The organism is Xenorhabdus anantnagensis (assembly GCF_028598555.1).
Taxonomy (GTDB): domain Bacteria; phylum Pseudomonadota; class Gammaproteobacteria; order Enterobacterales; family Enterobacteriaceae; genus Xenorhabdus; species Xenorhabdus anantnagensis.
In genome coordinates this window covers 57,672-172,157 of sequence record NZ_JAQRFN010000009.1, presented here as the reverse complement: position 1 = coordinate 172,157, position 114,486 = coordinate 57,672, and the positions used below count along the sequence as shown (strand labels likewise).

Here is a 114,486-nt window from a genome sequence, read left to right as displayed (position 1 = left end):
GTTTAACAGGTGCCCCAAGTTATTGAACACCCGTTGTTTGTTACCTGCTGATTTCTCACCTATACGCTCAAGTTTTGTTAACCATGATAGTCCGTCGTTGCTGTGTACGGTCATTGTTGCCCTCTTACGTTCGATCTGTCTGCCAGCCCTTCGCTCCACGGTCATTACTCGCTTCATTACTACTATGGCTGACTCCGACTTCCGGAAAGCCATTTCTGTGGCCTTGTGTTTGGCACTTGTGCCACAGATACCCAGTTCCTCAGGGAACCCTCCGGATCTCCTGTGTTCCGTCATTCATCTCTGCAAACTCGCTGACGCCTGCGCCCCCGGTGGTTGGTTTCCTTTGGCAAATTTGCCAGTATGGCCTCCGGTAACCTGTTGCCTGCCAGATGCTCCAACCTGTCGGCTCCCACAATTAGTTCAATTTCGGGGGTATCGCGTTCACCCTTTGGTTTCGGCTCGAATGCTTCGCTGTCTACGCTTCACCCTCCAAGTTACCCAGGACGGCGCAAGACTCGCTATCCGGTGGCACTGGCTATGCCTTCCGGAGCAGGACTTTCACCTGCAAGACAAATGCAGCTTTTCACAGCGCACGGGACATTTGAACAGAAACTTACAGGTTTCACCCTCGCGGTTCCTTCTCAAACCCTAAATTCCTGTAAAAAATTCACTTCGAGTTAAAATAAGAAAAGCACTTCCAATACATATATATTTGAAATTAATTATTGGAATCTTAATTTTTTCTGTTTGTTATATTTATTAATGTGACAGGAAACTTAGATAAGTAATGATTAGGTGAAATAAATAAATTTTTTCTTGAGGAAAATAATATTATGACTAAGGCGTAACTTCCTCAATCATAATATTAATGGCTGTTTATTCTTTTAGTGAGCTATGACAACATCTTCATTCAATACCAGCGACAACAATGCCTGACGGGCAAAAATGCCATTCCCTGCTTGCTGGAAATAATAAGCATATGGTGTTTTATCAACATCTACCGTGATTTCATCAATACGTGGCAGCGGATGCAGCACTTTCAGGTTCTCTTTGACATTCACCAGATCCGCCGCACGCAGAACAAACTGAGCCTTGATATTGGCATATTCTGAAGGATCAAGACGCTCTTTCTGGACACGGGTCATATACAGAATATCCAGTTCAGGCAGGATATCTTCAAAATTATGGTGAAGGCTGTAACTTACCTGTTTTTCTTCCAGCATATGCAGGATATAGCTTGGCATCGCCAATGCATCTGGAGCGATAAAACAGAAATGGTTGCCATTAAATTTTGCCAGTGCTTGTGTCAGCGAATGGACGGTACGGCCATATTTCAAATCACCGACCATGGCGATTTTCAGGTTTTCCAGTCTGCCCTGAGTTTCCTGAATGGTGAACAGATCCAGCAAAGTCTGGGTCGGATGTTGGTTTGCACCATCGCCGGCGTTAATAATTGGGATATGACCGGAGAACTCAGAAGCCAGTCGTGCCGCCCCTTCCTGTGGATGACGCATGACGATAGCATCGGCATATTGGCTGATGATAGAAATAGTGTCAGCCAGAGTTTCTCCCTTTTTACCCAATGAGGTATTGCTACTGTCAGCAAAGCCAACAACGGAAGCGCCGAGTCGCTGAATAGCGGTTTCAAAAGAGAGACGGGTGCGCGTTGAAGCTTCAAAAAAGCAACTCGCAATCACCTTGTGTTTCAGTAACTCAGTCTGTGGATTGGCTTTCAATGCAGCGGCCGTCTGCAATACCAGTTCCAGATCTGCGCGGTTCAGATCATTAATTGAAATGATATGTTTGCGATATAACGGGTTAGCCATGTTTACGTTCCTCTTTTATGACTTCTAGCCTTGGACTCGGCAGGCAAAAAAAAGCCCCTCAATTGAGGGGCTTTTAAATGTTCGGTTAAGCAATGGGAAAAACAATGCGCTTACGCTGCCAGCAGACAGTGTTTTGTTAGCTTGATGTTTTTTAACAGCCTTTACGGCGCAATCTTTCATGTTTTCTCCCAGCAAATCGTCGCGCATTATACTCACGATAGCATTCACCGCAAGGCTTACGGGAAGAAATTTCTGTTTTAATTAAATGCCAGACTTAGCGGCCGGAATAATGATGTGATTATTCGTCTCGATCACCCAAACTAACAGCCATTCTATTGAAAGCATTCATGAGGGAAATAGCTGCGGTTAGATCAACAATCTCTTTTTCTGTAAAAACAGCATCAAGACGTTCTTTTATTTTATCCAGTGTGCTCTGCTTAAGATTGGTTGTTAAGGCTTCGCACCATTCTAATGCCAGTTTCTCTTTTGGGTTGTAGATATTGGAATTGAACCACGCAGGCAATTTATCCAGTTTTACTTGTTCTATGTCATGATCTTTGCGGATTGCTTCAGCATGAAGATGGCAACAATAAGCACAGCCATTTATTTGGGATACCCGTGTTTCCACCAATAAAATAAGTTCTTGATCCAGTTCAGAAGCATGGATTTCTTCGTAGCTTTTATATAACGGGTTAATAATGCTAGGTGAAACTTTTGCGTAATTCATTATTATCTCTCTGGAATTTTTATTTTTGTTGAAGGATGCCAACTATAAATAGGTAATGTAAAAATAGTTCTGCCAGAATGCTTTTGAGAGGTATTTCTCGGAAAATAACAGAAAATATTATATATCAGAATTTATACTGATATTTATACAGATATCACGTTTATCTCCTTCATTTTTCAAGTTACCGCTTTGTTAGCTATGCGGCAACTTGAAATCTGTTACTTGAAGCCTACTGGGCCATCCCCTTCTTCTTTATTTTCTTGTGAGAAGTTATTTAACTTTAAATACCGCAAAATCTTCGGCCAGATCGGTATTTGGGAATATTTCCCGGCATTCCGCCAATAATCGCGGGCAATCTTCGAGGCTATAGCGTCCGCTGATATGTGTGGCGATAAAGTGTTTTACCTTGGCATCACGTGCGAGTGTTGCGGCTTGCTTGGTGGTGGAGTGTCCGCGCTCATTGGCTTTTGCTGCAAATGCATCTTCCAGCGTAGTTTCATGTACCATCACATCAACATTGGCAGCCAGTTTCAGTGCTTCCTGAGTCGGTTCGGTATCCCCGAAAATGGCCAGTGACTTACCACGAATTGGTGTACCTAAATAATCTTGACCACAAATTGTACGACCGTCTTCCAGTGTCACCGTTCCGCCTTGTTTTAAAGTCTGCATCCAAGGCCCACGGGGAATACCATCCTGATTCAGTTTTTGCGCATCAAGTGGGCCGGGTTTATCGTGTTCTTCAATGCGATAACCATAGCATTCCACTCGATGATTCAGGGCATAAGCCGTGACTTTGAATTCACCGTCATCAAACAGTTGTCCGGGCTGGACTTCAATGATTTCCAGCGGATAGGTCAGGAAAGAGCAGCTTAGTTGCAATGTGGTTTCCACAAACTGACGTATGCCGGTTGGCCCGTATAAAGTGAGGGGATCGGTGGAACCGCCCATTGAACGGCTACACAATAATCCGGGCAAACCGAAGATATGATCACCATGCAGGTGAGTAATAAAGATTTTCTCCAGTTTGGGTATCTTGATGGGAGAATGGAGGATTTGGTGTTGGGTTCCCTCTCCGCAATCAAACATCCACAGTGCGTTGCGGATACTCTGTAAGTCGAGGATCAGACTGGTGACATTGCGCTCTTTTGTAGGAATGCCTGCACTGGTGCCTAAAAATTTCAGTTCCATCTTGTTGTTCTCTTAACTGTTGTTATTCTAATGAGGCTCTAATGAGGTTCTAATGAGGTTCTAATGAGGTTCTAATATAGCTCTAATAATGTTGAATACTCTCCCAATCCAGACCGAATCGGGCAAGGTACTTGCGTAATCTGTCGGCATCATTGGGCTGTTTTTTCTGTTGGCGGGAAACAGCAAATAACTTGCGGCCAGCTTCCGATAAGCTGCTGGAGCCACGGCATATTTTAACCACTGTTTCTAGTTGTTGGCGGTCAAACAGATCGATTTTGGATAGATGCTTTGGCAGTAGGGATACGTATTCTTCTCCGTGCCAATTTTGCTTGAGCCGCGAGATTTCTTCTTCAACTAACTGTTGGTTGATGCGCCCATTTTCGGCGAATGTCGCCATTCGTGCGACGGAAGCACTGAGTTCGCGAAAATTTCCTCGCCACTGAGCTTGTTCTGAACAGGCAAAATGCAGGTAAATTTGCCGCGCTTCTTTATCAAAGCGAACTTGCGTTTGCTGCATTTGTGCATAGCGAGCAAGTTCATAATCTATGTTCGGCTCGATATCTTCGTGACGTTGTGCCAGACCGGGCAATTGATAAGTCCACATATTGATGCGGGCATACAGATCTTCGCGGAATTTCCCCTGAGCGACCCAATCTCGCAGATCACGGTGTGTACCGGCAATTAATTGAAAATCACTGCGTATTTCCTTATCCGATCCATAAGGCAGGAAATTCTTTTCTTCAATGGCTTTCAGTAGCATCGCTTGCTCGTCCAATCCCAATTCTGCCACTTCGTCAAGAAACAGAATACCTCCATCGGCTTCACGAAGTAGTCCGCTTCGTGGCTGAATGGCTCCTGTAAATGCCCCTTTGACGTGTCCAAACAGGGTAGACATCGCGTTATCACCGCGCAGGGTGGCACAGTTCACCTCTACAAACCGTCCTTCAATTAAATGACGTGATTGCCGTAACTGATAGATCCGGCGGGCGAGAAAGGACTTACCCGCACCAGTCGGCCCTGTCAGCAAAATTGGTGCAGTGGAGCGCAAAGCGACACGTTCCACTTGATCGATCAAGCGGTTGAAATTGGTATTGCGTGTGGCGATACCCGATTTCAAGAATGCCACCTGTTCCTGTTGTTCCCGCTGGAAGCGGCTGGTCAGGGTAGTATAGCGGCTGAGATCTAAATCGATAATCGTATAAACGCCGGCGGGATGACTCTCAGTTTCCTCATTTTTTTTGGGCGATGTCTGGAGCAGTTGGGCAGGCAGGTAACGGGCTTCGGTCAGTAAGAACCAGCAGATTTGCGCAACGTGAGTACCAGTTGTGATATGTATCAGGTACTCTTCGTTTTCAATGTCGAAAGGATAACGAACAGCAAAATCCAACAGAGTGGTATAAACCTCTTCAAAATCCCACGGATCTTCAATCTGGATCTCGTTCAACACCACTTTGGTCTGCGGTGAAACTTGAGCAATATCCTCTTTAACTCTCTCCGCCAAAACGTAGTCATTGGTTTGATAGAGCAATTCCAGCTTATCAATCGGCAACTCAGGCTGTTGGCACATGCCAATGGTGGGGCGCCATTTTGTCCAGCGATTAGCCGTCTTACCCCGTCTATCTAATTTTGTACCCAAAATACCAATGACAACTCTGCGTTTCATTATCTTCTCTACATTTTTTTATCTGAACTTATAAACAGCGATATAAAAAGATAAGGAATTTGAACTGCAAAAACAATCACCAAAAACAGTCTAAAATAAAAACAGTTATTTTTCAGATACATAAAAAATATTTCTGTTTTTTCCAAAGTTGGCACGCAATTGGCAATAACTAGAGTGTCAACACACTGAAATAGCATGGGTGCTAAACGGGCTGGTAAAAATTAAAGGGGAGCAATTATGACAACAACAATGACAACAACTGAAATGACAACCAACGCTTATAACTTATTGACGCAAGAGAATAGTGCGCCGATAAAAATGTGGACGAACGGAGTACCGGTTGATCCCAAAGCCATTACCCAATTGCAGAACACGGCCAAGATGCCTTTTATTTTCAAACATCTGGCGGTAATGCCGGATGTCCATGTCGGTAAAGGTTCCACCATTGGTAGCGTGATCCCGACACACGGCGCCATTATCCCGGCTGCGGTTGGAGTGGATATAGGTTGTGGAATGATTGCAGTGCGTACTTCGCTGATGGCATCTGATTTACCGGATAGCCTGTTGAATATCCGTCATGCCATCGAAGCGGCTGTGCCGCATGGACGTACCGTAAACCGCGGAGGCCGCGATAAAGGTTCTTGGTATAAAGCGCCAGAGATTGTGGATCAACATTGGGCGACATTGGCGGATGGGTTTAAGCGTATTACCGATAAATACCCGAAACTATTGAACACCAATAACCATCAGCATTTAGGAACACTGGGAACGGGGAACCATTTTATCGAGTTGTGCCTTGATGAAGCAGATCGCGTTTGGGTGATGCTGCATAGTGGTTCCCGTGGTGTGGGTAATGCCATCGGTAATTTATTTATCACACTGGCGCAGAAAGATATGCAACAGCATATCACTAACCTGCCAGATCGCGATTTAGCGTATTTCGAGGAAGGAAGCTGTTATTTTGACGATTATATGGAGGCGGTAGGTTGGGCACAGGATTACGCTCGCCAGAATCGAGAAGTGATGATGCATCGAGTGCTTGAGGCGTTGTCACGTGAGATCCCCAAACCCTTTACGACACAGCAGGAAGCCGTGAACTGCCATCATAACTATGTACAGCGTGAGCAGCATTACGGTGAAGAAGTTTTGGTAACACGTAAAGGTGCGGTATCTGCCCGTAAAGGTCAGATGGGGATCATTCCCGGTTCAATGGGAGCGAAAAGCTACATTATTCGCGGTCTTGGCAACGAAGAGAGTTTTTGTTCGTGCAGTCACGGTGCCGGTCGAGTGATGAGCCGTACCGAGGCGAAAAAACGCTTCACCGTGAGCGATCAAAAACGTGCAACTGCCCATGTGGAATGCCGTAAAGACAGCGATGTGATCGATGAAATTCCGATGGCGTACAAAGATATTGATGCTGTGATGGAAGCGCAGTCATCGCTGGTGGAAATTGTGCATACCTTGCGTCAGGTGGTGTGCGTAAAAGGATAAGAATCAAAAAATAGGAAAATGGAAGAAGTGAAAAGGGAAATAGAAATTGATGATCTGCTGCGAATTAAACGGGCAGCAAATGAAGCAGAATATGGCCCGCGTAAACCGAGGATTCATGCTTTTATTGAGTCGGAATTAGATGAAGCTATGGCACAATGTGAACTTAAGGATAAATGCGAACGCAATCATGAATTATTGGATAATTATTTAAAGTGTTGGGTGATGAAACACTGAGTTAACAAATATAAGGAATTCAAATCAACAGGTAAAAACATGGATCAAATAGATACTAAAATCAGTAAGTTTTTAAGTTATGTATTGCGTCACCAGCCGGAATCCATTGGCTTGGTCTTGGATAATGAAGGCTGGGCAGATATCGGCGCATTGATAAAATGTGCTGCCAAGTATGGTAAGCGATTGAATTATGCGCTGATAGAGAAAATTGTCGATACCAATGACAAAAAACGGTTTGCTATTTCAGCGGATCAGAAACGCATCAGGGCAGTACAGGGGCATTCAGCTCAGCAGGTGGATATTCATTATCAAGAGAAAATTCCTCCTGCAATTTTGTACCACGGTACAGCCACCCGTTTTTTGGATTCTATTTTTAAACAGGGATTGGTGGCCGGAACACGGCACTACGTGCATTTATCGGCGGATGAATCCACAGCGACTAAAGTGGGGCAGCGTCACGGTAAGGCGATTATCCTGAAAATTGAAGCTCAGTTGATGTATGAACAGGGCTTTGAATTTCATCAGGCAGATAACGGTGTTTGGTTAATAAAATCTGTGCCATTTGAATATATGAGTGTCATTTAGATTTTTGTTAATCTTTTTTAACCTTGGTTTTATTTTCGGAGATAAACATGACAGTGATGGATTCCCTGCTCGCGTTCACTATGGCAGCGACGTTGCTCACTTTGACCCCTGGCCTTGATACAGCGTTGATTCTGAGAACGGCAACGGCAGAAGGCGGTAAAAAAGCCTTTCAAGCCGCCCTTGGTATTAATGCGGGATGTTTTATCTGGGGAGCAATGGTGGCATTTGGCCTTGGCACATTGATTGCGGTATCAGAGCTGGCATTCAACATCTTAAAATGGTGTGGCGCCGTGTATTTATGCTGGCTGGGAATTCAAATGATCTGGCACCCTAAAAAGGATCTTGGAGGAGAGACCTCCTCCTCTGTAAAAAGCCATAATTGGTTTATCAGAGGTATGTTGGGGAATGTTCTTAATCCGAAAATGGGCGTGTTTTATGTTTCATTCCTGCCTCAGTTTATTCCCCAAGGGCATTCTCCTATTTTATGGACATTCAGCTTAGTGGCAATCCATGTCTTGCTTGGCACATTGTGGTCATTGTTACTGATTTATGCCACCCGCCCCCTTTCTCATATATTACGCCGTGAAAATGTCATTAAGTGGATGAATCGCGCGACAGGCGGGTTGTTTTTGCTTTTTGCGTTTAAATTGGTGATGAGTAATCGACGATGATTTTGTTAATCTCAGGTTAAAAGCCAATCAATAAACTGGGAAACTATATCATTTCAAGCCTTTCTATAAGTATATTTCTTATAAAGAAAACCAATTACAGTTGTAATATCAGAATGGACAACCGAATCGCCATAAATGTCATCATTTTTGCGCTACGTATCGGTTGTCAACTAGCATGAATAGTTATTTATAAATTAATTGCTTACGGCGTCAATTCCAGAATAGGAAAATAATGCAGGAGCCCCACCTGTATGCACAAAGAGCAATGGTTTCCGACTTTCAATGGTATTATTCAATACACTATCAATTAATCCGGCCATCGCTTTTCCGGTATAGACAGGATCTAATAAAATCCCCTCTTTTTGTGCCAATAGCGTAATGGCGTCTGACCCTTTTTTATTCGGCATACCATACATAGGAGCGAAATAATTGTCCCATAAAAGGATATCCGGGCAGGTTGTTGTTTGGCCTAAGAGTGAACTGATTTCTTGCTGCAATTGGCTGACTTTTGGCTCTTGCTCGGCTGTAACACGCGAGACGGTAACGCCAATAACAGGTGTTTGTGGTAGGGTGGCGTGTAACCCGATAGCCAACCCTGCATGTGTGCCTGCGCTTCCAGAAGCAACAATAACGGCGGCAAACTCCACATCTTTTGGACGCTGCTCGGCAATTTCTAATGCACAACGCACATAACCCAATGAACCAAGGGCATTAGAGCCGCCGACGGGAACAATATAAGCATCTTCGAGATTGAGTTGATCAACCAATTCCTTCATTTGCATATTTGGATCGGTTAATCCATCACACATAACGCATTGAGTGTTAAATAATTCTGTCAGTAATTTATTGCCATTATTCAGAAAATTACTATCGTGGTTTTGAATTGGATTTTCTAATAAAGAGACGCATTTTAGACCATATTTCGCCGCAATAGCCGCTGTTTGCCGTACATGATTTGATTGAATTGCCCCAGCGGTGACAATAACTTTAGCTTTTTTTTGTAATGCATCAGCAATAAGATATTCCAATTTACGTAATTTATTCCCACCCATCGCCAGAGGAGTTAAATCATCTCTCTTGATATAAACATCGCGCCCTAAATAGTGGGATAAATTCTCCAATTTATCCATCATAGTTATAGTTTTTAGTAAATCAATGCGGGCAAATTTTGCTAAATTTTCTTTTAAAGACATATTATCCTCAGCGGATTGTAAATTAATAAGTAAAGCCTAAATAGAAATAGATAACGAGGGCGAAGCTTGCAGTAACCAATGCATATGGCATTTGAGTCCGGATATGTTCAATATGGTCACAATCTGTTGCCATTGATGCAACGATAGCATCGCTGGAAATTGGCGACGTCATATCACCAAAAATAGAACCAGCAATTGCAGCTCCAATCATATACTCAGGAGGCATACCAACTGAAATACCCAGCTGTACCCCAATGGGGATCATAATTGCGAATGTCCCCCATGAAGTGCCCGTTGCTAATGACATGATGGAACTAATCAGGAAAATAAAACCGATGGAAAAACCTGCTGGAATGATACCAGAAGTAATTTGTGCAATATAAGCACCGGTATTTAAATCAGCGGAAACGCTACCCATTAAGAATGCCAATACCATGACAGAGCTTATTTTTATCATGCTGGCATAACCAATATAAAGCTCTTTAAAAAAGGTTTCGATGGTTAAAACGCGGCGTAATAAGAACCAGAAAAAAGAGACAGTGGTTCCAAATATAACACTCCAATAGATAGAGGTTGAGCCGCTGCCCTTACTAAAATCACCATTACCTGTGATATAGAGGGCAATAGGGAGCATGAATACCGTCGATAAAATAGGAATAAAAAAGTTTAATGAAGTATGGCAGTTAGGGTGTTCAATAACATCATCACTCTCTTCACTGGGCTTTTCTTCAATATCACTATTTAAAAGTTCATGTAAGGCTCGCATTTCTGCGGTTTTCATTGGTCCCCAAGAAACATTAGAAAAAATATAAAACAAGACAGAAGCCAGCGATAACCAAGCCATAATATTATAAACCATAGAACCCGCCAAGATATCAAATGGCTCACCGCTGATTAACCCCCTGGAAATCTGTACACCGATGACGCCCATCATTGCGGCACCCCAACCATTAATCATGGCAGAAGAACAAACAGAAACACAGGATGTTTGAATAATGTAAGACATTTTTTCTGGTGGGATACCGTAATTTTTGGCTAATTTCTTTGTTGATGCCCCAGCAATTAATTGGTTAATTGAGCTTTCAATAAAAATTAAGGATGTAATGATCATTGCCAAAAATTGAACAGATTTTTTATTTTCAATAAGTTGCGTCTTATCTGTTAGTAAACGAACTAAGGATCGTACACCACCTGTAACAACCACAAGCCGCATTATTCCACCAATCATCAATATAAAGATGATGGTTTTTGTATTGCCTGAGGAGGAAAAGGTATCAATAATACCTTCAATAGTTCCTTGTATACCTAAAATAACATGATGGTCATTAATGACAGTAAAGCCGACTAATATACCGAGTAGTAGAGATAAAATAACCTGACGTGTAAATATAGCTAAAATAATTGTGACAACAGGGGTAATGATGGTCCAAATACCGTAATCATTCATTTTTTAATCACCTTGTTTTTGTTATTTTTTATATAATTATGCCAATATTTCCAGAAGTGCATGGTGTCGCGTCATAGATAAAGACATTTAACATTGACTGCATAGGTTTGAGTTCAGGTGGAGTCTACTCCTGATGAAGCGATTTCTTGGCTTCTGAAATTAACGTATTGGTAAGCTTGCTCAACAGGCCTGATTGTGCGGACCAATAATGCCAATATAGTGCAATATCGGTAAAGCGCCCTGGCAGTAAGTCAACCAGTTCATTACGTTCAATCAGGTCTTTGGTCTGAAAATCTGGAATCATTCCATAACCGACTCCCAATTGAACAGCTTTATAGAAAGCATCTGTACCTGGTATGTAGTGGCAAATGCAGGACTCCTGTTGTATGAGAAAATGTTCAGCAAGGAAATTCTGTTGCAGTAGATCTTTTTTATTGAAGACCAATAGAGGTGCTTTGGTCAAAGCGCTTCTATTGACACCATCTTTAAACCATTTCTTCACAAATGCTCTGGATGCGAGCAATCGATACCTTATTGAACCGAGCCTTACGGAAGAGCAACCTTTTATGGTGTTACTTCTGGATGACAAGGCACCTAAAGCATTGCCGGATTCCAACGGCATATGGGTGAAATCTTGATCGTCGACAATTATTTCGATTTTTACTCTTTCACTCGAAAGGTAACAGGAAATAGCAGGCAGCAACCAACCAGCAAGAGAATCGTTGTTGACTGATATAGTAAAACTAGCCCACTTGTTACCATAGAAATGGGTTTTGAAATCCTCATTCAAAGCATGAAGTTTTGTCAAATATTGGACAAGCTTAAAGCCTTCGGATGTATATGTGCAAGGATGCTCACGCCTTACAATAGGGACACCTACTTCTGCCTCCAAGGATTTGATCCGCTGTGATATTGCAGATGGAGTAATATTGAGTTTTTTGGCTGCCTGCTCGAAACTACCTGTCTCGATGATAGCCAGTAGTGCATCTGTTTTTTTTTATCGAACATTATGATTTAAAAAAAGATTTTAACACTAGTACTGTATACCCTATGCCTTACAGGTGAGTCAATCATGAGTTCTTTTGGATATGTAATATAATATATTGATCTCTTCCTTAAATTAACATCAAATTGCCCCGATCCCCCCCTATTGCTCAGACTTTTATTCTAAAGATTGCCGTTGAAGTGATTGATAAACGGGGTGAATCTTTGATCTATCCTAGTATGAGTTTGATCGAGACCAAAAGCAGTGAACTTCCGCTTTACATTGGTGCTGTTTGTGAAAAGAAGCAAGAATCGATCCTCAGAAACGCTAATGTAAAAATTTTCATCGGAGTTTAATTTTCCTTAATAAAGTGTACTTCTAGATTTTACAGACATATTTTTATCGTCACCGATTCAGAAAGAAAGGGTGATGAAATGGATATTAATCATATTCAGGGGAAAAAAATTGCATTTGCTGCTTCTGGAGGACTAGATAGTTGCACCATCACACATTGGTTATCGAGGAAGGGCGTTGAAGTTGTCTGTTTTACCGCGGATCTTGGTCAGCCTGACGAGGCAAACTTTGACGAAATAAAAGAACGAATGCTGAAGTCCGGTGCGTCGGAATTTGTCGCAGTAGATCTCAAAAATGAAATGGCTGAAATGGGGCTGGCAGTCGTTCAGGCCAATGCAAAATATGAGGGGAACTATTGGAATCTGACTGGTGCTGCTCGTCAGGTCATCATGAAAGGGTTATTGCCTAAAATCAAAGAACACGGTATCACCATCTTCAGTCATGGTGCTACAGGCCGCGGTAATGACCAAGTTAGATTCCAGATCATTGGTGCCATGCTTGACCCGACCCTTGAATTTTATGCCGCTTGGCGTGATCAGGAATTCCTGAATGAATTTAAGGGACGCAAGGAAATGTTGGCGTATTGCGATAGCCATAACATTCCGATCAAAGCTTCAGCAGATAAACCTTATTCCACTGATGCGAACTTGCTGGGCCTCACACATGAAGGTGGTTTGCTCGAACATCTTGAAACGCGGATGAAATTTGTTGAGCCAGGAATTGGTCAGTGGCCGGAACACGCAGAATCTATCCCCGAACAGTTTTCCATCACTTTCAATAATGGCAGGCCCACTCATGTCAATGGACAGAAAATGAGTCTGGTCGATATTTTTGAATACTTCAACCTCAACGGAGGAAGACACGGGATTGGTATTGCTGAAAACCTTGTCGAGAACCGATTCGTGGGTGTGAAATCACGAGGTGTCTATGAGTCACCTGCCATGGTGATCCTTTCCTATACCTATCAGCAGTTGCTCCAGCAGATTCTGGACAGAAGAGCTGTTCAGTTTTATCAAAACACTGGCACTTACTTGGGCGGTCAGTTGTACCAAGGGTATTGGCTCGACCTCGGCTCTCGAATGGCGCGGAAAGCGGTGGAAGAACTCACCAGCTTAGTCAGTGGGGATGTGATCTTTGAAGCATACCGAGGAAATCTCAGTTACATCTCCAGTAAGAATGTTAAGCATGGGCTTTATACCAATGAAGGCTCAATGGAGGCGGAAGGGCAATTTGATCACAAGGATTCTGAAGGACTTCTCAACATTCTGACGATATCTGCCCGCACTGCTTCTCTATCAGGGCAAATTGAGTAGCTGTATATATTAAATAGCTATGCATATTAAAAAACTATGCATATTAAATAACTATATATATTAAATAACTATATATATTAAATAACTACACATATTAAATAACTACACATATTAAATAACTACATATGGAGGATACATAAGTGAGCAGCGATGAAGTCTTGTTCATTGGTGATAATTCTGTGTGGTCGCGGCTTGCGGTTAGTTACTTGAAAGATTGTAATTTCAATGTCACTTCTGTTTTTTGGGATTATGGTACAGACGACTCGCAAGCCAGAGCCATTGTTCAGCAGTGGGAGGGGGACTGGATATTGTCATTCAAATCCGATTTCATATTGGATTCTGATGTAATCACTAAAGCTAAAAAGGGATCTATAAACTTCCATCCCGCTCCGGTTCGGTACAGAGGCATTGGTGGTTACCAATACGCGATAGACAATAAAGATACCCATTTCGGTGTTACCTGCCACTACATTGATAGCCAGATAGATCACGGAAAGATCATAAAGGTTATCGAGTTCGGAATCATATCAGGTGAGACTCCAGAATCGCTGATGAGCCGAACAGCAGTTTACGCACTTAGCTTGTTTCATGAAATTTCAGCACGGATAAGGAATGCTCAAGAGATACCTCATGTAAATACCCAATGGCTCAGTAAACTTTATACAAGAGCACAGCTTTCCACTTATCTGTCATGCCGTAAAAAACAATCAACAGTATAGGAAACTGTTATGCCAACTAAACTTTGGGCGGGTGTATTCAACAAAGATGTCGACGCCGAAGTGCTCGACTATACAGAAACCACAAAAATAGATGCCAGACTTGTCCATTATGATATATGGGGGAGTATGGCGCACCTGATCATGCTGCATGAACAAGGAATTGTCGCTCATGATGCGGCATCGGCTATTGCCAGTTCTCTTCTTGAACTGCATTATGAAAATGAACAAAATCCGCTCGAACTGAATCCGCAATACGAAGATGTTCATCTGAATATCGAAACATTGATCACTCAGAAAATTGGCCCCGAATTTGGTGGTCGGTTGCATACTGCACGCTCAAGGAACGATCAGGTTGTTACTGATACACGTATGTATTGCCGTGAAGAGATCCTCAATATTGCAGAAACACTCGTTTTATTTATTGACGACCTTCTGCAACTTGCCGATGAAACAAATGGTAAGTTAGCTGTGGGTTACACTCACCTCCAGCCAGCTCAACCGATCAACTTAGCCTTCTGGTACAGCGCTTATGCGAGCATGTTTTTGCGTGACGTTGAAAGGCTGAGAGACTCGTTCCGTTATACGAATGTCAATGTCTTGGGCGCTTGTGCTTTGGCGGGGACTTCTTTCAATATAAACAGGGCGTTAACAACGCAGTTGCTGGGTTTCGACAGCATTCTTTACCACAGTCTGGATGCAACCAGTTCACGAGATTTCGTGAGTCATACCATTTCATCTTTCGCGATTATCATGAGTAACCTCTCACGTCTTGCAGAGGAAGTCGTCGTTTGGAGTAGCCATGAGTTCGGGCTGCTGACTGTGGATGATGCATTCGCTACCGGTAGCTCAATCATGCCGCAGAAAAAGAATCCAGTGGTCGGTGAATTGGTTAAAGGAAAAGTCGGTCGCGTTTATGGTGCACTAATGCAGATCTTGACTATCAACAAAGGCATTACGCTTGGCTACAACTGTGACTTGCAGGAAGACAAGCCCATGCTATGGGACGCCATTGATACCGTCAAGTCGTCAGTCAGTATTAGTCATCGGCAGATGACTACATCGATCTATCAATCTGAGCGGGCAACCGAGCTGTGTTGGAAAAATTTCTCTACAGTTACGGAACTGGCGAACATGCTTGTTACTAATAAGAATATTCCCTTCAGAGACGCTCACAAGATAAGTGGTACGTTAGTTCGTAAGTTAACAGAAATCCAGTCTGATCTAAGGAACTTCGACTATATTCAAAAATACTTGGCTGAAAACTCGATAACTCTGAGTCTTTCTGAAATACGTGAATGTGTATCGCCAGACAAAGTAATTAGCCGTCAGTCAAGCAGTGGTGGCACCTCACCCAAGGCTGTCAGCGACATGATTACCGATATGCGTAACAGCTTATCACAGCACAAACTCTGGATTGATGAATCAAGGCAAAAACTCAAACTCGCTTTGAGTACAGTAAGGTCAAGGCTTCAAAAACTCTCGTAATTCGAATATCTGTCCCGATTCGGCTAATGTGCTTGATTGGACATAGGCTTGATGACAAGGAGTGTTTTATTGGTTCATACAAGGGAACTGAGTATCTGAACGATTATCACCTGAAGGTCATCACAGGCCTCTGTTTTAATTTACAGCAGGTTTGTGATGGCAGCTTTATCATCGGCTGTTCAGAAATCCCTTCCGGTGCGATCTATTATATTTAATAACATATTTCATAAGATATTTAATAAAATGACTCTCTTTCCTGATGTTCTAATCAGTTCCTTTTTAATAGGCCTCGGCCTGATCATTGCTATTGGCGCACAAAACATTTTTATAATAAAGATTGGGTTGCAAAAGAAGAATGTGTTTCTTGCTGCAACCACCGCAGCCACGTGTGATACGTTATTGATAGCACTTGGTACTGTTTTTATGAGTAGCTTGGTACAGCTAGTGCCGATGGCCTTATCGATCGCGAAATGGGCAGGCATTGCGTTCCTGTTGTTTTACAGCTTTAGCTCCTTATTCAATGCATTAAGAACGCATCCGAAAGGCTGGAGTGTTCATGAAGGTCATGCTGACTCTGTATCAAAACTGAGTAAGGGAGTACTGATCCCCACTTTGGCATTTTCTTTATTGAACCCACATGTTTACTTAGATACTTTTCTGATCTTGGGAAATTTAGGCTCCCGGCTTTCTCCGGCTGCACAACTCAGTTTTATTATTGGGGCAGGTTCAGCCTCTTATTTTTGGTTCTATCTGACAGGGTTCGCCTCAAAATTATCTTCGCGACTCTTCCAGAAGGAAATAACCGTACGAATCTTTGATTTTTTTGTTGCCCTTGCAATGCTTCTGATCGCATATGGAATATATAATGTTCAACCGCCACAATAATCCTTGTTAGGCTTTTGCCTGCTAATAGCCGATAACTACATCATTCATTCACGAAAGGATGGGGAGCGGTCAATAACTGACTTATTCCCCATTCGAGAAGTTATGGTTAGCCTTTAATGAAACGATGATGCGTAATCATTGTTGCTGTTATATGTGGCAGAATTACAAATCCAGATCTTCCACCAGCGTAGCCACCATCACCGCCTTAATGGTATGCATTCGGTTTTCGGCCTGATCAAACACAATACTGTGTTTTGATTCAAACACTTCGTTAGTGACTTCCAGCCCACCATATAAATCAAATTCTTCTGCCAGTTGCTTACCGAGCGTCGTTTCTTCATCGTGAAAAGCAGGCAGACAATGCAAGAATTTTACTTCTGGATTTCCCGTCAGTTTCACAACATCCATATTGACCTGATAGGGTTTCAGCAAGGCAATCCGCTCTTGCCAGACCGACTTCGGTTCTCCCATTGATACCCAAACATCGGTATATAAAAAATCAGCCTCTTTTACACCTTGTGCAATATCTTCTGTCAGAGTGATCTGGCCGCCAGTTTTCTCTGCCTGTTTTTGGCATTCTGCAACTAAGCTTTCATCAGGCCAGCACGCTTTTGGCGCGATCAAACGGAGATCCATACCCGTCAATGCAGCAGCTTCCAGCATTGTATTGCCCATGTTATTGCGTGCATCGCCCAAATAAGCAAATGTGATCTCAGACAGTGGTTTTGGACTGTGTTCCTGCATCGTCAGTAAATCAGCCAAAAGTTGGGTTGGGTGGAATTCATCAGTTAGGCCATTCCACACCGGAACACCAGCGTGTTGCGCCAGCGTTTCGACAATTTGCTGACCATATCCACGGTATTGGATGCCATCATACAAACGCCCAAGTACCCGTGCGGTGTCCTTGATGGATTCTTTATGCCCGATCTGACTGCCATTTGAGCCTAAATAGGTAACGTTGGCACCTTGATCATAGGCTGCGACTTCAAATGCACAGCGTGTTCGGGTGGAGTCTTTTTCAAAGATCAGGGCAATATTTTTCCCCGTGAGTAAGGGAGACTCGGAACCTGATTTTTTATTCGCTTTTAATTCATGAGCCAGAGCTAAAAGAGTATGAATTTCTATTGGAGTGATATCCAGTAATCTTAGGAACGATCGCTTAAAAAAAGGGTTCATTATGCATTGTCTCCATCAGTGCAATATTGAATTTATATTCACTATATATCGATAAAAAATTCAATTACAAGCCCCGCGCTCGGTGTTTGTAAGAGTAAAGGTATTAAGACTGGTTATGAATCAGTCGCTTACGGTTTGCATTCCTCTTAAACAAAATTGGATAGATATATCCTTTGCAAAGAAAAGATGGGAGAATGCAAAACAAGACAGCCAACTGACGGAGGGGATTGGCATGGCAGACCCACATGCTTTAGAAGAACAACGTGAAGAAACCCGCTTGATCATCGAAGAATTATTGGAAGATGGCAGCGATCCTGAAGCGCTTTATATTATTGAACACCACTTTTCGGCAGAAGACTTTGACCAACTGGAAAAAGCTGCTCTTGAAGCGTTTAAGTTAGGTTATGAAGTCACGGATGCCGAAGAGCTGGAAACAGAAGATCGTGTTGTTTTGATGTGTTGTGATGTGATCAGCGAAAGCCGTTTGGAGGCTGAATTGATCAATGTACAGGTTGAACAGCTGATGAATCTGGCTGAAAAGATCGGTATAAATTACGACGGCTGGGGAACATACTTTGAAGATCCGAATGCGTCAGATGAAGACGACGAAGGCGATCTCTTTCCCCCGGAAGAAGATGAACCCAAACTTCATTAACGTTTTTTGAAGATAATGAAAGTCTTTGAAGATAATGACAGCTATTTTGAAAATAGCGTCAAAACCAAATGCCCCACTTAACTCGTGGGGCTGGTTTATTGATGATCATTGGCGTTATAGCGCTTTGATCATCCTGACTTCACAGTCGCTGTGGCCTGTATTGCCAAGTGGTTCATCAAGATAGCTGAACCCCAGCTTTTCATACAGGGTAATGGCCGCTTTCAAGTTCTCCGTCGTTTCCAGATAACAGCGTTTAAAACCTTGCTCTGTACCGAATTCGAGAGATTGCTTCACGATTTGCTTGGCTACACCTTTTCCCCGCAGTACCGATGAAAGGTACATTTTTTGTAGTTCGCAGGTATTACCATCCCCACCAGCCAGCGGAGCAACACCGCCGCCACCAACAACTTCGCCATCCATCTCAACAACCCAATAAGCGCTGCGTGGCTGGTTGTAAACTTCGTACAGCGTATCCAGAATCGGATCAGCAACGGCAAAACCTTTGTCTGCGGTTAAACCATGCTCGGCGGATACCTCACGGATAATAGCAGCAATGCCAGAGTTGTCTTGTTGGGTGATGGGGCGAATAACGTAGTTGTGTGTTGTTTTTGCTGTCATTATTTCCTCTTTATATTTTTATTGATGGAGGTGTAAATAATACAATATGGAATATATTGGGTTAACTCATAATTAATCAGATAACTATGAGAGTGATCCCACAGCAGGTTACCGACAGAAGTGATTTTCATCACCAAAAGCACTGTAATATGAAAGCGTAGGCATTCACCAAGTAGGATAAGATAATGTTATTTACCATAACAACTAACCATTTAATATATTGGCAATTTTCTCATTACTGACATGTGACTTGCTTTTTAACAGGATATTCTTAGCTGATTTCATGGATTCTTCAAGAGATTCTGGTCGGATATTCCGTTGTTGGTGAAAGATCCCCAGATGATCAAGAGAAACGGTCAGTTGAGGTTGGTATTGTTGGTATAACCAAACACCTTTGTCATTGTGGTAATGATACTGCTTTGCTAACCAGTGCCCATCGCGAGCGATGAGTGAAACAGCCTCCAGAATGTAATTAATTGTGGATTGTTCCAGCAGATAATGCAGATTTAGCCGTACCCAGCCAGGACGGGCAAGGTTGTTTCCCTGTGCTAATTTTTCTTGGATATTCCGACTATCGTCTCGGTTGATATCCAGTAACTGGTGGGCATAAGGTCCCGCACAAGAACAACCGCCTCTGGCCTGAATTCCGAATAAGTCATTTAGCATGGCAACAACCACACCATAGTGTAGTCCTTTAATATTAAATGAGAAGATGGCTAGTCTGGGAAGGGAAGGGTTACCCATTAACTCGAAATTGGGAAGATTCCTCCAATATAAAAGTGCTTGTTCAACCAGATCTTTTTCCTGTTTTTCAATATAGTCTAGACCAATTTGTTGTTGGATTTTAAATACCAGCCCCGCACGAATTGATTCAATGATGGCAGGAGTGCCACCTTCTTCACGACGTTCGATATTGTCGACATACTGATGGGTTGATGCATTTACATAAGATACGGTGCCACCGCCGTTAAGACCGGGGGTAGTCTGGCTAAAACAATTATTCTTAATCACCAACAAGCCCGGTGTACCAGGACCACCTAGAAACTTATGAGGTGAAATAAATATGGCATCCATTGGAATTGCCTGTAAGTCAATGGACATATAGGGTGCAGCGGCTGCAAAATCCCAACATGATAGTGCACCAAAGCTTTTGAGTAGAGTAAAGATTCCAGCAATATCTGTTTTAATCCCTGTGACATTAGAAGCAGCAGAGAAAGATCCGACTTTGAGAGGAACATGTTGATATTTGACCAGTTGCGTTTTTAGTTCCTTTTGATCCAGTACACCTTCTTGAGTGAGTGGAATACGAACCAATTCTACATCCGCTTCTCGCCAAGGCAGGTCGTTGGAGTGGTGCTCATAACCACCTATGAAAACAACAGGTTTTTGTTCCTGATAGCTAGGAATATCCAGCATATGAATAAAGCGGTTAATGGCACTGGTTGCTCCTGAGCCAGTGAAAATAATGTGATATGCCTGAGTGGCGTTTAGAGCTTGGCGGATAATGTGACGGCTTTGCTCACGCAGATATGTTGTTTGGAGCCCGGTGATTGAGGTCTCGGTATGTGTGTTTCCGTAGAAGGGCATTACTTGTTGCTGAATAAACTGCTCGATAAAACTGAGGCTTCGTCCGGAAGCCGTATAATCTGCATAGATCAATGGCTTGATACCAAACGGGGTTTTAATGGGCCAGCACTCTCCGATGATCGACTGGCGGATAAGCTCCATACTTAATGGCATTGTTCGTGTTTCCTTGTCCTGATCGTCAAATGAGTTTATGGGCAATAATTAGCGTCATTTCTCCAAATGGAGTTGGGATTTGTCGGGTATCCAGACGAGCGGGGTGATTGGCTTTTAACGCCTCTTCAATCTGATTTGATTCGATAGAAAGTTGTCCATTTGCCAGTTCAGCCGGGAGGCGGCCCAAGACATGAAACTCAGGTTGAGTGCGTTCTTGATTCAGTGATTCGTGAAAACTAATCAATGTTCCGCCGGGGGACAATGATGTCCAAAGCCTATTTAAACAATATTGAAGATTGGTAGCAAAATAGAGAGACATAGAAGCTAATATTATTTGATAAGGACCACCAAAAAGGGTGGTGTTCATATCACCAGGAAGAAATTTTATGGACTGAGAGTGATTAGATTCATCAAATCCAGCCGCATCTATCAATTGCATTTGTATCGCTGTACAACAGTGAGGCAAATCAAACAATGTGATCTTGCTTTGTGGGTGAATAGCTAAAATATCTAGGGCTAGCTTCGCTGAGCCTGCACCAACATCAAGGAAATGCCGTCCATCTTGCCAATTAAGTTCATTGCAAGCATGAACGAGAATAAACCCCATTAATAGCATGTGTTGAAGCCAATCAAATTGATAACCGCCCCGTTTCAAAATTGTCTTGCCTATCCAATATCACTATAGGGATAGTGGTATTGCCCGATATAAAACACGGAACAATCCGATATCAAATGACGAACAAGCCAGATTTGCGTTCACAGAATGATAAAAATTAGCTCGTCGTTTGATATTTTTACTACCTGCCCTCCTTTTAAATATCTAACCGTATATTGAAGGCCTTATTATTTGCTCACGGGACAGATAAAGAGAAAGTGGAGGGACCACAATGAAATTACCACCGCTTGTCGAGCCTGCACCTCACTTAGATAAAGAGGAAAAAGTGGCTATCTCAATCTGATGGGAAGGAAGAAGGATGTCATTATCCGTGGAGGAGTCAATATTAGTCCTACTCAGATTGAGAAACTGATGACTAATCATCCGGGTATTGTCAATGCTGCATGTATTGCCATTCCTGATAGGGATTTAGATATGTTATCAGAATTGACTCAAGCCTCTAATATTGAAAATACATCGGTGCATCGGAGGGGGTAAACGTATATGGCGATTCAAAATGAAACCCATAATAAAAAGACAGAGTTATCGCTGGGATTTCTTTTAATACTGGCGATGGCACTGCCTATGCTGATTCTTTATGCCAGTGGGGCATTAGCGCCCTTTATGTTAAAGGAGGGTGAGATTGACCGCGAACTTCTGGGGGGATTTACACTAGCCGCATTTGGTGTATCTGCTATTTTATCCTTACCCGCTGGGAAGTGGGTGAAAAAGTTAGGTATCCGTTGGGCAAGTATTATGTTGTTTTTGCTCACTGGTGGAGCATTTGCAGCATTGGTTCTGGCAAATCATCCTTGGCTGATGATACTGGCAATAGCAGTCTGCGGTATTGCGCAGGCTTTGGCGAATCCAATGACCAACCAGGCCATTGCGACGCAGGTGACTCCTACACATAAATCGTTCATGGTGGGATTAAAGCAATCAGGGGTTCAACTCTCCGCATTGGTGGCAGGGACGATTTTGCCATGGATTGCAGCGCAATGGGGATGGCGGGTAGCGTTAGGTGCTATTGTGCCAGTGTGTCTACTTATGGCGATTTTAGCTGCGACCCGTAACTGGCAGCCAAAATTGATTGTTCCACAGATGAAATCCCGCAAGACAGCGCAATTGAACACAATAAGTATGCTGATGTTAATGCAAGGTTGTGTTGGTATTGTGTTGGCAGCCTTTATTACTCAAGTACCGATGTTTGCTTCTCAATTGGGAATGCCTCTTAGTCAGGCTGCATTTCTTATCACGTTATTCGGGCTGATGGGTTGGATCTCTCGTTTAGTGCTGACACCTCTAGCAAGTCGTTTTAAGCAGGAATCCGACTTATTGGCTTTATTGTTTGTATTCGCATTTCTTGCATTAATTGCGACATTTAATGCCACTGCACAGAACCTCTGGCTGATTTATGTAGGGGTGATTGGGATTGGCTGTACTCTTGTAGCAAGCAATGCTCTGGCGATGTCTATGATTCTTCAGCATGATTGTTTTGGAGATATACCCACTGCATCTGGACGAGTTTCCTTTGCATTTTTTGGTGGGCTGGCATTGGGAGCACTGCTTTTCCAGTGGATGGTAGCTTATTTCGGATCGATATGGGCAGGAATGGTGTTCATGTTGATACTGTTAAGCTTCAGTTTTCTTGCAGTACTCCGTTTACGCTGGTCTTTGTCACAGATCATGTAAGTAGAAAACACTCATGATGAGCTTCGATTACCAGAAATTGATTCATAAACTGGCGGTATCTGTGGCTAAGATTGAAAAACAGATTGCGCCCCGTTTTCCTTTATATCGACTTATCGATAGCCCGTCATGGGTAACATCATCTCGTGGTTCTTGGATTGCTGGATTCTGGGCGGGGAGTTGTTGGCTAGCGGGTTATTTCTCAAATCACTCTACCTTGATATCCCGTACCCAATTCCGTTGGGATCAAATACAGGCAGGGAAACATGTTCAGTCTGTATTTCGGGCGATGAATGCTTGGTACGGATTCGGTCCAGCTTTGCGTTTAGTGAATGATGCTCAGGCTGGCGAACTTATCTTCCAATTTCAAGAAAAATTGAGTCAGACTTTTGCCCCTTGGCAGGGATTTCCTGTTGGGGCTGAAATGGGAGGAGGAAAACATGGAAACAATCGCCTATCAACAGATCCTTGTGCCGCATTAGTTGCGTTAGGTGTACATCATAATTGGCAGGAAATGCCACAAGCACATGCCCGATTAACTGTCCGTCAATTAATTCACTCTTCAGGAAAATTTTATACCTACAGTGATTTTATAGGTGTTGCTTATCGCAAGGTATATCAGACTCAACAAACCGAAGAAAAATCCAATAATCATGAGTCGGCCTGCGTGCTTAGTGGTGAAATTAGTGAATATAACTTGTCCTGCTGCCATACTGATCATGGATGAAGTCAACAGTTCTCCACTCCCTTTTAAAGCCTCTTGAGTAGAAAACCCTAGTTGATCCTGTAATCTGAGTCCGGTGGTCTGCTGGAGAATGCCATAAACCAGTAAGACGCAGAATATTATCGAAGCAAAGGGCAAAATTGGGTTGAGTGGCTGGGGAAATGAAGAAAAAGGAAGAGTTGTATTCTGTGATACATTGGATAATGGATTTGTTTTCAGATAACGGTGTCCCAAGCTAATGATGAGCATAATTATCCCCAAAATAAACAGCGCTGATGGAAATTGTGTTATGCCGGAACTCATTGCAAGATAGCCACCGATAATGCTGCCAAAGCCGAATGTTGCGCCAATAAACCCCATTCCCGAAAGACGCTCGTGGTGTGAAGTTTGGTTTGCAACATACGCTTGTGCACTGGGCATAAGACCAGCGACACCAACAGACTGAGTGAGCCTTAACAGAAAAAACAAGCAAAAAAGCGTTGGAATAGTGATTTCAAGGGATGTTTGAAATTTAATCAATCCAGAAGCTAATATCAGAAATAATGCAGTACTAACAATTCCGATGATTACAGGTGCTTTTTGCCCATGTTTATTTGTATAACGACCCCAAAAGGGAGCAAAAATCATCATACTAAGAGCAGAGACAGAAAGTAATATTCCTGTCAACAACTCACTGATTCCCATAGTGCGCCCTATAATTGGGAAACCAATCATAAATAGGCTGTGTGCTATAGCGTTTCCAAGAAGCATTATCATCAGAGGAAATAATGAAAAATAATGAGTCGGTAATTTAATCGACATGATACATTTCCTTACTGAGATAATTGGCTCGATAGGTAACAGGGGTGCAACCTTCATGTTGACGAAATAAAAGCTATATTCCATCATTTTTATTTATATAAAATTTAAGAGAAATGTAACAAATAATGTTCTTTTGAAAAATCAAAGTGGTTGTTTTTATATTTCAGCGCAAAAGTATTTCTGTCAATGATGATAGCTAGGCATTACTTTATTATGAGGTGATAAAAATGAGAGATATTCATGAGATTGCTAATGTATATGCGAAACACTTAGCAGGACAGAAAGTATATTCAGTTGAGACCTGGAATTATAGCAACACACCTAAACTTGCACCTTATAAATCGGATCAAGTACGTGTAGAGGCTAATGAGGATATGCAGTGGGAAATACATGGCGATATCAAGAAGACAGAATGCTGGAGATTAGACCACACACATTCATGAGGTTATAAGCCTCTGTTGATGAAAAGAGGAACAGCGTATTGGACACAATCCTGCCAGTATATTGGTGCTGCCGGTATTTTATTGCTTGATGGTAATAAACTGAGATTACATATAGTTTATCTAGGAGAAATATTTAATAGGATTAAATACGATATAGATGACAGCTCACTTCTTGAGGATTATAAATCAACCTCTAGAAGTGATGTTATATTAGCTAATATATCAGGGAGCCTTGATTATAATTATTTCATTAAACTTAATGAATATGAAAAACCTCTGGATAACTGAGGTGCCCAATCGATTAATTCGGTTACGTACAGTTAAATTTTCACTCTCGATACGTTGTGTGAAACTTTTTCCTATAAGGTGCTTGATTTATACTTTCAATATACCCAATGAATTTCAAGGTGCGTCGCGGCGGCAAGGGAGCGAATCCCCGGAAGCATAGATAACTCTATGTTCATAACAACGGTGACCGGGGTGAGTGAGCGCAGCCAACAAAGAGGCAACTTGAAAGACGAAGGGTATAGGTAAGTTCCCTGATTTACTTAGAAATATCCACTCCAAAATACTTCTCGGAGATACGGGCATAAGTGCCGTCATCTTTTATCTCTTGCAGTGCTTTATTAATTGCTTCGACCAGTTCCGGATCGCCTTTGCGCAGTAAAACGGCTGATTTACTTGCATCGGTTTTCTCGGCGACAATTCTCACCGGAGCATTAGGGCGTTGTTTTTTGAAATCAAGGAATGACAGGCGATCATTCAATGTGGCATCCGCGCGTCCGGTGGCGACCAGATCAATGGCCTGGTTAAAACCATCCGTACTGACTAACGTGGCTCCATAAGATGTAGCCAGTTGGCCGTAATTACTGGTCAGAGATTGCGCTGAACGCTTTCCTTTAATATCCGCGAAGGTCTTAATATCATTGTTATTGTTGCGGGTGATTAACACAACTTGAGAGGTTGTGTAGGGAATGGAGAAACTGAATTTTGCTTCGCGCTCTGGGGTGATGCCCACTTGATTGATAACGGCATCAAAACGCTTGGCATCCAGCCCGGCAATCAAACCATCCCATTTAACTTCCATAAATTCAGATTTGACATTCAAACGACGGGCGATTTCCCGTGCGATATCCACATCAAAGCCGGTTAATTTATTGCTGGAATCATGATAGGTGAAAGGTGGATAAGTGCCTTCTGTACCAACCTTAAAAACACCAGAGGCTTTTATCGCATCGAAATCTTTGCCAGCATAACTGGGGGCAGAAATAGCAATGGCAGCCGCGCCCGCCAGTAACAAATTCAAAAATTTTTTCATTATGCTTCTCCGAATAAATGATGTTGCTGATATTAAACGTGACTGCTTGCTAAATTTCCCAATCAGGTAAGGTTTCTGTCAGGGTTGAGATAAACTCGACAGTACGCACCTTACTGGGGCGGGTGAAGATGGTTTTTGCCGGGCCTGATTCAATAATATTGCCGGATTCCAGAAACACGACATTATGGGCAAGATTGGCCGCCAAACGTAAATCGTGCGTTGCCATTAACATGGTGGTGCCTTCTCCTGCCAGTTGCTTCAAAACGGAAACAACTTCTTTGGATAACTCAGGATCGAGTGCTGACGTTGGTTCATCACACAGCAGTACTTTGGGCGAAGGAGCCATTGCTCTGGCGATTGCTACACGCTGTTGTTGGCCTCCCGATAGAGTGCTTGGCCAAACATCCGCCTTGTGGGACATACCGACTTTTTCCAGCAACGCCAGCGCTCGTTCTCTGGCGCGTTCGCGTGACCATTTCTGTACCCAAATCAGTCCTTCCATAATATTTTCAATCACCGTCAGATGCGGGAAAAGCTGGAAGTTCTGGAATACCATACCGGTTTGCAGGCTAAAGCGCTGAATTTCCCGATGGGGTAGCCGTTCTTTACCGTTAAACGTAATCTGCTCCTTGCCAATTTCCAGTTTGCCAGCCTGTGGTATCTCCAACAGATTAATACAACGCAACAAGGTACTTTTCCCGCTACCGGAAGGGCCAATAAGTGCCGTCAGGCTGCCTTCTTTAATAGTCAGGCTAATATTTTTCAGCACCTTTTGCCCGTCGAAACTTTTTTCAATGTTGGTGAGCTGAATCATTTTTGCCTTCCTTATTGCTGTTTTGTTGGTTACTGCCGTTTTGTTGGGAGAATTTCTTTTCCAACCGGACTTGCAGTGCTGACAACACCGAGCTCAAGAGGAGATAGAGAATGGCGGCTTCGGTATACAAGATGAGTGGTTGATAGGTAACGGCAGCGATGCGCTGTGCGGCTAAAAACATTTCTGGCACAGTAATGACGGAAGCCAGGGAGGTATCTTTTACCAGTGAAATAAAAGTATTGGACAGGGGAGGGATTGAAACCCTTGCCGCCTGAGGCAGCACGATCCTGTGCATTGACTGCCACCAACTCATGCCGATAGAGTGAGAGGCTTCCCATTGCCCCTTGGGAACCGAAGTTAGTGCGGCGCGGATGACTTCTGAGGTATAGGCACCAACATTCAGGGTAAAGCCGATAATAGCAGCAGTGAAGGCTTCCAATGTAATACCTGCGCTGGGCAGGGCGTAGAAGATCAGAAAGAGTTGCACCAACAGTGGTGTACCGCGAATCAGCCAAACATAAAACCGAACCACTGCAACCAGTGGCTTAGGCCCATACAGCCTGATTAAAGCAACAACAAACCCCAATGAAATTCCAAGTACGAAAGTAATCAGAGTGAGAGGAATAGTAAATGTGAGACCTGCGTAAAGCATCGGCCAAAGGGAATCCAACGCTAAACTGAGCCAATCTGGGGTCATAAATTCATCCTGATAGATAGATATTAAAAATACGTTTATTTTTTATAGGGTTGTTTTAATGATGATATGGCAAGAAAAGGTGAACGTTATATACAATAAAGTTATAGCTTAGAACGTTAGAATTGGTTAGTTATATCGGTACATTTGGCAAAAGATAGAATAATAAATAATAGTTTTTATTTAACATAAAGGTTTGGTTGAAATAAATAACCTTATTAATTTTTCCATATGAAAGGTTTAAACCACCGACTTTAGTCGGTCAGCTTTAGCTGCGATATTGTGTTACACGAGAGTGAAATATGGAACAGAAATGGCAGTCACACGGTTTTTCAGATTGGTATGGGTAATAAAAAAAACTGATAGCTGGAGTAATTATATAGGGTATGAATTAGTTCGTCATTTTAAACCAAACCCAGATGATAACTTTAGGCTGACCAATTGACGCATCGTTCAGCCGATGCGTATCCGGACTTTCAGTCCGTTAATCACTAACCCACCTACTTTAGTAGGTGGTTGTTGATTATTCAGAATTTCCCTCAGAAAAATATTTATCCCAAATTCGTTGATAAGTACCATCCGCTTTTATCTCAGTAATGGCTTTATCTACTGCGGCTTTTAATTCAGTATCACTTTTACGCAGCAATACAGCGGTTTTTGCCGCCTGAGTATCCGCAACAACAATTTTTACCGGCGCATCCGGGCGATGTTTTTTGTAATCGAGATAAGAAAGTTTATCGTTGATTGTTGCATCTGCCCGGCCAGTGTTTACCAGTTCTATTTCCTGACTGAAGCCATTAGTGCCGATGATTATTGCACCGTAGTTGCGAGCAATCTGGGCAAAGTTATTGGTCAGGGTATGTGCTGATTTTTTTCCTTTTAAGTCGCTGAACGTCTTAATGTCATTATTATCTTTTCGAGTAATCAGCACGGCTTCTGAAACCACATAAGGCAGGGAGAAGCTGTATTTTTTCTCGCGCTCTGGTGTAATGGCGATTTGGTTCATTACTGCATCGGAACGCCCGGCATCAAGGCCACTAATCAAACCATCCCATTTACCTTCAATAAATTCCGGTTTTACTTTCATGCGTAATGCAATTTCACGACCGATTTCTACATCAAATCCAGACAATTTCCCAGAGGCATCATGATAGCTGAATGGCGCATAGGCACCTTCTGTCCCAATTCTGAATATTCCCGTGGATTGAATGTTATCAAGGGTGGATTGTGCATAAGCAAGATGAGAGATATTTAGTTGGAAGATGCTTACCAGTAGTATACTTATGATGATTTTCATTATATCTCCGAAGGCTAATATTAAAAATGATGTTTGCTATCATAACGGTGGTGACAAAGCCTTCGTATATAAAATAAAGTTATATTCTATTCATTTGTTTACTTCTATTAATAGAAGTAAACATTTAACAGGTGCCTTTGGCACCTGTTTTATTAAATTAAAAGCGATATTGAATACCCGCTGTAATATTATAGTTAGCATTTGCAATACCTGCTGAATTTCCGCCGTCGTAAAAATACTCTTCTGTTTTCCGATCAAATGATTCCGTATCTCCTTTACCTTGTGTAAATTTATTCCAGCTAAGTTCTGTAAATATTTTAGTATTAGGATGAATATAATATCCTACATTAAGAGTGGCAGAATAGTAGCGTGATTTATTGGTTTTATCTCGGAAAGTAAATCTGCGCAAATAATGCTCATCATTATCTTTTGCTTGAACCCACGGGCTGAATTTTAGCAATCCATTAAATTCAAGATCGTGATAACGGTATTGCCCGATTAATCCTATATAGGGAGCACTGAATTTTTGTTTATAACCAATTACTGGACCATTATCATGAACTAGATAATACTTGTCTTTTGAAAGACTGCTTTCATATAAGCCATACATTCCAATTGCAGTCCAACTAAATCGGGTTTGCTGGTAACCTAATACGCCCCCGAAATTGTAATTAGGTTTCTTTAGTAACCAGCCTTTTAAATTAATATCGAATTCATTGGCATAATTTAGGTTTGTGTTGGAATGGCTCCAGTTAGTCCACATTGCTTTTTTAGGACGCATCCAATCATAATCGTCCATACCGCTATGGCTTGATTTCAATGTTATCCAGCCACGCGCGTTCAGTGTTAAATTTGGCAGGGCATCCCACGAAATATCACCTTTGATAATAGGTGCATTATTAATTTTCCAATTTAGCTCACTATTTTTATGTCCAGTATCGGAGTTATAGATGTATTCGTCTGCTTGGCCCCAAAGCCCTCCTAGTGAAGTGGTGACTGATACACTATCTGGGTTGAAGTTCAGAGATGCGGCAGTTGCAGTTGTGATATATGCTAAAGTTAACGGTATGATGCATATGGTAATTTTATATTTTTTCATGATTTATTTCTTCCTGATGATAAAAATAAATATTAAATTTATTTAAATTAATTATTTATTGAGATGTAATATATTCAGGTGAATAAGAAATGTTTTTAATTTTCATGTTTTTTATTGTGTAAGGTATAGTGAGGTTTTTATCATGCTTTTTATAAATGTTCCACTATAAAATTTGCTATGTTTTAATTAAATGGAATTCATTAAAAAAGATAATTGTTGTGGTTGGTTTGTTTTCAGTGATTAAGATTTGTTTTGTATTTTCATTATTATTTTATCGTGGCATGTAATGAGATCCTAGTTTTTATTAGGTTATTGGTTTGAGTATTTAAATGTCTGAATGTTTCAATATTTACTACTGTTGGATCGATTTTTACTCATTAATAATTGATAAATTGTTCTTATATTGAAGGATGTCACAGATATTAATAAACAGACTATTATACTATTAGGTTTATTATATCTTATTTTTCAATCGGATAACTTGTTGGATATATCATTATGATGATATTAGTCGATTACTCTACAATTTTAAATATAGGTGCCAAGTGTTGAATCCGTTCTTTAGAAAAGGCATGGTCGATTCTTTGCCTGTTTGTGTCTCCTTTTTTCTTATGTTTGCTTCGATTGGTGCTCTTTATCAGAGTCATGGTGTTCCATTAATGGAAACACTGGTCGGATCATTGTTGATATATGCCGCACCGTTACAGGTGGCTGCGGTAGGTTATCTGACGGATGGGGCGGTATTCTCTGTTATCATCTTGGCATTGTTAATTAATTTCCGCTTTTTCCTGATGGCAATGGTAATGTCACAGTATTTTCATGGTATCCCAAAGCGAAAAATCCTGCTGTCAATGCTAGGGTTCAGTGCCAGTACTTATACGGTGACGCATTCACATCTCTCTGCGGAAAATATTACGGATGGAAAATCCCAATTTCATTTTTATTTAGGGGTTGCAGTCCCCTGCTTTGTAATTACATTTTGTGCCACTTTGTTGGGGTATGTCTCGGCAGAACACCTGAATTATGAATCCGTTTCACTGTTTTTAGTGATGTTGGTTCCTATTCATTTCGCGTCTCTGACAGCCAAGCGTTCCGGTAAAGATATGTCCGTATTGGCGACGGTCATGGGTGGGTTGTGCGCACCGTTATTGAATGAAGTGGATATGAAAGTCATGGATCTGGTCATCCCTATTTTATGCGGAATAGGAATTGCATTATGGGAGCGGAAAATTAGACAGGATAAGACATCATGATGCTGCTGATAGTATTAATGGGAATGATAAGTCTTATATTAAGAACAGCGCCTTTCTTGATGAATAACAATCGGTTATTCAAAGGTAAGAGCTTGCTGATTACTTCACTGGATTATGCCATCTGTTTTATTCTGGGTACGATTATTGTCAATATATCATTAAATAATTTATCCATTAGTGAATTAATCGAACAGTTTAATATTAAATATACGCTTGCATTATTGACGGTTATTTTGGCTTATTTTATTAGCAAATATACTCATTCGATATTGAAAAGCTTGGTTCTGTCATTGGCGTTCTTTATATTGATGCAATTTCTGTTGATGTAATATAGATTGGTGTGGCTTGTAAAATTAAAAAGCCACTGCAAATAAAATTGCAGTGGCTTTACATGAATAAATTTCAACTAAGAAAAATTACAGAGCAGCGATAGTCTCTTTCTGCGTCAGTAATTTTTCTTTCGCTGCATTGTTAGTCGCCAGACGCTCGCGCTCTTTAGCAACAACGGCTTCCGGTGCACGGCTGACAAATCCTTCGTTAGCCAGCTTGACTTCAATGCTGTTGATCTCTTTATCCAGTTTCTCGATTTCTTTATCCAGACGTACCAATTCTGCATCTTTATCGATCAGACCTGCCATTGGGATCAGCACTTCTGCCCCATTGATCAGTTTGGTGACAGAAACAGGCGCTTCTTCTCCTGCTGCCACTACGGTAACGGAAGCAAGACGGCCCATCGCCTGAATGAAGTTGAGGTTTTCAGCCACGCGGCGTTGTGCATTGTCATTCGCATCACGCAGCAGAACTTCCAGCGGCTTGCTTGGTGCAATATTCATTTCTGCGCGAATATTACGTACCGCAATGATTGCTTCCTTGATCCACTCCAGATCGTCCAGTGCCAGTTCATCAACTTTCGTCTGATCAAATTCAGGGAAAGATTGCAGCATGATGGTATCGGCATCAATGCCTTTGACCACTTTCACACGTTGCCAGATGGTTTCTGTAATGAATGGAATGATTGGATGTGCCAGACGCAGCAAACCTTCCAACACTTCAATCAGCGTGTGGCGAGCCGCACGGACTTCCGCTTCTGATCCTTTGTTAATAGCTGGTTTTGACAGTTCCAGATACCAGTCACAAAATTGGTTCCACGTGAATTCGTAAAGAATGTTCGCAGCGATGTCGAAACGGTAGGTATCCAGCGCTTCGCGGTAGGCTTTAACTGTCTGGTTGAATTCTGCCAGAATCCAGCGATCTGCCAGTGACAGCGACATTTCACCACCGTTCTGGCCGCAATCCTGCCCTTCAGTGTTCATCAGCACGAAGCGGCTGGCGTTCCACAGCTTGTTACAGAAGTTGCGATAACCTTGCAGACGCTTCATATCCCAGTTGATATCACGACCGGTAGAAGCCAGAGCTGCCAGTGTGAAACGCAGGGCATCAGTGCCGTGGGCTTCGATGCCTTCCGGGAACTGTTTTTCAGTACGCTTGCGGATTTTCTCAGCCAGTTGTGGCTGCATCATATTGCCGGTACGTTTTTCCAGCAGTGTTTCCAGTGAGATACCATCGATCATATCCAGAGGATCGATAACGTTCCCTTTGGATTTCGACATCTTCTGGCCTTCATCATCGCGGATCAGACCTGTCATGTAGACTGTCTTGAATGGCACTTGCGGCTTGCCATTTTCATCTTTGATGAAATGCATGGTCATCATGATCATGCGGGCAATCCAGAAGAAGATGATGTCGAAGCCACTGACCAGCACATTGGTTGGATGGAAGGTTTTCAGCGCCTCAGTCTGCTCAGGCCAGCCGAGTGTGGAGAATGTCCACAGGCCAGAGGAGAACCAAGTATCCAGTACGTCTTCGTCCTGGGTCAGGGTGATATCTGTGCCCAGATTGTTTTCACGGCGAACTTCTTCTTCATCGCGGCCAACATAGACGTTGCCTTGTGCGTCATACCATGCCGGAATGCGATGGCCCCACCATAATTGACGGGAGATACACCAATCCTGAATATCACGCATCCAAGAGTAGTACATGTTTTCGTACTGTTTTGGTACGAACTGGATATCACCGTTCTCAACTGCTTCAATCGCTACTTTTGCCAGTGGTGCGGTGCGGACGTACCATTGGTCAGTCAGCATCGGCTCGATAACTACACCGCCACGGTCGCCGTAAGGAACGGTCAGGTCATGAGGTTTGATTTCAACCAGCAGGCCCTGTTTTTCGAACTCTGCCACAATCGCTTTACGGGCAGCAAAACGCTCCATACCGCGATATTCAGCAGGGATATCAGATGAATACACATCAGAAGCTTCACCATTGGTGTCGAATACTTCTGCGGTTTCACGGATATCGCCGTCAAAGGTCAGGATGTTGATCATCGGCAGGTTGTGGCGTTTACCGACTTCGCAGTCATTGAAATCGTGGGCTGGGGTGATTTTCACGCAGCCCGTGCCTTTTTCCATATCTGCGTGTTCATCGCCAACGATAGGAATGCGGCGGTTCACCAATGGTAGAAGGATTTCTTTGCCGATCAGATCCTTGTAACGCGGATCTTCCGGGTTAACCGCAACGCCGGTATCCCCCAGCATGGTTTCTGGCCGGGTTGTGGCAACAATCAGGTATTCTTTGCCTTCTGCGGTCTTAGCACCGTCAGCCAACGGATAGCGCAGGTGCCACATGGAACCTTTTACTTCACGGTTTTCGACTTCCAGATCAGAAATCGCCGTGCGCAGTTTCGGATCCCAGTTAACCAGACGCTTGCCACGGTAAATCAGATCTTCTTGATACAGGCGGACGAAGGCTTCTTTAACCGCTTTGGACAGGCCCTCATCCATGGTGAAGCGCTCACGCTCCCAATCCACGGAGTTACCCAGACGACGCATCTGGTTGGAGATATTGCCACCCGATTCTGCTTTCCATTGCCAAATTTTGTCGATAAAGGCTTCACGACCGTAATCATGGCGGGTTTTACCTTCTTCCGACGCGATCTTGCGCTCAACAACCATTTGAGTTGCGATGCCTGCGTGGTCAGTTCCCGCTTGCCACAGGGTATTTTTCCCCTGCATGCGTTGGTAACGCACCATGGTATCCATAATCGTCTGCTGGAATGCGTGCCCCATATGCAGGCTGCCGGTAACGTTTGGTGGCGGAATGACGATGCAGAAACTTTCACGGCTGGTATCGCCATTCGGCTTGAAGTAACCACTCTGTTCCCAGTGGCTATAAAGAGGTTGCTCTATCTCTGTCGGGTTGTACGTTTTATCGAGAGATGGCTCAGATTGCGTTTGATTAGCGGGTGTCTTTTCCATTGTGTCTTGATATTTAATAGGTTGGCGGGGTTGCCATGGTCAAATTAAAGCCGACGCCACGATAAGATTTATATCGTTCGCGCGCTAACTGTTTCAGATTTTCATCAATAGGAACGAAGTCTATCACTTCATGGAAAGCTGTGGCAAAGTCTGCAAAATGAGGAAGCAGTGTCACCAGCACATCGCGGGGAGCATTGCCTCTTTTTTGTGGCCAGCACAATTCTACAGGTGCGCCATAACGAGGGCCTTCTCCGGCAAGATTGTGCGGTACAAATTGACTCGGCTCCCGTTGCCATAATGCTTCGTCCAATTTTTCGGCCTGTTGCTGACTTTCACAAGCAATCAGAACCCGCTTCCCTGCACGCCATTGGTCAGCAGCAAGCTGACATGCCAGCCATTCATGTGGCTGTAGATCATCTGACGATGATTGTTCCAGTAACTGGTTTTCCAACAAATAGAAAGTGGCGTTTTTCATAGTTTCTTGGTTGCAAGATTACGGGAAATAGTGACGGAAAAGGGTATTGCAACTGCAATACCCTTAATTCCATTTATTCCCTCAATACCTTTGTGCCATATTTTTATCGAGCTTATCGAATAAAATATGAGGCCGGGACATTAATCATCAGAATTCAATCCTGAACGATTTAACAGGAATTGTGACAGGAGCGCAACCGGACGACCTGTTGCTCCTTTCGCTTTACCTGAACGCCATGCTGTACCAGCAACATCCAAATGTGCCCAGTTGTATTTGGTGGCGAAGCGGGACAAGAATGCCCCTGCGGTAATTGCGCCACCAGAACGTCCGCACGCGTTTACCATATCCGCAAAATTGGATTCTAGCTGTTCGGTATATTCATCACCCAACGGCAGACGCCATGCGCGATCTCCTGCTTGCTCTGAAGCATTCAGCAGCTCATGCGCCAGTGGATTATGGTTGGACATCAGGCCCGTGTAGTGACCGCCCAGTGCGACGACACAAGCGCCTGTCAGGGTTGCCACATCAACGACCAATTCCGGTTCAAAACGCTCAACATAAGTCAGCGCATCACACAGTACCAAACGGCCTTCCGCATCGGTGTTTGTCACTTCAACAGTCTGACCGGACATGGTGGTCAAAACATCTCCGGGACGATAAGCTCGCCCGCCGGGCATGTTTTCACAGCCTGCCAGAACGCCGACGATATTGATTGGCAATTCCAGCTCGGCAACAACACGCATGACGCCATAAACAGAAGCTGCGCCGCACATGTCATATTTCATCTCATCCATGCTTTCGGATGGCTTGATGGAGATACCGCCGGAATCAAAAGTCAGCCCTTTTCCCACCAGTACGATAGGTTTCGCATTGGCATCTTTGCTGCCTTTATATTCCATGACTGCCATCAAAGATTCATTCTGCGAACCTTGACCAACCGCCAGATAAGAATTCATGCCCAACTCTTTCATCTGCTCTTCACCAATCACTTTGGTTGTCAGATTGATAGTATTGTCAGCAAGCTGGCGTGCCTGTGATGCCAAATAGGCGGCATTACAGATATTGGGTGGCATATTGGCCAGATCTTTCGTTGCCTTGATGCCTGATGCAATGGCAAGACCGTGCTTAATGGCACGTTCACCGCTGGTCAGTTCACGGCGGGTCGGTACATTGAACACCATTTTGCGCAGTGGACGGCGCAGTTCATTTTTGTTGCTCTTGAGTTGATCGAAAACATACAGTGACTCTTTGGCTGTCTCGACTGCCTGACGTACTTTCCAATAATTGTTGCGTCCCTTCACATGCAATTCTGTCAAGAAACAAACTGCTTCCATTGAACCGGTTTCATTGAGGGTACTGATCGTTTTCTGGATAATTTGCTTATACTGGCGTTCGTCCAGTTCACGCTCTTTTCCACAACCAACCAGCAAAATACGTTCAGACAATACATTAGGAACATGATGCAGCAATAAGGTTTGACCTACCTTGCCTTCAAGTTCACCACGGCGCAATAAAGCACTGATATAGCCGTTACTTATTTTGTCAAGTTGCTCTGCGATAGGGGAAAGGCGGCGGGGTTCAAACACGCCGACAATAATACAGGCACTACGCTGTTTCTCCGGGCTACCGCTCTTTACACTAAACTCCATGCGTTCTCCTGAATCTTAAAGACAAAGACGGATACAATCGCTAAAATATCGCGTTGCGCATTAATTCATCCCAAAGAAAAGTAACTGTTATGTTAAGCTAAGCATATTATTTTTTGGTACTTAGCTAACGATAAGTATGTTCTAATCGGGAACCAATATATGGGATGCTTTGGTATCATTTTAGCTATGGGGAAGCCAAATTGATTCATATAAATGGTAGATATACGACGAAGTTAGCGACTTTCCTGCAAAAAGACAAGTTTTCACAGGCGTAATAAGCGTGATCATCATTAGATATCTAGTACGGGAAACCCTGAAAAGCCAAATCGCAATACTTTTCATCTTATTGCTGATCTTTTTCAGTCAGAAATTAGTTGAGGTATTGAGTGCGGCGGTAGAAGGAAATATTCCTGCAAATTTGGTTCTATCGTTGTTAGGTTTAGGTGTGCCAGATATGGTGCAGCTTATTTTGCCCCTGAGTTTATTTCTCGGGGTATTAATGACGTTCAGTAAACTCTATACCGAAAGTGAAATCACCGTTATGCATGCCTGTGGGTTGGGCAAAAGTGCATTGGTGAAATCAGCTCTTATTCTGGCTCTACTTACATCAGCGTTGGCGGCTGCCAACGTTATCTGGTTCACTCCGTGGTCTTCCAAATATAAAGAACAAGTCGTGGCGGATGTAAAAGCCAATCCAAGCCTGGCAGCAATCATGGAAGGGCAGTTCAAGCCTTCTCGTGATGGCAACATGGTGCTTTATATCGGCAATGTGAAGGGCAATACGTTCGAAAATGTTTTTCTGGCTCAGCTCCGCCCAGCGAATGACCAACGTCCTTCTATAGTGCTTGCGGATGGCGGACATATGGAAGAGCGCCCGAATGGTAACCAAGTAGCGGTACTCCATAAGGGGACGCGTTATGAAGGTACGGCGCAGTTGCGTGATTTCCGCATTACTGAGTTTAAGGATTATCAGGCAGTGATTGGGCATCAACGCGCAGATATCGATGGCAATAAAGTTGAACAAAAATCGATTGAGCAGCTTTGGCATGACACTGACAATGATTCCCGTTCAGAATTTCACTGGCGCCTGACGTTGATTGTCTCGGTGCTGATCATGGCACTGATGGTCGTTCCTTTGAGTGCCGTGAATCCGCGTCAGGGGCGGATACTCAGTATGCTGCCAGCCATGTTGCTTTACCTGATTTTCTTCCTGCTGCAAAGTTCCCTGCGTTCCAATGGGGGGAAAGGCAAACTTGATCCTATGTTCTGGATGTGGCTGGTCAACGGCGCGTATTTTGCCTTGGCTGTGGTGCTTAATCTGTGGGATACCGTACCCATGCGCAAACTGCGTTCACGCTTTAAGAGTCAAGGAGCGTCATGATGTTTGGGGTATTGGATAGATATATCGGACGGACAATCCTGCAAACCATCCTGATGACTTTGTTTATGCTGGTATCCCTTTCCGGCATCATCAAATTTGTCGATCAGCTGCGCAAGGTCGGGCAAGGGGAATATACCGCATTTTCTGCCGGTATTTACACATTGTTGAGTATTCCCAAAGATATTCAGATTTTCTTTCCCATGGCCGCCTTGCTCGGGGCGCTATTGGGCTTGGGAGCACTGGCAACGCGCAGTGAGCTGGTGGTGATGCAGGCTTCCGGCTTTACCCGCCTGCAAGTGGCGGGTTCTGTCATGAAAACAGCAATCCCACTGGTTTTGCTGACGATGGTCATCGGTGAGTGGGTTGCTCCACAAGGAGAGCAGCTCGCCCGTAATTATCGCTCCCAAAAAATGTTCGGCGGCTCACTGATGTCCACGACCAAAGGTTTGTGGGCGAAGGATGGGCAGGACTTTGTCTACATAAAGAGCGTGGGCAAGGATAATTCTCTGAATGGCATCAGCATCTATCATATTGATGAAAATAAAAAATTGCTGTCCGTTAGATATGCTGCTTCGGCGGTATATGACAAGGATAACCATCAATGGAAATTATCTCAGGTTGAAGAGTCTGATTTAATGCAGGATGGGCGAATCACGGGATCACAGCGTTTATCGGCAGAATGGAAAAGCCGGCTGACACCTGAAAAGCTGGGAGTGGTTTCCCTTGATCCTGAGGCGCTCTCTATTCGTGATTTGCATCAATACATCACATATCTGAAGCAGGGGCAGCAAGATGCCGGACGTTACCAGCTCAATATGTGGAAAAAGGTTTTTGCACCGTTATCGGTTGCTGTGATGATGCTGATGGCACTTTCTTTTATTTTCGGGCCACTACGCAGCGTGCCAATGGGATTCAGGGTTGTTGTGGGGATCAGCATGGGCTTTGTTTTCTATGTTTTGAATGAGATATTCGGCCCGCTCAGTCTGGTTTATAGCATGCCGCCGATATTGGGGGCACTGTTGCCAAGTTTGTTGTTCTTTGGAGTGAGTGTTTACTTACTCTTGCATAAGAAAACGTAACAGACTGAATTTCATTACACTTGTTTTTCTATCATGACCAATCAGAGTATTAGCTGTGTAATACTCTGATTGGTATCTGGCATTATTTTATTAATAACGAAACTAAATTTGATTATGATTGCGCGCCAAAGCTGCAACTAACTCATTAACCCCACTCGTCACACGGCTAAATTTACTTTGCTCCTTACGTGTCATCACCACAAATACACCGATATTTCGTTCAGGTATCATCGCCATATAGGAATTAAATCCGCCACCGCCACCAGTTTTCTGGTAAATGCCGGGAACATCGCCTTTGGCCTCCATATATACCCAGCCAAGCCCGATACCATCCGCCAGACCTGCTACATCCATCCCTTTGATTGATGTCAGATCGGTGCGTTTAAAGTAGATACCTTGTTCACGGCTGGCAGTCTGTTTTCTCAATTGATTATGGGAAGATAAAAACTGCTGCATCCAGCGCTGCATATCTGCGGGGGTGGAATAAATTCCGCCACTGCCCGCAGCGGCAATGGTATTTACGCAAGGGCTAGGTTTAAACCCTGCCATCAAACGGGCACATTGGGATTGCGAGGGTGTCAGTGTTGTATCCTTCATGTGATAAGGGCGGGTGACCTCCTCTTGCAACAGGCGGGTATAGGGTTTTCTCGTTGCTTTGGAAAGGGCATCAGCCAATAAATCATAGGCCAGATTGGAATAAGAAGCCGTCGTGCCGGGCGTGGCATCTAACCCTGCGGTTTGCAGCCAAGCCCAGCGATTTGATTGAGTCGGCCAAATAAACACAGGGCGTCCCCATTTCCCACCCGGTTGTTCTCGTGGTAATCCGCTGGTATGGCTTGCCAGATGATACAGCCGGATTGGCTGACCTGCACCATAATCCGGCACATGAACACCGGAGTAAGTGTACTTTTGAAGCGGATCAGTAGTCTTAAGACGTTTCTTCTGTGCCAACTTAATCATGACCTCACTGGTCATCAATTTAGTAATAGAAGCAATACGAATTAAAGAGTCCTGCCGTGGCCGAACGCCGCTCCCTGGATAAGTTTCCCCAAAACTGCGATGCACAACCTGATTATTGTCGATCACCACTATTACCATTCCCAAAGGATTGCCTTCATCAAAGATGGATTGCGAATATTGATCGACCAACGCGGTAACCATTTTCTTGATCTTGTCATTATCCTCGAAAACTTCCCACTTTGCCGGTTGCACATTGAATTGCTGAAATTTGCTCTGGTATGAATTATTAGAATCCGCACAAGCTGACATCACCCATATCAGGGCGGAAACTGTACACAGTTTATATAGCCGTTTTTTCATTTTTGGATTAACCAATCAGGGAGCATTCAAGTGGGGAAAGTAAAGCCGTTATTTTTTTTTCTTAAATATCGTGATAATGGCACCGATAACGATACCGACTAAGATACCTGTGAAAATCCAACTGATAATAGTCATGATAATTTACCTCATAGCAGTGTATTGTTTGGAATTATATAAGGAGTTTGTAGGTTGTCTATTGGCAGGACAGAATTGTGAGAGAGGAATTTTGCGATGCAGTGGTAAAGAAGGTTATGTTTTGAACTGCATTGGTCAAAAAAAGCCATGAATGATTCTTTTTTCGGCATTTGAACAAAATTGAAAGGATAAGTGTTGCGAACGTTCTTCTTACAGGTATAATCACCCCCGTTCTCCGAACCCTTCAGTGCCGAAGTGGCGAAATCGGTAGACGCAGTTGATTCAAAATCAACCGCCTTCGGGTGTGCCGGTTCGAGTCCGGCCTTCGGCACCATATAAATTAAGACGCTAAAAGAAAGCGTCTTTTTTTATGTCTGAAATTCAGGTTTTGCTAAGTTTTTCATAAAAATCAGCTATCTACATCGTTATGAATTTAATAATATCAACGCGTTATGTATGTACCTGTGCATAGATGCTGTGATTCACAATTAAATTGAACTCACTATTTTTACGTGTTTTACATATGAAAAATTGGGCGCCTCATTAATGTCAGTGTTACTGATTACAGAGGTGAATCTATAACTACTGGAGGCTGTTATGAAACTTTCGGATTTGGGTAATAGAATTTGCATTGTGGGGCCTTCGAATAGCGGTAAGTCCACGCTTGCTAATGCCATCTCCATAAAATGTAATTTAAAAGTAATTCATCTGGATCAGCTTTTTCATCTACCAAATACAAATTGGCAGGCACGCCCCGTAGATGAATTCATCTCATTGCATGACATGGCAATAAAAGAGGAAAGTTGGGTCATAGACGGGAACTATAGAAAATGTCTGCCGCAGCGCCTATCCAGAGCAACAGGCGTTATTTTATTAGATATCTCGACACCATCAAGCCTGCTGCGTTATGCAAACAGAACTCTTTTCCAACATAGCCGCCATGGTGGTTTGGAAGGCAATAAAGACAGCATCAAATGGGAAATGATCCATCATATTACTGTTGTCACACCAAAAAGCAGAAAACGTTATGCTGCATTGTTTAAGCAATTAACTATACCTAAGATTAAACTGACTTCTATTAAAGAAATTAAGAAACAGTTTGATGGATGGGGGCTTATTCGATGATTTTTAAAAAAATATCATATCGATTCGATTTTATATCAGGAGTTTTACTCATCTATCGGGCATAGAATCGCCGAATTCAGGGCTATTTGGATGTATTTTTCTATATTGTCACTATAGTTAATATTTAAAGCTTATGGGTCAAGAAAGCACTGGAACGAAAGAGGTACAAGAACGGCTTACTTAACCATGCATAATATCTAGAAGGAGGAGGGTATGAAACCAAGGTTACTTATAGCATTTGCCATATTTCTTGGCTCATATTTGCCATTAAGTACGATCCTCCTTGTACAGGATTATGATAAGAAAAAAGCGACAGGAAATTTTTGCTTGAATATTTTTTTCAGTGATTCCTGTCAGTTACCTTTACATAAATCTTATTTGTCATTGGGATTTCTTATTATATGTTTGATATGTTTTGTGTTTTCGTGGCTGACTCTTATGTTGACAGGTTCTGAAGGGCAAACAATTAAAGTTATTTCAGCAAAGTATACCCCCGCAGACTTAATGAATTATGTCTTACCTTATATTGTATCATTCATGAGTATTGATTATTTGCAAGATACAAAATTCTTCGGCTTTATCATTTTCTTAATATGGTTATTCTGGTTGTCTTATAAATCAGGGCAGGTGATTTTGAATCCAATGCTAATTGTTTTTAACTGGAGAATGTATGAAATAACATACAGATTTCCCGGTGGGAAAGATGAATTCACTGGGATCGTGCTTGCAAATAAGGATATCCAGCCTAATATTGAGTATGAGTCGCAAAATGTACAGTCAGTTATTGTTATAAATCAAAGGCCTTGATTATGCTTAATAGGTTGCAAAATTTTAATATTGATGATGCATCTTTAACTCTATGGGTTTATCGGAAAAGTATACGAAATTCTGCTGTCCATTATACAGGATGGTGGGTCAGTGTTTCTGATGAATTAAGAAAAGAATTCAATAGCTTCATCAGTGAAGAAAGATGCAAATATAGTGAAGTGATAAATTACGGACTATTGTCTCAGAATAATGAAAGTAGTCTGCTTCACATTGGAGCGAATGAAACTGAAGCACAAAAATTGATTGATTGTTCATCTAACCAGATTCAGGATAAGAAAGCTAAGGATATAAAGGATATTGCAAATTGTAATTTTTACTCTGTTAAATTAGTTCATAATGATGTGGTTCTTTATTGTGTGAAAAAAACGGATGCATCCTGGAAGACGAAAAAGAAAAAAGGTATAAAATCACTTATTTATAAAGATTATACGTTAACAATTGATAACGAACCAAAATTTAATATAGCAATGGATTTTGATTTTTTTATCCTTGAAGGGGATCTTCTTATCAAAGATAAAAGGATATTTGAATCCATTCTTAGCTACAAACAGGCGTATTTAAGAAACCTTACTGAACTTACTAATGAAGCAGAGTTTAATCGTATATTTACTGATACATTGCCACTTGTGACATATGTGGGAAATAATGCTATGCAACTAAGAAGAGCCTTAGCAATAAGAGAGAAAGGATATTATAAAAATACCTCATTCATGAAAAGCTTAAGGCTACACGCTGAAAAATTCAAACTTAACATACAGTTTGATAAAGAGGGGAAAATAATAGCAAAGGATGATAGTTGTGCTGATATTTTTCAGGCTCTGTTAGATCACCGTTTACAATCACACTATCCCGAACATCTGTATGATGTGCCGAATGCACTGCTTGTTCGATAAAAATATATCTCCAGATTTATAAAGGTAGCGATGATCAAAATTCCTACCCTGAGCACAAAACTCAATCCCGACAATACATCCGAAAAAGTCTCGCCAAATGTTCTCAAATAACCTGCGATAATAAGTACCTTTCGGTGTTGGCATTGTCCAGTCACAATCAGTTAATTCCTCTAGACAGGTTACATGTGTTTTTGGATGCCCTTTTCGTACAATCACTTTATACTCTTTTCCCATCAACTTTTCGAAGCTCAATTCTGCACCTAAACTGCCGGGATAATAGGTATTCACGGTAAAATCCAATTCACCTTGTCTGAGTTGAGGTAGCATAGCCAATAATTGCCCCTCTATTCGAAGTTCCTCAAGTATTAAACTCGCGTGTTGTAGAAAACCTTTCCCACATTCCGTTAAATGAATACCTTGGTTACTGCGGATAAATAATTTGGCACCGAGGGAGTCTTCCAGCTCGCGTATTGATTTAGTCAAAGCTGGTTGGGAGAGTGACAAAAAACGACTGGTAGCTCTGATACTGCCATGACGATTGATTTCAACAAAAGCACGTAGTTGATTGAGTTTTATCGGTGTTGCCATTGTTCTCTCTCACGATAACTTTTAATTATATAGGCAAAGTTAATTGTATCTTATTTAAATGAAATTTATTGTCTACATTATAAGTTAGTAATAAAAATCAGCTCCTGATCAAAGATTTTAAATATTTCCAATTTTTAAAGAAAAAATAATTTAATTGAAATAAAGCTGATTTGATCTATTAGCCTTAATCAAGGTTAACGAAATAAATAAAAGAAATACCATCTTTTAAAATAACTAAAAGAGAATATTATTATGGATATTTTATTAAGCGAATCTATTCAGAAAATCGCCGGTAAATTACAAAACTGGCGCCGCGATTTCCATCATTTTGTTGAATCGGGTTGGTTTGAATTCAGAACAGCAACTCTCGTGGCAGATGAACTACATCGTTTAGGCTATAGCCTGAAAATGGGAAAAGAGGTTATCAAGGCAGATGCCCGAATGGGCTTACCATCAGAGCAGGCATTACAGGCACAAGAACAGCGCGCTATTGAACAGGGAGCAGAATTAATAAATCAGTTATTTTGGCAGGGTTTAGTAAAACATTTTTCTAAAGGTTATTATCCATTTACGGTGGCTCCGTAATGAAATATATTTACAGATGAAGTGATTTATTTTTAAACACAGATAATACCTTATTCCTTTACTATAAAAATTAATAAAGACCATAAAATCGAAAAATTAATTTCCCATATCCTTTGTTACCTCATAATTTCTGGAATTAATTTCTATCCCAATAGAGTCATGCGTTTTCTGCATACTGCATCTTTCATTTGCATTTCATCAAAAGTTAAAAAAATGTAAACATCCAATCAAGTAAAAATCAGAAAACAAAAAATAAGAGGTCATCATGAACAGGCAAAAGCTCATGCGACAAATTATCATCGCCATACTGCTTGGGATTATTACCGGTTGGGGTTTTCATCATTATCTTGATGCCAGTCAGGCAAAAGAAGTCGCCGCCTATATCAACATCATCACTGATGTATTCCTGCGCCTGATAAAAATGATCATCGCACCACTTGTATTTGCCACGATTGTGACGGGATTAATGTCAATTGGCGGTTCATCTTCCGTAGGACGCATTACCCTCAAAGCGATGGTATGGTTTATTGTCGCGGGATTAGTTTCACTGGGTATTGGTATGCTGATGGCTAACGTATTTCAGCCCGGCGTTGGGCTTAATGTCACTATCCCACAGCAGGAAGAGGTAAATACTGGCCTCAATACCAGCGGGTTCTCGTTGAAAAACTTTATCAGCCATATTTTCCCAAGCAGCTTCGCTTCTGCGATGGCGAATAATGAGATCTTACAGATCCTGATTTTTTCGATCTTTTTTGGCGCAGCACTTTCCTATATTTGCCACAACAACCAGAAAAAAAGCCTCATCGTGACTTTGATTGAAGATCTGGGTCGCATCATGTTTCGTATCACAGACTACGTAATGTCATTTGCGCCGATTGCCGTGTTTGCTGCCATTGCATCCGCCGTTACTGTACAAGGTTTGGGCTTGCTTTATGACTACGGCAAACTGATTGGTCTCTTTTACCTCGGACTACTTTTGCTCTGGGCGATTCTGTCAGCCGTTGGATTCTTTTTTCTCGGCAATGGCATGTTTTCACTGATGAAACTTATTCGGGAACCCGTAACATTAGCTTTTGCCACAGCAAGCAGCGAATCCGCTTACCCCAAAACCATGAACGCACTGGATCGCTTTGGTGTCCCGAAAAAAATCTCCAGCTTCGTATTACCGTTGGGTTACTCCTTTAACCTTGATGGCTCGATGATGTATCAATCCTTTGCTGTCCTTTTTATCGCACAGGCTTATAACATCGATCTGAGTATCACCGAACAAATTTTGATTATGTTGACATTGATGATCACCAGCAAAGGCATGGCTGGCGTTGCGCGAGCTTCGGTGGTAGTCGTCGCGGCGACATTGCCGATGTTCAGTTTGCCAGAAGCGGGGATCTTGCTCATTCTCGCCATTGATCAATTCCTTGATATGGGTCGCACAGCGACCAACGTCGTGGGTAACAGCATTTCCACCGCCGTGATTGCTAAATTGGAAGAAAAGCAGGGTAGTGACGAACGGGCAGATCAGCAAAGTGAAATTGCTCGCCAAGAAGCATAAACATATTTGCTGTATTCCGTAGCGATTACAGCAAGTTAATCTGATAGCAGGCTGGTGGTCAGATTACTGTCCACCGTTTGCGCATATATTGCCAAAAACGCTCTGAGGAAGGGTTAAGGCGGGAATAAGTCCGATAAATAAAAACCCCCATTTTTATCGAAGCCTGCTCTGGTTCCAGCAAACACAATTTCTGCTCCCTGAGTTCCTCACGGATTGAATAATCCGGCAGCCAACCGACACCGTGACCATCCAGCACCATACGTTTCAGTAGTTCGCTCATGGATGAAAGACAAAAATAAGTAAACCGTTCCTTAAAATTTTTTTCCAGCAACTGATTTACCTGACGTCCCATATAACTTTCATCGGTGTATTTCATTAATGGCAAAGGTGTGTCTTCCAGCCGATATAATGGTTTTCCATCCGCTGTACAGCCAGAAACAAGGTATAATCGAGCATCCAATACCTTATGATGAAGGAACGGTAATGTCATTAATTCTTCATTAAAGAAAGCCAGAATAAAATCACTTTTACCGTTTTTGAGATTATTGACAGCCTCATCAACATTAATGGATTCAATATTAAAAACCTTATCTGATTTTTCAGCAAAACCAGAAATCAATTCGGGTAATAAAGAAATAGACAGCGAATGAGCGGCGGTGATATTAATTCGGTATTTAGATATTTCTCCGCCTTTTAACTTGCCGATTTGATACTCTATATCACCAAGAAGATTCCTGACATAAACAATAAAACCTCTTCCTTGTAACGAAAGTTGTAATGGATTCGAGTTACGATTAAATATTTCAAAACCGACAGCATTCTCAAGAGCCTGAATCCTGCGGCTAAAAGAAGACTGAGATATATTCCTCCGTTCTGCGGCAAGCGTAAAACTTCGTAGCTCCTCCAACATTACTGCATCATATAACCATTTTAGCTCAATATTATTAAACATAAATCCACCATACAAAATAACGCTTGCTGATATCAATAAATAAAACAGTTTATGCAAATTCAACATGGGCCATAGAAATATTGCAATCCCGAACCGTAATTTTTATGCCATCATAACGATTACTGATGGAGATGGCATATGAAAAAAATAATTGGCATTCTTGGCGGTATGGGGCCGGCCGCAACTGTAGATACAATGGAAAAGATAATTCAATATACACCAGCAAACAGAGATCAGGAACATATTCCTGTTATTGCCGTTTCTTTTCCTGATATTCCAGACAGAACGGAAAGTATACTTTCTGATGGAGTATCGCCATTAAATAATATGTTGACTGCATTGAGAATATTAGAGTCATCGGGAGCGCGGTGTATTATTATGCCGTGTAATACAGCACATTATTGGTATGATGAGTTAAAAGCATCAACTAAAATGCATTTTCTGAATATGATTGAAATTACTTGTAATAAAATCGTAAGGGAAGGGATTAATAACGTTGCGATTCTTGCTACAACAGGGACGATAAAGACACGGCTTTATCAATCACGGTTGGAAAAAGAAAAGGTGAATTTTGTAGTTCCTGATGATATTCAGCAGAGAGCTATTATGGAAAGCATTTTGGTTTATAAAAGCGGGGATGAGGAAAAGGCTTATTGGTTAATAGAGTCGGTTATTTCTCAGCTTAAAAATGTTGGGGTTGAAAAATTCATTATGGGATGTAGTGAGATACCGGTTATTCTTAAAAGGGAAGGTAATACGGATAGGTATATTGATGCTACGGAAGAGTTGGTTAGATGCGCAATTGATTGGTGCTATTTTGATGAAAGTTGTGTTTGATGAAATTAAATAGAACTATCGGTAAATAGTTCTACTATTTTTTGTGGTGGGAAGAAAAAGTATAATTAACCCGAATTCTGGATAAGAAATTGACGAGAAGCCTGTTCCGGGAGCAAAGTTTTGGTGAAAGCCGAAAACAGCTCCGGGGAGGAACAGGCTATGAATAACTTAGTTGAAATTTTCTGCGATGTCGCCGATTTTTGCCGTTTTTTCATCCCTCAGTGGACGCAGTTTTGCCTTGATAACGGATACCGTCTACGTCGCCGACAAGGTCGCATGTATCCCAGTGAAATCATGACCATTGTGATCCTCTTTCATCTGTCACATTACCGTGATTTTAAACATTTTTATCTGGCGCAGATTTGGAAATATCATCACAACGATTTTCCCGCTTTGCTCAGTTATCCCCGTTTTATCCGTGTTGCCCCTTTGGTTTTGATGCCACTATGCAGTTATCTGACTCAATTAAAAGGAACACCCACAGGCATTGCTTTTATTGATTCCACGCGTTTGCGCGTTTGTCATAACCTCCGTATTCCCCGCCATAAAGTCTTTGAAGGGAGAGCGCAACGAGGAAAAACCTCAATGGGTTGGTTTTACGGGTTCAAATTGCACCTAGTTATAAACCATCAGGGGGAAATTCTGGCACTTCTGGCACTTAAAGTGACGGCGGGTAATGTGGATGATCGAGAACCTGTTCGCGAATTAACAAAAGAATTAACGGGTTCTCTTTATGGTGATAAAGGTTATCTCAGCCAGGAACTGGCTGACGATTTAGCTAAAACGGGGATCACTTTCATCACCCAAAAGCGCCGAAATATGAAAGCGCGTGTGCTGGCTGAGTGGGATAAGATAATGTTATCAAGGCGTTTTATCATTGAGACAATTAATGGACAATTAAAAATCATTTCTCAAATAGAACACTCGCGCCACCGAAGTATAAAAGGATTTCTGTTAACTGTTTTAGGGGGGGTGATTGCTCACTGCCTTAAATTGAAAAAGCCATCACTTAAAAATTTCTACTCAGAAGACGATTTTCCAGTGATGGCTTAAGCGGAATTCGGGTTATTAATAGCTGCAAATTAATTTTATATATTGCTATACAAACAATGAGTATACATTTTTGGATCGTTTGCAACGATAAAAGGAAAACGAAAATAGGCAATAGATAATAGCAAATAGTTAACCAATAAAATTCGCTTATATTTTATGCTGATTTATTTTAATCTGGAAAACAGCATCCAGATAATATAAATAAAAATGATAACCATTTGTTTTTACTTAAGTAATTAAATAAAATATGTTTTGAATATTAGAATAATATCTGAATTAGCTAAATCAGCCATTTCCCCCTATTTTCTGTTTTATTGATAATGATTGATATTGAAAGTTATATTGATCAATAATTGATTTTATGTTGGAATAAAAAACCCTTTAAATACAAAATACCAGATCAATAATCTGGAAGTTAACTATCAATCAGAATTTGTTAACTATTTTGTAATGTCTCAAATCAGGTAATGCCGTGTTGTCATTCTTTTATTTCGTCACTATCTGGCGTTTTTCTCCCTGGTTACACGACTCATGGCAAGTAGTAAATAGAAAGTAATATCCTGAAATGGATAGATTTACTGCTGGCTATCACCTGATGTTTTTTTATTGTTACAGGTTTATAGCTATGAACAAAAAATTCGATAAGCCGTGGCTACAGAATCAGCAAGAGTTGTTGAAACGTGTAGCTTGGGTGAACATTATCACCCAACTTGTGTTTCCCATTGCTGGTGCATTCACTCCCGCTATCGCTACTGCCAAAACACACTCAACTTTTCAAAATGAAAAATGGGCTTTACCAACAGCGCATTATGTCCTGAAATCAGGGGAAACGGTCAATTCTGTCGCCAAACGTTATGGTTTAACCGTCTCTGACTTAAAAAAAATCAACCAGTTACGTACTTTTGATAAGCCTTTTACCGCTCTCGGTGTGGGTAGTGAGATTGATGTCCCAAAACCTCGAAATAATAAACTTCTTCCCTTTAATTATTATTCATTACAACGGTCACCATTAGATCGGTTTTCATTAGACAAAGCTCCGATTACAGCGGAAAAGGCCTCTACTACAGATACGACAGACAAAAACGCTAAGCGCCTGGCTGAATTTTCCTCTCGGATTGGCCGGTTGCTAAGCAGCGACGACATTAAAAATAATGCAGTAAGTCAATTAAACAATCTGGCAATGGGAGAAGCCAGTCAGCAAATCCAAAATTGGTTGGGACGCTACGGTACAGCTCGTGTGCAGACTAATATGGATAGCCATGGTCATTTGAATAACAGCCAGTTTGATATGTTGTTGCCATTGTATGATAACCCTTATCAGCTAGCTTTTACACAATTCGGCCTGCGCCATATTGATAAACGTAACACCATCAATATCGGATTTGGACAACGTCAGTTTTTTGACGGTTGGATGCTGGGTTACAATGCTTTCTTCGACCACGATATCACTGGTGATAATAGCCGACTCGGCCTTGGCGCAGAATATGCCCGCAATTACCTTAAATTGTCTACGAACGGCTATTTTCGTTTAAGTAATTGGAAAGAATCGCACCTTCTGACCGATTATGATGAGCGCCCCGCTAATGGATTCGACCTGAAAGTACAAGGCTATTGCCCTTCTTTACCACAGCTCGGTGGTAAATTGATGTATGAACAATACTTCGGAGATGAAGTTGGGCTAATAAATAAAGACCACCGCAAAAAAGATCCTTCTGCCTTTACTATCGGGATTAATTATACCCCTATCCCATTACTGACTTTCGGTATTGACCGTAAACAAAATATGTCCGGTAGCGGAGATACTCAGTTCAACATGGCGCTGAATTATGAAATAGGCACACCGTGGTCAAAACAAACTGATCCGGATGCCGTAGCAGCCAAACGTACCCTGCAAGGCAGTCGTTATGATTTGGTTGAGCGCAATAATCAGATCGTTCTTGAATACCGTAAACGTGAAGTGATCTCTCTGGCGATGGATAATCAGATTATCGGTCATGCGGGTGAGATTAAGCCTCTCCATCTCAGTGTCAACAGCAAGTATGGGTTTAACTATATCCAATGGGATGCCACAAGGCTGCGTGCCAATGGCGGGCAAATCAAACACAAGGGTGACCTTAGCTATCTACTGACCCTGCCAAAATACCAATCTCAAGGCAATAATATCTATACGGTGGGAGCCATTGCTTATGATAAGCGTGGTAATGCCTCCAAACGAGTGGAAACTCAGGTACAAGTCCTCCCAGAGAGAATCAATAATGGTAAATCAACCTTTACCACAAAAGATACAGAACTGCTGGCTGATGACCATTCCACCACGATTCTGACGCTAACTTTAAAGAACAAAGATAATCATCCAGTCAGCGGTGTTGCTTCAGATATCAAATTGCTCACCAATGTACTAAGTGGGGAAGGCAGCGATCCAAAGATCGCAACGATGAAAGAAACGCAACCGGGTGTTTATCAATCTCTGCTTACTGCTGGTAAAAAGACGGGTATCCTGAAAGTTACGCCGAAAGTGTATGGAATAACTATCAATCCCGTGGAGATCACATTCGTGCATCCTGATGCACCAATTGTCAAAAATTTGACCATATCCGGTAAGTTAGTTATGGGGCAAAAGCTGAGTGCAACCTATACTTTTTACGCTAATCACGGCGATACCGTTGATAAATCCCGTTATGTGTGGGGTAACAAAGGCAGTATTGATATTAGCAAGGGTAATACGATTACCGAGTCCGGCAAGATCCCTGACTATACATTGACACAATCAGATGCAGGTACAGTGAAAGCACTTGCTGTGCAAGCACAAAACGGGCTTGGCCTCATTGGAAATACCCAATTCGTTGATAGTAGCATGGAAAGCGGGCAAGGCAATGATACACGTGATGGCGGTAGAGGTGGCACAGTCAGAGGACTCGCCGACAAAATCACGATTACGATGAGTGCCAATAAAGTTAAAAAAGATGAGCCAATCACCCTGAAAATCAAGACGCTGAATCATGGGAAATTCGTCCGAAATGTAGCTGTAAATCTTAACGCCATCAAAGCGCTAAACCGCAAGAATGAGTCTCAGAAGATCTCGATATTACTCAATGGTAAATTAGGTATATATCAGGATTTCAGCGATAACCAAGGTATTTTAACCGTCACCGTGACCGATCCGAACGGACTTGGAGTGAAAACAACGCTGTCTGCCAAAGCAGATGGCAGCGCGGCGCCTGAATCGGAAGATGCTATTTTCACTGTGATTACCAGCCCAGACGTTCCAGATGCAAATTTTTGGGGACACATGGCTGAAACTATAACGTTAAATGGAGTCACTTTTAGACGACCACTATTACAAGTAGAGGCAGAAAAAGGCCATAGGGTAACAAAGGCCACGCATTTTGAGCATGGTGAATTATGGCATCGCCGTAGCAATAAAGGCGCGTTCTCATATTGCAAGAACATAATGCATGCAGCACTACCGACAAAAGATGAGTTGGTCAACCTGAGTCAAGTCTATGCGGGTAAAATACAAGATATGTTTGGCTGGCCAGACGGTCGCGCCTATCGTTCTTCGACGCCGGGAACAGATCCAAATGGGGAACAGGGGCAAAAAGATAAAAGACCAGTAACTGGATATTATTCGATGACCATCGATCACTACAATCCACATGTCATCTCAGATAATACCTTCGATTACGTTAGCTGCAAAAACTAATGCCATTCATTTCTTAGCAAAAAATCCGTCCCGATAAGGGGCGGATTATCCTGCCTGTATTTATATCCCCTTCATCTTTCGAATGACTTTTTGTTGATTACGTTCATTCAATCACCATATGGAAGCTATGGATTACCATCTTAATGCCACCTCAATACAACTTGAAATTTCGTGAGAATAAATATGTGCTTCTGCCGAAGTTTATTGACGATATAAAAGTCTATTGACGACATGAAATTCATCCTTTGATAATGTTACTTTAAATTTATTCATCGTTATTAATCTCACAATGAAAATATATGTACGAATTTAACCTCGTGTTGTTATTACTTCAGCAAATGTGTGTCTATTTGGTGACCGCCTGGCTGCTAAGTAAAACACCTCTGTTTGTTCCTCTACTGCAAGTCACCGCTCGCTTACCACATAAATTGATGTGTTACGTTATTTTTTCTATTTTTTGCATTATGGGGACGTACTTTGGGCTGAATGTTAATGATTCCATTGCCAATACTCGTGCTATCGGTGCTGTATTGGGAGGGCTGTTCGGTGGCCCCTCAGTAGGGGCAATGGTAGGCTTCACTGGAGGGCTGCATCGCTATTCTCTCGGAGGGATGACTGCGTTCAGTTGTATGGTATCCACCATTGTGGAAGGCGTTCTTGGTGGCCTTGTCCATATTTACCTGATGAAGCAAGGCCAGATTAATAAGTTGCTGAACCCGTGGACGGCAGCTATTGTCACTTTCTTTGCTGAATGCACCCAGATGGGGATCATCTTGCTTCTTACCAATCCTTTTGGGGACGCACTGAATTTGGTGAAAGATATCGCGGCTCCTATGATCATCGCCAATAGTGTAGGAGCAGCCATGTTTATCCGTATTTTATTGGACAGACGTGCCATTTTCGAAAAATACAACAACGCTTTTTCTGCCCAAGCATTAAAAATTGCTGTCTGTACAGAGGGAATTTTGCATAAAGGATTCAATGAAGATAATAGTATGCGTGTAGCAAAAGTTATCTATCAGGAATTGGAAATCAGTGCTGTCGCGATTACAGACAGAGAAAAGTTATTGGCGTTTATCGGCACCGGTTCAGATCACCATTTACCCGGTACTCCCATTGCTGCCGAACAGTCTCATCGTGCGATTAAGAATAATGAAGTCGTGTATGCCGATGGCAATAAAACACCTTATTGTTGTTCTCTCAGCCCAACCTGCAAACTCGGCTCCGCATTGGTTATTCCTTTGCGTGGAGAAAATCAGCAGGTCATTGGTACTATCAAACTTTACGAAGCCAAGAATCGTTTATTCAGTTCTATTAATCGCACATTAGGCGAGGGTATTGCCAGTCTGCTCTCAGCTCAAATTCTTGCCGGACAGTATGAACGGAATAAGCAATCGTTACTGCAATCAGAAATAAAGCTCCTTCACGCGCAGGTGAATCCTCACTTTTTATTTAATGCCTTAAATACGTTACAAGCGGTCATTCGCCGGGATAGTCAGCAAGCAGGCCAGCTTGTACAGTATCTTTCAACATTTTTCCGTAAGAATTTGAAACGGTCTGAATACATCGCCACACTGGAGAATGAAATAGAGCATGTGAATGCTTACTTACAAATTGAGAAAGCACGCTTCCGTGAACGTCTTCAGATTGCTATAGAGATACCCGAAGCGCTGCGCTACGCAAAATTACCCGCATTTTCTCTGCAACCCATGGTAGAAAATGCCATCAAGCATGGTACGTCACAGTTATTAGATACAGGACAAATTACTATCCGTGCCTATCAGGATATCAATCTGTTGCGAGTAGAAATTGAAGACAATGCAGGACTCTATCGCTCTGAACAAATGGGAGATGGACTTGGGATGAGTCTGGTAGATAAACGTCTGCGTCTTCGCTATGGTGAGCACTACGGCGTGCATGTTGAATGCCAGCCAGAAGCATTTACCCGTATCATTTTATGTTTACCGTTGGAAAAAGGGGCTGACAAAGCGACATAAGTATGAATGTATTGATTGTTGATGATGAACCTCTGGCACGTGAGAACCTACGTTGTCTGCTGGAAGAGAAAAAGGATATTCAAATCATCGGTGAATGTGCCAATGCAGTGGAAGCAATCGGTGCTATCCATCGTCTGAAACCCGATGTCGTTTTCCTTGATATTCAAATGCCCCGCATTACTGGGCTTGAAATGGTCAGTATGCTCGATCCTGAGCATCGCCCTTATATTGTCTTTTTGACCGCTTTTGATGAGTATGCGGTGCAAGCCTTTGAAGAGCACGCTTTCGATTATTTGTTAAAACCGCTGGAAAAAGAGCGTTTGTGTAAGACGTTGCAACGGCTGCGTTCCGGTTATCAAAAACAGAATTTGGCAGATCTGCAACGCGAAGATGAGCAACTGAAATACATTCCCTGTACTGGGCATAGCCGGATCTGGTTGATGCCATTGGGTGATGTACTGTATGTCACTTCCCGGATAAGTGGTGTCTATGTCATGAGCGCCAACGGACAGGAAGGCTTTACCGAGTTGACTCTGCGCACTCTGGAAACCCGTACTTCACTGACTCGTTGCCATCGCCAATATCTCGTCAATATGACCCATTTGCGGGAAATTGTTTTTGTCGAAAGCGGACAAGCAGAACTGGTTCTAAGCAATGATAAACGTATTCCCGTGAGTCGTCGTTATCTGAAACCCCTAAAAGAAGAATTGGGGTTAAATTAATCATCGCTTAGGGCATAATCTCCTGATCCTACAGGAAAATAAATAAAGGAGATGCCCTTGGCTGATTTTTATCTCAAAATTAAGACCAATAGAATGATCCTAAAAAACCTCAATAATCAGAAAGAGATGGAGATTGAGGGAAATTTCAGTACGTCACGTTTACTTATCGGTGATTTTTATGATGCAAAATTTCAGTTACATACCCTGCTTCATCAGCATGGCTTTCTGAAAGGCATTAAGCAGATTTTTGAGTGTAAACACCGTGTACTGGTTCATCCATTGGAGCAAAGCGAAGGAGGGCTGTGCTCTGTGGAAGAACGGATTTTGCAGGAAGTAACGCATGTTAGTTTCAAAGGCAGGTTAAAGAAAGTGGTCATTCATCAAGGTGAGCACTTACTTTCAGATACCGAGGCCAAAGCCGAATTAAACAAACGTATCATCAAGAAAGCGGCCTGAATTCAATTCGAATTTCATCAGACATAAACATATGCCATAAATAATCATATGCTATAAGATCATATTTTATAAATAGAAAAAGCCCTTTCTTCTTACGGAGAAAGGGCTTTATTCAATCCATTATTGCGATATTTTCAACGCAATGAATGAATCAAGCAAGTCAATCAGACATTCGTATGTACTTATACGTTATCTTATACGTTGCCACTGCTTTGACGACGACGAGATGCGCCACCATTGGAATCATCGTTGCTGCGACCGCGGAAAGAACTACGCTCACCACCACCACGACGTTCGCTGTTAAAACGACGACCACCGTTATTGCCGAAACCCTCACGGTCACGACGTGGGCCATTGCCGCCATTACCGCCGTTACCACCATTACTGCCGTTACCATTGCGACCACCACCACGACGCTCACGGCGTTCAAATGGTTGTGCATCGCCCAACAGCTGCATGTTCAGTGGTTTGTTCAAAATACGGGTACGGGTGAAGTGAGACAATAATTCACCTGGCATCCCTTTTGGCAGCTCAATCGTGGAATGAGTCGCAAACAGTTTGATATTGCCGATGTAACGGCTGCTGATATCACCTTCGTTTGCAATTGCGCCCACGATATGGCGAACTTCAACACCATCATCACGACCCACATCAATGCGATACAGTTCCATGTCACCTACGTCACGACGTTCACGACGAGGACGATCACCTCTGTCAGCTTTGTCACCTCTGTCACTTCGGTCACCGCGATCACGCTCACCAAAACTGCTGCCATTACGACGACGGTCATCACGATCGTTGAATTCACGACGAGGACGGCGCACTGGGTCTGGTGGCAGAATAAGTGGGCGCTCACCCTGTGCCATTTTCAGCAAGGCTGCTGCCAGTGTTTCCATATCCAGTTCATCACCGGTGCCCAGCTTAGACAGCAATGCACGGTACTGATCCAGATCGCTGCTTTCTAATTGTTGCTGAACATTAGCGGCAAATTTCTCCAGACGACGCTGACCCAGAAGTTCTGCGTTCGGCAGTTCAACTTCTGGGATTGTCAGTTTCATGGTGCGTTCAATGTTACGCAGCAAACGACGCTCGCGGTTTTCAACAAACAACAGGGCACGACCTGCACGGCCTGCACGACCAGTACGACCGATACGGTGTACATAAGATTCTGCATCCATTGGGATGTCGTAGTTAACAACCAAACTAATGCGTTCAACATCCAAACCACGAGCGGCTACATCAGTCGCAATCAGAATGTCCAAACGGCCATTTTTCAAGCGCTCAAGTGTTTGTTCGCGCAAAGCCTGGTTCATGTCACCATTCAGTGCTGCTGAGTTGTAACCGTTACGCTCCAGAGTTTCTGCCACTTCCAACGTTGCATTTTTGGTACGTACGAAAATAATCGCAGCATCAAAATCTTCTGCTTCAAGGAAACGTACCAGCGCTTCGTTTTTGCGCACGCCGTAAACAGACCAATAGCTCTGGCTGATGTCAGGACGGTTGGTGACATTGCTCTGAATACGAACTTCCTGTGGGTTATTCATGAAACGACGGGTAATGCGGCGAATCGCTTCAGGCATAGTTGCTGAGAACAGAGCTGTCTGGTGTTCAGCAGGGATCTGGCTCATGATGTTTTCAACATCTTCGATAAAGCCCATACGCAACATTTCGTCGGCTTCATCCAGTACCAGACCTTTCAGATTGGACAGATCCAATGTTCCACGTTTCAAGTGATCTAACAGACGGCCTGGCGTTCCCACCACAACTTGTGGCCCTTGACGCAATGCGCGTAATTGAACGTCGTAACGCTGCCCACCGTAAAGTGCAACAACATTCACATTACGCATATGCTTGGAGAACTCTGAACACGCTTCAGCAACCTGTACCGCCAGTTCACGGGTTGGTGCTAACACAAGGATTTGTGGAGCTTTAAGTTCAGCATCAATGTTATGCAATAAAGGCAAGCTGAATGCCGCAGTTTTACCACTACCCGTCTGTGCCATGCCCAGCACGTCACAGCCGTTCAGCAGGTGAGGAATACATTGTTGTTGAATAGGAGAAGGCTTTTCATAGCCCAAGCCTTCCAGTGCAGAAAGAATAGGGGCTGATAAACCTAAATCAGCAAAAGAGATTTCAGTCTCAGTGGTCATGTAATGGTGCCTCATTAATCGTGGCGGCCAGTCTACATAACACAGTGAAAAGAATTTCTGTCATTTTCATTTAAAATGTGAACTGGCTCAAATTATGTTATTAAACGAACAAACAAGCCCCCACCTCTAGAGATGTGGACTTTAAAATCTGTCGTGAATATGTTCGTCAGCTATTGTTGGTTCGATTCCGATAAGTCATCTTGTTTTTGGCCTAGTAACGCCAATTCCAACAATGCGTAGCGGTGCTCAACAAAGTGATGGACATTGTTAGCTACCGTCAGCTTGAATAACGCAACTGCGCTATCCTCATCCCCCAGACTTAGGTAATGTTTACCTAAATAGAAGTCAGTTTCACTGAGATGCTCAGCGAGCGAAGTGTTATCCGTTGAGTTCTGTTGTAAACGCTCCATCAGTGTTTTTTCACTGATTTTGCCCAAATAGAATTCAACGATATTCCAGCCCCATAGCCCTCGGTTCGCTTTGTCAAAATGGTACGACAAATTCGTCATTGCAACCTTAGAATCAATTTTTTCTTCCACAAGGTACAACCACAACGAACGGATGGGATCATTCGGATTGTCTTGATAAAACGCCTGCAGATCATCCTGCGCCAATCGATAACGGCCACCGTAATACAGTGAAATGCCGCGATTCATTCGCGCGTAATTGTAAGTTGGATCAAGCTCTAAAACAGAATCAAACGCTTCATAGGCAGAATCAAAATTGCCTGCCTGCGTAAAATAAATTCCTAGATAATTAAAAATATCAGGAATATCAGGACGGATAGACAAAGCCACTGAAAAATCATTCTGTGCCAGTGCTCTCAGCCCAAGGCTATCATACAGCACACCGCGCTCATATAAAAGCTGTGCATACTCATCTTCTGTAAGAGACCGACTCGCAAGTATTTGTTCTATGCGGGCCAGGATAACCTCTTGTTGCAATGCAGGCTGTAATGGAATAGCAATAACTTCATTTTTACGCCACCCATTGCTGCTACATCCTACAAGAAGAAAAATAGCCGCAACATAATACCAGCGCAGAAAAGAATTCATTTCCCACTCCCGAAGTCAGACATTAATCAGAATGCCCTGTTACTCCACCCACATTGTATGTTTCAGGCTTCTTGCCCAAAATTAACTTTCTCTCATATTTCAAGTTACTGTAAACAACAACTCGAAAACTATTGAGATAAACGGCGCCCTTTTTACAGGACGCCGCCCTTTACGTCAAATTTATTCTACTGATGATTCTGTTGACTGTTGTACTTCATCAGTCGTGATCAGGGCTTCTTTCATGCTCAGGCGGATACGACCCTGACGATCAATTTCCAACACCTTCACAGGAACTTCTTGCCCGATTTGCAGGTAATCAGTGACTTTCTCTACACGTTTGTCCGCGATCTGAGAGATATGTACCAGCCCTTCTTTACCGCCGCCGATGGCAACAAATGCACCAAAATCAACAATACGGGTAACTTTACCACTATAAATACGACCAACTTCAACTTCAGCTGTAATTTCTTCAATACGACTGATGGCATGACGTGCTTTATCACTGTCAGTCGCCGCTATCTTCACTGTACCATCATCTTCGATTTCAATGGTGGTGCCTGTTTCTTCCGTCAATGCGCGGATCACGGAACCACCTTTACCAATTACATCTTTGATCTTGTCTGGATTGATCTTGATAGTGTGGATACGTGGTGCAAATTCAGAAATATCATTGCGTGGACCCTGAATTGCTTGCTCCATTACATTAAGGATGTGCAGACGGGCACCTTTAGCCTGATTCAGAGCAATCTGCATGATTTCACGGGTAATGCCTTCGATTTTGATGTCCATTTGCAATGCGCTGACACCATCACGGCTACCTGCAACTTTAAAGTCCATGTCGCCCAGATGATCTTCGTCACCCAGAATGTCAGACAGAACAACAAAGTTATCCCCTTCTTTCACCAGACCCATTGCGATACCTGCAACGGCAGCCTTGATTGGCACGCCAGCATCCATCAGTGCCAATGAAGCACCACAGACAGAAGCCATAGAAGAAGAACCGTTGGATTCAGTGATTTCAGAAACTACACGAACGGTATATGGGAATTCGTTGATGCTTGGCATTACAGCCAATACACCACGTTTTGCCAGACGACCGTGACCAATTTCACGACGTTTTGGTGAACCGACCATGCCTGTTTCACCTACAGAGTATGGAGGGAAGTTATAATGGAACAGGAAGCGGTCTGTACGCTCACCCATCAGTTCATCAATAACTTGAGCATCACGCTCTGTACCCAGTGTCGCAGCAACCAGTGCCTGAGTTTCACCACGGGTGAACAGAGATGAACCATGAGTACGTGGCAGTACGCCTGTGCGAACATCCAGAGCACGAACCATGTCTTTTTCACGGCCATCAATACGAGGCTCACCACGCAGGACACGACCACGAACAACGTTTTTCTCCAGAACAGACAGAACGTCAAGAATTTCTGCTTCTTCCAGTTCAATGCCTTTTTCCGCAGATTCTGCCAGGATAACCGCAGAGACTTCTTCTTTGATGATATCAACCTGAGCGTAACGCTCCTGCTTCTCAGTAATGCGATAAGCATCACCCAGACGGCTTTCAGCCAGTTCCGCAACGCGATCGTGCAGAGATTGATTGATGGACTCTGGTGACCAATCCCATTTCTCTTTGCCCGCTTCAGCGACTAATGCATTGATGTTATCAATCACAATCTGTTGTTGCTCGTGACCAAACACCACTGCACCCAACATTTGTTCTTCCGTCAGCAGCTCCGCTTCGGATTCTACCATCAGTACCGCACCTTCAGTACCTGCAACGACCAGATCCAGACGGCTGTTTTTCAGCTCATCACTGGTTGGGTTCAGTACGTACTGATCATTGACGTAGCCAACACGCGCAGCACCAATTGGGCCATTGAATGGGATACCAGACAATGCCAATACAGCAGAAGCGCCAATCATGGCAACAATATCAGGGTTTACTTGTGGGTTAACAGAAACGACTGTCGCGATGATTTGAACTTCATTCAGGAAACCTTCTGGGAACAGAGGGCGTAGAGGACGGTCGATAAGACGAGCAACCAATGTTTCACCTTCTCCCGGACGACCTTCGCGACGGAAGAAACTTCCCGGAATACGGCCAGCAGCGTAAGTACGCTCCTGATAGTTAACAGTCAGAGGGAAAAAGTTCTGACCTGCTTTGGCTTTCTTTTGACCTACAACGGTTACAAATACCGCAGTGTCATCCATACTTACCATAACGGCTGCTGTCGCCTGACGAGCCATCATGCCGGTTTCGATGGTCACAGTGTGTTGACCATACTGGAATTTACGAACAATCGGATTTAGCAAAATAATGTTCCTTTGTTAGTGTTGTCATTTTAAAAGAACGACAACAATGGATTTTCTCTTCTTGCTACACCCTCACGACTAATGACAGTGCTCACTCCTTTAAGGACTCTCATTAGCCGCGCGAGTCACTGTAGCGGAAGAGGTTTAAATTTTAGAAACGGTAAAAAACGGTAAAAATAGTGTTTAAATCTCTCTATGCCGGTTTCTATCGATTCCGTTTCCTAGAAGAAAAGGGGCCCGATTAGGCCCCTTTCCACTGAAACACATCGATTAGCGACGCAGTCCCAGACGCTCAATCAGAGCAGTATAACGTGCCAAATCTTTACCCTTCAGGTAGCTCAGCAGTTTACGACGCTGTGCAACTTTTCTCAGCAGACCACGACGGCTGTGGTGATCTTTTTTGTGCTCTGAAAAGTGACCTTGCAATTGGTTGATGTCAGCAGTCAGCAGTGCGATCTGAACTTCGCTGGAACCACTGTCGTTAGCGCCGCGACCGAATTCAGTAATAATCTGTGCTTTTTCAGCAGTACTTAGAGACATAGTATAACTCCAAATATGTAATTTAAAATGACAAGTGCCGATCTCTAATTCAGCAACTCATATATAGACGCGGTATTCTACGCTGCAAATAAGTGAAGCGCAAGACAGCACAATCATCGTCATTCTGTGCTCTTACTCAATTTGCCTGCTTTAAATTCCTTGTCGGTTGCTATCATTATTCGATTTCTGTTTCTTCAACAACCAGGCGACGTGGAGCCACTAAGCCGTCATCATCAATCACCGCAATGCCGATGAATTTATTTTCATCTCCTTCGGTGACCCTCACCCATTCATTTGAAGACAAATTATGTTTGCTTCGAACGGGTTGGCCTTGTTTAAAGTAAGACGCAACCACGGATGTTAAGTGGATGACAGGAAAATGGGCGACGGCGGTATCCATTGGTAGCAACAATGGATCAAGCAATTCCCACGCCTCAATCGCTTGATCTTCAGCCTGTTGTTTTAATTCATGTAACTGTTCCAACGTTACCATTCTTTGATTGGGGTAATTGGCAACCTGCAAACGACGCAAGTAAATGACATGAGCGCCACAGCCCAAAAGTTCCCCTAAGTCATCAATGATGGTTCGAATGTAAGTTCCCTTGGAACAGTGTATTTCTAATTCCAGCTCATTCCCTTCCCAGCGAATGAATTGTAATTCATAAACAGTGATAGGGCGTGCTTCCCGCTCAACTTCAATCCCCTTACGGGCATATTCGTATAGCGGTTTTCCTTGATGTTTCAATGCAGAGTACATGGAAGGAACCTGCATGGTATCACCACGGAATGTATCCAATGCAGCATCAAGCTGAGATTCGGTGATTTTTACTTCACGTTCACTAATGATTGTCCCATGTGAATCCGAAGTATCCGTACGCTGTCCCAAACGGGCAATCACACGATAGCGTTTGTCAGAATCCAGCAAGAATTGGGAAAATTTGGTGGCTTCACCAAGACAAATCGGCAACATACCTGTTGCCAATGGATCTAGTGCACCAGTATGACCCGCCTTATTGGCATTGAAAATCCGCCTTACTTTCTGCAACGCATCATTGGAGGAAATATCCTGTGGCTTATCCAGCAACAGTACACCGTGTATAGCACGGCCTCTACGACGGCGTCCCATCACTTTTCCTCATTGTGATCCGCAGATGAACGACGCTTTTCATCGTTTTTAACGACGTTGCTGACCAAGTTCGACATACGCATCCCTTCCACCAAAGAACTATCATAAGAAAATGTCAGTTCAGGAATGACACGCAGACGCATCGCTTTACCCAGCAGGGAACGAATAAAACCAGAAGCTTCGTTCAATGCCTTGATACCTTCTTCCACCCTATCTGAATCATGGCCTTCCACCAGTACATTCAGAAAGGTTACAAATACTTTGGCATAAGCCAGATCGCGGGAAACCTCAACACCAGAGACCGTCGCCATTCCGATACGGGGATCTTTGACTTCGCGCTGTAAGATGATGGCAATCTCTTTTTGCATTTCCTGTGCAACGCGTTGAGTACGACTGAATTCTCTTGCCATTGTTATATCTCCTGACATTTTGGGGGGCATTAAGCCCCCCAAGAATGGAATAAATCGATTGGATAGATGATGGTATTAATCAATGGAGCGTTTGATTTCAATCACTTCAAAGACTTCAATCATGTCGCCAACGCGAACATCATTGTAGTTCTTCACACCGATACCACATTCCATACCATTACGGACTTCGTTAACGTCATCCTTAAAGCGGCGCAAGGATTCCAATTCACCTTCGTAAATTACGACGTTATTGCGCAGTACGCGGATCGGGTTATTACGCTTGATGGAACCTTCTGTCACCATACAACCAGCAACTGCACCAAACTTCGGTGACTTAAATACATCACGAACTTCGGCAAGACCCATGATCTGCTGTTTATATTCTGGTGCCAGCATACCGCTCATTGCCTGTTTGATCTCATCAATCAGGTTATAGATAACAGAGTAGTAACGCAGATCCAGACTTTCGTTTTCGATGATACGACGCGCAGAAGCATCAGCACGAACGTTAAAGCCCAGAATAATTGCGTTGGATGCCGCTGCCAGTGTTGCGTCAGTTTCAGTGATACCACCCACACCAGAACCGATGATTTTCACTTTCACTTCATCAGTGGACAGTTTCAGCAGTGAATCACAAATTGCTTCACATGTGCCCTGAACATCAGTTTTCAGAACGATGTTCAGCTCAGATACTTTACCTTCTTCCATGTTGGCGAAGATATTTTCCAGCTTGGACTTATGCTGACGAGCCAATTTCACTTCGCGGAATTTACCCTGACGATACAGAGCCACTTCACGCGCTTTTTTCTCATCACGAACAACAGTCGCTTCATCACCTGCAGACGGAACATTGGACAGACCCAAAATTTCCACTGGGATAGATGGGCCAGCTGAGGTCACTTCACGGCCTAACTCATTACGCATCGCACGAATACGACCGTATTCGAAGCCACACAGAACAATATCGCCTTTGTTCAGAGTACCAGACTGAACCAGAATAGTTGCAACTGGGCCACGGCCTTTATCCAAGAAGGATTCGATGACCACACCATTCGCCATGCCAGTACGTACAGATTTCAGTTCAAGGACTTCAGCCTGAAGCAAAATCGACTCCAGCAATTCATCAATACCAAGACCTGCTTTAGCAGACACATTGATGAACTGAGTTTCACCACCCCAATCTTCTGGAATGATGCCGTATTGCGACAGTTCATTCTTCACACGATCTGGATCAGCTTCTGGCTTATCGATCTTGTTCACAGCAACAACAACCGGTACGTTGGCCGCTTTAGCATGCTGGACAGCTTCTATGGTCTGAGGCATCACGCCATCATCCGCGGCTACAACCAGAACAACGATATCTGTTGCCTTCGCACCACGTGCACGCATGGAAGTAAACGCAGCATGGCCTGGAGTATCCAGGAAGGTGATCATGCCTTTTTCAGTTTTCACATGATACGCACCAATGTGCTGGGTAATGCCGCCAGCCTCTCCTGAAGCCACTTTAGTGGAGCGGATATAGTCCAGTAAAGAGGTTTTACCGTGGTCAACGTGGCCCATGATAGTTACAACTGGAGCACGATATTCTGCCAGAGTTTCACCCGTATCACGATCGCTCATCAGCGCTTCTTCCAGCTCGTTTTCACGACGCAGGATAACTTTGTGCCCCATTTCTTCGGCAACCAGTTGCGCTGTTTCTTGATCGATAACTTGGTTGATGGTTACCATTGCTCCCATGTTCATCATGGTTTTGATAACCTGAGCACCTTTAACGGCCATTTTGTTAGCTAATTCAGCTACAGTAATTGTTTCACCAATCACGACATCACGGTTAACCGCAGCAACAGGTTTATTGAAGCTCTGCTGTAAAGTGCTAGGCTTACGTTGTTTACCTTTGTTACGACCCACTGCACGCGCTTCTTCGCGATCTGCTTTCGATTCAGAATGTTTGTTATTCTTCTTCTGGCGGGCTGCTTTGCCGCCACGGGAGCGGGAACGACGATCGCCTTCTACTTTGGCGTCATTTTCATCTTCCGCATCACGAGCATAGCGGGAAGTGGTTACGTGGTAGTCACTATTCTCATTGTTATCAGAGACATTAGACCATTTTTCTTGATTCTCTTCTGCCATTTTACGCGCTTCTTCTGCAACACGCTTAGCTTCTGCTTCCACCTTACGGCTCATTTCTTCTTCAGCTTTACGTTTTAAATTTGCAGCTTCCGCTTCACGACGCGCTTTTTCATTTTGCGCAGCAGAGTCAGCCTGAACTGATTTTTGTTTGTTTTCGGTATGTTGCTTAGTCACTTTTTCTTTTTCCACCGCCTCACGCTGAGACAGTTTAGCCTCTTCACGTTTGGCTTTTTCTTCTGCTTCACGTTGAGCGCTCTCTTCTGCTTCACGTTTCGCCTTTTCTTCAGCTACACGTTTAGCTTGCTCTTCCGCGAGTTGTTTCGCTTCAGCTTCAAGCCGCGCCTTCTCTTCTGCCTCGCGCCGAGCTTTCTCTTCCGCTTCACGCTGTGCCTGTTCTTCCGCTGTAACCTGTTCAATGGCATCGCGGTTTACGTATGTGCGTTTTTTGCGGACTTCAATCGCTACCGATTTACTTTTGCCACCGGTGCCAGGAACGTTTAGTGTACTGCGCGTTTTACGCTGTAGTGTCAATTTACCTGGCTGACCGCCAGAACCGCCTTGTTCGCGGTTAAGGTGGGCCAGCAAAGCTTCTTTTTCTTTCTGGGAAACAGAGTCAGTTGCGGTTTTCTGAATGCCAGCATCAGCGAATTGCTGGATTAGACGTTCTTCCGATGTCTGGATCTCTTCTGCCAGTAATTTTACGGTTACCTCTGTCATTCTGTTCCTTCCTGCTACAGTTTATTTATGCATCATCGCCAAACCAACAGATATTACGGGCTGCCATAATGAGTTCTCCTGCTTTCTCATCACTCAGTCCTTCGATATCAGATAAGTCGTCGATACCCTGCTCGGCAAGATCTTCCAGAGTACAGATGCCACGGGCAGCCAGGTCAAACGCCAAAGTACGCTCCATGCCAGGCAGATTCAATAAATCTTCGGCAGGTTGCTGATCACCAAGACTCTCTTTCTGAGCCAGTTCCAGCGTCGTCAAGGCCGCTTTAGCGCGTTCACGAAGAACTTCAACAGTTTCTTCATCAAGACCTTCTACTGCCAGAAGTTCATTGATTGGCACATAGGCCAACTCTTCCAGTGTAGAGAAGCCTTCCTCGACCAATACGGTGGCGAAATCTTCATCAATGTCGAGATGCTTAGTAAATGTATCAATAGAAGCATGTGCTTCTGCCTGATGTTTTGCTTGTAGCTCTTCCGCAGTCATGACATTCAGTTCCCACTTGTCATCACCACGATGCTTTTTCAACAGCTGTGCCGCCAGACGAACGTTTTGACCATTACGTCCAATCGCCTGAGCAAGATTACTGTTTTCTACGGCAACATCCATTGTGCAGTTATCTTCGTCAACCACAATAGATGCAACATCCGCCGGAGCCATTGCATTAATGACAAACTGCGCAGGGTTATCGTCCCACAGCACGATGTCAATTCTTTCACCGCCCAGCTCGCTGGAAACGGCCTGTACCCTTGCACCACGCATACCGACACAAGCGCCAACAGGATCAATACGCTTGTCGTTGGTTTTCACTGCAATCTTTGCACGGGAACCTGGATCACGGGCAGCAGCTTTGATCTCAATGATCTCTTCGCCAATCTCAGGCACTTCGATGCGGAACAATTCAACCAACATCTCTGGACGAGAACGGGTGATGAAAAGCTGTGCACCACGTGCTTCAGGACGAACATCATACAGGACACCGCGCACGCGGTCACCTGGACGGAAGTTTTCCCGTGGCAGCATGTCTTCACGCAAAATGACTGCTTCAGCGTTATTACCTAAATCCAAAGTAATATTTTCGCGGTTCACTTTTTTGACCTGACCGGTCACAATTTCGCCTTGCTGTTCACGGAATTGATCAACAACCATCGCTCGCTCAGCTTCACGTACTTTCTGTACGATAACCTGTTTTGCCGTTTGTGTCGTGATACGGTCAAAAGTCACTGATTCAATTTGATCTTCAATATAACCACCCAGTTCAATCTCTGGGTCATCATATTTTGCAGCTTCTAGTGTGATTTCGCGTGTTGGCTGAGTCACTTCATCTACGGCTAACCAACGACGGAAGGTATCAAAATCACCCGATTTACGATCGATGCAAACGCGAACGTCGATCTCCTGCTCATACTTTTTCTTGGTGGCTGTCGCCAGTGCAATCTCTAATGCTTCGAAGATTTTTTCACGAGGGAGAGATTTTTCATTAGAAACCGCTTCCACAACAGCCAGAATTTCTTTATTCATCCTAGTTGCCTCATCCGAACTTTAAAAGTGGGGTACCAGGTTCGCTTTCTGGATGTTGCTCAGTGCGAACACTTCGTCTTTTCCATCCACCGTAACCGTAATCATTTCACCATCAACGGCCTTGATGATACCTTGCCATTTGCGACGATTCTGCATTGCCATGCGTAAAACCAAGCTGACTTTTTCACCCATAAAACGCAGGTAATGCTCAGCTTTAAACAGTGGACGCTCAAGCCCTGGTGAAGATATTTCCAGGTTATAAAGTACTGAAATCGGATCTTCAACATCAAGCACTGCACTGACCTGGTGGCTAACATCAGCACAATTGTCAACAGTGATACCCTCTTCACTATCGATATAGACCCGCAATGTTGATACACGTGCGCGAATAAACTCCAGGCCAACTAATTCAAAACCCAAAGCTTCAACTGGTGCTGAAATCATCTCTGTTAATTTTTGCTCTAATGTGGACAAGCCCACCCCCAAGACATAAAAAAAGGGCTATATAGCCCAGTAGTTCTGCTGTCAAATAACAAAAAACCCCGATACTCGGGGCTTTATGCAACTGGACCCTGTTTACTGCCAGTGGTCTCAACCAGCTTCTTTCTATACCTTTCAAAGCAATCGGCCAAATCAGGATCGATATCTCAATGGCTGTTGAATTATTACTATTGAAAAGGTACATGTTATTAAGAAGTGGTTGCGGGAGCCGGATTTGAACCGACGACCTTCGGGTTATGAGCCCGACGAGCTACCATGCTGCTCCATCCCGCGTTCGAAAACGTGGCAAATCTTACGCTGATAATACTAAAAACGCAAGTTTCTAGATTAATGGTGCCGAGGACGGGACTTGAACCCGTACGCCCGTTGTTTAGGCACTACCACCTCAAGGTAGCGTGTATACCAATTTCACCACCTCGGCACTGATTCATAAGACTGTTATTTTAATGGTTATTTACTAATAATTAAAATCAACAACCCTACTTCAATTCTATTACTGAAATTTACTGCGGGATATCACTATTATTTGGTTTTACTGGCGTTGCCGGAACTTCTGTATGTTTTTCAACTTTTACAGGTTCGACAAGATTATCCCATTTACTACTAGAACTAGTCTTATTGCTGGTCATGTTACCCAGAATCAGACTGATAACAATAAACAGTGTGGCCAGAATAGCCGTCATACGGGTCATGAAGTTACTGGAACCCGATGAACCAAACAGTGTGCTAGATGCACCCGCGCCGAAAGAAGCACCCATATCAGCACCTTTACCCTGCTGTAGCAGAACCAGAGCAATCAGCCCGATACCAACCAGCAAGAATATACCTAAAAGAGCTTCATACATATGTTGTACCCGTTTCCTCGTGGGGATTACCACAATTTCGTAGCGACGTTATATTGCATCACCCGCTCACAAAATTAGAAAAATTAACTTATTGAGCGGGTGTGAATACTAACCAAAGCGTATCAGACACGCAAGATTAATTTTAAATACTGGCGCCAATCGAAGAAAAAATCAACAAATCAACCGATTTTTTTCACTGCATCTGCGATACAATGCGCCAATGCAGTGACTTGCTCTTCATCTTCACCTTCCACCATTACGCGAATCAATGGCTCTGTACCTGATTTACGCAACAGAACACGACCGCAACCATTCAATTCAGCCTCAACTGATTTTACGGCCTCCAGCACTGATTCTGATTGCAGGGGATCGGTATCACCCGTAAAACGAACGTTAACCAAAATTTGAGGCAACAGTTTCATTCCACTGCACAGGTCATGCAGGCTCATATTATTGCGTACCATAGCACTCAAGACTTGCAATCCAGCAACAATTCCATCACCCGTTGTAGTTTTGTCCAGCAAAATCACGTGACCTGAGTTTTCTGCGCCAAGACGCCAACCTTTTTCCTGCAATTTTTCCAGTACATAGCGATCGCCGACCTTCGCACGTGCAAATGGGATGCCAAGCTGTTTCAGTGCCAACTCCAGCCCCATATTGCTCATCAACGTACCCACTGCTCCACCACGTAGCTGGCCTTGTCTCAAGGCTTCACGTGCGATGATATAAAGAATCTGATCACCATCAACTTTTTGACCCAGATGATCAACCATGATGATACGGTCACCATCGCCATCAAATGCCAGACCAACGTGTGCCTGCTCTTCCAGTACTCGCTTTTGCAATAGGCGAACGTCTGTTGCACCGCATTCTTCATTGATATTGATACCGTTAGGCTCACAACCAATCATAATAACATCCGCTCCCAGTTCTCTGAGAACATTCGGAGCAATGTGGTAAGTAGCCCCATTGGCGCAATCTAAAACAATTTTCAATCCATTTAAACTTTGCTCACTGGGAAATGTTCCTTTACAAAATTCAATGTAACGACCCGCCGCATCAACGATTCGATTTGCACGCCCTAACTCAGCAGATTCCACACAAGTCAGGGGTTTTTCCATTTCCGCTTCAATCGCTTCTTCAACATCATCAGGTAATTTAGTTCCATCAATGGAGAAAAATTTAATACCGTTATCATAGTAAGGATTATGGGAAGCGGAAATGACAATGCCAGCTTCTGCACGAAAAGTACGTGTCAGATATGCCACAGCAGGTGTTGGCATAGGGCCGGTAAAAGATGCTGATAATCCCGCAGCAGCCAACCCTGCTTCCAGCGCAGATTCCAGCATATAACCTGAGACTCGGGTATCTTTACCAATGATTATTTTGCGAGAACCATGACGCGCCAGCACTTTTCCCGCAGCCCAACCAAGTTTCAAAACAAAGTCAGGGGTAATCGGGGTATTACCCACTTTGCCACGGATACCGTCAGTACCAAAATATTTACGGTTACTCATAAATTTCTTTTTCCTTTGCTGAACTTATTTCTCTGCTCACAGCGAATTTTTGCTGGCATCATGTGCTTTACAGACGTTGTATTTTACAAACGTTATACTTTACAAACTGTGCATTTTACAAAAATCGTATTCTTTTCAGATACCGTATTCCTTGCAAGCCATGTTGGCAGACAGTGTTGCATGAACGATTTGCATTGCCTGAACGGTTTCTTTCACATCATGCACACGGATAATCTGGGCACCTTTTATGGCTGCAATTACAGCACAAGCGACACTTCCTGTCGCACGCTCCTGCGGTGGTACATCAAGCAATTGACCAATCATAGATTTACGTGACATCCCCGCCAGAATAGGCAAGCCCAAATGATGGAATTCTTGCAAGCGAGCCAATAACTGATAATTATGTGATAAGTTCTTACCAAAACCGAATCCAGGATCAAGAATCAAGTTGTTTTTTGCTATACCCGCCGTAATACAGCGCTCAATTTGCTGTATCAAAAATGTTTTTACTTCCGATAAGATATCCTCATAATGAGGTTCAGTTTGCATTGTACGGGGCTGTCCCTGCATATGCATTAAGCAAATTGGCAAGCCACTTTGTGCTGCCGCTTCAAGTGCCCCAGGTTCCTGCAACGAGCGGATATCATTGATAATATGGGCCCCTGCCTTGGCTGATTCCCGCATGACAGCAGCTTTTGACGTATCCACGGAGATCCAAGTATCAAAGCGCTGTGCCAGAGCTTCAATCACTGGAATAACACGATCCAATTCTTCCTGCTCACTTACCTCATCAGCGCCGGGACGAGTCGACTCTCCTCCCACATCAATAATGGCCGCTCCCTCTTCAATCATCTTAGCGGCATGTTTCAATGCTATGTCAAAGGTATTATGGGTTCCACCATCAGAGAAAGAATCGGGAGTAACGTTCAAAATTCCCATCACTTGTGGGCAGGAAAGATTGAGGACACTGCCTCTGGCTGTTAGTTTCATCGCTAGGTGCCTTAATATCAAAACCCCAGGACAAGCCTGGGGTTTAATTTAAGAAATACAGTCTTCAAGTCCAAAAGGGTAACAATTCGCTATTGCCCTTGGTTGGTAAGATTGTTAATCAGATTACGCGGTTGGATTATCATCCGTTGGCTTTGAAGTTTGCTGTGGGGATGATGTACTATGACGGTTATTGCTATTACTGCCGTTATTACCGCCACTATTATTGTCACCTTCCCAACCTGCTGGTGGGCGTACTGTCGTACGATTCATCAGATCATCAATCTGAGGTGCATCAATAGTTTCATACTTCATCAATGCATCTTTCATTGTATGAAGAACATCAAGATTATCCATCAGAAGCTGACGAGCACGTAAATAGTTACGATCGATGATAGCCTTCACTTCCTGATCAATTAAACGCGCAGTGTCTTCAGACATATGTTTTGCCTTGGCAACCGAACGACCGAGGAAAACTTCACCTTCTTCTTCCGCATACAGCAATGGCCCCAGTTTTTCTGAGAAGCCCCACTGTGTCACCATGTTGCGCGCAATAGAAGTCGCCACTTTAATATCATTGGACGCACCAGTAGAAACATTATCTACACCGTAGATAATTTCTTCAGCTAACCGACCACCGTATAAAGTTGAAATTTGGCTTTCCAATTTCTGACGACTCGCACTGATCTGATCACCCTCTGGCAAGAAGAACGTCACACCTAACGCACGGCCACGAGGAATAATCGTCACTTTATGCACAGGATCGTGTTCTGGCACCAAGCGTCCGATAATGGCATGTCCTGCTTCATGGTATGCTGTGGATTCTTTTTGTTCCTCCGTCATCACCATTGAACGGCGCTCTGCTCCCATCATGATCTTATCTTTGGCTTTTTCGAACTCAACCATAGAAACAACGCGCTTGTTACCACGAGCAGCAAACAAAGCAGCTTCATTCACAAGGTTAGCCAAATCTGCGCCAGAGAAACCCGGTGTTCCACGAGCAATGATCAATGCATCAATATCAGTATCCAACGGAATACGACGCATATGAACTTTCAGGATTTGCTCACGACCACGTACATCCGGCAGGCCAACAACGACCTGACGATCAAAACGACCAGGGCGTAGCAAGGCAGGATCCAGAACATCAGGACGGTTAGTTGCTGCGATAACAATAATACCTTCGTTACCTTCAAAGCCATCCATCTCAACCAGCATTTGGTTCAGTGTCTGTTCACGTTCATCGTGTCCACCGCCCAAGCCAGCACCACGCTGACGACCTACTGCATCAATTTCATCAATAAAGATGATGCACGGCGCTGCTTTCTTCGCCTGTTCAAACATATCACGAACACGAGAAGCACCTACACCAACAAACATTTCAACGAAATCAGAACCAGAGATGGTGAAGAAAGGGACTTTCGCTTCGCCAGCGATAGCTTTTGCCAGCAACGTTTTACCAGTACCCGGAGGACCAACCATCAGGATGCCTTTCGGGATCTTACCGCCCAGTTTTTGGAAACGGCCAGGTTCACGCAAATACTCAACCAATTCGCCTACTTCTTCTTTTGCTTCGTCGCAACCAGCAACATCAGCAAACGTGGTTTTGATCTGGTCTTCCGTCAACATGCGGGCTTTGCTTTTACCGAAAGACATAGCCCCTTTACCGCCACCACCTTGCATTTGACGCATAAAGAAGATCCAGACGCCAATTAGCAATAGCATTGGGAACCATGAAATAAAGAGGGTCGCCAACAGGCCTTGTTTTTCTGGCGGTTCACCAATAACTTTTACCTGTTTACTGAGTAGGGTATCCAGCAACTTTTCATCCTGAATCGGCATATAAGTGCTGTATTTTCCACTGTTGTCTTTCTTAGTGAAATTAATGTCACGACCCGAAATATTTACTTCGCTTACTTGATTCTGCGATATCTCATTGATGAAATTAGAGTAATCTACCCTACGACCGCTAGAGTCGCTGGGACCAAAACTCTGGAACAATAACATCAAGACAACTGCGATGACTAACCAGAGAATCAGGTTTTTCGCCATGTCACTCAAGGGATTAACCTCATATTACAACTGTGTTAACAAATAGTAGTCAGGGTACTATACTTTCCGCCCTGTCGCTACAATATATACTTCACGTGATCGTGCCCGCGAAGCTTCTGGTTTACGAGTTTTTACCTTCGCAAAAAGGGAGCGTATTTCCCTTAGGTATTCATCAAAGCCTTCTCCCTGAAACACTTTGACAATAAAACTACCCCCAGGGGCCAGCACATCACGACACATACCCAACGCTAACTCAACCAGATACATGGATCGGGGAATATCGACCGCGGGGGTTCCACTCATATTGGGAGCCATATCCGACATGACGACCTGGACTTTATTATCACCAACTCTCTCAAGTAATGTTTTCAATACGAGCTCATCACGAAAATCTCCTTGAAGGAAATCGACTCCAACTATCGGGTCCATCGGCAAAAGATCACAAGCAATTACTCGTCCACTATTACCAATCTGACTAACTACATATTGAGACCATCCACCCGGAGCAGCGCCTAAATCAACAACGGTCATGCCCGGTTTAAAGATTTTGTCGCTTTGCTGTATCTCATCAAGTTTAAACCAAGCGCGAGAGCGAAGCCCTTTTTTCTGCGCCTGAAGAACATATTTATCACTAAAATGTTCCTGTAACCAGCGACTTGAGCTTGCTGAACGTTTTTTATTGGCCATTGTTCTTTCCAACTATACTAATAGAGAGCCTTATTTTTTTGCGCTCTCTTATCAAACCACACCACACTTTTATGGTGATAGATATGAGATGGCGGTAGAATACGCCGTTTTCAATCCCAACTAAGTAAAAAAACGATGACTCTTAACAAGAAACAAGTCCAATACCTAAAAAGCCTCGCTCATTCATTAAAGCCTGTCGTTATGATCGGCAACAATGGGCTAACCGAAGGCGTGTTGGCTGAAGTCGAGCAAACTCTTTCGCATCACGAGCTTATCAAAGTCAAAGTTGCAGGCGAAGACCGTGAACTAAAAACTTTGATCGCTGAAGCGATTGTTCGTGAAACCGGTGCACATAATGTGCAAATCATTGGAAAAATATTAGTCCTCTACCGTCCATCGAAAGAACGCAAGATTAGTCTACCTAAATAATCACGGCATATTTGTACAAAAATGCCATATTGATTGTATTCACCATGATAAAAAAGGCCAAAAACTGGCCTTTTTTCTTCCATCTCAACTTCACATATCAGCACAATAGCCGATTATCATGATGTTTTAGAGATAATCCACATTCAAAACTTCGTATTCCACTTGACCACCGGGCGTGGTGATCACAACAACATCATCCACTTCTTTACCAATCAGGCCACGGGCAATCGGTGAATTTACTGAAAGAAGATTTTCTTTAATATTGGCTTCATCATCACCTACGATACGGTAGTTCTGCTCTTCATCAGAATCCACGTTCAGTACCGTTACCGTTGCCCCAAAAATCACCCGGCCACTGTTGGTCATCTTCGTGACGTCAATCACCTGTGCATTAGAAAGTTTAGCCTCAATTTCCTGAATGCGGCCTTCGCAGAAACCCTGCTGCTCACGAGCAGCATGATATTCCGCGTTTTCTTTCAAATCACCGTGCTCACGTGCATCAGCGATTGCGGCAATAATTTGAGGGCGACGTACATTTTTCAAATGTTCTAATTCTTCGCGCAATTTATCCGCGCCACGTACAGTCATCGGAATTTGTTTCATTTATCAAACCTCTAAATCAATCCTAAGCCCAAACACATCTTCCTGATTTTTGTAATAACAGCACAATGAGCACACCCTATCAGGCGGGCCTCCAGACAATAAAAGGAGTGCAAACCCAGCATAATCTGAAGTTCACATGCATATTTACCTGCTAATCTATCATTCTAACGTAGAGTTGATGATGGATCATCGTTTACTTTTCCTTTGAATTACACCTTAGTATTATTAATACAAATATTTTTGGAATACATTCACCTTCGTATGCGAGATCTATGGCTCTTTTAAAAATTACCAACAGAATAGCTTGTATACTCAGTTTAAGCCTGAGTATTTTCAGTGCAAATGCCTCTTCTATTGAGAAAAGTGCCCAATATTTACCTACGGGAACTAATTTTTCATTTATCGCCCAAGTCGTTGGCTCAAAAGAACCGTTAATTGATTACCACGGGCAACAAATGGCTTTACCCGCAAGTACGCAGAAAATTGTAACGGCATTGGCAGCTCTATTACAGCTTGGTAAGGATTACCGTTTTATAACAACACTGGAAAGTGATGCTAATATTTCCGATGGCGTATTAGAAGGTAATCTAATAGCCCGTTTTGTAGGTGACCCGATGCTAACGCGTTCGCAACTGCGCAATATGGTCGAGACCTTAAAACAATCTGGCATCAAACAAATTAATGGCGATCTCATCATAGATGTTTCAATTTTTGCCAGCCACGATAAAGCGCCCGGCTGGGTGTGGAACGATATGACCCAATGCTTCAGTGCTCCTCCATCAGCAGCAATCGTGGATAAGAACTGCTTTTCTGTTTCACTTTACGGCTCAAAGCAACCTGATGAGCAGGCATTTGTCCGTGTACCCTCTTTTTATCCTGTCAATGTATTCAGTGAAGTCAAAACATTGGCTAAGGGATCACCAGAAGCAAAGTATTGTGAACTTGATGTTACGGTGGGTGACTTGAATCGATACACTCTCACAGGTTGTCTGACACAACGCGATGAGCCACTTCCACTGGTATTTGCCATCCAAAATGGACCTAGTTATGCTGGCAAGATCCTGAAAAATGAACTGAATATTGCAGGCATTGAGTTAAAAGGCCATATACGACGCCAATCAATTCCCCAACACCCAGAAAAAATTCTCGCCCTGAATCAGTCTGTACCATTAAATAATATGCTCAAAATCATGTTGAAAAAATCAGATAACATGATTGCAGATACAATCTTTCGTACCCTCGGCCATCGTTATTTCAACGTTCCAGGCACGTGGCGGACAGGTTCTGATGCAGTTCGTCAGATTCTGAAACAAAAAGCCGGTATTGATTTAAGGAATACCATCATGGTGGATGGTTCGGGCCTTTCACGCCACAATTTAATCACACCGACAACCATGATGGAAATATTGCAATTTATTGCTCAGCACAATGATGAACTGGATTTCATCTCCATGTTACCCCGAGCGGGATATGATGGCACGTTGGCTTATCGTCCTGGTCTACATGAGTCGGGAGTTGATGGTAAAGTCTTTGCCAAAACGGGATCATTACAAGGGGTTTATAATCTCGCTGGGTTTATGACTGCCGCCAGTGGGCAACAAATTGCTTTTGTCCAATTTATCTCTGGGTATTCTGTTCCCCCTGAAGAACAACGAACCCGTCGTGTTCCACTATCGCGTTTTGAACACGATCTATATAAAACGTTATACCAAAGCCACTGAACAGACTCAGCTATTCAAAAAAGATTGAATGAAAAAAGGGCGCTGTATTTAGCGCCCTTTTATTATATTCGAATATCTACATGAAGATTAGGGTTTATAAATAAACTCAATACCTTCGTCATCTTCTTCGTCCCAGTCATCATCCCAATCTTCATCAGATGATTGCTGTAACTGTTCTTTATGGTAGTCATCCCACATGAATTCGACTTTTTCGGGTTGAGATTCTTCCGACGTTTCCATGCTACGAGGCTGCGTCTTCATGAATTCCATAATGTCCCAGCAAAGTTCTTTCACGCCCTGACGGTTCACAGCTGAGATCATGTAATAATCACCTTCCCAGCCAAGCTCATCAGCAATGGCTTTTGCCCGCTGCTTAGCTTCTTCTGGATCTGTGAGATCTACCTTGTTAAACACCAACCAGCGCGGTTTTTCTGCCAGTTTTTCACTATATTTGTGCAGCTCTTTGATGATGATACGGGCATTTTCAACCGGATCAGATTCATCGATCGGACAGAGATCAATCAAATGCAGCAACACACGGCAACGTTCCAAATGTTTCAAGAAACGAATGCCCAATCCAGCACCTTCTGATGCCCCTTCAATCAAACCAGGGATATCCGCTACTACAAAGCTTTGCTCGTTATCCATACGCACGACGCCAAGACTTGGCACCAGAGTTGTAAACGGATAATCAGCCACTTTCGGTTTTGCTGCCGATACAGCGCGGATAAAGGTGGATTTGCCTGCATTTGGCATACCCAGCATTCCCACATCAGCCAGCAACATCAGTTCTAACATCAGTTCACGGCTTTCTCCAGGTGTCCCCATCGTTCTTTGACGAGGAGCTCGATTCACCGAAGATTTAAAACGAGTATTGCCAAGGCCGTGGAAGCCTCCTTTTGCAACCATAAAACGCTGTTCATGGCGCACCATATCCCCAAGTACTTCTCCCGTGGCAATATCACGCACACGAGTTCCAACTGGAACTTTAATGGTAATATCCTGACCACGTTTACCTGTACAATCGCGGCTTTGTCCATTTTGACCACGTTCAGCACGGAAGGATTTTTCAAAACGGTAATCAATCAGTGTATTGAGGTTTTCATCTGCCAGCAGGTAGACATCGCCACCATCGCCACCATCACCGCCGTCCGGCCCACCTTTGGGAATATATTTCTCACGACGGAAGCTGACGCAACCATTGCCACCATCTCCCGCAACAACCAGAATCTTGGCTTCATCTACAAATTTCATCATTTTTCTCCGTAGGATAGCCACTATAAAGCTGGATGGCTGATGTACCCAGAGATGGCGTAATCCAGAATATAAAAAGCCCTGCAACACATTGCAGGGCTTCAGGTTCGATTAAGATTCAAAAAACTTATTCAGCTTCGATGCTGATGAATTTACGGTTTTTTGGACCTTTAACTTCGAATTTAATTTTCCCGTCAGCTAATGCGAACAGGGTGTGGTCACGGCCACAACCTACGTTGTTACCTGCGTGGAATTTAGTACCACGTTGACGAACGATGATGCTGCCTGCCAAAACAGACTCACCACCAAAACGTTTTACACCCAGACGTTTGCTTTCAGAATCGCGACCGTTACGAGTCGAGCCGCCAGCCTTTTTGTGTGCCATTAATCTGCTCTCCTAAAATCTTAAGCGATGCCAGTGATTTTAACATCAGTGAACCACTGACGGTGGCCCTGTTGCTTACGGCTATGTTTACGACGACGAAACTTAACGATTTTAATTTTCTCGCCACGACCGTGAGCAACAACTTCAGCTTTAATTTTAACGCCTTCAACTACTGGAGCGCCGATTTTGATGTCTTCACCATTAGCGACCATCAGCACCTGGTCAAACTCAACCGTTTCACCTGTTGCGATGTCCAGCTTTTCCAAGCGAATTGTTTGGCCTTCGCTTACTCGGTGTTGTTTACCACCACTTTGGAAAACTGCGTACATATAAACTCCGCTTTCCGCGCACCCCCTAAAAATGCTTTCCAGAGTGCGCTATAAAATATTCACAATAGGGCGCGAATTCTACGCAAAAACCGTTTGGAAGACAAGTGCAGAATTAGAACAGATGAGAAAAAAACAGAGTTTTTCAATTGTCATTTATTTGAACGGTTTTTCAAGTACAATCGATATATCATGATATCTATTGATATGCTAATTAATGAGCACAGCTCTGAATCAGAGTCCAAAGCCAAAACATGAATTTAGAATCGATAATTAAACTTACCGCTAATGATATGACAGCGGTTAATGAAACCATTCTTAACCAATTAAATTCTGACGTTGCGCTGATCAACCAACTTGGTTACTACATTATCAGCGGTGGTGGCAAGCGCATCCGGCCAATGATAGCAGTACTGGCAGGCAAAGCTCTTCACTGCGAAGACAAAAAGCACATAAAAGTTGCTGCTTTGATTGAATTTATCCACACAGCAACATTGCTGCATGATGATGTTGTTGATGAATCTGACATGCGCCGTGGAAAGGCGACAGCCAACTCCATTTATGGCAATGCTGCCAGTGTCCTTGTGGGTGATTTCATTTATACGCGTTCATTTCAAATGATGACCGATCTTGACTCCATGCGTGTATTGAAATTGATGTCTGACGCCACCAATGTCATTGCTGAAGGCGAAGTAATGCAGTTGATGAACTGCAATGATCCTGATATTTCAGAAGATGACTATATGAGGGTTATTTATAGTAAAACTGCCCGCCTGTTTGAAGTCGCAGCCCACTCAGCAGCCATTCTTGCCAACGCCACTCCTGAGCAAGAAGTAGCATTGCGTGATTATGGTCGCTATCTGGGGACAGCATTTCAATTAATTGACGATCTGCTGGATTACGATGCAGACAACAACACGCTCGGCAAGAATACGGGGGATGACCTGAACGAAGGCAAGCCAACATTGCCCCTTTTGCACGCCATGAACCATGGGACGCCGGAACAAGCCGCTTTAATCCGAAGTGCTATTGAACAAGGAAATGGCCGCCATTTACTGGATACCGTACTCGCAACAATGAAACAGTGTGGCTCACTTAAATACACCCGCCAACGGGCGGAGGAGGAAGCAGATAAGGCAATTTCAGCATTGCAAATACTGGACGATTCTCCATACAAGGCGGCCCTTGAGGGATTAGCTCATGTCGCTGTACAGCGACTTTCCTGAGTTGAATCAATCAGTGTCCCAGATTACTCAATCTGGGATACTGTCTTTACTATCAATATCTTGAATACCAACGTATTGGATAAGGCTAGCCAGTCCTTTTCTCAAAATGAACTTAACCATTCGTTCCCTTTCGGGTTTGCTCAGCTGGTAATAAGCCTCTACCCAGATTATAAATGGATCCTGTCGCTTATTCCGGTAGTACTCGACCGAATTTTCACTGACAGTCAGTACATTCAGCACTTCTTCGGGTAAACTGTTGACATTATATTCGAGCGCCTTTCCCTGCACTCCGCGCTTACGGCGTTGTTCCCAACCTTCGCGTCTTGCCATCAGATTAACCCCTTGGGGAGACGATGGCAGCCCTGCGAGGCCGATGAGTTCCTTTGCAGAATACCATTCTTTCTTCATCTTTTTCTCCTCGCTTTGTACTGAAGCAGTGAAGAGAAAGCCAAATTTTAAACATTTGGCTTTTCAAAAGCTGCCTCAAGTAGCTGTAATTTTTTCTAAAAAACTTCTTATGCCATCTCGTAGTATCACTTCGATAATTACCTCCTTTTCTTCCTCGTTGAGTAAATTAAATGCACTTACCCAAATAGATAGAGGGTCTTGTTTCTGAACCTGATATTCCGCTGACGTTTCATGAAGTTCCAAAGCCGTCAAAGTTGATTCAGGAAAACAAGAGTAATGGTATTCAATCGCCCTTCCTTGAACACCTGTCCGTTTTTGCTTCAACCACTCTTCACGTTTTGCTCTGGCATTAACTCCTTGTGGTGATCTAGGTAACTCACCTACACCGGTCAGCTCCATTGCCGTATACCACTCTTTTTTCATAATGTTTCTCTATTTTTGTAACCAAGTTCAAAAAAGAAGTTATTAAGAAAAATTTAGAAATATTTTTAGAAAAAATAATGTTATTTTATTTTCTTAATAACAGATCCATGTTCGTTATTAATTTCACATTAACGCTTTAGTTATACCACTAATGTGGCTTCAAATTTAATAGGAAAGGATTAAAAAAATGATTTCTATGAAATCGGATTGGCATCCTGCTGATATTATTGCCGCTTTACGTAAACGTGGAACTACGTTAGCAGCCGTTTCTCGTGAAGCGGGGCTGAGTTCATCAACTTTGGCGAATACACTTTCTCGCCCATGGCCCAAGGGAGAATGGATAATAGCGGATTACTTAGAATTACATCCGTCTGAAATATGGCCAAGCCGTTATTTCGATCCCCATACAGGAGAATTATTAGAGAGAAAAGTCCGAGATAAAAAGAATAATTAGCTATCAATATAATTATTGAAAAAAAACCGCTAGTTATTTCGAACTAGCGGTTTCAGTTATCTAATATATTTAACTTAATTCTTATATTAATAAATCAATAATAAATAAATTAATCGTTAATGAATTTTTCGCCCAATTCAATATCTTTCTTCAAAACATCCAGCATGTTATCTAATGACTTCTGTTCAAAGTCACTCAACTTGCCAATATCTAAACGTTCTTCGATACCATTTTTCCCTAAGCGTACAGGCTGCGCAAAGAAACGGGCATATTTACCATCACCTTCAACATAACTGCACTCAACAACATTGCTTTCACCTTGCAGACCACGAATCAGAGACAATCCCAAACGTGCTGCCGCCTGTCCCATAGACAATGTTGCAGAACCGCCACCCGCTTTCGCTTCAACGACTTCAGTACCTGCATTCTGGATACGTTTGGTCAAGGCTTCAACTTCTTCATCAGTGAAGCTAACACCTGAAACTTGAGACAATAATGGCAAAATAGTTACGCCTGAATGTCCACCAATCACTGGAACTTCCAACTCTTCTGGTTTTTTGCCTTTTAATTCAGCAATAAACGTGTTGGAACGGATGATATCCAATGTTGTTACACCAAACAGGCGGTTCTTATCGTATACCCCTTCTTTTTTCAGTACCTCAGCAGCAATTGCTACAGTGGTATTGACTGGGTTAGTAATAATTCCAATTAATGCTTTTGGACAAGTTTTAGCGACCTGCTGAACCAGATTACGAATGATTCCCGCATTAATATTGAACAAATCGGAACGATCCATACCAGGTTTACGTGCCACACCCGCAGAAATCAATACGACATCTGCACCTACCAGTGCAGGAGTTGCATCTTCACCAGCAAAACCTGTGATTTTGACTGCCGTTGGAATATGGCTCAAATCGGCTGCCACGCCTGGGGTCACCGGAGCAATGTCATACAAGGAAAGTTCTGAACCTGAAGGAAGCTGGGTCTTGAGTAGAAGGGCAAGTGCCTGACCAATACCACCGGCTGCACCGAGAACTGCAACTTTCATCCTGATACTCCTTAAATAAGTACTATAAAAAGTTTAAACCTGTACGGTTAAGAGAATGCTTTCATTTTTTCCATCATCAATATAATGATCGAGAAGGCTCTCATCTTACTCATCACTACGTCTTAAAAACAATCTGTTAACAGTCAGATTATCCACCTAATGGCTTGATGATGGAATACTAAAGTTGTTTTATTCTAGACAAAAGGCTTATCTGTTAATGAGATAACGGACACTTTTTTGAGAATTATTTCAGTTATATCACTTATCAATTAGCTGATTACCTTACTCTTCCCTTTCACACTAAACAACTCCATTTAATTAACAATACATTTACTATGCTTAATCTGGAGAAAAGAAAACTATATTAATATCCAGACTATTAATAAGGTGATATCGAAAAATATACAATTATGCTCTATATGTTGGTTCTTTCTTCTCTTTCTTGAATAAAAATTCACTCTTTCGCATAATGTCGGCCTAATAACGGATTCAACGATGGTGAAATATGCGTGTTCCTTCGAAACAGGAAGATTTGGTAAAAGCTTTCAAGTCATTATTGAAAGAAGAAAAATTCAGCTCTCAAGGTGAAATTGTTTCAGCACTTCAGGATGAAGGGTTTGAAAATATCAACCAATCTAAAGTTTCCAGAATGCTGACGAAATTTGGTGCTGTCCGAACGCGTAATGTAAAGATGGAAATGGTCTACTGCCTACCAGCAGAACTGGGTGTTCCCACTGCCACCAGTCCATTAAAAAATCTGGTATTAGATGTCGATTATAATCACAGCGTTGTCGTCATACGAACCAGCCCTGGCGCAGCACAGTTAATTGCACGTCTATTAGATTCATTGGGGAAGGCAGAAGGGATTCTTGGCAGTATTGCAGGAGATGACACCATTTTTTCTACCCCAGCACAAAACTTTACGACCAAGCAACTCTACGAAGCAATTCTCAACTTGTTTGAGCAAGAACTTTAATCTGTGGATCTGCCGTATGCCAAACCAATTAAGATAGGCGCACGGCAGACCAAAATATTAGCTTGGAGGATAAAAGAATATGTGATGAAAAGAGGATCGTCCAATGGGCGCGATCCCCTATTGCAGAGAGCATAACAATTAAGCTGTACTTGCTTTCTTCGTCAATTCGGCCAATAGCTTCTCATGAATTCCATCAAACCCACCGTTACTCATAATCAGAATATGATCGCCCGGCAGTGCCGTTTCTACAATCATTTTAACCAAAGCATCGATATCAGCACTCCAACGGGCTGGCTGAATGCACTGTTCAGCAATTTCAATAACTTGCCACGGGATATTAGTAGGCTGATAGAGAAAGACTTCGTCAGCGCGCCCCATGGAAGGCGCAATATCATTTTTGCTCATTCCCATTTTCATGGTATTCGACCGAGGTTCCAGTACGGCAAGAATACGAGACATCCCGCCCACTTTGCTTCTCAGCGCTTCCATTGTAGCTAAAATGGCCGTTGGATGATGGGCAAAATCATCATACACCGAGATACCATTAACTTCGCCGCATAATTCAAGGCGACGACGGGCATTAATAAATTTGCTTAGTGCCCGACAAGCATCCACAGGTTGAACACCCACATGATGGGCTGCCACAATCGCAATCAAACCATTATGCATATTGTGTTCACCGACGAGTGACCACTTCACTTCTCCAATCAATTCACCATGATGGAAAACTTGATAATTACTGCTATCTTGGCTGACTTTCTTCGCCTGCCAATTACCACTTTCTCCGATCTGTTCCAGCTCACTCCAACATCCCATTGAAAGCACATGCTTCAAATTAACATCATTATCAGGAACAATGATTTTCCCTGTACTCGGCACAACTCTGACGAGATGGTGGAACTGTTTTTGAATAGCAGCCAAATTTTCAAAAATGTCGGCGTGATCAAATTCCAGATTGTTCATGATCAGTGTGCGGGGACTGTAATGGACAAATTTTGAACGCTTGTCGAAAAAGGCACAATCGTATTCATCAGCTTCAATCACAAAAAATGGGCTTTCACCGATTTGTGCTGAGACCTCGAAATTACCCGGTACACCACCGATCAAGAACCCCGGTTTATAGCCACAATCTTCCAAAATCCAGGCCAACATGCCGGCCGTTGTTGTTTTGCCGTGGGTTCCCGCGACAGCCAATACCCAGCGTTCCGGTAATACATGATCATGTAGCCATTGCGGGCCAGAAGTATAAGGAATGCCACGATCCAGTACCGCTTCCACGCAAGGATTACCGCGTGTCATGGCATTACCGATGATCACCAGCTCCGGAGCAGGATCAAGTTGTGCCGGGTCGTATCCTTGGATCAGTTCAATGCCCTGTTTTTCCAGCAGGGTGCTCATTGGTGGATATACATTAGCATCAGAGCCAGTCACTTCATGGCCCTGTGCACGAGCGAGGATCGCCAACCCTCCCATAAAAGTACCGCAAATGCCGAGAATATGAATACGCATTTATTTCTACCCGATATCATGAACTGTATCACTATTCTAACCATCAAATCAGAGATTAGAAATGCAATAGCCTATGAATCATCTGATTCTTTAGCTAAACTGCCCGCGCATGAGTGCGACACACAAAGTGAAGCACGCTTCCTAAAACCACAATCAAATTCAAGGCCTTTGTCATGAAAACATTAGGCGAATTCATCGTCGAAAAACAGCACGATTTTCCTCATGCTACAGGTGAACTGACCGCATTGTTGTCTGCCATTAAGTTAGGTGCCAAAATCATTCATAGAGATATCAATAAAGCCGGTCTGGTGGATATTTTGGGCACGAGTGGTGTATCTAATGTTCAGGGTGAAGTTCAGATGAAACTGGACTTATACGCCAATGAAAAACTCAAGGCAGCACTGAAAGCACGCGGCGAAGTTGCAGGTATTGCGTCTGAGGAAGAAGACGAGATCGTTATTTTTGATGGCGACCGAGCAGAAAACGCGAAGTATGTTGTTTTGATGGATCCATTGGATGGTTCTTCGAATATTGATGTAAACGTTTCCGTCGGGACTATTTTCTCGATTTACCATCGAATTACCCCGATTGGTCAGCCTGTAACCGAAGACGATTTTCTGCAACCGGGAAATCGTCAGGTTGCAGCAGGTTATGTGGTTTACGGTTCATCCACAATGCTGGTTTACACTACAGGCTGTGGTGTCCATACTTTTACTTATGACCCTTCCCTTGGTGTGTTCTGTCTGACCCATGAAAAAGTCCAATTCCCAGAAAAGGGTAATATGTACTCCATCAACGAAGGGAACTACATCAGATTCCCGATGGGTGTGAAAAAATACATCAAATATTGCCAAGAGCAGGACGAAGCGACTCAGCGTCCTTATACAACTCGTTATATCGGTTCTCTGGTTGCAGATTTCCACCGCAATTTGCTGAAGGGTGGCATCTATATTTATCCAAGCACTGCAAGCTATCCAACCGGAAAATTGCGCCTATTGTACGAATGCAACCCAATTGCGTTTCTTGCTGAACAGGCTGGCGGCAAGGCCAGTGATGGCGCTAACCGCATTCTGGACATCACACCAACCAAATTGCATCAGCGCGTCCCTTTCTTCGTAGGAACCAAATCAATGGTGGAAAAAGCCGAGGATTTTATGGCTGAATTTCCAGACGAATAAGATCATTTATTCGTAAAGTAGTTAAAGAGGCGAGCCAAATTTCGCCTCTTTAACTTACTCTGCCTCAATTCTGTTATCAGAAGCCATAGAACAAATCATAGATAATTTCTGGACTGGAATTTTTGATAACCATGAATCTGCTGGAATACGGGCATAACACCGAAAAATGGAATTACTTTAAGCCTGTTTTGGCTATAATACCCCGCACTCCATTTTGGTTTGAAATTCAAGGAAACTTTTTATGAGCCTGAACAACGTACCGGCGGGAAAAGACCTGCCTGAAGATATCTATGTCATTATTGAGATCCCAGCAAACGCTGATCCGATCAAATATGAAGTAGACAAAGAATCTGGCGCTCTGTTTGTAGACCGTTTCATGTCAACTGCGATGTTCTACCCATGCAACTACGGTTACATCAATAATACTCTGTCCCTCGACGGTGACCCAGTTGACGTATTGGTTCCAACACCATACCCATTACAGCCAGGTTCCGTTATTCGCTGCCGTCCAGTCGGTGTTCTGAAAATGACTGACGAATCAGGTGAAGATGCGAAATTGGTCGCTGTTCCTCATACCAAACTGAGCAAAGAATACGATCACATCAAAGATGTGTATGATCTGCCAGAACTGCTGCGTGCCCAAATCACTCACTTCTTCGAGCACTACAAAGATCTGGAAAAAGGCAAGTGGGTTAAAATTGATAGCTGGGACAACGTTGAAGCTGCTAAGACTGAAATCCGATCTTCTTTCGAACGCGCTGCAAAAAAATAATCCAAACAGATAATTACGGATTTTTTTGATGCAAAAAACCTCTGCCCTGATAGGGACAGAGGTTTTTGTTTGTCAGTCAATTTTGTCAGAGTCATTTTTGCTGGAACAATTCATTAATGACCATATATAAAAATAAAATCACACAACAAACAATGAATCACTAATTTTTATTCTTCACCGTGGCGTTTTAGCCAATCACCACTTGTTATCCTATGCAATCCCTCAACAGGCAATTTATAGAGGTAAATCCACGCCTTGCCATAAGGTGTTTCAATCAGTTCCCTTCGGTACTCCTGAGAGTTTTTTTTCAACTCATCCAATTCTGTCAGGATGGATGGCGTAATACGATATACTTCACATTCGATTGTTCCTTCGCCACTGATAACTGCCGGATAATGTCCCAGATCATAAAGTTCATAACCTTCTAATCTGTGTTCTCCTAACCATTGGGCATCCGTCATCCAGTGATGATTGCCTTGTTTTTGCCTCAGGCTACCATAAACAATAACTCGCATCTTTAAAACTCAAACTCATAGAGCAAATCTAAAGCTTGATCAATACCAGATACTGCTTCCAGATACAATCTTGGCATAACACGATAACGTAATGTCAGTTTCGCCAAAGAGTCAAAAATACCAACACCATACTTCACTTGTAAGTCGTTGGTAATTCTGCCACTGACAACAACCTGAGATTTATTGCCAATGCCCTGAGTATCCAAAGCCAAATCAGAGACACCAAACGTTTCCCCAATCTTACCGACTAATTGACCACTCTGTGCAACCCCCAATCCAATCAGCATAGCCGTCATTTGCGAGTTGTCAGAGTTGCCTTTTTCCAATCCTTCACCACGCAACAAATAAGACAAAGCTTCCTGTTGTGATTTGACTGGATCAGAAAAGACTTCTACTTTAGGTTTATCTGCCAAGCCCGTTACACGTACGCCGGCTATAACAGCGTTTGCTGTCGATTCAGGGTTGCGGATAGCTTCAATATTCAACAATGGCTGATCTGGCGGACCAGAGAACAGAATTGTTCCCTTGCGTACTTGCAAATCTTGCCCGTAAGCATGGAAACGCCCTTCCGGGATATCAATCTGGCCATTCAGCCCCAATCCCTGTTTCCCCTGAAGGATTTTCAAAACCCCTTTGAGCTGTGCCTGCAAACCAAATGCATTCAAACTCACATCATCGCCAATCTGAACATTTAAATTACTTTGAATCAAAATAGATGATTTTTTCTTCTCTATTGGCTGGAGACTTTTATTCAGCATCACTTCATCAGAAGAAATACCTACCGCTGATTCCGGTAATTCCTGAACCGTAATTCGCGCCCAGGGGATATCTACATTACCGTCAAGTTTCAGTAGATTTGGTTTTGCCTCCAGCACCAAATCCGGACTGACATCCACCTTCACCATCGGAGGAACAGTGACACGTAGCTTGTCACCATTAGCGGCAATTCTGGCATACCACTCATTTAAATTACGCCAGTCGGCATAACCATTCAGATTTAGTTGCCCTTTAGGCGTTTTAATCATGCCATTCAAATTAGAACTGGCGCCTGAAAACTGAACGGCTAACTGACCTTGGGTGATATCAAATGGAAGCCAATGGCTACTCACTTTCAAGTCATCAGTTTTAAATAGGCCAAATAGCAGCGGATTCTTAGCATTTCCACCAATGCGTAGATTTGCATTTAATCCTCCCTCCGCTTTTTCTCCTTTACCTAAAATAGGTTTAATCAGTTTTAAGGAAAGTGCTTGAATATCTACATTCCCCGATAATTTTCGGCTGCCTTCTAAATCAGCAACCTGCATATCGCCTTTCAAGTGCCCATTGCCAGCCAATTTGAATAACCATGACAAATTAGCCTTGCCATTTGTCAGCCCTGCATTCAAGGTGATTGTCTCAAAATCAACCGGTAATACACTACCTTCTACAACCTGACTAACTTGTACACCCTTCCCTTGAAGAGCGACTTTTGCTTGCGGTAAACCCTGCTCTGCTGACCATCTGATATCAGCATTACCACTGAATATGCCCTTAAGTTGAGTGCTTCTATCAAGGAATGGCTGGATCATAGCCAAATCAAAACGCTCAAGCGCCACTTGTGCATGGCCACTCGTTCCCGCTTCAATGGGTTTTGAAATACAAAGATGTGCATTAGGATTAAGCCAGCAATGAGTGCCAACCAAGACTTTTTGTTGCAATTTCGAGTAATCAATGGATATCGCCTTGCTTAAACGCCACTCACCGACAGGTGTATTGAAGTAAGTATTGTTTATGCTGCCTTTCCAACGCTCTTCTTGACGATCAAAGCTGCCATTGAGTGCCAACTGACCTGATACCGGAGTCCCCTCGATTTTCAGTTGTAAATCATGTTTCCTTTCTGTGCCCGTAGCATTGAGTGACAAATTTTTAATGGTTAAATCTGCCTGTTTCAATTGATGCACAACAACCGATAACTGGCCTTGGATCTGTTCAGCCGAGCGTACATTCCCCTTAATCGTGGCGCTATCCACCCTTAGCACATCCTGCCAACGCAACCCACGCGCGTTCAAATCTGCTACGATTTGTGGCGCTTCCATATTGCCACGCAGATTGATCTTACCGGTAATAAAACCCGCCAGACCCGGAAGTAAGCCATTTAATTGTGGTGCATCAATCTCACCATCAAGCTTCCACGCTTTATCCGTAAGCCGACCTTGTATATTTAGTGTATTACGCCCTACAGCAAGATCGAGTTGAGGAATATCCCATTGCCCAGCCGCATTACCTGACGCCTTGCCATATGCTTTGATTGCATTTTGCTTCACATAGCCATCAAGGGCAATTTTAGGGATCTGAAGCTGCCAACTTCCCCCATATAAGCTGCCACGCACCGCTATTTTACCATCCATTTTGGCAGGCCATTCCGGCCACTGTTTGGCAGTATTAATGCCATCCAAAATAAGATTGGTATTCCAACTAATGGCTTTACTCCAATCAATTACTCCTGAAATGTCTGCTTTACCCTGCAAGGCCGACAAACGCAGGCGCGTTAGCTTCAGCAATTCTTCGTTACCTTTCGCATCCAACATCAACAATGCAGGGGGAAGGTTATTACCCTTAATATCCGAGCGAAGGGAAAGATCGTAACCACTGGCTTGACCATTTAAGCGCAACTGAACACCATCAAGCTGATATTCTGGCTTGCCTTTCAATGGCCATTGTAATTGCTGGCTTTTTAATGTCATACGTACAGGCAAGCCTGCTTTTGCCAACTCAGTCTGAGCTTCCAGACTGGCGACGACAGGACCAGAAAGATTCAGCGCAAGATCAAGCTGCTGCAACAAAGCGCCTTTTAGCGTTAAATTAATCTGCTGCCCTTTCAGGTCATCCAGATTTATATTATTTAAATTAGTTACGCTTCCCTTAACCGAAAGGCTGACAGGCCATTGTTCAGACAGTTTTGCCGTCCCCTGTATTGCCAGTGAGCCTTCCGAAGCCTGTAGGTTCAGCATTTTTACATCAACTGATTGCCCCTGATTTCTGGCCTGTAGCTGCAAGTCATTAATCTTGATATCAGTATCACCCGTTAAATGCAGTTGTCTGCCATGAATACTTTCCACGGTGATATCTAGAGGAATTGGAATGCTGGGCAGCTTCGCTAACAGTGGCTTGGCAAACAATGCCTTCAACGTTTCACCCAATGGTTTCTCAGATTCAGCCTGCTGCTTATTCTTTTGTTTTGTTTTTTGCGTTGTCCCGATTTTTTCAGATGAACTCTTTGGTAATGCCACCAACAGGTTATTAATTTCCGTAGGTCTTAATATTAGTTGCTTTTCCTGCCACTGAGCCCCCGTTTTAAACTCATCCAATGCAATGACGATACCGTCTACCTTCACATGAATATTTTTCAAGGAAAGCAAATCCAGTGAGATAGGGTACGGGGTTTGCAATTCGGTCAATGGTTCCGATTCAGTAGAGGGCGTCGATGGCGGAAGCTCTGCGGTATTCACCGAAATAGTAACACCTTCAGTCGTCAATGCGTTGACACACACCTGACTGTGTTTCAGGCAGGAAAGCCGCATAGAGAGGTACAAATTGTCAGCATTGACGTTAACTCCCGGCATCTGATATTTCACGCCCTTTAGCGTTAAATCACGCCAACCTCCGCTGACACTGGCAATATCCAATCCGGGTACCCAACGTACCGCACTGTTAATCACAAAATGCAGGCCAGCTTGTGTGCCGACCAATCCCACAACGGTCATCAATAACAGGCCAACAATCAGCAGGAAAGCGATACTGACCCTTTTTGCCCACTTCATAGTTCAGCCCCTAAACCGATGTAAAATTCAACATTATGACTATTTGGATCTCCGATCGGAGTTGCCAAATCAAATTTTATCGGCCCGACAGGTGAAGCCCAGCGCACACCAATTCCCGCACCTGTTTTGAAATTACTCCTCTTAATATCATCCACCGCTTCACCTGAGTCTACAAATAAGGCACTCCACCAATTGCCATGAATATTGTATTGATACTCTAGCGAACCCACCGCCAACTTTGATGCCCCTACTAATTTACCGTTACTATCTGTCGGTGAGATTTTCTGGTACTTATATCCACGAATACTGCGATCCCCCCCTGCAAAGAAGCGGAGATCTGGCGGCACTTTGTCGAATTCATTAGTTTCTATCCAGCCCAAATCCGCCCGCACCACAAAACGATGATTCTCCCGATAAGTTCTGATCCAGACGTGATGTGCTTGTAATACGAAAAAATCGACATTGGACTGCCAACTTGTATCCGAAACATCAAGCGAGTAACGCTGGCTATCCCCCCAATAAGGCATAGTACCGCCACGTTGGCGAATACGGCTGATATTTGCTCCCGGATAAAGCAACATAGTGGTGTTTGTTACGTTGGCCTGCGTAAAGTGGCTAAGACTCCAGCGCAGATTGACGCTGTACTGCCAGCCCGTAAAACGATCCCAGTTACGAGAAAAATTCAAAGTTGCCGTATCCGAAATGGTATCGTTAACATCTTTACGTTTATAACCTGTTTGTAGCTGATAGTATTCTTCGAGAGGGTTAACCTTAAGCGGCATTTTGTAAGAACCATCAATAAATTGTTCTCGTGCGGAAAGGTTAAGGCTGGTACTCAAACTATGCCCACGGGAATTGAGCCACGGTTTTTTCCATTTTGCCTGAACACGCGGCCCGACATCCGTTGCATAACCGCCCCCTAATTCGACATAGTTAGCAGAGCGAGGTATCAGTGAGGCATTCAATGGTAATATTTTATCCTTGCTCTCACGCCCGACTTTAAAATCGGGCACAATAACCGCAGAGTTAAACCATCCAGTGTTTACTAAACGGCGGTTAAATTCGGCTAATTGCTCTGAGGTATAGTATTCACCTTGTTTGAAAGGAATCAGATTATTCAGGTAAGTTTCACGAATTTGCGATCCGTGGAATGCTACAGGGCCAAAACGATAACGTTGCCCGCTATCAAAATCAAAATCCCAAATGGATTCGTGTAGCTCTTTTGATACTCCCAACTCACTTTTCTTCATCACTGCGTCAAAATAGCCTTTCTTAACAGCCAAATTAGTCAATGTGCTTTTAAAGTTTTCATATTTGCCGTGATTAAGTATCGTTCCTTCCTTTGGCCTATTTTTTTTGATGAGGGTGGCGTAATCGTTATCTGTTTTAGCGCCTCCTTCCAAATCAACATTCACTTCAGCGATTCTCACTGGCTCGCCAAGTGTTACTTTTGCTGTTAAAACAGGACGGGAAGGAGGTGTATTCTCTTGATAGGTGAATGTAACGGTAGGATCATAATATCCCAATGGACGAAGCCCTTGTCGTATCGCTTTCTCCACACGGGCTCGAAAACGTCCATCAGGGGCAACTTCATCGGTACTGATATTTGAAAGTTGTACTCTGGTATTTTTTTCTAATTCACCAGAAAGCCCTTCTACTTTCAGTCGTAAATTTGCACTATAAGCCGACGGAGTGATGATAGATACAAAAAGCGCACATATGAGGGGATATCGTGGCACTCGGACTCCTAATATTTATCTATCTGTAGAGTAAAATCTAACAATATAAAAATGCTGCAATAAATTAATTCTGGTAAAGTTTTAAAGATATACAAGCAAAACATAACCATAAAATTCGTGAATAACGGGAGAGAATCTTGCCAAATTCAGTTAATGAAAGCCAACATGTTTCTTCACAGGATGCCTTATCTGGTAGGGCCACCCCATTGACCGTATCACCCTACCATGTCATCACAAAGCATGCGATAGATAACATCCCAGAAAATATGGAAATAGCCTATGTAGGCATGGGATGTTTCTGGGGTGTTGAACGCCTTTTCTGGCAACAGGAAGGCATTTACACCACCTCCGTGGGTTATAGTGGGGGCGTCACACCAAATCCAACTTATGAAGAAGTCTGCACCGGCTTAACCGGTCATGCAGAAGTAGTCAGGATCGTATTTGATCCAACCAAAATAACTTATCCACAACTCCTTACTCTATTCTGGGAAAATCACGATCCTGCCCAAGGCATGCGTCAGCATGGTGATATAGGTACTCAATACCGCTCTGCCCTTTACACAGTTTCGCCACAACAGTATGAGCAGGCAGTTGCCAGCCGCAACCAATACCAGCAAGCGATGGAGCAAAATAGCAACCAACGTACTATCACAACGGAAATCAGCAAAGCCGGGCCATTCTATTTTGCGGAGGATTACCATCAGCAATACCTCCACAAAAATCCTGAAGGATATTGTGGATTAGGTGGTATTGGCGTCTGTTTCCCACCAACGCACAAAAACTAGCCGATTTAGTTAGCCCAATGCTATAATCGTTGGGCTAAACTTATTGATTTTGCGGCATCCCGCCGAAATATTTTTTATTTGTATAATTTTTCATCTCATCTCCGGTGCTATTCAAATAAAACCTACCCTATCGTTGGAGATAAGATACGGATACTTTATGTTAAACAGTTTATTAGTAATACTTTTACTTTGTGCTATTAGCGCATTTTTTTCGTTATCAGAAATATCTCTGGCTGCTTCAAGAAGAATAAAATTAAAACTGATGGTCGATGAAGGGAATCTCAATGCTGCCCATGTCCTTAAGCTGCAAGAAACTCCCGGTATGTTCTTTACTGTAGTTCAAATCGGCCTGAATGCGGTAGCAATCCTTGCGGGGGTGATGGGAGAATCCGCCTTTTCACCTGCATTGAAAGCGCTGTTTATAAAATTCATGCGACCAGAATGGGCAGACCAACTGGGATTCATCTGCTCCTTTACTATCGTTACCAGTACCTTTATCCTGCTTGCTGATTTAACCCCTAAACGCATTGGCATGATTAAGCCCGAAGCCGTTGCCTTGAGAATTGTCAATCCAATGCGTTTCTGTCTGGCAATTTGCCGTCCTCTGGTTTGGTTGTTCAATGGTCTGGCCGACTGTATCCTCAAAATCTTTAAGATCCCGATGGAACGTAATGAAGACATTACATCTGACGATATTTACGCTGTCGTTGAAGCGGGAGCCATTGCCGGTGTACTTCGCAAACAAGAACATGAGCTAATTGAAAATGTTTTCGAACTGGAGTCTCGCACAGTCCCTTCTGCCATGACTTCCCGTGAAAGTATTGTGTATTTTAACAAGAGTGAAGATGAAAACAGCATCAAAGAAAAAATCTCCACTCATCCTCACTCAAAATTCCTTGTTTGTGATGGTGACATTGACCATGTTATCGGTTATGTGGACTCGAAAGATTTGCTCAACCGTGTCTTGAGCGGACAAAACCTCAACCTAAAAGATGGTGTCCAAATCCGCAACGCCTTGATGATCCCAGACACGCTTTCACTCTCTGACACACTGGAAAGTTTCAAAGCCGCTGGGGAAGATTTCGCTATTATTCTCAATGAATATGCTTTGGTAATGGGTGTCATCACTCTTAATGACGTCATGACTACCTTAATGGGAGATTTAGTCGGGCAGGGCCAAGAAGAACAAATCGTCATCCGGGATGAAAATTCATGGCTGGTTGAAGGTGGCACACCAATTGAAGACGTCATGCGGGCTCTGGATATCAATGACTTCCCAGATTCCAGTAATTATGAAACTATCGCTGGCTTTATGATGTTCCGCCTGCGAAAAATTCCAAAACGCACGGATTATGTGAAATTCAGTGGTTATAAGTTTGAAGTGGTAGATATTGATAACTATAAAATCGATCAATTGCTGGTGACAAAAGTTGTCGATACTCTCACGCAACCTAATCATCTCAACACCAAACAACCGAATGAAGTGTAAACATAACGCATAGGATCAAAAAACGGCCGTAAGGCCGTTTATCATACTAATGATTTATTATACTAATGGTATGTATGCAGTTGATCTTGTTACATCCCCATCAGTAGTAGATGGGCAGTTGAAAAACATCACCCCATTTCGGTCTGTAAGCGTAATACTTGTTGGTTAACTTCACTCATTACATGGAAATGACGTTTATCTCTTATCTTCGGGGGTAAAATTTTTCCATAATTAAATTCAAAAGCGCCCATGTCCTTAATATATAAACGCCCACGAAATAGAGTTTTTACGTAGAGAGCAATTTTCAGTGGGTTATAATGGCGAAAGATTTTCATCTCTGTTTTTTTCCTCCCATGCTTCTTACGATACCATTCTATTGCATCACATAACTAATGAATCAGAAGACATATCACTGTTATGCAAAGTGTATAGACTACGTATATAAAAATTTGTTCCCCTGAATATCAAGATTCAATCACTACCTTTATGTAATTTTATGTAACTTAATGATATTAATGTACATTAAATTATATACTTTACTTTGTTTACTTATATCTCATCCTGAATGTTATCAAATTGTTTATTTTATTGAGGACAGCCCTGTTAACAAGCGCTATGCTGAATATGGTGTTCCCTGATAACATTCCACACCATGATAAATAAGGAATAAAGATGATAAAAAACATTGTATTATCTGCAATATTGAGTTTAGCGCCAATATTTGCATTCGCCCACAACATCATATTAAAGCAACAAGTTCCCGCAGTCAGTGTGACAGATAAAGGTGAGCTATTACTAAACAATGGTAAATTTAGCTACCAAAAATGGAGCAGCACTGAACTTCCCGGTAAAGTAAGAACGATCCAGCATATTGCCGGTCGTAGCTCCGCAAAAGAGATGAACGATCCCTTGATTCAAGCATTGAAAAATACTGATTTACCCAAGGATAAATATCAAACAACCAGCATCGTGAATACCGATGATGCTATTTTTGGCACCAGCATTTTTGTTCGCAATAGCCTCGAAGACAGCAAAAAACAGTTCCCATGGTCACAATTTATCGTGGACAGTAACGGACTGGCTAAAAAAGCTTGGGGGCTGGAACCCAAAAGTTCAGCAATTATTGTGCTGGATAAAAACGGTAACGTGAAATTTGTCAAAGATGGCAAGTTAAGTAACGAAGAAATCACGCACGTTATCAGCCTAATCAAAGACGAATTGAAACAATAAGCCTAAAGATGATCCTGATTTTCAATCATGGTAATTCTAATGATCGTACAGTGATAATGGTTCTCCCCGCTGTGAACCATTATCACCTTACATTATCATCTTAATAGTATCGTCTTAATATCAAAAAATACTGACCCTGAAGCCCGGATTCAGAAAGGATTCACGTGGTGTGTAATTTAGTGTTTTCCCTTCCCAATCCGTTACGTGTGCCCCCGCAGCAATAGCAATGGCATGACCAGCACCAGTATCCCAGATGTTGGTCGGTCCAAAACGTGGGTAAAGTTGGGCTTTTCCCTCTGCAACCATGCAGAACTTGAGTGAAGACCCGACCGAAAGTGTGTCGTGTACACCTAACTGGGAAAGATAATCTTTTAACTCCTCATCATCCTTGTGAGAACGACTGACTACCACAATTGGCGGTTTCGCTGGAATCACTTTAATGGGAAGTGTCTGACCATTGCTCTCTTTCCACGCGTGACGTCCTTGCCCTGAATACAAGACATTCTGTACAGGAACATAAACAACGCCCATCACAGGTATACCATTTTCGATCAATGCGATATTGACGGTAAACTCGCCATTTCGGCGAATAAACTCTTTCGTACCATCCAACGGATCAACCAGCCAATAGCGCTGCCAGTTTTTCCGTTCTTCCCATGCTGGTGGATCTTCTTCTGATAACAATGGGATATCAGGCGCAATCCGCAACAATCCCGCTTTAATGATCTGATGAGCGGCAATATCCGCTACAGTAACAGGTGAATCATCCATTTTATGTTCTACTTGCAACGGTTGCTCAGCCTGATAAATCTCCATGATCGCTGCGCCTGCTTCCCGTGCCAATTGGCAGATCTGTTGTAGCATCATACACCTCTGCGTTCATTGTTTAGCTATCCCCTCATGTTTTCAAATTGCAACTTTTTGGCTGTACTGCAAATTGAAATCTATTTTGGGTATACCACCTTAAGCTACATTTTTAGCGCATTTTTTACTGGAATAGCGAATACTTTATTCTTCTATCATTCCCAAATACACATAAAAAAATAGCCGGCTAACCGGCTATTTGCTTAATTATCAATACAATTACAGATCAAAGAATTATAGATCGAAAAAATTACAAGATTTCCAGTAATTCTACTTCGAAGATCAGCGTGCTATAAGGAGGAATGGACGCACCTGCGCCACGCTCACCGTAAGCCAGATTGTGCGGGATGTACAGTTCCCACTTAGAACCTACTGGCATCAAAGTCAACGCTTCAATCCAACCCGGGATCACGCCGCTGACAGGAAATTCTGCTGGTGTACCGCGCTGTACTGAGCTATCAAATACAGTGCCATCAATCAGACGACCAGTATAGTGAACACGAACACGATCAGCACGGGCAGGAATAGCTCCATCACCTTGTGTCAGGACAGAAAATTGCAGACCAGACTCAGTGCTGCTTACACCTTCACGCTGAATGTTTTCTGCCAGGAATTTTTTGCCTTCTTCCGCCATAACCTGCTGACGTTCACGACGAACGCTATCAGCACGTTCATGTATCTCACGTAGCGCACGATGCAGTTCTTCTACAGGAATAGCAGGAGAACGGCTTTCCAATGCATCACATAACCCTGCTAATAGTGCTTCTGGTTCCAACCCTTGTAAGCCAGATTCCTGTAATTGTTGACCAACCTGCAAACCAATACCGTAACTAGCCCGCGCTTCAATAGACTCAAAAGAAGGTTTTGTCATGAAAATACCTGTTATTAAATGAGTGAAGACTCAAGCATAACAGCACTGCCAAGATGGGTAAACGCGTGAAGGGGATCAATAATAGTGTGAGATACCAATTATTGACGTATAACTGCTGCCACGCCCTTATATTTGAGGAATACTTTTAAGATATAAACAAAAAACGCTGGCAATGCCAGCGTTTTTTGTCGTCACATGTTCTTCAGCTAATCAGGGATTAAGCTTCTGGAACGATGTTAACGTTCAACTGTGCGAATACATCGCTGTGTACTTGGAAGTGAACTTCATGCTCACCAACAGTACGCAGAACGCCGTTAGGCAGGCGAACTTCGCTCTTAGATACTTCAACGCCAGCTGCAGTAATTGCATCAGCGATGTCACGAGTACCGATAGAACCGAACAGTTTACCTTCGTCACCCGCTTTAGAAGCGATAGTGACAGCGCCCAGGGCACTGATTTTCTCTGCACGAGCTTGCGCTGCTGTCAGAACGTCAGCCAGTTTAGCTTCCAGTTCAGCACGGCGAGCTTCGAAGAATTCGATGTTTTTCTTAGTTGCAGGAACAGCTTTGCCCTGTGGTACTAAGAAGTTACGGGCATAACCCGCTTTAACGTTAACTTGGTCACCCAGGCTACCCAGGTTCGCTACTTTATCAAGCAGAATAACTTGCATTACCTTATCCTCTCAAAGTCGTTAATGGACTGAGCCTATTACTGATGGCGATCAGTGTAAGGCAACAGAGACAGATAGCGTGCACGCTTGATAGCACGAGCGAGCTGACGCTGGTATTTTGCACGTGTGCCAGTAATACGGCTTGGTACAATTTTACCACTTTCGGTAATGTAGTTTTTCAGCGTAGCAATATCTTTATAATCGATCTCTTGTACGCCTTCCGCGGTAAAGCGGCAGAACTTGCGACGACGGAAATAACGTGCCATTTGGCTAGTCTCCAGAATCTATCAATTCAATCTGCTCGGCATGAAGAACCAGTTTGCTAAGACCATTTCGCCCATAATGGGCATTAATGAATCCTGAAACGGCAATTCGACTGCCGACCGTTATACTGTGAGTATATTCCTGTAACAACTGTCCGCTGGCAATTACGGGCATTCTGCACCATGACTGCCTGCTGAATCCGGCTTCCTGTTGCTGTGAACGATGTTCAAGCACAAACTGACAATGTGGAATACCAGATGGACTGACTTTTCGTATCGGAGCCTTGCACACTGTGCCAGAGAGCACCAAACGATTGGTTGTCACGGTAATTACTCTTCAGAATCCCCAGCTTCATCAGCATCATCAACCAGGCCTTCTTCTAAGACCAGATCACGGCTGCGACGTTCGTCTTTAGCCTTAACCATTGGTGATGCTTCAGTTACTGCGTGCTTAACGCGCATAACCATGCTGCGGATAACGGCGTCGTTGAAGCGGAAATTAGTTTCCAGCTCATCAATCGCTTCTTGTGGCGCTTCAACGTTCAACAGAACGTAGTGAGCCTTGTGCAGTTTGTTGATTGGGTAAGCCAGTTGACGACGACCCCAGTCTTCCAGACGATGAATCTGACCTTGCGCGTTAGTGATAGTCGCACTGTAACGCTCGATCATGCCCGGAACCTGTTCGCTTTGGTCAGGATGGACCATAAAAACGATTTCGTAATGACGCATTAGCATTGCTCCTTACGGATTATTCAGCCTCCTGTCAGGGTCAGCCGTGGCCCATGGAGGCAAGGAACGTGTTTAGTACGGCTGAAAAATTGACGCGTCACTATACCCACACACAAAAAAAAACTCAAGGTCCGGGTAGAGAAAAACACATTTATTCTTCTTTCAAGTCATTCGAGGCAAACAAATGACAAATAATTACAGGGCACTTCTCTGGCGCACGATTTCAAACAAACATACCCCTGTCGCTACCGATACGTTTAAAGAAGAGACTGAACCCGCCATTGGAATACTGATCAATTCATCACAATGATCGCGAGTCAATCGGCGCATGCCTTCACCTTCCGCCCCCATCACCAGGGCCATTGGGCCAGTCAGCTTACTCTCATATAAAGCATGCGTGGCTTCGCCGGCAGTTCCGACAATCCAGATATTATGTTCTTGCAGTAAACGCAATGTCCGGGCAAGGTTAGTCACACGAATCAGCGGAACACTTTCTGCGGCGCCACAGGCAACTTTTTTAGCTGTCGCATTCAATTGAGCAGAACGATCACGGGGAACAATAACCACATCAACCCCCGCAGCATCCGCTGTACGCAAGCAAGCCCCCAGATTATGTGGATCGGTAACACCGTCCAGCACCAGCAGGAATGGGCGATCCAACCGGGATAACAAATCCGGCAAATCATTTTCCTGATACTGACGTCCCGGTTTGACTCGTGCGATGATTCCTTGATGGACAGCACCTTCCGTTTGGGCATCCAGCCATTGGCGATTGGCAATTTGTACCGCAATGCCGATATTTTCCAATTCCTGCAATAATGGCGTTAAACGGCGATCTTCACGCCCTTTCAACACATAAACTTCCATGAAACGTTGTGGATCGCTCTCCAGCAAGGCTTTAACGGCATGGATACCGTAGATAATTTCACTCATGACTGACTGACACCTAACTTACTGATACCTTAGAAGATACTGAAAAATAGCGGGCGGTAGAATCCGCCCTGATTTACGATTGTATGGACTAATTTTTATGGACTGATCTTTACTGATAATTACTCTGCGCTTTTTTTCGCACGTTTCGCTTTCAGTTTTGCCGTAATTCTCTTAGTTTTACTTGATGGTTTTTTCTTTTTGCCTTGATTAGAATTACTTGGCTTAGACTCTTTAGGCTTTTCCGCACTTTTCTTTTTACGGAAACCGCTATCTGGCTCAAAATTGGCTGATTTTTTATGATCACGGCCTTTTTTGCCATTTTTACGCTCTGGCGTACTTTTTTTCGCCTTATCACGGGATGTCTTACCCTGATTACGCGCTTTACGAGTCGTTGAAAGCAAGGCAAAATCGATATTACGCTCATCCATGTGAACCGCTTCCACACGGATCTCCACCTCATCACCGAGGCGATAAGTTTGCCCGGAAGATTCACCAATTAAGCGCTGACCAACATTATCATATCGGTAATAATCGTTATCCAACTTAGAAACATGCACCAAGCCGTCAATGAACAGATCATTCAAGCGAACAAAAAAACCAAAGCCTGTTACGCTGGTAATCAATCCGGTGAAAACATTACCTACCTGATCTTGCATGAAATCACATTTCAGCCAGTCTGCCACATCCCTTGTCGCTTCATCAGCACGACGCTCGGTCATGGAGCAATGGTTACCCAATTGCAACATGTGTTCCATGTCGTTGTGCCACCCCCCAGTTGGGGTCCAGCAATGCTCAGCAGCACTATTTTTTTGTGCTAGTTCTTTTTGTGCCAGCTCTTCTTGAGCCAATAAGTACTTGATAGCCCGATGCAGAGCCAAATCAGGATAGCGGCGGATTGGCGAAGTGAAGTGAGAGTAAGAGCGCAATGCCAAACCAAAGTGTCCCCGATTTTCCGGTTCGTAGATCGCCTGCTTCATAGAACGCAACAACATGGTTTGCAGTAATTCGCGATCCGGCCTGTCGGCAACTTCTTTCATTAATTGCGCATAATCTTTCGGTTCTGGCGTCATGCCACCCAACAAGCTCAGCCCTAACTCGTTGAAAACCGAACGCAGGTTCAGAATACTCTCTTCTTTTGGTCGATCATGGATACGATATAACGCGGGTTCATGGTGTTTTTCAACAAAACGAGCGGCCGCAATATTCGCCAAAATCATACACTCTTCGATAAGTTTATGCGCATCGTTGCGTACAACAGGTTCAATGCGATCAATGCGACGCTCTGCATTAAAGATGAACTTGGCTTCTTCTGATTCAAATGAAATGGCCCCACGCTGTTCACGTGCCTGTTCCAGTGCCTGATAAAGCTCATGCAGATGCTCAATATGCTTCACCAACGGCTTGTAGTGATCACGCAACTCTTGATCGCCCTGCAAAATCTTCCAAACTTTTGTATAGGTCAAACGAGCATGTGAATTCATCACTGCTTCGTAAAACTTATAGGAAGATAGTTTGCCCTGAGCAGAAATGGTCATTTCGCATACCATACACAGGCGATCAACTTCTGGATTGAGGGAACACAATCCATTAGACAGCACTTCCGGCAGCATAGGTACAACTTGGGACGGGAAATAGACCGAGTTACCACGGCTGCATGCTTCTGTATCCAAAGCCGTTTGGGGGCGAACATAGTAACTGACATCCGCAATCGCTACCCACAACCGCCAACCACCACCACGTTTTCTTTCGCAAAATACCGCATCATCGAAATCACGGGCATCCTCGCCATCGATTGTTACCAGCGGTAATTCACGTAAATCCACACGGCCTTGTTTGGCAGATTCCGGCACATTTTCATCCAAATCAGCGACCTGTTCTTCTACCATTGGCGGCCAGCTATGTGGAATTTCATGGGTACGCAGCGCAATTTCAACCGCCATGCTCGTTCCCATGGTTTCGCCCAGTACTTCAACAATTTTACCGATGGCTTTTGTGCGGCGAGTCGGGCGATTTGTTAATTCAACCACCACGACATTACCCATTCTTGCTCCGCAGATTGCTTCTTTTGGGATCAAGATATCGAAACACAGGCGGCTATCATCAGGAACAACAAACCCCATGCCAGCGTCTATAAAGTACCGACCAACAATCTGGCTGCATTTGGGTTCCAAAACCCGCACGATACGCACTTCAATGCGGCCTTTTCTGTCTGGTTGCAAAGGCTGCGCCAGTACAACATCCCCATGGATCGCCATTTTCATCTGTTCGGCGGACAGGTAAAAATCTTCTTTGTGGCCTTCCACTCGCAGAAAACCATAGCCATCACGGTGTCCAATCACCGTGCCTTTCAATAAATCCAGCCGCTCTGGCAACGCGTAACATTGACGACGGGTAAAAACCAGTTGCCCATCGCGTTCCATTGCCCGCAAACGACGGCGCAATGCTTCTTGTGCATCTGGAGTGGTTAATTGAAGTTCTTGTGCTAATTCCTGACGGCTTACCGGAGCGGTGTATTTAGAAATGATATCCAAGATGTATTCACGGCTTGGGATAGGAGATTCGTATTTTTCAGCCTCTCGTTCCTGAAAAGGATCTTTTGACATCGTCATTCCTCTGTTGTCATCAGCAAGCTGTTTATCCCCTTGCTTCACTTAACCAAAAGCAATTGATAAAGGGGACGATTGTCTTTGACCATATCGGCCAAAGTATGTTTATCCAACTCTTCCAAAAAATTTTCTACCGCTTGATTCAAGACTGATTTTAAGCGACATGCAGGCGTGATTTGACAGGCACTACAGTTAACCAATGAAAGCGGTTCCAATGAGCGAACCACATCACCAATTCTGATCTCGTTGGCAGGTTTACCTAAACTGATGCCGCCATTTTTTCCTCTGACAGCATTCACCAATCCTAAGTGACTAAGTTGATTGATGATTTTTACCATATGGTTACGTGAGACACCATAAACTTCAGTAACCTCTGTAATACTCGTCATTTGGCCTTCTGGTAAAGAAGCCATATAAATCAAGGCACGTAATCCATAGTCGGTAAAACTGGTTAACTGCACACTCACCTCAGGGAGACTGAATATAACGGAATTTATTTGGAACCAAAAAATATATGTTTATTGGTTTTCGTTAGTTACTCATCATTATGTGGGTATTTTAAAAATTAAGCAAAACAGGAGACTCGCTTATTTATCTCTTATTACTTTGTTTTAATAACTAAAAAGCTTTAATAATTAAAAAGCTTTAATAACTAAAAGAATAAAAATACCTCAGGCAAACCAAGGTAATTGCCTAAAAACAAAAACCGGGCATTAGGCCCGGTTATGTATACTTAAAAGATTAAATTATCAATTAAGCATCAAATGGATCACGCAGAATCATGGTTTCTGCACGATCTGGACCTGTAGAAATAATATCAACAGGAACACCGGTCAGCTCTTCTACACGTTTGATGTAATCCAATGCAGCTTGCGGCAATTGGCTGTGATCTTTCACACCAAATGTACTTTCATCCCAACCTGACAGAGTTTCATAAACTGCTTCAAGACCTTCCCAGTTCTCTGCTGCCAGTGGCGTCGTGTCAATGACAGAGCCATCAGCCTGACGGTAGCCAACGCAGATTTTCACTTCTTTCAGGCCATCCAGCACGTCCAGTTTAGTCATGCAGAAGCCAGACAGAGAGTTGATTTGGATCGCACGACGGATAGCAACGATATCCAACCAACCAGTACGACGGCTACGACCTGTGGTTGCACCAAATTCTTGACCTTTCTCACGCAGGTATTCACCTGTTTCATCAAACAGCTCAGTTGGGAATGGGCCGGCACCAACACGGGTGGAATAGGCTTTAATGATTCCCAATACGTAGTCAACGTAACGTGGACCCAGACCGGAACCCGTTGCAACGCCACCCGCAGTGGTATTAGAAGAAGTTACATAAGGATAAGTACCGTGGTCAATATCCAACAGCGTACCCTGAGCTCCTTCAAACATCACCAGCTCACCTTTCTGAGTTGCTTTGTAGAGCAGGTCAGAAACGTCAACTACCATGCCAGTCAGGATATCGGCAACAGCCAAAATGTCATCCAATGTCTTCTGGTAATCAACAGCAGGTTCTTTGTAGTAGTTAACTAATTGGAAGTTGTGGTAATCGATGATTTCTTTTAGTTTGACAGCGAAAGTTTCTTTATCAAACAGATCGCCAACACGCAGACCACGACGTGCGACTTTATCTTCATATGCAGGGCCGATACCACGGCCTGTTGTACCAATCGCCTTGGCACCACGCGCTTTTTCGCGGGCGTTATCCAATGCAACATGGTAAGGCAGGATCAGCGGACAAGCTTCAGAAATAAGCAGGCGTTCACGTACAGGAACCCCACGTGATTCAAGCTCTTTCATCTCTTTCATCAAAGCATCTGGTGCTAAAACGACCCCATTTGCGATAATGCTAATGACATTTTCACGTAAGATCCCAGATGGGATTAAGTGGAGAACGGTTTTTTCACCGTTGATGACTAGTGTATGGCCCGCGTTGTGGCCCCCTTGATAACGAACTACGTATTTAGCTCGTTCAGTCAGCAAGTCGACGATTTTACCCTTGCCCTCGTCACCCCATTGGGTGCCCAATACGACAACGTTCTTACCCATTTCAAAAGTTCACTCGGTTGCTTAAAAATGGATTCTACCATCTCATTTAGCACCTTTCAGTATTTTTTGTCACTTCTGTTATTTCGTTTAGCCATATAAACGAGCTGCCAAGTAAATATTGGGAATGGGAAGAGTATACAAAAAAGCCACTATATGTTTTTTTACAGTGGCTTAGGAGACGACCAGACACGCTGGCCGCTGTAGTTTTATTTTCTGTCAATTAGCGTGACTAAAGGCTATTTGCCTGTCAAAACCACTTAATTATTCGCATGATGAAGCTGCTTAGATGGCTCTTTCATATAACGGAAGAAATCGTTATTTGGACTGAGTACCATCACATCATTATTCTTAAAGCTCTTCTCGTAAGCACGCAAGCTACGGATAAATGCGTAGAACTCAGGATCCTGATTGAACGCATCAGCAAATAGTTTAGTGGCTTCTGCATCACCTTCACCACGTAAAGCCAATGCCTGACTCTGTGCTTCTGCCCTGATTTCAGTTGCTTTTTTATCTGCGGTCGCTTTGATCTTCTCAGCTTCTTCCAAGCCTTCTGAACGCAGGAGACGAGCTTCTGCTTCACGGTCAGCACTCATACGCTGGTAAATGGATTCTGAAATTTCCTGTGGCAGGTTGATCTGTTTGATACGAACGTCAACAACCTCAATACCTAACGCAGCCATGCTGCTTGGGTTAATGTCTGGTTGCTTACTTTTCGTCTCTTTTTCAACCAAAGCAGCAGCAGAAGCGATCGCACTATCGACATCCGTTGTTCCACCGTCTTCATAGGTTCCCTGATTCAGAGCATTGCGCACATCTGTAGTTAAAGTACCGCGGGAATCGGTCACAATACCTTTTACATTAAGACGACCAATTTCAGAACGCAAACGGTCACTGAATTTACGTCTCAGCAATATTTCTGCTCGAGAAATATCACCGTTACCTGTTGCCAGATAGTAACGACTGAAATCGTTAATGCGCCACTTCAAGTAGGAGTCAACGATCAGGTCTTTATTTTCACGTGTCAGGAAACGGTCAGCCTTGATATCCATAGTTTGGATACGGGCATCAAGTGTTTTAACTGTTTCCATGAACGGAATTTTAAAATGCAGGCCCGGATCATAAATGACCGGCTTATTCTCTGCGTCACGTACAACTTTACTAAAACGCAGTACAATGCCACGCTCGCCTTCTTTCACAATAAAGATTGATGAATAGAGAACAACCAATACCGCGATAATCGCAACAATTAATGAATTACGCATAATTATGGCCTCCCTACTCTAGTCGTATCATCACGCGAGTTATTGCTACTGTTATAAGTATTCGATTCCGGTCGTTGTGTCGATTGACTTTGATGAATCACCTTCTTGATCGCCGCGCTATTGGATGCTTTTTGCTGCACTTGTGCCTGATCGTTCACTGCTTGATCTAATGGCAACAACAGCACGTTGTTACTCTTCTCGTTTGCAATGATTTTACGTGTAGTGCTCAACACTCGCTCCATCGTCTCAATATACAGACGTTCGCGAGTAATCTCAGGGGCTGCCTTATACTCAGGCAAGATTTTGGCAAAACTCGCCACTTCACCCTTAGCATTCAATACAGAACTAACTTTATATGCTCTGGCATCTTCAATAATACGCTGTGCTTCACCGTTCGCTTTAGGTAGTACTTCGTTTTCATAAGCCCGGGCTTCACGAATGGTTTGCTGCTTTTGTTCACGTGCGGCAATTACATCATCGAATGCAACCTTAACTTCTTCTGGCGGACGAGCAGTCTGGAAGTTTACATCGACTACGGTAATACCCATATTGTATGGACGGATAGTTTCTTCCAGTACCTTCTGAGTATCGTTACGAACAACAGTACGTCCTTCCGTCAGATTTGTTTCCATCGTGTGTTTGCCAACAACACCGCGTACAGCACTGTCTGTAGCTTGACGAAGACTATTATCGGGATTGGTAACATTGAAGAGATAAGCTGCCGGATCAGTAACACGGTATTGAACGTTCATTTCAGCCACTACAACGTTTTCATCTGAAGTCAGCATGGCACCAGATGTTGCCAGATCGCGAACAGACTCAACGTTAACGGCACGCACTTGATCGATAAACGTCATTTTCCAGTTCAAGCCAGGTTGAACAACGTGACTGAATTTACCCAATCGGGTAACCACGCCCCGTTCTGTTTCTTTAATCGTATAGAAACCACTTACAACCCAAACAACAACTGCAGCAGCAACGGCAAGACCAATAAGGCGCCCGCCAAATTTAGAGTTCTGTTCAGAACCATCCCCACCTTTGTTTCTACCGAGACCACCGAGTTTTTGGCTCAGTTTACGGAACAGATCGTCGAGATCAGTTGCCCCGCGGTTACTACCACCTTTATTATTGCCGCTGGAGTTGCCGCCATTATTATTGCTGCTTCCCCACGGGTCGCGGTCCTGTCCGTTATTACCGGGCTGATTCCACGCCATGTTTTAGCTCCACTTTTTAGTTTTTACTGGTTTTTCAGAGGTGACTGCTCTCCACCCAAATGTGGGTGAGGCTTCCCACTTCACAGGCCGTTGCCTGCCCCTGACAGGTATGACAGCGGCCTCCGTGGGCAGAAACGACGAACTTCATCGTTTTTATAAGCAACCAATATTATTGGGTGATACCTTTGACAGTGCTAATCCTGTCACTGCAATTCTGGCACAGTCATTTCACCACTGCCATTTCATCTCTGTTACTCTATAAATAAGTACCCTGAAATGGCGGATAAAATGATACCTTGTTTGTTGTCTTGCGCCAATCAATCAGACAACATAGTCTGGCAAATTAGGTTCTTGTTTACACAAACGACACCAATCGACCATTGGCATCCTGACTTCAACACCAACCTGACCATCGTCTTCCATCCATTCGCGCTCAATGGCCTGAAGCTGATAAAAACGGCTGCGCAGACGCCCAGCTTCAGGTGGAAGATGCAATTTATAGTGCGCTATTTCACCTGCAAGACGCTCGGTCAATGCTTGCAGCAACAGAGGAATACCTTCACCGGTTTGTGCCGATAACCACACTCTGATCGGACGATTTTCTTCATCACGATCAATGCGGGGAATAAAATCTTCCAACATATCGATTTTATTCATCACCAGTAACGAAGGGATCTCGTGAGATTCAATCTCTTCAAGGACACTGTCAACAGCGATAATGTTTTCATCAAGACGATTATCTGCCGCATCAACAACATGCAGCAACAATCTCGCCTGCCGGGTTTCCTGCAAAGTCGCCTTGAACGCAGCCACCAAATCATGAGGCAAATGGCGGATAAAACCTACTGTATCAGCCAGAACAACCGCACCAACATCATTCACGTCTATCCGGCGCAGTGTCGGATCCAGAGTAGCAAAAAGCTGGTCAGCCGCATAAACTTCAGCTGAAGTTATTTTATTAAATAGGCTGGATTTCCCTGCATTAGTGTAACCGACAAGAGAAACTGTTGGGATATCGGCTTTATTGCGTGCCTGACGCCCCTGTTCACGCTGTTTCTCTACTTTGTTGAGACGTCCCAAAATCTGCTTGATTTTGTCACGCAACATACGGCGGTCACTTTCTAACTGGGTTTCTCCAGGTCCACGCAGCCCGATTCCCCCTTTTTGGCGTTCAAGGTGAGTCCAGCCCCGAATCAGACGGGTGGACAGGTGACGCAATTGTGCCAATTCGACTTGTAACTTGCCTTCGTGCGTTCTTGCTCGCTGGGCAAAAATATCCAGAATCACTCCCGTGCGATCAACGACACGGCATTGGCACAAGCGCTCAAGATTACGTTCCTGAGCAGGGCTAAGGGCATGGTTAAATAACACCACATCTGCACCACTGTTTTTGACAGCTTCAGCAATTTCCTCTGCCTTACCCTCTCCGACAAAATATTTCGGATGAGGCGCCTTCCGGCTTCCCGTTATAATCTGCACAGGAGAAACATTTGCGGAAGTCACCAATGACTCGAATTCACTGAGATTTTCCGTATCTTTTTCCTGTGAGAAGAAAACATGCACCAGAACGGCTAACTCTCCGCCTTCATAACGATCAAACAACGGTGCAACCCCTCAGGCTAAGTAAAAACCCAATAAGAAAAAACATAGGTAAAGTCTCCCTACCTATGTTTTATTTACGTCAGGTATGGTCGCTGATTTACTCAGCGCCATCACTTTCCTGTTGTGCTGCTGTGCTAGCGCCAGCATGATAATTTCCAACTCCAGTCGGCGCACCCTGATTGTTACCATGATGAGATACCGGACGGGAAGGCACAACAGTCGAGATGGCGTGTTTATAAACCATCTGGCTAACCGTGTTTTTCAGTAAAATGACAAATTGGTCAAAAGATTCAATCTGACCCTGCAATTTGATGCCGTTGACCAAATAAATAGAAACCGGGACCCTTTCACGCCGTAAAGCGTTCAGGAATGGATCTTGCAAAGATTGCCCCTTAGCCATTCTATATTTTCCTTATATTTTGTTTTTAACTAAGAACCGATTGGTTCGAAAAAGTAACTACTCAAAAATGATACTTTGTACTGATCAATTGTACACAATCAATGAATTTATGTACTAATAACCTTCATGACTGTATTTAGGGCTTGTTTAGGTTGGTCGCTATCCAACCAGGTCACATTGCTCCAACTTCTGAGCCACGTGATCTGACGCTTCGCCAATTGGCGTGTCGCACAGATACCACGATAAACCATCTCATCATGAGATATTTCGCCCGCAAGATAAGACCACATCTGACGATAACCAACACAACGAATGGAGGGTAAATCTGTATGCAAATCCTTACGAGCATAAAGCGCTTTCACTTCATCTTCAAACCCTGATTTGATCATTTGTTCAAAACGAGCCGCGATACGCTGATGCAATATTTCACGATTTGCTGGCGCGATCGCAAATTGATGAACCCTGTAAGGCAGCACTTCCCCAGATATTTCAGTCAATTCAGTTAAAGTTTTACCCGAAATCCGAAAAACTTCCAGTGCACGAGTAAGACGTTGTGGGTCATTAGGGTGAATTCTTGCAGCAGAAACTGGATCAATTTCCTGTAATTGCCGATGCAATGCGTCCCACCCAAGTTCCGCAGCCTGCTGCTCAATCTGAACCCTAATTTCTGGATCTGCGGAAGGCAAAGGCGATAATCCTTCCAGCAATGCTTTGAAATATAGCATGGTTCCACCAACCAAGAGTGGAATTCTCCCAGCGGCTGTGATTTCTGCCATTTCTTGCAATGCATCACGGCGAAAATCAGCCGCAGAATAAACGCCGGCAGGATCAAGAACATCGATCAAACGATGAGGTGCCAATGCCTGCTCTTCTGCGGAAGGTTTTGCTGTCCCAATATCCATTCCACGATAAATCAACGCAGAATCAACGCTGATTAATTCAACCGGAAGATGCTGGCGCAAGGCGATCGATAATGCCGTTTTCCCGGAGGCCGTCGGCCCCATAATAAAAATGGCTGTCGGCAGATGTTGAGTTTTTAAATCACTCATGATTAAGAAGTGCCACCACTGCTTGTAGATCAATTAACTGTAATAACCCATCCGGTGGCGATCCCACCAGTTGAGGGCAAAGACGCTCGACATCAGCCAAAAGCTGGACGGCTTGCGCGATGTTCCACGTTTCATGCTCGCTACCCACGTGACGGGAAAGCCAAATAGCAACTTGCTCAGCAGAAGCCGCTGGTTGTTCCCCGAGATAGCCCAACAGATCCGGCAAGAGTTTCGGCAGGTTCTGTTGGCGCAGAGGCAACGATACCGCATGAATGGTTACTTTTCCATGCGCGACTGTCGATTCAATACCAAAAGTCTTTAACAGGTCACTATTCTGCTTCAAAACGTTCATTTCTGACTGATTGAGAGCAAGTTTCAGTGGGATCAATAGCGGCTGGGATTTTAGCCCTTGTTCCCCCGGCGTCAGTTGTGCCTGTTTCAACCAGCGTTCAGCCACTGGCAGAGAAAGCAGCCCAACTCCCACAGAGGATTCGATTAAGGCATAACAACCTGCATAGATACACAATACTTTTCCGAAACTGTATTTTCCCTGCCCTGCTTGCATTGATGCAGTAAGGGCAGATGCAGCCGTGACAGATACCGGATTGGAAGTCGGCGCGCTCGGTGACGGAGAAATTCTTTCCGATTTAGGTGTATCTTTTCCCAGAAGAGTGCTTTCCCGTTTATCGTTCTCTGGAAATAACGGACGTTTTTCTTCTGGTGAGGAATGCATCAACTTCTGGTATAACTCACCCTGCTTTTTCTGGTAGTTTTCCCCATGATGCGTGTGCTGTGTGCCACCATGGTGACGTGAAGAGGCTGTATCTGCCTGCACTACACGATTGCGGAGAAAATGGTTCTCTCCTGCAGAAGGACGATTTTCCGGCACCCAGCTCGCAGCAGTCTCTTGACAGCCAAGCTCCAACGTATCTCCCGCTCCGCGTTGTTTAAGTACCGCAGCCACTCCTTGGTAAATAAAATCATGAACCAAGCGAGCCTGATGGAAACGCACTTCATGTTTGGCTGGATGCACATTGACATCCACTTGGTGCGGATCGATTTCGAGATACAAAACATAAGCAGGCTGTTGTTCACCCTGAATCAAGTCCTGATAAGCTTGACGAATCGCATGATTAATCAGGCGATCCCGCATCATACGTCCATTAACATAACAATATTGAATATCGCTGATTGCCGTGGCACTCACAGGATCAACAATCCAGCCCTTAATGCACAAGGAATCATGCTGCCATGACAACGCCAACGCCTGCTGTACAAATGCTGCCCCACAAATGGCTGCCAAGCGTCGTTCATGCTGAGACTCATCTTTAGCAGGACGATACTGGCGCACCAATTTTCCATTGTGATTCAGATTGATGGCGATATCCAACCGTGCCAGAGCTATCCGGCGCACCACTTCATCAATATGACCAAATTCCGTTTTTTCCGTTCTCAGAAATTTTCGGCGGGCAGGGGTGTTATAAAACAGATCCAACACTTCAACCGTTGTCCCAACAGGATGAGCGGCGGGTTTCACCGTGACTTCCATATCACGGCCTTCTGCATAGGATTGCCACGCTTCGGTCTGGCTTTCAGGGCGGGAAGTTAATGTCAGCCTTGAAACAGAGCTGATACTAGCCAGAGCCTCCCCACGAAACCCCATACTGACAATCGCTTCCAAATCATCCAATGAAGCTATTTTACTGGTTGCATGGCGCGCTAATGCCAGAGTCAAATCCTGCTGGCTAATGCCACAACCATTATCGCGGATCCGAATCAGCTTTGCGCCACCCCGTTCAATATCAATGTCAATGCGGGTTGCACCGGCATCAAGGCTATTTTCCACCAATTCTTTCACTACAGAAGCAGGGCGTTCAACCACTTCACCGGCAGCAATCTGGTTTGCCAATTGTGGGGGTAATATCTTGATAGCCATATTTAACCTTACTTACAATTTAGAGCCTATCGCAATTTAGAACCTATCGAGCCTATTTTGACCGACATATATTGGTTACTTTGGCACAGACTATTTATCTCAGTGCAGCCTGCTATTTATCTCGGCGCAGCCTGTAATGGGTTAGCCAGAAAATAGTGACGTAGTCCCAAATGAATGGCTTGTGCCAATTTTTCCTGATACTGGTTGGAACCCAATAACCCTTCTTCAGACAAATTACTAATAAAACCTGTTTCGACTAAAATGGACGGGATATCCGGCGAGCGCAGCACACCAAGGCTTGCGTGTTCTGGTGTACGCTTATGCAGGGAACCTATTTTGGATAACTGGTTCAAGACTTGCATGGCAACGTCATAACCAACTCGTTGGGAATGCCCAAATTGCAAATCCAACACCGCCTGACTCAGATAAGGATCAGTGCCATTGGCGAGGGCATTTCCCGCACCTCCCAATAATTCCGATTGCTTCTCATGCTGCTCCAGCCAGTTCCCCAATTCACTGTTTGCACGACGGTTAGAGAGCACCCAGACAGAAGCACCTCTGGCGCTGCGGTTGGGGGCTGCATCCGCATGAATCGAGACCAGCATATTGGCTTTATGCTTACGGGCAACTTCAGAACGCCCAGCCACAGAGACAAAATAATCGCCATTTCGCGTCAATACAGGCGTAAACATGGGATCATTGCGTAAAAGGGCTTCCAATTTACGGGCAACGCTACTAGTGACGTTTTTCTCTCTCAGCCCTCGTTGCCCAATCGCACCAGGATCTTGTCCACCATGCCCCGCATCAATGGC

The 114,486-nt window shown here is 43.5% G+C and carries 106 protein-coding genes, 3 tRNA genes and 2 pseudogenes (1 of these 111 cut by a window edge); 40 read left to right on the top strand and 71 right to left on the bottom strand.

Annotation, left to right across the window (positions count from 1 at the left end; genetic code table 11):
- Nucleotides 1-884 precede the first annotated feature (884 nt).
- The 5 genes from pyrB to rtcR form a co-directional block, all read right to left on the bottom strand.
- Nucleotides 885-1,826 (bottom strand): aspartate carbamoyltransferase, encoded by a 942-nt coding sequence (gene pyrB, locus PSI14_RS09360; protein WP_273575653.1) that lies wholly within the window; start codon nt 1,824-1,826, stop codon nt 885-887.
- 24 nt (nt 1,827-1,850) lie between these two features.
- Entirely contained in the window at nt 1,851-2,042 is a 192-nt protein-coding gene (locus PSI14_RS09355; RefSeq protein WP_273575652.1) for a hypothetical protein, read from the bottom strand.
- Nucleotides 2,043-2,124: 82 nt separating this feature from the next.
- The gene (locus PSI14_RS09350) at nt 2,125-2,553 is read right to left on the bottom strand and encodes a carboxymuconolactone decarboxylase family protein (protein WP_273575651.1); all 429 of its coding nucleotides are present in this window, start codon (nt 2,551-2,553) and stop codon (nt 2,125-2,127) included.
- Nucleotides 2,554-2,823: 270 nt separating this feature from the next.
- Nucleotides 2,824-3,741 carry a ribonuclease Z gene (gene rnz / locus PSI14_RS09345; protein WP_273575650.1) on the bottom strand — a complete coding sequence of 306 codons (918 nt, stop codon included), beginning with the start codon at nt 3,739-3,741 and terminating at the stop codon, nt 2,824-2,826.
- A gap of 82 nt (nt 3,742-3,823) precedes the next feature.
- The gene (gene rtcR, locus PSI14_RS09340) at nt 3,824-5,404 is read right to left on the bottom strand and encodes an RNA repair transcriptional activator RtcR (protein WP_273575649.1); all 1,581 of its coding nucleotides are present in this window, start codon (nt 5,402-5,404) and stop codon (nt 3,824-3,826) included.
- Between the two features lie 264 nt (nt 5,405-5,668).
- Between rtcR and PSI14_RS09335 the strand changes: the two genes are divergently transcribed.
- From PSI14_RS09335 to PSI14_RS09320, 4 genes are read left to right on the top strand one after another with little or no spacing between them, the layout of a single operon-like run.
- Complete coding sequence (locus tag PSI14_RS09335) at nt 5,669-6,895, top strand: RtcB family protein (protein ID WP_273575661.1); 1,227 nt, start codon at nt 5,669-5,671, stop codon at nt 6,893-6,895.
- A 27-nt stretch (nt 6,896-6,922) separates the two neighbouring features.
- The gene (locus PSI14_RS09330) at nt 6,923-7,129 is read left to right on the top strand and encodes a DNA polymerase beta superfamily protein (protein WP_273575648.1); all 207 of its coding nucleotides are present in this window, start codon (nt 6,923-6,925) and stop codon (nt 7,127-7,129) included.
- A gap of 39 nt (nt 7,130-7,168) precedes the next feature.
- Entirely contained in the window at nt 7,169-7,714 is a 546-nt protein-coding gene (locus PSI14_RS09325) for an RNA 2'-phosphotransferase (protein WP_273575647.1), read from the top strand.
- A 47-nt stretch (nt 7,715-7,761) separates the two neighbouring features.
- Nucleotides 7,762-8,385: a LysE family translocator gene (locus tag PSI14_RS09320; protein WP_273575646.1), complete on the top strand. Its 624-nt coding sequence runs from the start codon at nt 7,762-7,764 to the stop codon at nt 8,383-8,385.
- 194 nt (nt 8,386-8,579) lie between these two features.
- On the opposite strand, the gene PSI14_RS09315 is transcribed toward PSI14_RS09320, so the two are convergent.
- The 3 genes and pseudogenes from PSI14_RS09315 to PSI14_RS09305 all read right to left on the bottom strand — a co-directional run.
- Nucleotides 8,580-9,578: a D-cysteine desulfhydrase gene (locus PSI14_RS09315; RefSeq protein WP_273575645.1), complete on the bottom strand. Its 999-nt coding sequence runs from the start codon at nt 9,576-9,578 to the stop codon at nt 8,580-8,582.
- 22 nt (nt 9,579-9,600) lie between these two features.
- A complete protein-coding gene (locus PSI14_RS09310) occupies nt 9,601-11,025 on the bottom strand; it encodes a Na+/H+ antiporter NhaC family protein (RefSeq protein WP_273575644.1) in 1,425 nt (474 codons plus the stop codon).
- A gap of 124 nt (nt 11,026-11,149) precedes the next feature.
- Nucleotides 11,150-12,007, bottom strand: a pseudogene (locus PSI14_RS09305) (LysR family transcriptional regulator ArgP); the annotation flags it as partial.
- 437 nt (nt 12,008-12,444) lie between these two features.
- On the opposite strand from PSI14_RS09305, the gene argG reads away from it, so the two are divergent.
- From argG to PSI14_RS09285, 4 genes are all read left to right on the top strand, one after another.
- Entirely contained in the window at nt 12,445-13,677 is a 1,233-nt protein-coding gene (argG, locus tag PSI14_RS09300; RefSeq protein ID WP_273575643.1) for an argininosuccinate synthase, read from the top strand.
- 140 nt (nt 13,678-13,817) lie between these two features.
- Nucleotides 13,818-14,396 carry a formyltransferase family protein gene (locus tag PSI14_RS09295; RefSeq protein WP_273575642.1) on the top strand — a complete coding sequence of 193 codons (579 nt, stop codon included), beginning with the start codon at nt 13,818-13,820 and terminating at the stop codon, nt 14,394-14,396.
- Nucleotides 14,397-14,405: 9 nt separating this feature from the next.
- A complete protein-coding gene (gene argH, locus PSI14_RS09290; protein WP_273575641.1) occupies nt 14,406-15,881 on the top strand; it encodes an argininosuccinate lyase in 1,476 nt (491 codons plus the stop codon).
- A 156-nt stretch (nt 15,882-16,037) separates the two neighbouring features.
- The gene (locus tag PSI14_RS09285) at nt 16,038-16,766 is read left to right on the top strand and encodes a LysE/ArgO family amino acid transporter (RefSeq protein ID WP_273575640.1); all 729 of its coding nucleotides are present in this window, start codon (nt 16,038-16,040) and stop codon (nt 16,764-16,766) included.
- Nucleotides 16,767-16,928: 162 nt separating this feature from the next.
- Here the strand turns inward: PSI14_RS09285 and argF are convergent, their stop codons facing one another.
- Nucleotides 16,929-17,942: an ornithine carbamoyltransferase gene (gene argF, locus PSI14_RS09280; protein WP_273575639.1), complete on the bottom strand. Its 1,014-nt coding sequence runs from the start codon at nt 17,940-17,942 to the stop codon at nt 16,929-16,931.
- 232 nt (nt 17,943-18,174) lie between these two features.
- On the opposite strand from argF, the gene rraB reads away from it, so the two are divergent.
- A complete protein-coding gene (rraB, locus tag PSI14_RS09275) occupies nt 18,175-18,597 on the top strand; it encodes a ribonuclease E inhibitor RraB (RefSeq protein ID WP_273575638.1) in 423 nt (140 codons plus the stop codon).
- 114 nt (nt 18,598-18,711) lie between these two features.
- On the opposite strand, the gene PSI14_RS09270 is transcribed toward rraB, so the two are convergent.
- The 3 genes from PSI14_RS09270 to PSI14_RS09260 all read right to left on the bottom strand — a co-directional run bounded on the left by PSI14_RS09270 (nt 18,712) and on the right by PSI14_RS09260 (nt 21,610).
- Nucleotides 18,712-19,215: a GNAT family N-acetyltransferase gene (locus PSI14_RS09270; RefSeq protein WP_273575637.1), complete on the bottom strand. Its 504-nt coding sequence runs from the start codon at nt 19,213-19,215 to the stop codon at nt 18,712-18,714.
- A 204-nt stretch (nt 19,216-19,419) separates the two neighbouring features.
- Nucleotides 19,420-20,955 carry an aminotransferase class V-fold PLP-dependent enzyme gene (locus PSI14_RS09265; protein ID WP_273575636.1) on the bottom strand — a complete coding sequence of 512 codons (1,536 nt, stop codon included), beginning with the start codon at nt 20,953-20,955 and terminating at the stop codon, nt 19,420-19,422.
- Between the two features lie 25 nt (nt 20,956-20,980).
- Complete coding sequence (locus tag PSI14_RS09260) at nt 20,981-21,610, bottom strand: class I SAM-dependent methyltransferase (RefSeq protein WP_273575635.1); 630 nt, start codon at nt 21,608-21,610, stop codon at nt 20,981-20,983.
- Between the two features lie 303 nt (nt 21,611-21,913).
- Between PSI14_RS09260 and PSI14_RS09255 the strand changes: the two genes are divergently transcribed.
- Entirely contained in the window at nt 21,914-22,108 is a 195-nt protein-coding gene (locus tag PSI14_RS09255) for a hypothetical protein (RefSeq protein WP_273575634.1), read from the top strand.
- 6 nt (nt 22,109-22,114) lie between these two features.
- The gene (locus PSI14_RS09250; RefSeq protein WP_273575633.1) at nt 22,115-23,302 is read left to right on the top strand and encodes an MFS transporter; all 1,188 of its coding nucleotides are present in this window, start codon (nt 22,115-22,117) and stop codon (nt 23,300-23,302) included.
- A gap of 559 nt (nt 23,303-23,861) precedes the next feature.
- On the opposite strand, the gene PSI14_RS09245 is transcribed toward PSI14_RS09250, so the two are convergent.
- Nucleotides 23,862-24,824 carry an MFS transporter gene (locus PSI14_RS09245; RefSeq protein WP_273575632.1) on the bottom strand — a complete coding sequence of 321 codons (963 nt, stop codon included), beginning with the start codon at nt 24,822-24,824 and terminating at the stop codon, nt 23,862-23,864.
- 227 nt (nt 24,825-25,051) lie between these two features.
- Between PSI14_RS09245 and PSI14_RS09240 the strand changes: the two genes are divergently transcribed.
- Nucleotides 25,052-25,267: a hypothetical protein gene (locus tag PSI14_RS09240; RefSeq protein ID WP_273575631.1), complete on the top strand. Its 216-nt coding sequence runs from the start codon at nt 25,052-25,054 to the stop codon at nt 25,265-25,267.
- An 18-nt stretch (nt 25,268-25,285) separates the two neighbouring features.
- Nucleotides 25,286-25,555, top strand: coding sequence for a hypothetical protein (locus PSI14_RS09235; RefSeq protein ID WP_273575630.1), 270 nt, complete (start codon nt 25,286-25,288; stop codon nt 25,553-25,555).
- Here the strand turns inward: PSI14_RS09235 and PSI14_RS20160 are convergent.
- The 6 genes from PSI14_RS20160 to PSI14_RS09210 form a co-directional block, all read right to left on the bottom strand.
- A complete protein-coding gene (locus PSI14_RS20160) occupies nt 25,490-25,630 on the bottom strand; it encodes an IS1 family transposase (RefSeq protein WP_370688839.1) in 141 nt (46 codons plus the stop codon). The two genes, PSI14_RS09235 and PSI14_RS20160, sit on opposite strands and share 66 nt — an antisense overlap.
- 181 nt (nt 25,631-25,811) lie before the next feature.
- A complete protein-coding gene (locus PSI14_RS09230) occupies nt 25,812-26,585 on the bottom strand; it encodes an amino acid ABC transporter substrate-binding protein (protein WP_273575629.1) in 774 nt (257 codons plus the stop codon).
- 49 nt (nt 26,586-26,634) lie between these two features.
- Nucleotides 26,635-27,399 (bottom strand): amino acid ABC transporter ATP-binding protein, encoded by a 765-nt coding sequence (locus PSI14_RS09225; RefSeq protein ID WP_273575628.1) that lies wholly within the window; start codon nt 27,397-27,399, stop codon nt 26,635-26,637.
- The gene (locus PSI14_RS09220) at nt 27,377-28,096 is read right to left on the bottom strand and encodes an amino acid ABC transporter permease (RefSeq protein ID WP_273575627.1); all 720 of its coding nucleotides are present in this window, start codon (nt 28,094-28,096) and stop codon (nt 27,377-27,379) included. The genes PSI14_RS09225 and PSI14_RS09220 overlap by 23 nt, the downstream gene beginning before the upstream one ends.
- Before the next feature lie 520 nt (nt 28,097-28,616).
- Nucleotides 28,617-29,390, bottom strand: a complete 774-nt coding sequence (locus tag PSI14_RS09215; protein ID WP_273575626.1) for an amino acid ABC transporter substrate-binding protein — start codon at nt 29,388-29,390, stop codon at nt 28,617-28,619.
- A 157-nt stretch (nt 29,391-29,547) separates the two neighbouring features.
- Nucleotides 29,548-30,489 carry an omptin family outer membrane protease gene (locus tag PSI14_RS09210; RefSeq protein WP_273575625.1) on the bottom strand — a complete coding sequence of 314 codons (942 nt, stop codon included), beginning with the start codon at nt 30,487-30,489 and terminating at the stop codon, nt 29,548-29,550.
- 548 nt (nt 30,490-31,037) lie between these two features.
- Here PSI14_RS09210 and PSI14_RS09205 point away from each other — a divergent pair.
- Both PSI14_RS09205 and PSI14_RS09200 read left to right on the top strand, forming a co-directional pair.
- Nucleotides 31,038-31,742 (top strand): AzlC family ABC transporter permease, encoded by a 705-nt coding sequence (locus PSI14_RS09205; RefSeq protein ID WP_273575624.1) that lies wholly within the window; start codon nt 31,038-31,040, stop codon nt 31,740-31,742.
- Nucleotides 31,739-32,071 carry a hypothetical protein gene (locus PSI14_RS09200; RefSeq protein ID WP_273575623.1) on the top strand — a complete coding sequence of 111 codons (333 nt, stop codon included), beginning with the start codon at nt 31,739-31,741 and terminating at the stop codon, nt 32,069-32,071. Before PSI14_RS09205 ends, PSI14_RS09200 begins: the two co-directional genes overlap by 4 nt.
- 87 nt (nt 32,072-32,158) lie before the next feature.
- Here PSI14_RS09200 and PSI14_RS09195 read toward each other — a convergent pair whose 3' ends face one another.
- The 3 genes from PSI14_RS09195 to pepA all read right to left on the bottom strand — a co-directional run bounded on the left by PSI14_RS09195 (nt 32,159) and on the right by pepA (nt 37,180).
- Entirely contained in the window at nt 32,159-35,056 is a 2,898-nt protein-coding gene (locus PSI14_RS09195) for a valine--tRNA ligase (RefSeq protein ID WP_273575622.1), read from the bottom strand.
- A gap of 13 nt (nt 35,057-35,069) precedes the next feature.
- The gene (locus PSI14_RS09190; protein WP_273575621.1) at nt 35,070-35,531 is read right to left on the bottom strand and encodes a DNA polymerase III subunit chi; all 462 of its coding nucleotides are present in this window, start codon (nt 35,529-35,531) and stop codon (nt 35,070-35,072) included.
- A gap of 140 nt (nt 35,532-35,671) precedes the next feature.
- Nucleotides 35,672-37,180 (bottom strand): leucyl aminopeptidase, encoded by a 1,509-nt coding sequence (pepA, locus tag PSI14_RS09185; RefSeq protein WP_273575620.1) that lies wholly within the window; start codon nt 37,178-37,180, stop codon nt 35,672-35,674.
- A gap of 280 nt (nt 37,181-37,460) precedes the next feature.
- Here pepA and lptF point away from each other — a divergent pair, with 280 nt between their 5' ends.
- Together lptF and lptG are read left to right on the top strand one after the other, a co-directional pair.
- On the top strand, nt 37,461-38,561 hold the full coding sequence (gene lptF, locus PSI14_RS09180) for an LPS export ABC transporter permease LptF (protein WP_273575619.1): 1,101 nt from the start codon (nt 37,461-37,463) through the stop codon (nt 38,559-38,561).
- Nucleotides 38,561-39,640, top strand: a complete 1,080-nt coding sequence (gene lptG / locus PSI14_RS09175; protein ID WP_273575659.1) for an LPS export ABC transporter permease LptG — start codon at nt 38,561-38,563, stop codon at nt 39,638-39,640. Before lptF ends, lptG begins: the two co-directional genes overlap by 1 nt.
- Before the next feature lie 102 nt (nt 39,641-39,742).
- Here lptG and ampH read toward each other — a convergent pair whose 3' ends face one another.
- Entirely contained in the window at nt 39,743-40,960 is a 1,218-nt protein-coding gene (gene ampH / locus PSI14_RS09170) for a D-alanyl-D-alanine-carboxypeptidase/endopeptidase AmpH (protein ID WP_273575618.1), read from the bottom strand.
- A 384-nt stretch (nt 40,961-41,344) separates the two neighbouring features.
- Between ampH and PSI14_RS09165 the strand changes: the two genes are divergently transcribed.
- The 4 genes from PSI14_RS09165 (at nt 41,345) to PSI14_RS09150 (ending at nt 43,941) form a co-directional block, all read left to right on the top strand.
- A tRNA-Leu gene (locus tag PSI14_RS09165) sits at nt 41,345-41,429 on the top strand.
- 263 nt (nt 41,430-41,692) lie between these two features.
- The gene (locus PSI14_RS09160) at nt 41,693-42,220 is read left to right on the top strand and encodes a P-loop NTPase family protein (RefSeq protein ID WP_273575617.1); all 528 of its coding nucleotides are present in this window, start codon (nt 41,693-41,695) and stop codon (nt 42,218-42,220) included.
- A gap of 213 nt (nt 42,221-42,433) precedes the next feature.
- Nucleotides 42,434-43,027, top strand: a complete 594-nt coding sequence (locus PSI14_RS09155) for a KwaA family protein (RefSeq protein ID WP_273575616.1) — start codon at nt 42,434-42,436, stop codon at nt 43,025-43,027.
- 2 nt (nt 43,028-43,029) lie between these two features.
- On the top strand, nt 43,030-43,941 hold the full coding sequence (locus tag PSI14_RS09150) for a Kiwa anti-phage protein KwaB-like domain-containing protein (protein WP_273575615.1): 912 nt from the start codon (nt 43,030-43,032) through the stop codon (nt 43,939-43,941).
- Here the strand turns inward: PSI14_RS09150 and PSI14_RS09145 are convergent.
- Nucleotides 43,888-44,529 carry a LysR family transcriptional regulator gene (locus tag PSI14_RS09145; RefSeq protein ID WP_273575614.1) on the bottom strand — a complete coding sequence of 214 codons (642 nt, stop codon included), beginning with the start codon at nt 44,527-44,529 and terminating at the stop codon, nt 43,888-43,890. The two genes, PSI14_RS09150 and PSI14_RS09145, sit on opposite strands and share 54 nt — an antisense overlap.
- A gap of 252 nt (nt 44,530-44,781) precedes the next feature.
- Between PSI14_RS09145 and PSI14_RS09140 the strand changes: the two are divergent.
- A pseudogene (locus PSI14_RS09140) lies at nt 44,782-45,090 on the top strand (peptidase M20); the annotation flags it as partial.
- Nucleotides 45,091-45,379: 289 nt separating this feature from the next.
- Nucleotides 45,380-46,663, top strand: coding sequence for a dicarboxylate/amino acid:cation symporter (locus tag PSI14_RS09135; RefSeq protein ID WP_273575613.1), 1,284 nt, complete (start codon nt 45,380-45,382; stop codon nt 46,661-46,663).
- Between the two features lie 58 nt (nt 46,664-46,721).
- Here PSI14_RS09135 and PSI14_RS09130 read toward each other — a convergent pair whose 3' ends face one another.
- Nucleotides 46,722-47,615 (bottom strand): LysR substrate-binding domain-containing protein, encoded by an 894-nt coding sequence (locus tag PSI14_RS09130; RefSeq protein WP_273575612.1) that lies wholly within the window; start codon nt 47,613-47,615, stop codon nt 46,722-46,724.
- A gap of 138 nt (nt 47,616-47,753) precedes the next feature.
- Between PSI14_RS09130 and cuyB the strand changes: the two genes are divergently transcribed.
- From cuyB to PSI14_RS09100, 6 genes are all read left to right on the top strand, one after another.
- Nucleotides 47,754-48,452, top strand: coding sequence for a cysteate racemase (cuyB, locus tag PSI14_RS09125; RefSeq protein ID WP_273575611.1), 699 nt, complete (start codon nt 47,754-47,756; stop codon nt 48,450-48,452).
- Between the two features lie 159 nt (nt 48,453-48,611).
- On the top strand, nt 48,612-49,505 hold the full coding sequence (locus PSI14_RS09120) for an IS982 family transposase (RefSeq protein ID WP_273575610.1): 894 nt from the start codon (nt 48,612-48,614) through the stop codon (nt 49,503-49,505).
- A 625-nt stretch (nt 49,506-50,130) separates the two neighbouring features.
- The gene (locus PSI14_RS09115) at nt 50,131-53,208 is read left to right on the top strand and encodes an inverse autotransporter beta domain-containing protein (protein ID WP_273575609.1); all 3,078 of its coding nucleotides are present in this window, start codon (nt 50,131-50,133) and stop codon (nt 53,206-53,208) included.
- A gap of 299 nt (nt 53,209-53,507) precedes the next feature.
- Nucleotides 53,508-55,205, top strand: coding sequence for a sensor histidine kinase (locus PSI14_RS09110; protein WP_273575608.1), 1,698 nt, complete (start codon nt 53,508-53,510; stop codon nt 55,203-55,205).
- Nucleotides 55,206-55,207: 2 nt separating this feature from the next.
- Nucleotides 55,208-55,927, top strand: coding sequence for a two-component system response regulator BtsR (gene btsR, locus PSI14_RS09105; RefSeq protein ID WP_273575607.1), 720 nt, complete (start codon nt 55,208-55,210; stop codon nt 55,925-55,927).
- Between the two features lie 57 nt (nt 55,928-55,984).
- Nucleotides 55,985-56,383: a hypothetical protein gene (locus tag PSI14_RS09100; protein WP_273575606.1), complete on the top strand. Its 399-nt coding sequence runs from the start codon at nt 55,985-55,987 to the stop codon at nt 56,381-56,383.
- Between the two features lie 194 nt (nt 56,384-56,577).
- Here the strand turns inward: PSI14_RS09100 and PSI14_RS09095 are convergent, their stop codons facing one another.
- The 17 genes from PSI14_RS09095 to rlmE all read right to left on the bottom strand — a co-directional run bounded on the left by PSI14_RS09095 (nt 56,578) and on the right by rlmE (nt 74,953).
- Nucleotides 56,578-58,533, bottom strand: a complete 1,956-nt coding sequence (locus tag PSI14_RS09095; protein ID WP_273575605.1) for a DEAD/DEAH family ATP-dependent RNA helicase — start codon at nt 58,531-58,533, stop codon at nt 56,578-56,580.
- Entirely contained in the window at nt 58,523-58,597 is a 75-nt protein-coding gene (locus PSI14_RS20435; RefSeq protein ID WP_489686875.1) for a hypothetical protein, read from the bottom strand. Before PSI14_RS20435 ends, PSI14_RS09095 begins: the two co-directional genes overlap by 11 nt.
- 106 nt (nt 58,598-58,703) lie before the next feature.
- On the bottom strand, nt 58,704-59,588 hold the full coding sequence (nlpI, locus tag PSI14_RS09090; protein WP_273575604.1) for a lipoprotein NlpI: 885 nt from the start codon (nt 59,586-59,588) through the stop codon (nt 58,704-58,706).
- Between the two features lie 180 nt (nt 59,589-59,768).
- The gene (gene pnp, locus PSI14_RS09085; protein ID WP_273575603.1) at nt 59,769-61,907 is read right to left on the bottom strand and encodes a polyribonucleotide nucleotidyltransferase; all 2,139 of its coding nucleotides are present in this window, start codon (nt 61,905-61,907) and stop codon (nt 59,769-59,771) included.
- A gap of 270 nt (nt 61,908-62,177) precedes the next feature.
- Nucleotides 62,178-62,447: a 30S ribosomal protein S15 gene (gene rpsO / locus PSI14_RS09080; protein ID WP_273575602.1), complete on the bottom strand. Its 270-nt coding sequence runs from the start codon at nt 62,445-62,447 to the stop codon at nt 62,178-62,180.
- 175 nt (nt 62,448-62,622) lie between these two features.
- On the bottom strand, nt 62,623-63,573 hold the full coding sequence (truB, locus tag PSI14_RS09075) for a tRNA pseudouridine(55) synthase TruB (RefSeq protein ID WP_273575601.1): 951 nt from the start codon (nt 63,571-63,573) through the stop codon (nt 62,623-62,625).
- Nucleotides 63,573-63,983 carry a 30S ribosome-binding factor RbfA gene (gene rbfA, locus PSI14_RS09070; RefSeq protein ID WP_273575600.1) on the bottom strand — a complete coding sequence of 137 codons (411 nt, stop codon included), beginning with the start codon at nt 63,981-63,983 and terminating at the stop codon, nt 63,573-63,575. The genes truB and rbfA overlap by 1 nt, the downstream gene beginning before the upstream one ends.
- Before the next feature lie 75 nt (nt 63,984-64,058).
- Complete coding sequence (infB, locus tag PSI14_RS09065; RefSeq protein ID WP_273575599.1) at nt 64,059-66,830, bottom strand: translation initiation factor IF-2; 2,772 nt, start codon at nt 66,828-66,830, stop codon at nt 64,059-64,061.
- Between the two features lie 25 nt (nt 66,831-66,855).
- A complete protein-coding gene (gene nusA, locus PSI14_RS09060; protein ID WP_273575598.1) occupies nt 66,856-68,364 on the bottom strand; it encodes a transcription termination factor NusA in 1,509 nt (502 codons plus the stop codon).
- 21 nt (nt 68,365-68,385) lie between these two features.
- Entirely contained in the window at nt 68,386-68,838 is a 453-nt protein-coding gene (rimP, locus tag PSI14_RS09055) for a ribosome maturation factor RimP (RefSeq protein ID WP_273575597.1), read from the bottom strand.
- Nucleotides 68,839-69,061: 223 nt separating this feature from the next.
- Nucleotides 69,062-69,138: transfer RNA gene (locus PSI14_RS09050), tRNA-Met, on the bottom strand.
- A 58-nt stretch (nt 69,139-69,196) separates the two neighbouring features.
- A tRNA-Leu gene (locus PSI14_RS09045) sits at nt 69,197-69,286 on the bottom strand.
- An 82-nt stretch (nt 69,287-69,368) separates the two neighbouring features.
- On the bottom strand, nt 69,369-69,710 hold the full coding sequence (secG, locus tag PSI14_RS09040; RefSeq protein WP_273575596.1) for a preprotein translocase subunit SecG: 342 nt from the start codon (nt 69,708-69,710) through the stop codon (nt 69,369-69,371).
- 179 nt (nt 69,711-69,889) lie between these two features.
- The gene (gene glmM / locus PSI14_RS09035; protein ID WP_273575595.1) at nt 69,890-71,227 is read right to left on the bottom strand and encodes a phosphoglucosamine mutase; all 1,338 of its coding nucleotides are present in this window, start codon (nt 71,225-71,227) and stop codon (nt 69,890-69,892) included.
- 135 nt (nt 71,228-71,362) lie between these two features.
- Nucleotides 71,363-72,217, bottom strand: a complete 855-nt coding sequence (gene folP / locus PSI14_RS09030) for a dihydropteroate synthase (RefSeq protein WP_273575594.1) — start codon at nt 72,215-72,217, stop codon at nt 71,363-71,365.
- A gap of 123 nt (nt 72,218-72,340) precedes the next feature.
- Nucleotides 72,341-74,275, bottom strand: coding sequence for an ATP-dependent zinc metalloprotease FtsH (gene ftsH, locus PSI14_RS09025; RefSeq protein WP_273575593.1), 1,935 nt, complete (start codon nt 74,273-74,275; stop codon nt 72,341-72,343).
- 48 nt (nt 74,276-74,323) lie between these two features.
- On the bottom strand, nt 74,324-74,953 hold the full coding sequence (rlmE, locus tag PSI14_RS09020) for a 23S rRNA (uridine(2552)-2'-O)-methyltransferase RlmE (RefSeq protein WP_273575658.1): 630 nt from the start codon (nt 74,951-74,953) through the stop codon (nt 74,324-74,326).
- Nucleotides 74,954-75,088: 135 nt separating this feature from the next.
- On the opposite strand from rlmE, the gene yhbY reads away from it, so the two are divergent.
- Entirely contained in the window at nt 75,089-75,382 is a 294-nt protein-coding gene (gene yhbY / locus PSI14_RS09015; RefSeq protein WP_273575592.1) for a ribosome assembly RNA-binding protein YhbY, read from the top strand.
- A 126-nt stretch (nt 75,383-75,508) separates the two neighbouring features.
- Here the strand turns inward: yhbY and greA are convergent, their stop codons facing one another.
- Nucleotides 75,509-75,985: a transcription elongation factor GreA gene (gene greA, locus PSI14_RS09010; protein ID WP_092516831.1), complete on the bottom strand. Its 477-nt coding sequence runs from the start codon at nt 75,983-75,985 to the stop codon at nt 75,509-75,511.
- Between the two features lie 272 nt (nt 75,986-76,257).
- On the opposite strand from greA, the gene dacB reads away from it, so the two are divergent.
- Nucleotides 76,258-77,706 (top strand): serine-type D-Ala-D-Ala carboxypeptidase, encoded by a 1,449-nt coding sequence (dacB, locus tag PSI14_RS09005; protein ID WP_273575591.1) that lies wholly within the window; start codon nt 76,258-76,260, stop codon nt 77,704-77,706.
- An 87-nt stretch (nt 77,707-77,793) separates the two neighbouring features.
- Here the strand turns inward: dacB and cgtA are convergent, their stop codons facing one another.
- The 3 genes from cgtA to rplU form a co-directional block, all read right to left on the bottom strand.
- Nucleotides 77,794-78,960, bottom strand: a complete 1,167-nt coding sequence (gene cgtA / locus PSI14_RS09000) for an Obg family GTPase CgtA (protein ID WP_273575657.1) — start codon at nt 78,958-78,960, stop codon at nt 77,794-77,796.
- A 127-nt stretch (nt 78,961-79,087) separates the two neighbouring features.
- A complete protein-coding gene (rpmA, locus tag PSI14_RS08995) occupies nt 79,088-79,345 on the bottom strand; it encodes a 50S ribosomal protein L27 (RefSeq protein ID WP_010845218.1) in 258 nt (85 codons plus the stop codon).
- Nucleotides 79,346-79,365: 20 nt separating this feature from the next.
- On the bottom strand, nt 79,366-79,674 hold the full coding sequence (gene rplU, locus PSI14_RS08990; protein WP_010845219.1) for a 50S ribosomal protein L21: 309 nt from the start codon (nt 79,672-79,674) through the stop codon (nt 79,366-79,368).
- A gap of 251 nt (nt 79,675-79,925) precedes the next feature.
- Here rplU and ispB point away from each other — a divergent pair, with 251 nt between their 5' ends.
- Entirely contained in the window at nt 79,926-80,897 is a 972-nt protein-coding gene (gene ispB / locus PSI14_RS08985; protein WP_273575590.1) for an octaprenyl diphosphate synthase, read from the top strand.
- 27 nt (nt 80,898-80,924) lie between these two features.
- Here ispB and PSI14_RS08980 read toward each other — a convergent pair whose 3' ends face one another.
- Together PSI14_RS08980 and PSI14_RS08975 are read right to left on the bottom strand one after the other, a co-directional pair.
- A complete protein-coding gene (locus PSI14_RS08980; protein ID WP_273553379.1) occupies nt 80,925-81,305 on the bottom strand; it encodes a DNA-binding protein in 381 nt (126 codons plus the stop codon).
- A gap of 75 nt (nt 81,306-81,380) precedes the next feature.
- Nucleotides 81,381-81,728, bottom strand: a complete 348-nt coding sequence (locus PSI14_RS08975) for a DNA-binding protein (protein ID WP_092516812.1) — start codon at nt 81,726-81,728, stop codon at nt 81,381-81,383.
- Between the two features lie 187 nt (nt 81,729-81,915).
- On the opposite strand from PSI14_RS08975, the gene PSI14_RS08970 reads away from it, so the two are divergent.
- Nucleotides 81,916-82,182, top strand: coding sequence for a helix-turn-helix domain-containing protein (locus tag PSI14_RS08970; RefSeq protein WP_273575589.1), 267 nt, complete (start codon nt 81,916-81,918; stop codon nt 82,180-82,182).
- A 109-nt stretch (nt 82,183-82,291) separates the two neighbouring features.
- Here PSI14_RS08970 and mdh read toward each other — a convergent pair whose 3' ends face one another.
- The gene (gene mdh, locus PSI14_RS08965; RefSeq protein WP_273575588.1) at nt 82,292-83,230 is read right to left on the bottom strand and encodes a malate dehydrogenase; all 939 of its coding nucleotides are present in this window, start codon (nt 83,228-83,230) and stop codon (nt 82,292-82,294) included.
- 505 nt (nt 83,231-83,735) lie between these two features.
- Between mdh and argR the strand changes: the two genes are divergently transcribed.
- Nucleotides 83,736-84,206: a transcriptional regulator ArgR gene (argR, locus tag PSI14_RS08960; RefSeq protein WP_273575587.1), complete on the top strand. Its 471-nt coding sequence runs from the start codon at nt 83,736-83,738 to the stop codon at nt 84,204-84,206.
- A 138-nt stretch (nt 84,207-84,344) separates the two neighbouring features.
- Here argR and mpl read toward each other — a convergent pair whose 3' ends face one another.
- Nucleotides 84,345-85,715 (bottom strand): UDP-N-acetylmuramate:L-alanyl-gamma-D-glutamyl-meso-diaminopimelate ligase, encoded by a 1,371-nt coding sequence (gene mpl, locus PSI14_RS08955; RefSeq protein WP_273575586.1) that lies wholly within the window; start codon nt 85,713-85,715, stop codon nt 84,345-84,347.
- Nucleotides 85,716-85,888: 173 nt separating this feature from the next.
- Between mpl and fbp the strand changes: the two genes are divergently transcribed.
- Together fbp and ppa are read left to right on the top strand one after the other, a co-directional pair.
- Nucleotides 85,889-86,893, top strand: a complete 1,005-nt coding sequence (gene fbp, locus PSI14_RS08950) for a class 1 fructose-bisphosphatase (RefSeq protein WP_273575585.1) — start codon at nt 85,889-85,891, stop codon at nt 86,891-86,893.
- Nucleotides 86,894-87,134: 241 nt separating this feature from the next.
- Complete coding sequence (gene ppa, locus PSI14_RS08945) at nt 87,135-87,665, top strand: inorganic diphosphatase (protein WP_273575584.1); 531 nt, start codon at nt 87,135-87,137, stop codon at nt 87,663-87,665.
- A 167-nt stretch (nt 87,666-87,832) separates the two neighbouring features.
- Here the strand turns inward: ppa and PSI14_RS08940 are convergent, their stop codons facing one another.
- From PSI14_RS08940 to tamA, 3 genes are read right to left on the bottom strand one after another with little or no spacing between them, the layout of a single operon-like run.
- Complete coding sequence (locus PSI14_RS08940; RefSeq protein ID WP_273575583.1) at nt 87,833-88,180, bottom strand: gamma-glutamylcyclotransferase family protein; 348 nt, start codon at nt 88,178-88,180, stop codon at nt 87,833-87,835.
- 2 nt (nt 88,181-88,182) lie between these two features.
- Entirely contained in the window at nt 88,183-91,980 is a 3,798-nt protein-coding gene (gene tamB, locus PSI14_RS08935; protein WP_273575582.1) for an autotransporter assembly complex protein TamB, read from the bottom strand.
- Complete coding sequence (gene tamA / locus PSI14_RS08930; RefSeq protein WP_273575581.1) at nt 91,977-93,719, bottom strand: autotransporter assembly complex protein TamA; 1,743 nt, start codon at nt 93,717-93,719, stop codon at nt 91,977-91,979. Before tamA ends, tamB begins: the two co-directional genes overlap by 4 nt.
- A gap of 137 nt (nt 93,720-93,856) precedes the next feature.
- On the opposite strand from tamA, the gene msrA reads away from it, so the two are divergent.
- Together msrA and paeA are read left to right on the top strand one after the other, a co-directional pair.
- Complete coding sequence (msrA, locus tag PSI14_RS08925) at nt 93,857-94,504, top strand: peptide-methionine (S)-S-oxide reductase MsrA (RefSeq protein WP_273575580.1); 648 nt, start codon at nt 93,857-93,859, stop codon at nt 94,502-94,504.
- A 157-nt stretch (nt 94,505-94,661) separates the two neighbouring features.
- On the top strand, nt 94,662-95,993 hold the full coding sequence (paeA, locus tag PSI14_RS08920) for a polyamine export protein PaeA (protein WP_273575579.1): 1,332 nt from the start codon (nt 94,662-94,664) through the stop codon (nt 95,991-95,993).
- Between the two features lie 128 nt (nt 95,994-96,121).
- Here paeA and PSI14_RS08915 read toward each other — a convergent pair whose 3' ends face one another.
- Complete coding sequence (locus PSI14_RS08915; RefSeq protein ID WP_273553368.1) at nt 96,122-96,328, bottom strand: DUF1107 domain-containing protein; 207 nt, start codon at nt 96,326-96,328, stop codon at nt 96,122-96,124.
- Between the two features lie 337 nt (nt 96,329-96,665).
- Between PSI14_RS08915 and PSI14_RS08910 the strand changes: the two genes are divergently transcribed.
- On the top strand, nt 96,666-97,223 hold the full coding sequence (locus PSI14_RS08910) for a YtfJ family protein (protein WP_273575578.1): 558 nt from the start codon (nt 96,666-96,668) through the stop codon (nt 97,221-97,223).
- A gap of 120 nt (nt 97,224-97,343) precedes the next feature.
- Here the strand turns inward: PSI14_RS08910 and cysQ are convergent, their stop codons facing one another.
- The 12 genes from cysQ to hflK all read right to left on the bottom strand — a co-directional run bounded on the left by cysQ (nt 97,344) and on the right by hflK (nt 108,687).
- Nucleotides 97,344-98,087, bottom strand: a complete 744-nt coding sequence (gene cysQ / locus PSI14_RS08905; protein WP_273575656.1) for a 3'(2'),5'-bisphosphate nucleotidase CysQ — start codon at nt 98,085-98,087, stop codon at nt 97,344-97,346.
- Between the two features lie 250 nt (nt 98,088-98,337).
- Complete coding sequence (gene bamJ / locus PSI14_RS08900) at nt 98,338-98,958, bottom strand: BamJ family beta-barrel-assembly machinery protein (RefSeq protein ID WP_273575577.1); 621 nt, start codon at nt 98,956-98,958, stop codon at nt 98,338-98,340.
- Nucleotides 98,959-99,175: 217 nt separating this feature from the next.
- On the bottom strand, nt 99,176-99,628 hold the full coding sequence (gene rplI, locus PSI14_RS08895; protein ID WP_273575576.1) for a 50S ribosomal protein L9: 453 nt from the start codon (nt 99,626-99,628) through the stop codon (nt 99,176-99,178).
- A gap of 38 nt (nt 99,629-99,666) precedes the next feature.
- Nucleotides 99,667-99,894, bottom strand: a complete 228-nt coding sequence (gene rpsR / locus PSI14_RS08890) for a 30S ribosomal protein S18 (protein WP_000135199.1) — start codon at nt 99,892-99,894, stop codon at nt 99,667-99,669.
- Nucleotides 99,895-99,898: 4 nt separating this feature from the next.
- Nucleotides 99,899-100,216: a primosomal replication protein N gene (priB, locus tag PSI14_RS08885; protein WP_273575575.1), complete on the bottom strand. Its 318-nt coding sequence runs from the start codon at nt 100,214-100,216 to the stop codon at nt 99,899-99,901.
- 5 nt (nt 100,217-100,221) lie between these two features.
- On the bottom strand, nt 100,222-100,620 hold the full coding sequence (rpsF, locus tag PSI14_RS08880) for a 30S ribosomal protein S6 (protein WP_273553363.1): 399 nt from the start codon (nt 100,618-100,620) through the stop codon (nt 100,222-100,224).
- Between the two features lie 195 nt (nt 100,621-100,815).
- Complete coding sequence (rlmB, locus tag PSI14_RS08875) at nt 100,816-101,553, bottom strand: 23S rRNA (guanosine(2251)-2'-O)-methyltransferase RlmB (RefSeq protein ID WP_273575574.1); 738 nt, start codon at nt 101,551-101,553, stop codon at nt 100,816-100,818.
- Between the two features lie 119 nt (nt 101,554-101,672).
- Entirely contained in the window at nt 101,673-104,156 is a 2,484-nt protein-coding gene (gene rnr / locus PSI14_RS08870) for a ribonuclease R (RefSeq protein WP_273575573.1), read from the bottom strand.
- A 44-nt stretch (nt 104,157-104,200) separates the two neighbouring features.
- Nucleotides 104,201-104,620: a nitric oxide-sensing transcriptional repressor NsrR gene (nsrR, locus tag PSI14_RS08865; RefSeq protein WP_273575572.1), complete on the bottom strand. Its 420-nt coding sequence runs from the start codon at nt 104,618-104,620 to the stop codon at nt 104,201-104,203.
- Between the two features lie 292 nt (nt 104,621-104,912).
- The gene (locus PSI14_RS08860) at nt 104,913-106,211 is read right to left on the bottom strand and encodes an adenylosuccinate synthase (protein ID WP_273575571.1); all 1,299 of its coding nucleotides are present in this window, start codon (nt 106,209-106,211) and stop codon (nt 104,913-104,915) included.
- 257 nt (nt 106,212-106,468) lie between these two features.
- Nucleotides 106,469-107,473 carry a protease modulator HflC gene (gene hflC, locus PSI14_RS08855; protein ID WP_273575570.1) on the bottom strand — a complete coding sequence of 335 codons (1,005 nt, stop codon included), beginning with the start codon at nt 107,471-107,473 and terminating at the stop codon, nt 106,469-106,471.
- Between the two features lie 2 nt (nt 107,474-107,475).
- Nucleotides 107,476-108,687, bottom strand: coding sequence for an FtsH protease activity modulator HflK (gene hflK, locus PSI14_RS08850; RefSeq protein ID WP_273575569.1), 1,212 nt, complete (start codon nt 108,685-108,687; stop codon nt 107,476-107,478).
- A gap of 40 nt (nt 108,688-108,727) precedes the next feature.
- Here hflK and PSI14_RS08845 point away from each other — a divergent pair, with 40 nt between their 5' ends.
- Nucleotides 108,728-108,949, top strand: coding sequence for a hypothetical protein (locus tag PSI14_RS08845; protein ID WP_273575568.1), 222 nt, complete (start codon nt 108,728-108,730; stop codon nt 108,947-108,949).
- Nucleotides 108,950-109,008: 59 nt separating this feature from the next.
- Here the strand turns inward: PSI14_RS08845 and hflX are convergent, their stop codons facing one another.
- The 5 genes from hflX to amiB all read right to left on the bottom strand — a co-directional run.
- Nucleotides 109,009-110,289, bottom strand: a complete 1,281-nt coding sequence (hflX, locus tag PSI14_RS08840) for a ribosome rescue GTPase HflX (RefSeq protein WP_273575567.1) — start codon at nt 110,287-110,289, stop codon at nt 109,009-109,011.
- Nucleotides 110,290-110,386: 97 nt separating this feature from the next.
- A complete protein-coding gene (gene hfq / locus PSI14_RS08835; RefSeq protein WP_273575566.1) occupies nt 110,387-110,689 on the bottom strand; it encodes an RNA chaperone Hfq in 303 nt (100 codons plus the stop codon).
- Nucleotides 110,690-110,796: 107 nt separating this feature from the next.
- On the bottom strand, nt 110,797-111,738 hold the full coding sequence (gene miaA, locus PSI14_RS08830; RefSeq protein WP_273575565.1) for a tRNA (adenosine(37)-N6)-dimethylallyltransferase MiaA: 942 nt from the start codon (nt 111,736-111,738) through the stop codon (nt 110,797-110,799).
- The gene (mutL, locus tag PSI14_RS08825) at nt 111,731-113,674 is read right to left on the bottom strand and encodes a DNA mismatch repair endonuclease MutL (RefSeq protein ID WP_273575564.1); all 1,944 of its coding nucleotides are present in this window, start codon (nt 113,672-113,674) and stop codon (nt 111,731-111,733) included. Before mutL ends, miaA begins: the two co-directional genes overlap by 8 nt.
- Nucleotides 113,675-113,790: 116 nt before the next feature.
- A protein-coding gene (amiB, locus tag PSI14_RS08820) for an N-acetylmuramoyl-L-alanine amidase AmiB (protein WP_273575563.1) crosses the window boundary here: on the bottom strand, nt 113,791-114,486 show its 3' portion. Its footprint extends 645 nt past the window's final position; only the last 696 of its 1,341 coding nucleotides appear in the window; its start codon lies beyond the right edge, outside the window — the gene reads right to left on this strand; its stop codon occupies nt 113,791-113,793.

What these genes read in the sequence shown, in the direction of transcription:
- pyrB (WP_273575653.1), bottom strand. Translation starts at nt 1,826, where the DNA reads ATGGCTAACCCGTTATATCGCAAACATATCATTTCAATTAATGATCTG.
- PSI14_RS09350 (WP_273575651.1), bottom strand. Translation starts at nt 2,553, where the DNA reads ATGAATTACGCAAAAGTTTCACCTAGCATTATTAACCCGTTATATAAA.
- rnz (WP_273575650.1), bottom strand. Translation starts at nt 3,741, where the DNA reads ATGGAACTGAAATTTTTAGGCACCAGTGCAGGCATTCCTACAAAAGAG.
- rtcR (WP_273575649.1), bottom strand. Translation starts at nt 5,404, where the DNA reads ATGAAACGCAGAGTTGTCATTGGTATTTTGGGTACAAAATTAGATAGA.
- PSI14_RS09335 (WP_273575661.1), top strand. Translation starts at nt 5,669, where the DNA reads ATGACAACCAACGCTTATAACTTATTGACGCAAGAGAATAGTGCGCCG.
- PSI14_RS09325 (WP_273575647.1), top strand. Translation starts at nt 7,169, where the DNA reads ATGGATCAAATAGATACTAAAATCAGTAAGTTTTTAAGTTATGTATTG.
- PSI14_RS09320 (WP_273575646.1), top strand. Translation starts at nt 7,762, where the DNA reads ATGACAGTGATGGATTCCCTGCTCGCGTTCACTATGGCAGCGACGTTG.
- PSI14_RS09315 (WP_273575645.1), bottom strand. Translation starts at nt 9,578, where the DNA reads ATGTCTTTAAAAGAAAATTTAGCAAAATTTGCCCGCATTGATTTACTA.
- PSI14_RS09310 (WP_273575644.1), bottom strand. Translation starts at nt 11,025, where the DNA reads ATGAATGATTACGGTATTTGGACCATCATTACCCCTGTTGTCACAATT.
- argG (WP_273575643.1), top strand. Translation starts at nt 12,445, where the DNA reads ATGGATATTAATCATATTCAGGGGAAAAAAATTGCATTTGCTGCTTCT.
- argH (WP_273575641.1), top strand. Translation starts at nt 14,406, where the DNA reads ATGCCAACTAAACTTTGGGCGGGTGTATTCAACAAAGATGTCGACGCC.
- PSI14_RS09285 (WP_273575640.1), top strand. Translation starts at nt 16,038, where the DNA reads ATGGCAGCTTTATCATCGGCTGTTCAGAAATCCCTTCCGGTGCGATCT.
- argF (WP_273575639.1), bottom strand. Translation starts at nt 17,942, where the DNA reads ATGAACCCTTTTTTTAAGCGATCGTTCCTAAGATTACTGGATATCACT.
- rraB (WP_273575638.1), top strand. Translation starts at nt 18,175, where the DNA reads ATGGCAGACCCACATGCTTTAGAAGAACAACGTGAAGAAACCCGCTTG.
- PSI14_RS09270 (WP_273575637.1), bottom strand. Translation starts at nt 19,215, where the DNA reads ATGACAGCAAAAACAACACACAACTACGTTATTCGCCCCATCACCCAA.
- PSI14_RS09265 (WP_273575636.1), bottom strand. Translation starts at nt 20,955, where the DNA reads ATGCCATTAAGTATGGAGCTTATCCGCCAGTCGATCATCGGAGAGTGC.
- PSI14_RS09255 (WP_273575634.1), top strand. Translation starts at nt 21,914, where the DNA reads ATGGGAAGGAAGAAGGATGTCATTATCCGTGGAGGAGTCAATATTAGT.
- PSI14_RS09250 (WP_273575633.1), top strand. Translation starts at nt 22,115, where the DNA reads ATGGCGATTCAAAATGAAACCCATAATAAAAAGACAGAGTTATCGCTG.
- PSI14_RS09245 (WP_273575632.1), bottom strand. Translation starts at nt 24,824, where the DNA reads ATGTCGATTAAATTACCGACTCATTATTTTTCATTATTTCCTCTGATG.
- PSI14_RS09240 (WP_273575631.1), top strand. Translation starts at nt 25,052, where the DNA reads ATGAGAGATATTCATGAGATTGCTAATGTATATGCGAAACACTTAGCA.
- PSI14_RS09235 (WP_273575630.1), top strand. Translation starts at nt 25,286, where the DNA reads ATGAAAAGAGGAACAGCGTATTGGACACAATCCTGCCAGTATATTGGT.
- PSI14_RS09230 (WP_273575629.1), bottom strand. Translation starts at nt 26,585, where the DNA reads ATGAAAAAATTTTTGAATTTGTTACTGGCGGGCGCGGCTGCCATTGCT.
- PSI14_RS09225 (WP_273575628.1), bottom strand. Translation starts at nt 27,399, where the DNA reads ATGATTCAGCTCACCAACATTGAAAAAAGTTTCGACGGGCAAAAGGTG.
- PSI14_RS09220 (WP_273575627.1), bottom strand. Translation starts at nt 28,096, where the DNA reads ATGACCCCAGATTGGCTCAGTTTAGCGTTGGATTCCCTTTGGCCGATG.
- PSI14_RS09215 (WP_273575626.1), bottom strand. Translation starts at nt 29,390, where the DNA reads ATGAAAATCATCATAAGTATACTACTGGTAAGCATCTTCCAACTAAAT.
- PSI14_RS09210 (WP_273575625.1), bottom strand. Translation starts at nt 30,489, where the DNA reads ATGAAAAAATATAAAATTACCATATGCATCATACCGTTAACTTTAGCA.
- PSI14_RS09200 (WP_273575623.1), top strand. Translation starts at nt 31,739, where the DNA reads ATGATGCTGCTGATAGTATTAATGGGAATGATAAGTCTTATATTAAGA.
- PSI14_RS09195 (WP_273575622.1), bottom strand. Translation starts at nt 35,056, where the DNA reads ATGGAAAAGACACCCGCTAATCAAACGCAATCTGAGCCATCTCTCGAT.
- PSI14_RS09190 (WP_273575621.1), bottom strand. Translation starts at nt 35,531, where the DNA reads ATGAAAAACGCCACTTTCTATTTGTTGGAAAACCAGTTACTGGAACAA.
- pepA (WP_273575620.1), bottom strand. Translation starts at nt 37,180, where the DNA reads ATGGAGTTTAGTGTAAAGAGCGGTAGCCCGGAGAAACAGCGTAGTGCC.
- lptG (WP_273575659.1), top strand. Translation starts at nt 38,561, where the DNA reads ATGTTTGGGGTATTGGATAGATATATCGGACGGACAATCCTGCAAACC.
- ampH (WP_273575618.1), bottom strand. Translation starts at nt 40,960, where the DNA reads ATGAAAAAACGGCTATATAAACTGTGTACAGTTTCCGCCCTGATATGG.
- PSI14_RS09160 (WP_273575617.1), top strand. Translation starts at nt 41,693, where the DNA reads ATGAAACTTTCGGATTTGGGTAATAGAATTTGCATTGTGGGGCCTTCG.
- PSI14_RS09155 (WP_273575616.1), top strand. Translation starts at nt 42,434, where the DNA reads ATGAAACCAAGGTTACTTATAGCATTTGCCATATTTCTTGGCTCATAT.
- PSI14_RS09150 (WP_273575615.1), top strand. Translation starts at nt 43,030, where the DNA reads ATGCTTAATAGGTTGCAAAATTTTAATATTGATGATGCATCTTTAACT.
- PSI14_RS09145 (WP_273575614.1), bottom strand. Translation starts at nt 44,529, where the DNA reads ATGGCAACACCGATAAAACTCAATCAACTACGTGCTTTTGTTGAAATC.
- PSI14_RS09135 (WP_273575613.1), top strand. Translation starts at nt 45,380, where the DNA reads ATGAACAGGCAAAAGCTCATGCGACAAATTATCATCGCCATACTGCTT.
- PSI14_RS09130 (WP_273575612.1), bottom strand. Translation starts at nt 47,615, where the DNA reads ATGTTTAATAATATTGAGCTAAAATGGTTATATGATGCAGTAATGTTG.
- cuyB (WP_273575611.1), top strand. Translation starts at nt 47,754, where the DNA reads ATGAAAAAAATAATTGGCATTCTTGGCGGTATGGGGCCGGCCGCAACT.
- PSI14_RS09120 (WP_273575610.1), top strand. Translation starts at nt 48,612, where the DNA reads ATGAATAACTTAGTTGAAATTTTCTGCGATGTCGCCGATTTTTGCCGT.
- PSI14_RS09115 (WP_273575609.1), top strand. Translation starts at nt 50,131, where the DNA reads ATGAACAAAAAATTCGATAAGCCGTGGCTACAGAATCAGCAAGAGTTG.
- PSI14_RS09110 (WP_273575608.1), top strand. Translation starts at nt 53,508, where the DNA reads ATGTACGAATTTAACCTCGTGTTGTTATTACTTCAGCAAATGTGTGTC.
- btsR (WP_273575607.1), top strand. Translation starts at nt 55,208, where the DNA reads ATGAATGTATTGATTGTTGATGATGAACCTCTGGCACGTGAGAACCTA.
- PSI14_RS09095 (WP_273575605.1), bottom strand. Translation starts at nt 58,533, where the DNA reads ATGACCACTGAGACTGAAATCTCTTTTGCTGATTTAGGTTTATCAGCC.
- nlpI (WP_273575604.1), bottom strand. Translation starts at nt 59,588, where the DNA reads ATGAATTCTTTTCTGCGCTGGTATTATGTTGCGGCTATTTTTCTTCTT.
- rpsO (WP_273575602.1), bottom strand. Translation starts at nt 62,447, where the DNA reads ATGTCTCTAAGTACTGCTGAAAAAGCACAGATTATTACTGAATTCGGT.
- truB (WP_273575601.1), bottom strand. Translation starts at nt 63,573, where the DNA reads ATGGGACGCCGTCGTAGAGGCCGTGCTATACACGGTGTACTGTTGCTG.
- rbfA (WP_273575600.1), bottom strand. Translation starts at nt 63,983, where the DNA reads ATGGCAAGAGAATTCAGTCGTACTCAACGCGTTGCACAGGAAATGCAA.
- infB (WP_273575599.1), bottom strand. Translation starts at nt 66,830, where the DNA reads ATGACAGAGGTAACCGTAAAATTACTGGCAGAAGAGATCCAGACATCG.
- nusA (WP_273575598.1), bottom strand. Translation starts at nt 68,364, where the DNA reads ATGAATAAAGAAATTCTGGCTGTTGTGGAAGCGGTTTCTAATGAAAAA.
- secG (WP_273575596.1), bottom strand. Translation starts at nt 69,710, where the DNA reads ATGTATGAAGCTCTTTTAGGTATATTCTTGCTGGTTGGTATCGGGCTG.
- glmM (WP_273575595.1), bottom strand. Translation starts at nt 71,227, where the DNA reads ATGAGTAACCGTAAATATTTTGGTACTGACGGTATCCGTGGCAAAGTG.
- folP (WP_273575594.1), bottom strand. Translation starts at nt 72,217, where the DNA reads ATGAAACTAACAGCCAGAGGCAGTGTCCTCAATCTTTCCTGCCCACAA.
- rlmE (WP_273575658.1), bottom strand. Translation starts at nt 74,953, where the DNA reads ATGGCCAATAAAAAACGTTCAGCAAGCTCAAGTCGCTGGTTACAGGAA.
- yhbY (WP_273575592.1), top strand. Translation starts at nt 75,089, where the DNA reads ATGACTCTTAACAAGAAACAAGTCCAATACCTAAAAAGCCTCGCTCAT.
- greA (WP_092516831.1), bottom strand. Translation starts at nt 75,985, where the DNA reads ATGAAACAAATTCCGATGACTGTACGTGGCGCGGATAAATTGCGCGAA.
- dacB (WP_273575591.1), top strand. Translation starts at nt 76,258, where the DNA reads ATGGCTCTTTTAAAAATTACCAACAGAATAGCTTGTATACTCAGTTTA.
- cgtA (WP_273575657.1), bottom strand. Translation starts at nt 78,960, where the DNA reads ATGAAATTTGTAGATGAAGCCAAGATTCTGGTTGTTGCGGGAGATGGT.
- rpmA (WP_010845218.1), bottom strand. Translation starts at nt 79,345, where the DNA reads ATGGCACACAAAAAGGCTGGCGGCTCGACTCGTAACGGTCGCGATTCT.
- rplU (WP_010845219.1), bottom strand. Translation starts at nt 79,674, where the DNA reads ATGTACGCAGTTTTCCAAAGTGGTGGTAAACAACACCGAGTAAGCGAA.
- ispB (WP_273575590.1), top strand. Translation starts at nt 79,926, where the DNA reads ATGAATTTAGAATCGATAATTAAACTTACCGCTAATGATATGACAGCG.
- PSI14_RS08980 (WP_273553379.1), bottom strand. Translation starts at nt 81,305, where the DNA reads ATGAAGAAAGAATGGTATTCTGCAAAGGAACTCATCGGCCTCGCAGGG.
- PSI14_RS08975 (WP_092516812.1), bottom strand. Translation starts at nt 81,728, where the DNA reads ATGAAAAAAGAGTGGTATACGGCAATGGAGCTGACCGGTGTAGGTGAG.
- PSI14_RS08970 (WP_273575589.1), top strand. Translation starts at nt 81,916, where the DNA reads ATGATTTCTATGAAATCGGATTGGCATCCTGCTGATATTATTGCCGCT.
- mdh (WP_273575588.1), bottom strand. Translation starts at nt 83,230, where the DNA reads ATGAAAGTTGCAGTTCTCGGTGCAGCCGGTGGTATTGGTCAGGCACTT.
- argR (WP_273575587.1), top strand. Translation starts at nt 83,736, where the DNA reads ATGCGTGTTCCTTCGAAACAGGAAGATTTGGTAAAAGCTTTCAAGTCA.
- mpl (WP_273575586.1), bottom strand. Translation starts at nt 85,715, where the DNA reads ATGCGTATTCATATTCTCGGCATTTGCGGTACTTTTATGGGAGGGTTG.
- fbp (WP_273575585.1), top strand. Translation starts at nt 85,889, where the DNA reads ATGAAAACATTAGGCGAATTCATCGTCGAAAAACAGCACGATTTTCCT.
- ppa (WP_273575584.1), top strand. Translation starts at nt 87,135, where the DNA reads ATGAGCCTGAACAACGTACCGGCGGGAAAAGACCTGCCTGAAGATATC.
- PSI14_RS08940 (WP_273575583.1), bottom strand. Translation starts at nt 88,180, where the DNA reads ATGCGAGTTATTGTTTATGGTAGCCTGAGGCAAAAACAAGGCAATCAT.
- tamB (WP_273575582.1), bottom strand. Translation starts at nt 91,980, where the DNA reads ATGAAGTGGGCAAAAAGGGTCAGTATCGCTTTCCTGCTGATTGTTGGC.
- paeA (WP_273575579.1), top strand. Translation starts at nt 94,662, where the DNA reads ATGTTAAACAGTTTATTAGTAATACTTTTACTTTGTGCTATTAGCGCA.
- PSI14_RS08915 (WP_273553368.1), bottom strand. Translation starts at nt 96,328, where the DNA reads ATGAAAATCTTTCGCCATTATAACCCACTGAAAATTGCTCTCTACGTA.
- PSI14_RS08910 (WP_273575578.1), top strand. Translation starts at nt 96,666, where the DNA reads ATGATAAAAAACATTGTATTATCTGCAATATTGAGTTTAGCGCCAATA.
- cysQ (WP_273575656.1), bottom strand. Translation starts at nt 98,087, where the DNA reads ATGCTACAACAGATCTGCCAATTGGCACGGGAAGCAGGCGCAGCGATC.
- bamJ (WP_273575577.1), bottom strand. Translation starts at nt 98,958, where the DNA reads ATGACAAAACCTTCTTTTGAGTCTATTGAAGCGCGGGCTAGTTACGGT.
- rplI (WP_273575576.1), bottom strand. Translation starts at nt 99,628, where the DNA reads ATGCAAGTTATTCTGCTTGATAAAGTAGCGAACCTGGGTAGCCTGGGT.
- rpsR (WP_000135199.1), bottom strand. Translation starts at nt 99,894, where the DNA reads ATGGCACGTTATTTCCGTCGTCGCAAGTTCTGCCGCTTTACCGCGGAA.
- rpsF (WP_273553363.1), bottom strand. Translation starts at nt 100,620, where the DNA reads ATGCGTCATTACGAAATCGTTTTTATGGTCCATCCTGACCAAAGCGAA.
- rlmB (WP_273575574.1), bottom strand. Translation starts at nt 101,553, where the DNA reads ATGAGTGAAATTATCTACGGTATCCATGCCGTTAAAGCCTTGCTGGAG.
- rnr (WP_273575573.1), bottom strand. Translation starts at nt 104,156, where the DNA reads ATGTCAAAAGATCCTTTTCAGGAACGAGAGGCTGAAAAATACGAATCT.
- PSI14_RS08860 (WP_273575571.1), bottom strand. Translation starts at nt 106,211, where the DNA reads ATGGGTAAGAACGTTGTCGTATTGGGCACCCAATGGGGTGACGAGGGC.
- hflC (WP_273575570.1), bottom strand. Translation starts at nt 107,473, where the DNA reads ATGCGTAATTCATTAATTGTTGCGATTATCGCGGTATTGGTTGTTCTC.
- hflK (WP_273575569.1), bottom strand. Translation starts at nt 108,687, where the DNA reads ATGGCGTGGAATCAGCCCGGTAATAACGGACAGGACCGCGACCCGTGG.
- hfq (WP_273575566.1), bottom strand. Translation starts at nt 110,689, where the DNA reads ATGGCTAAGGGGCAATCTTTGCAAGATCCATTCCTGAACGCTTTACGG.
- miaA (WP_273575565.1), bottom strand. Translation starts at nt 111,738, where the DNA reads ATGAGTGATTTAAAAACTCAACATCTGCCGACAGCCATTTTTATTATG.
- mutL (WP_273575564.1), bottom strand. Translation starts at nt 113,674, where the DNA reads ATGGCTATCAAGATATTACCCCCACAATTGGCAAACCAGATTGCTGCC.